At 70.9% G+C, this 115343-nt stretch carries 89 protein-coding genes, 2 tRNA genes, 2 pseudogenes and 1 riboswitch (1 of these 94 cut by a window edge); of the genes and pseudogenes, 60 read left to right on the top strand and 33 right to left on the bottom strand.

What is annotated here, in order from left to right; all coding sequences use genetic code 11:
- From rsmI to ABZ887_RS13030, 12 genes are all read left to right on the top strand, one after another.
- Positions 1–685, top strand: the 3' portion of a protein-coding gene (gene rsmI, locus ABZ887_RS13085; RefSeq protein WP_361287158.1) for a 16S rRNA (cytidine(1402)-2'-O)-methyltransferase. 164 nt of this gene lie to the left of the window's left edge; the window shows 685 of its 849 coding nt (coding positions 165–849); the start codon falls outside the window, past its left edge; it ends in the stop codon at positions 683–685.
- A 458-nt stretch (positions 686–1143) separates the two neighbouring features.
- Positions 1144–1581, top strand: coding sequence for a hypothetical protein (locus ABZ887_RS13080; RefSeq protein ID WP_361287155.1), 438 nt, complete (start codon positions 1144–1146; stop codon positions 1579–1581).
- Between the two features lie 53 nt (positions 1582–1634).
- On the top strand, positions 1635–2537 hold the full coding sequence (locus tag ABZ887_RS13075) for a TatD family hydrolase (protein ID WP_361287152.1): 903 nt from the start codon (positions 1635–1637) through the stop codon (positions 2535–2537).
- Between the two features lie 157 nt (positions 2538–2694).
- On the top strand, positions 2695–4122 hold the full coding sequence (locus ABZ887_RS13070) for a ubiquitin-like domain-containing protein (RefSeq protein WP_361287149.1): 1428 nt from the start codon (positions 2695–2697) through the stop codon (positions 4120–4122).
- A 76-nt stretch (positions 4123–4198) separates the two neighbouring features.
- Positions 4199–5068, top strand: a complete 870-nt coding sequence (gene rsmA / locus ABZ887_RS13065) for a 16S rRNA (adenine(1518)-N(6)/adenine(1519)-N(6))-dimethyltransferase RsmA (RefSeq protein WP_361287146.1) — start codon at positions 4199–4201, stop codon at positions 5066–5068.
- Positions 5065–5985, top strand: a complete 921-nt coding sequence (locus ABZ887_RS13060) for a 4-(cytidine 5'-diphospho)-2-C-methyl-D-erythritol kinase (protein WP_361287143.1) — start codon at positions 5065–5067, stop codon at positions 5983–5985. The genes rsmA and ABZ887_RS13060 overlap by 4 nt, the downstream gene beginning before the upstream one ends.
- A 213-nt stretch (positions 5986–6198) precedes the next feature.
- On the top strand, positions 6199–6978 hold the full coding sequence (locus tag ABZ887_RS13055) for an MHYT domain-containing protein (protein ID WP_361287140.1): 780 nt from the start codon (positions 6199–6201) through the stop codon (positions 6976–6978).
- Between the two features lie 116 nt (positions 6979–7094).
- Positions 7095–9101 carry an ATP-binding protein gene (locus tag ABZ887_RS13050; RefSeq protein ID WP_361287137.1) on the top strand — a complete coding sequence of 669 codons (2007 nt, stop codon included), beginning with the start codon at positions 7095–7097 and terminating at the stop codon, positions 9099–9101.
- A 126-nt stretch (positions 9102–9227) separates the two neighbouring features.
- Positions 9228–11036, top strand: a complete 1809-nt coding sequence (locus ABZ887_RS13045; protein WP_361287134.1) for an ABC-F family ATP-binding cassette domain-containing protein — start codon at positions 9228–9230, stop codon at positions 11034–11036.
- Between the two features lie 259 nt (positions 11037–11295).
- The gene (locus tag ABZ887_RS13040) at positions 11296–13065 is read left to right on the top strand and encodes a PQQ-binding-like beta-propeller repeat protein (RefSeq protein WP_361287131.1); all 1770 of its coding nucleotides are present in this window, start codon (positions 11296–11298) and stop codon (positions 13063–13065) included.
- An 85-nt stretch (positions 13066–13150) separates the two neighbouring features.
- The gene (locus ABZ887_RS13035) at positions 13151–14845 is read left to right on the top strand and encodes a PQQ-binding-like beta-propeller repeat protein (RefSeq protein WP_361287128.1); all 1695 of its coding nucleotides are present in this window, start codon (positions 13151–13153) and stop codon (positions 14843–14845) included.
- 203 nt (positions 14846–15048) lie between these two features.
- Positions 15049–15741, top strand: a complete 693-nt coding sequence (locus ABZ887_RS13030) for a response regulator transcription factor (protein ID WP_089102219.1) — start codon at positions 15049–15051, stop codon at positions 15739–15741.
- Positions 15742–15799: 58 nt separating this feature from the next.
- Here ABZ887_RS13030 and ABZ887_RS13025 read toward each other — a convergent pair whose 3' ends face one another.
- Together ABZ887_RS13025 and ABZ887_RS13020 are read right to left on the bottom strand one after the other, a co-directional pair.
- A complete protein-coding gene (locus tag ABZ887_RS13025; protein ID WP_361287125.1) occupies positions 15800–16114 on the bottom strand; it encodes a hypothetical protein in 315 nt (104 codons plus the stop codon).
- Positions 16115–16141: 27 nt separating this feature from the next.
- The gene (locus ABZ887_RS13020) at positions 16142–17851 is read right to left on the bottom strand and encodes a sodium:solute symporter family protein (protein WP_361287122.1); all 1710 of its coding nucleotides are present in this window, start codon (positions 17849–17851) and stop codon (positions 16142–16144) included.
- A gap of 125 nt (positions 17852–17976) precedes the next feature.
- Between ABZ887_RS13020 and galT the strand changes: the two genes are divergently transcribed.
- From galT to galK, 3 genes are read left to right on the top strand one after another with little or no spacing between them, the layout of a single operon-like run.
- Entirely contained in the window at positions 17977–19035 is a 1059-nt protein-coding gene (gene galT / locus ABZ887_RS13015; protein ID WP_361287119.1) for a galactose-1-phosphate uridylyltransferase, read from the top strand.
- A complete protein-coding gene (gene galE / locus ABZ887_RS13010; protein WP_361287116.1) occupies positions 19035–19997 on the top strand; it encodes a UDP-glucose 4-epimerase GalE in 963 nt (320 codons plus the stop codon). The genes galT and galE overlap by 1 nt, the downstream gene beginning before the upstream one ends.
- Positions 19998–21155 carry a galactokinase gene (gene galK / locus ABZ887_RS13005; RefSeq protein WP_361287114.1) on the top strand — a complete coding sequence of 386 codons (1158 nt, stop codon included), beginning with the start codon at positions 19998–20000 and terminating at the stop codon, positions 21153–21155.
- 3 nt (positions 21156–21158) lie between these two features.
- On the opposite strand, the gene ABZ887_RS13000 is transcribed toward galK, so the two are convergent.
- The gene (locus tag ABZ887_RS13000; RefSeq protein WP_361287358.1) at positions 21159–21617 is read right to left on the bottom strand and encodes an N-acetyltransferase; all 459 of its coding nucleotides are present in this window, start codon (positions 21615–21617) and stop codon (positions 21159–21161) included.
- 261 nt (positions 21618–21878) lie between these two features.
- On the opposite strand from ABZ887_RS13000, the gene ABZ887_RS12995 reads away from it, so the two are divergent.
- Complete coding sequence (locus ABZ887_RS12995) at positions 21879–22652, top strand: response regulator transcription factor (protein WP_361287111.1); 774 nt, start codon at positions 21879–21881, stop codon at positions 22650–22652.
- A 134-nt stretch (positions 22653–22786) separates the two neighbouring features.
- Here ABZ887_RS12995 and tamR read toward each other — a convergent pair whose 3' ends face one another.
- A complete protein-coding gene (gene tamR, locus ABZ887_RS12990) occupies positions 22787–23284 on the bottom strand; it encodes a MarR family transcriptional regulator TamR (RefSeq protein WP_361287108.1) in 498 nt (165 codons plus the stop codon).
- An 89-nt stretch (positions 23285–23373) separates the two neighbouring features.
- Between tamR and ABZ887_RS12985 the strand changes: the two genes are divergently transcribed.
- Both ABZ887_RS12985 and ABZ887_RS12980 read left to right on the top strand, forming a co-directional pair.
- Positions 23374–24186 (top strand): trans-aconitate 2-methyltransferase, encoded by an 813-nt coding sequence (locus ABZ887_RS12985; protein WP_361287105.1) that lies wholly within the window; start codon positions 23374–23376, stop codon positions 24184–24186.
- A pseudogene (locus ABZ887_RS12980) lies at positions 24186–24576 on the top strand (VOC family protein). The gene ABZ887_RS12985 and the pseudogene ABZ887_RS12980 overlap by 1 nt, the downstream one beginning before the upstream one ends.
- A 22-nt stretch (positions 24577–24598) precedes the next feature.
- Here ABZ887_RS12980 and ABZ887_RS12975 read toward each other — a convergent pair.
- On the bottom strand, positions 24599–25273 hold the full coding sequence (locus ABZ887_RS12975; protein WP_089102228.1) for a TetR/AcrR family transcriptional regulator: 675 nt from the start codon (positions 25271–25273) through the stop codon (positions 24599–24601).
- Positions 25270–26280 (bottom strand): fatty acid desaturase, encoded by a 1011-nt coding sequence (locus ABZ887_RS12970; RefSeq protein WP_361287101.1) that lies wholly within the window; start codon positions 26278–26280, stop codon positions 25270–25272. Before ABZ887_RS12970 ends, ABZ887_RS12975 begins: the two co-directional genes overlap by 4 nt.
- Positions 26281–26588: 308 nt before the next feature.
- On the opposite strand from ABZ887_RS12970, the gene ppc reads away from it, so the two are divergent.
- Positions 26589–29339, top strand: coding sequence for a phosphoenolpyruvate carboxylase (gene ppc / locus ABZ887_RS12965; RefSeq protein ID WP_361287098.1), 2751 nt, complete (start codon positions 26589–26591; stop codon positions 29337–29339).
- A 46-nt stretch (positions 29340–29385) separates the two neighbouring features.
- Here ppc and ABZ887_RS12960 read toward each other — a convergent pair whose 3' ends face one another.
- The 6 genes from ABZ887_RS12960 to ABZ887_RS12935 form a co-directional block, all read right to left on the bottom strand.
- The gene (locus tag ABZ887_RS12960) at positions 29386–29886 is read right to left on the bottom strand and encodes a hypothetical protein (protein ID WP_361287095.1); all 501 of its coding nucleotides are present in this window, start codon (positions 29884–29886) and stop codon (positions 29386–29388) included.
- 42 nt (positions 29887–29928) lie between these two features.
- Positions 29929–30531: an aminoacyl-tRNA hydrolase gene (pth, locus tag ABZ887_RS12955; protein WP_361287092.1), complete on the bottom strand. Its 603-nt coding sequence runs from the start codon at positions 30529–30531 to the stop codon at positions 29929–29931.
- 178 nt (positions 30532–30709) lie between these two features.
- The gene (locus ABZ887_RS12950) at positions 30710–31300 is read right to left on the bottom strand and encodes a 50S ribosomal protein L25/general stress protein Ctc (RefSeq protein WP_361287089.1); all 591 of its coding nucleotides are present in this window, start codon (positions 31298–31300) and stop codon (positions 30710–30712) included.
- A 205-nt stretch (positions 31301–31505) separates the two neighbouring features.
- Complete coding sequence (locus ABZ887_RS12945; RefSeq protein ID WP_361287086.1) at positions 31506–32486, bottom strand: ribose-phosphate diphosphokinase; 981 nt, start codon at positions 32484–32486, stop codon at positions 31506–31508.
- A 141-nt stretch (positions 32487–32627) separates the two neighbouring features.
- Complete coding sequence (gene glmU, locus ABZ887_RS12940) at positions 32628–34076, bottom strand: bifunctional UDP-N-acetylglucosamine diphosphorylase/glucosamine-1-phosphate N-acetyltransferase GlmU (protein ID WP_361287083.1); 1449 nt, start codon at positions 34074–34076, stop codon at positions 32628–32630.
- 118 nt (positions 34077–34194) lie between these two features.
- Positions 34195–34266: transfer RNA gene (locus ABZ887_RS12935), tRNA-Gln, on the bottom strand.
- 422 nt (positions 34267–34688) lie between these two features.
- Between ABZ887_RS12935 and ABZ887_RS12930 the strand changes: the two genes are divergently transcribed.
- Positions 34689–36035 carry a histidine kinase gene (locus ABZ887_RS12930; RefSeq protein ID WP_361287080.1) on the top strand — a complete coding sequence of 449 codons (1347 nt, stop codon included), beginning with the start codon at positions 34689–34691 and terminating at the stop codon, positions 36033–36035.
- Positions 36036–36115: 80 nt separating this feature from the next.
- On the opposite strand, the gene ABZ887_RS12925 is transcribed toward ABZ887_RS12930, so the two are convergent.
- Positions 36116–36649: an SUKH-3 domain-containing protein gene (locus ABZ887_RS12925; RefSeq protein WP_361287077.1), complete on the bottom strand. Its 534-nt coding sequence runs from the start codon at positions 36647–36649 to the stop codon at positions 36116–36118.
- Between the two features lie 92 nt (positions 36650–36741).
- Complete coding sequence (locus ABZ887_RS12920) at positions 36742–37281, bottom strand: YwqJ-related putative deaminase (RefSeq protein ID WP_361287074.1); 540 nt, start codon at positions 37279–37281, stop codon at positions 36742–36744.
- Positions 37282–37579: 298 nt separating this feature from the next.
- Between ABZ887_RS12920 and ABZ887_RS12915 the strand changes: the two genes are divergently transcribed.
- The 5 genes from ABZ887_RS12915 to ABZ887_RS12895 all read left to right on the top strand — a co-directional run bounded on the left by ABZ887_RS12915 (position 37580) and on the right by ABZ887_RS12895 (position 44286).
- Complete coding sequence (locus ABZ887_RS12915; protein ID WP_361287071.1) at positions 37580–38566, top strand: HNH endonuclease; 987 nt, start codon at positions 37580–37582, stop codon at positions 38564–38566.
- A gap of 8 nt (positions 38567–38574) precedes the next feature.
- Complete coding sequence (locus ABZ887_RS12910; RefSeq protein WP_361287068.1) at positions 38575–41550, top strand: SUKH-4 family immunity protein; 2976 nt, start codon at positions 38575–38577, stop codon at positions 41548–41550.
- Between the two features lie 112 nt (positions 41551–41662).
- Entirely contained in the window at positions 41663–42589 is a 927-nt protein-coding gene (locus tag ABZ887_RS12905; protein ID WP_361287065.1) for an RNA polymerase subunit sigma-70, read from the top strand.
- Between the two features lie 91 nt (positions 42590–42680).
- Entirely contained in the window at positions 42681–43238 is a 558-nt protein-coding gene (locus tag ABZ887_RS12900; protein WP_361287062.1) for a dihydrofolate reductase family protein, read from the top strand.
- A 172-nt stretch (positions 43239–43410) separates the two neighbouring features.
- On the top strand, positions 43411–44286 hold the full coding sequence (locus ABZ887_RS12895) for a cellulose-binding protein (protein ID WP_361287355.1): 876 nt from the start codon (positions 43411–43413) through the stop codon (positions 44284–44286).
- Positions 44287–44352: 66 nt separating this feature from the next.
- On the opposite strand, the gene ABZ887_RS12890 is transcribed toward ABZ887_RS12895, so the two are convergent.
- From ABZ887_RS12890 to ABZ887_RS12880, 3 genes are all read right to left on the bottom strand, one after another.
- Positions 44353–45933, bottom strand: a complete 1581-nt coding sequence (locus ABZ887_RS12890) for a cation acetate symporter (RefSeq protein ID WP_361287352.1) — start codon at positions 45931–45933, stop codon at positions 44353–44355.
- A gap of 26 nt (positions 45934–45959) precedes the next feature.
- A complete protein-coding gene (locus ABZ887_RS12885; RefSeq protein WP_361287059.1) occupies positions 45960–46397 on the bottom strand; it encodes a DUF485 domain-containing protein in 438 nt (145 codons plus the stop codon).
- A gap of 189 nt (positions 46398–46586) precedes the next feature.
- Entirely contained in the window at positions 46587–48086 is a 1500-nt protein-coding gene (locus ABZ887_RS12880; protein WP_361287056.1) for an MFS transporter, read from the bottom strand.
- A gap of 517 nt (positions 48087–48603) precedes the next feature.
- Between ABZ887_RS12880 and ABZ887_RS12875 the strand changes: the two genes are divergently transcribed.
- Both ABZ887_RS12875 and ABZ887_RS12870 read left to right on the top strand, forming a co-directional pair.
- On the top strand, positions 48604–49392 hold the full coding sequence (locus ABZ887_RS12875) for an ABC transporter ATP-binding protein (protein WP_361287053.1): 789 nt from the start codon (positions 48604–48606) through the stop codon (positions 49390–49392).
- A complete protein-coding gene (locus ABZ887_RS12870) occupies positions 49389–51968 on the top strand; it encodes an FtsX-like permease family protein (RefSeq protein WP_361287050.1) in 2580 nt (859 codons plus the stop codon). Before ABZ887_RS12875 ends, ABZ887_RS12870 begins: the two co-directional genes overlap by 4 nt.
- A gap of 446 nt (positions 51969–52414) precedes the next feature.
- On the opposite strand, the gene ABZ887_RS12865 is transcribed toward ABZ887_RS12870, so the two are convergent.
- On the bottom strand, positions 52415–53626 hold the full coding sequence (locus ABZ887_RS12865; protein ID WP_361287047.1) for an RNA-guided endonuclease TnpB family protein: 1212 nt from the start codon (positions 53624–53626) through the stop codon (positions 52415–52417).
- A 140-nt stretch (positions 53627–53766) separates the two neighbouring features.
- Between ABZ887_RS12865 and mfd the strand changes: the two genes are divergently transcribed.
- From mfd to ABZ887_RS12850, 3 genes are all read left to right on the top strand, one after another.
- Positions 53767–57300, top strand: coding sequence for a transcription-repair coupling factor (gene mfd / locus ABZ887_RS12860; RefSeq protein WP_361287044.1), 3534 nt, complete (start codon positions 53767–53769; stop codon positions 57298–57300).
- A gap of 372 nt (positions 57301–57672) precedes the next feature.
- Positions 57673–58389, top strand: a complete 717-nt coding sequence (locus ABZ887_RS12855) for an HNH endonuclease family protein (protein ID WP_361287041.1) — start codon at positions 57673–57675, stop codon at positions 58387–58389.
- A 264-nt stretch (positions 58390–58653) separates the two neighbouring features.
- Positions 58654–69708: a LamG-like jellyroll fold domain-containing protein gene (locus ABZ887_RS12850; protein WP_361287038.1), complete on the top strand. Its 11055-nt coding sequence runs from the start codon at positions 58654–58656 to the stop codon at positions 69706–69708.
- An 87-nt stretch (positions 69709–69795) separates the two neighbouring features.
- Here ABZ887_RS12850 and ABZ887_RS12845 read toward each other — a convergent pair whose 3' ends face one another.
- The 3 genes from ABZ887_RS12845 to ABZ887_RS12835 form a co-directional block, all read right to left on the bottom strand.
- The gene (locus ABZ887_RS12845) at positions 69796–70551 is read right to left on the bottom strand and encodes a hypothetical protein (RefSeq protein WP_361287035.1); all 756 of its coding nucleotides are present in this window, start codon (positions 70549–70551) and stop codon (positions 69796–69798) included.
- A 493-nt stretch (positions 70552–71044) separates the two neighbouring features.
- Positions 71045–71392, bottom strand: coding sequence for a hypothetical protein (locus tag ABZ887_RS12840; RefSeq protein WP_361287032.1), 348 nt, complete (start codon positions 71390–71392; stop codon positions 71045–71047).
- Between the two features lie 649 nt (positions 71393–72041).
- The gene (locus ABZ887_RS12835; protein WP_361287029.1) at positions 72042–72485 is read right to left on the bottom strand and encodes a hypothetical protein; all 444 of its coding nucleotides are present in this window, start codon (positions 72483–72485) and stop codon (positions 72042–72044) included.
- A gap of 212 nt (positions 72486–72697) precedes the next feature.
- Between ABZ887_RS12835 and ABZ887_RS12830 the strand changes: the two genes are divergently transcribed.
- Together ABZ887_RS12830 and ABZ887_RS12825 are read left to right on the top strand one after the other, a co-directional pair.
- A complete protein-coding gene (locus ABZ887_RS12830; RefSeq protein ID WP_361287026.1) occupies positions 72698–73648 on the top strand; it encodes a hypothetical protein in 951 nt (316 codons plus the stop codon).
- A 109-nt stretch (positions 73649–73757) separates the two neighbouring features.
- Complete coding sequence (locus ABZ887_RS12825; RefSeq protein ID WP_361287023.1) at positions 73758–75530, top strand: insulinase family protein; 1773 nt, start codon at positions 73758–73760, stop codon at positions 75528–75530.
- A gap of 6 nt (positions 75531–75536) precedes the next feature.
- Here the strand turns inward: ABZ887_RS12825 and ABZ887_RS12820 are convergent, their stop codons facing one another.
- Positions 75537–75905, bottom strand: a complete 369-nt coding sequence (locus tag ABZ887_RS12820; RefSeq protein ID WP_361287020.1) for a hypothetical protein — start codon at positions 75903–75905, stop codon at positions 75537–75539.
- A 411-nt stretch (positions 75906–76316) separates the two neighbouring features.
- Here ABZ887_RS12820 and ABZ887_RS12815 point away from each other — a divergent pair, with 411 nt between their 5' ends.
- The 14 genes from ABZ887_RS12815 to ABZ887_RS12750 all read left to right on the top strand — a co-directional run bounded on the left by ABZ887_RS12815 (position 76317) and on the right by ABZ887_RS12750 (position 91009).
- Positions 76317–77144, top strand: coding sequence for a glycoside hydrolase domain-containing protein (locus ABZ887_RS12815; protein WP_361287017.1), 828 nt, complete (start codon positions 76317–76319; stop codon positions 77142–77144).
- A gap of 17 nt (positions 77145–77161) precedes the next feature.
- Positions 77162–77509, top strand: coding sequence for a hypothetical protein (locus tag ABZ887_RS12810; RefSeq protein WP_361287014.1), 348 nt, complete (start codon positions 77162–77164; stop codon positions 77507–77509).
- A gap of 94 nt (positions 77510–77603) precedes the next feature.
- A complete protein-coding gene (locus ABZ887_RS12805) occupies positions 77604–78203 on the top strand; it encodes a hypothetical protein (RefSeq protein WP_361287011.1) in 600 nt (199 codons plus the stop codon).
- Positions 78204–78435: 232 nt separating this feature from the next.
- On the top strand, positions 78436–79083 hold the full coding sequence (locus ABZ887_RS12800; protein WP_361287008.1) for a SurA N-terminal domain-containing protein: 648 nt from the start codon (positions 78436–78438) through the stop codon (positions 79081–79083).
- A 187-nt stretch (positions 79084–79270) separates the two neighbouring features.
- Complete coding sequence (locus ABZ887_RS12795; RefSeq protein ID WP_361287350.1) at positions 79271–80206, top strand: nucleoside triphosphate pyrophosphohydrolase; 936 nt, start codon at positions 79271–79273, stop codon at positions 80204–80206.
- Positions 80203–81459 carry a cytochrome P450 gene (locus ABZ887_RS12790; RefSeq protein WP_361287005.1) on the top strand — a complete coding sequence of 419 codons (1257 nt, stop codon included), beginning with the start codon at positions 80203–80205 and terminating at the stop codon, positions 81457–81459. Before ABZ887_RS12795 ends, ABZ887_RS12790 begins: the two co-directional genes overlap by 4 nt.
- Positions 81460–81669: 210 nt before the next feature.
- The gene (locus tag ABZ887_RS12785) at positions 81670–82653 is read left to right on the top strand and encodes a transglycosylase family protein (protein WP_361287002.1); all 984 of its coding nucleotides are present in this window, start codon (positions 81670–81672) and stop codon (positions 82651–82653) included.
- A 209-nt stretch (positions 82654–82862) separates the two neighbouring features.
- Positions 82863–83037, top strand: a riboswitch (cyclic di-AMP (ydaO/yuaA leader).
- A 4-nt stretch (positions 83038–83041) separates the two neighbouring features.
- The gene (locus tag ABZ887_RS12780) at positions 83042–83722 is read left to right on the top strand and encodes a transglycosylase family protein (RefSeq protein WP_361286999.1); all 681 of its coding nucleotides are present in this window, start codon (positions 83042–83044) and stop codon (positions 83720–83722) included.
- 432 nt (positions 83723–84154) lie between these two features.
- Positions 84155–85441 (top strand): phosphopyruvate hydratase, encoded by a 1287-nt coding sequence (gene eno / locus ABZ887_RS12775; RefSeq protein ID WP_351710944.1) that lies wholly within the window; start codon positions 84155–84157, stop codon positions 85439–85441.
- A 110-nt stretch (positions 85442–85551) separates the two neighbouring features.
- Positions 85552–86028: a septum formation initiator family protein gene (locus ABZ887_RS12770; protein WP_361286995.1), complete on the top strand. Its 477-nt coding sequence runs from the start codon at positions 85552–85554 to the stop codon at positions 86026–86028.
- 29 nt (positions 86029–86057) lie between these two features.
- Complete coding sequence (locus ABZ887_RS12765; RefSeq protein WP_361286992.1) at positions 86058–86576, top strand: DUF501 domain-containing protein; 519 nt, start codon at positions 86058–86060, stop codon at positions 86574–86576.
- A gap of 127 nt (positions 86577–86703) precedes the next feature.
- Complete coding sequence (locus tag ABZ887_RS12760; protein ID WP_361286989.1) at positions 86704–87645, top strand: Ppx/GppA phosphatase family protein; 942 nt, start codon at positions 86704–86706, stop codon at positions 87643–87645.
- A gap of 441 nt (positions 87646–88086) precedes the next feature.
- Positions 88087–89466 carry an NAD(P)/FAD-dependent oxidoreductase gene (locus ABZ887_RS12755; protein ID WP_089102266.1) on the top strand — a complete coding sequence of 460 codons (1380 nt, stop codon included), beginning with the start codon at positions 88087–88089 and terminating at the stop codon, positions 89464–89466.
- Between the two features lie 253 nt (positions 89467–89719).
- Positions 89720–91009, top strand: a complete 1290-nt coding sequence (locus tag ABZ887_RS12750) for a cyclopropane-fatty-acyl-phospholipid synthase family protein (RefSeq protein WP_361286985.1) — start codon at positions 89720–89722, stop codon at positions 91007–91009.
- 69 nt (positions 91010–91078) lie between these two features.
- Here the strand turns inward: ABZ887_RS12750 and ABZ887_RS12745 are convergent, their stop codons facing one another.
- Both ABZ887_RS12745 and ABZ887_RS12740 read right to left on the bottom strand, forming a co-directional pair.
- Positions 91079–93607: an FtsX-like permease family protein gene (locus ABZ887_RS12745; RefSeq protein WP_361286982.1), complete on the bottom strand. Its 2529-nt coding sequence runs from the start codon at positions 93605–93607 to the stop codon at positions 91079–91081.
- Positions 93607–94380 (bottom strand): ABC transporter ATP-binding protein, encoded by a 774-nt coding sequence (locus ABZ887_RS12740; protein WP_361286979.1) that lies wholly within the window; start codon positions 94378–94380, stop codon positions 93607–93609. The genes ABZ887_RS12745 and ABZ887_RS12740 overlap by 1 nt, the downstream gene beginning before the upstream one ends.
- A gap of 413 nt (positions 94381–94793) precedes the next feature.
- On the opposite strand from ABZ887_RS12740, the gene ABZ887_RS12735 reads away from it, so the two are divergent.
- Positions 94794–94876 (top strand) — tRNA-Leu (locus ABZ887_RS12735).
- 101 nt (positions 94877–94977) lie between these two features.
- Here the strand turns inward: ABZ887_RS12735 and ABZ887_RS12730 are convergent.
- A pseudogene (locus ABZ887_RS12730) lies at positions 94978–95761 on the bottom strand (IS5 family transposase).
- 147 nt (positions 95762–95908) lie between these two features.
- On the opposite strand from ABZ887_RS12730, the gene ABZ887_RS12725 reads away from it, so the two are divergent.
- Positions 95909–96538 (top strand): class I SAM-dependent methyltransferase, encoded by a 630-nt coding sequence (locus tag ABZ887_RS12725; RefSeq protein WP_361287347.1) that lies wholly within the window; start codon positions 95909–95911, stop codon positions 96536–96538.
- A gap of 141 nt (positions 96539–96679) precedes the next feature.
- Here the strand turns inward: ABZ887_RS12725 and ABZ887_RS12720 are convergent, their stop codons facing one another.
- On the bottom strand, positions 96680–97264 hold the full coding sequence (locus tag ABZ887_RS12720) for an HD domain-containing protein (protein ID WP_361286976.1): 585 nt from the start codon (positions 97262–97264) through the stop codon (positions 96680–96682).
- Between the two features lie 13 nt (positions 97265–97277).
- The gene (locus ABZ887_RS12715; RefSeq protein ID WP_361286973.1) at positions 97278–98393 is read right to left on the bottom strand and encodes a helix-turn-helix transcriptional regulator; all 1116 of its coding nucleotides are present in this window, start codon (positions 98391–98393) and stop codon (positions 97278–97280) included.
- A gap of 343 nt (positions 98394–98736) precedes the next feature.
- Between ABZ887_RS12715 and ABZ887_RS12710 the strand changes: the two genes are divergently transcribed.
- From ABZ887_RS12710 to ABZ887_RS12690, 5 genes are all read left to right on the top strand, one after another.
- Positions 98737–99270, top strand: coding sequence for a hypothetical protein (locus tag ABZ887_RS12710; RefSeq protein ID WP_361286970.1), 534 nt, complete (start codon positions 98737–98739; stop codon positions 99268–99270).
- Between the two features lies 1 nt (position 99271).
- The gene (locus ABZ887_RS12705; protein WP_361286967.1) at positions 99272–99808 is read left to right on the top strand and encodes an ATP-binding protein; all 537 of its coding nucleotides are present in this window, start codon (positions 99272–99274) and stop codon (positions 99806–99808) included.
- Between the two features lie 93 nt (positions 99809–99901).
- On the top strand, positions 99902–101014 hold the full coding sequence (locus ABZ887_RS12700; RefSeq protein WP_361286964.1) for a radical SAM protein: 1113 nt from the start codon (positions 99902–99904) through the stop codon (positions 101012–101014).
- 2 nt (positions 101015–101016) lie between these two features.
- Positions 101017–101217 (top strand): hypothetical protein, encoded by a 201-nt coding sequence (locus tag ABZ887_RS12695; protein WP_361286961.1) that lies wholly within the window; start codon positions 101017–101019, stop codon positions 101215–101217.
- Positions 101218–101313: 96 nt separating this feature from the next.
- Positions 101314–102186: a GNAT family N-acetyltransferase gene (locus ABZ887_RS12690; RefSeq protein WP_361286958.1), complete on the top strand. Its 873-nt coding sequence runs from the start codon at positions 101314–101316 to the stop codon at positions 102184–102186.
- 304 nt (positions 102187–102490) lie between these two features.
- Here ABZ887_RS12690 and ABZ887_RS12685 read toward each other — a convergent pair whose 3' ends face one another.
- From ABZ887_RS12685 to ABZ887_RS12675, 3 genes are all read right to left on the bottom strand, one after another.
- Positions 102491–105115, bottom strand: a complete 2625-nt coding sequence (locus ABZ887_RS12685) for a tetratricopeptide repeat protein (RefSeq protein ID WP_361286955.1) — start codon at positions 105113–105115, stop codon at positions 102491–102493.
- A gap of 129 nt (positions 105116–105244) precedes the next feature.
- Positions 105245–105505, bottom strand: coding sequence for a hypothetical protein (locus ABZ887_RS12680; RefSeq protein WP_361286952.1), 261 nt, complete (start codon positions 105503–105505; stop codon positions 105245–105247).
- A gap of 146 nt (positions 105506–105651) precedes the next feature.
- Positions 105652–106047, bottom strand: coding sequence for a helix-turn-helix transcriptional regulator (locus tag ABZ887_RS12675; protein ID WP_361286949.1), 396 nt, complete (start codon positions 106045–106047; stop codon positions 105652–105654).
- A 230-nt stretch (positions 106048–106277) separates the two neighbouring features.
- On the opposite strand from ABZ887_RS12675, the gene ABZ887_RS12670 reads away from it, so the two are divergent.
- From ABZ887_RS12670 to ABZ887_RS12645, 6 genes are all read left to right on the top strand, one after another.
- Positions 106278–106493 carry a hypothetical protein gene (locus ABZ887_RS12670; protein ID WP_361286946.1) on the top strand — a complete coding sequence of 72 codons (216 nt, stop codon included), beginning with the start codon at positions 106278–106280 and terminating at the stop codon, positions 106491–106493.
- A gap of 75 nt (positions 106494–106568) precedes the next feature.
- On the top strand, positions 106569–106787 hold the full coding sequence (locus tag ABZ887_RS12665) for a hypothetical protein (RefSeq protein WP_189268007.1): 219 nt from the start codon (positions 106569–106571) through the stop codon (positions 106785–106787).
- 101 nt (positions 106788–106888) lie between these two features.
- Positions 106889–108796, top strand: a complete 1908-nt coding sequence (locus tag ABZ887_RS12660) for a hypothetical protein (RefSeq protein ID WP_361286943.1) — start codon at positions 106889–106891, stop codon at positions 108794–108796.
- Between the two features lie 75 nt (positions 108797–108871).
- Complete coding sequence (locus tag ABZ887_RS12655; protein ID WP_361286940.1) at positions 108872–109549, top strand: hypothetical protein; 678 nt, start codon at positions 108872–108874, stop codon at positions 109547–109549.
- A 225-nt stretch (positions 109550–109774) separates the two neighbouring features.
- Positions 109775–110953 carry a 4-hydroxybenzoate 3-monooxygenase gene (locus ABZ887_RS12650; protein ID WP_361286937.1) on the top strand — a complete coding sequence of 393 codons (1179 nt, stop codon included), beginning with the start codon at positions 109775–109777 and terminating at the stop codon, positions 110951–110953.
- A 195-nt stretch (positions 110954–111148) separates the two neighbouring features.
- Positions 111149–112009, top strand: coding sequence for a Bax inhibitor-1/YccA family protein (locus ABZ887_RS12645; RefSeq protein ID WP_361286934.1), 861 nt, complete (start codon positions 111149–111151; stop codon positions 112007–112009).
- 79 nt (positions 112010–112088) lie between these two features.
- On the opposite strand, the gene ABZ887_RS12640 is transcribed toward ABZ887_RS12645, so the two are convergent.
- Complete coding sequence (locus tag ABZ887_RS12640; RefSeq protein WP_189268002.1) at positions 112089–112319, bottom strand: DUF4287 domain-containing protein; 231 nt, start codon at positions 112317–112319, stop codon at positions 112089–112091.
- A gap of 118 nt (positions 112320–112437) precedes the next feature.
- Here ABZ887_RS12640 and ABZ887_RS12635 point away from each other — a divergent pair, with 118 nt between their 5' ends.
- The gene (locus ABZ887_RS12635; protein WP_361286930.1) at positions 112438–112749 is read left to right on the top strand and encodes a hypothetical protein; all 312 of its coding nucleotides are present in this window, start codon (positions 112438–112440) and stop codon (positions 112747–112749) included.
- Between the two features lie 162 nt (positions 112750–112911).
- Here the strand turns inward: ABZ887_RS12635 and ABZ887_RS12630 are convergent, their stop codons facing one another.
- Positions 112912–113694: a hypothetical protein gene (locus ABZ887_RS12630; protein WP_361286927.1), complete on the bottom strand. Its 783-nt coding sequence runs from the start codon at positions 113692–113694 to the stop codon at positions 112912–112914.
- A gap of 281 nt (positions 113695–113975) precedes the next feature.
- A complete protein-coding gene (locus tag ABZ887_RS12625; RefSeq protein WP_361286924.1) occupies positions 113976–115196 on the bottom strand; it encodes an acetyl-CoA C-acetyltransferase in 1221 nt (406 codons plus the stop codon).
- Between the last annotated feature and the right edge of the window lie 147 nt (positions 115197–115343).

Below are 115343 nucleotides of genomic sequence, written 5' to 3'. Positions count from 1 at the left end.
GGTGTCGTACTTCGAGGGCAACGAGGCGGCCCGCACACCGGAGCTGGTCGAGGAACTCGTCGGCGGCGCGCGCGTGCTGCTCGTGACCGACGCCGGGATGCCGTCCGTCTCCGACCCCGGCTACCGGCTGGTCGCCGCCGCCGTGGAGAAGGAGATCCGGGTCACGGCCGTCCCGGGGCCGTCCGCCGTGCTCACCGCGCTCGCGCTGTCCGGGCTGCCCGTCGACCGGTTCTGCTTCGAGGGCTTCCTGCCGCGCAAGGCGGGCGAGCGCCGCTCCCGCCTCCAGGAGGTCGCCGAGGAGCGCCGCACCCTCGTCTACTTCGAGGCCCCGCACCGCCTCGACGACACCCTCGCCGCCATGGCCGAGGTCTTCGGCGCCGAGCGGCGGGCCGCCGTCTGCCGTGAGCTGACCAAGACGTACGAGGAGGTACGGCGCGGTCCGCTGGCCGAGCTGGCGGTGTGGGCCGCCGACGGGGTGCGCGGCGAGATCACCGTGGTCGTCGAGGGCGCGCCCGAGCGCGGGCCCGAGGAACTCGACGCGGCGGAGCTGGTGCGGCGGGTGCGGGTGCGGGAGGAGGCCGGCGAGCGCCGCAAGGAGGCGATCGCGGCGGTGGCGGTGGAGGCGGGGATTCCGAAGAGGGTGGTGTTCGACGCCGTTGTCGCCGCGAAGCGTGTTGATGGCTGAGGTCGGTTTTCGGAGCGCCGTCGTGGTTGCTCCTGTGTAGTCGTGTGCGGGGTGCTGGGGGCTGGTCGCGCAGTTCCCCGCGCTCCTGAAAGGGGCGCTCGGGTCCCGGCGGTCCCAGGGGGCGCTCCTTGATCTCTGAGCGGGTCGCTTCTCGGCTGAGCGTGCGCCCCTGACCTGCGGCGATGTGTCCTCTGAGCGGGGAGCTTCTCCTCTGAGCGCGCGCCCCACGGGACGGTAAAGCAAGGGCGGGAAACGCAAAGCCCAGCCCTGTGCGGGGAGGCCGATTTGGCAAGCAGAATCCAAATCGCCTCCAACACTCGGCAGGCCTGTCGCATTCGCGTCGGTGAAGGCGTCCACTGGTCAGCAGGGACGCACCCGTCCCTCACCCCCAATGGGATTCCGGGGGGAATCCCCGCGCCGGGGGTGCGTGCTTGTCCGAGCGGACAAGAGGAGCTGGCATGAGTGAGATCGCAGGGCAGACCGGCCTCCGCGGTGCGGCCACAGCCGTCGTCCACGAGTCGTATTCCTTCGCCTGCATGCGATGCGGGCACGGCTGGGAGCAGTCGTACGAGATAGAGCACCACACCGACGCCGACAACCACGAGTTCGTCAAGTACGTGACGAACGGCCGGGTCGTCCCGTCACCGCTGAGCCGGCCCTCGTGCCAGAACTGCGACGGCCAGGTCCTGCGGATCATGCGCGCGGGGCAGGTCTCGTCGGTGCGGAACGCCGCGCAGCGGTCGCATCAGCCGTCGGCGCGGGAGCGTTCCGTCGGGCAGGACGGTACGGAGACCGGGCCGGCCGCGGCGGTGACGGAGGCCTCCGCGGAGGCCAAGGCGGTGCACCACTGGCACCTGTCCGATCTCCTGCATCCCTTCCAGCGCAAGGCGAGCTGATACGGGCCCTGGGCGTGGGTCCGGCGGGCATGCCCCTTTCGTAGGATCGGGGCATGCCTTCGAACGCCCCCGGTACGGCCTCCCGCACGGCCGACAAGAACACGGCGCCGCCGCTCCCGGAACCGCTCCGGGTGCCCGTCGCGGACTCCCACACCCACCTCGACATGCAGTCCGGCACGGTCGAGGAGGGCCTCGCGAAGGCCGCGTCGGTGGGCGTGACGACCGTCGTCCAGGTCGGCTGCGACATCAAGGGCTCGCGGTGGGCGGCCGACACCGCCGCCGCGCACGAGAGTGTCCACGCGACCGTCGCCCTGCACCCCAACGAGGCCCCGCGCATCGTGCACGGGGACCCCGACGGGTGGTCCCGGCAGGGGGCCCGGGCCGGGGGCGGGGACGCCGCGCTGGACGAGGCCCTTGCGGAGATCGACCGGCTGGCCGGGCTGCCCCAGGTCAAGGGCGTCGGCGAGACCGGCCTCGACTACTTCCGCACCGGGCCCGAGGGCAAGGCCGCCCAGGAGCGCTCCTTCCGCGCCCACATCGAGATCGCCAAGCGGCACGGCAAGGCCCTCGTCATCCACGACCGCGACGCCCACGCCGACGTCCTGCGCGTCCTCAAGGAGGAGGGCGCCCCCGAGCGGACCGTGTTCCACTGCTACTCCGGGGACGCCGAGATGGCCGAGGAGTGCGCCCGCGAGGGCTACTTCATGTCCTTCGCCGGCAACGTCACCTTCAAGAACGCCCAGAACCTGCGGGACGCGGTGGCGGTGGCCCCCCTGGAACTGCTCCTCGTGGAGACCGACGCGCCCTTCCTGACCCCGGCGCCGTACCGCGGACGGCCCAACGCCCCGTATCTCATTCCGGTCACGGTGCGGGCGATGGCGGCCGTGCGCGGCATCGACGAGGACGCGCTGGCGACGGCCCTGGGCGCGAACACGGCCCGCGCCTTCGATTACTGAGGGTGCATCGATCATAACTGGCGCATAACGCTCACGGGGCCGCACCTTCGGTCCGCTCGCGACCGTGCGTAGTCGTGCCGCTTTGGAGAGTGACGGGTGCTCCGCTAGGTTCTGGGGGCCCGATCCGGACCCCTCTGGCCCTCTGGAGCGTGTCGGCGTGAGCGCATCGCAGTACGAGACGTCTGGGACGTACGACCCCTATGACGCGCCCGGAGTGCACGGCGCACAGGAGATGTACGGCGTGTACGACGCCGAGACGCTGGGATACGGCGCGCCGTACGGAACGGCGTCCGAGACGGCGTACGGGACGGCGTACGGGGGTGACACGTACCGCCCGGCGTACGAGGCCGCGGCGCAGGCGCACGTGAGTGAGCCGGTGCTGCCGCGGCAGGGTGAGCGCGGTGCGCAGGGCGAGGCGCGCGAGGCGGGTGCGCGCGCCGTGGCGGGGCGCCGCGCCGCGCGCCGGCGGAGGGCGCGGTACTCCAGGCGCCCGGAGTCCGCCGTGCGCCGTCTGCTGCCGCAGGCGCTCGTCGTCGCGTTCCTCGCGGGCGGCACCACCGCGTTCCTCGCCAAGGACAAGGCGATCGAGCTGACCGTCGACGGCAGGCCGCGCACCCTGCACACGTTCGCCGACAATGTGACCGGCCTGCTCACCGAGGAGGGAGTCCCGGTCGGCGCGCACGACGTGGTGGCGCCCGCCCCCGGCACGGCGCTGGCCAGCGGCGACGAGGTCGCGGTGCACTACGGCCGGCCCGTGCGGCTCACGCTGGACGGCGAACGGCGCGAGGTGTGGACGACGGCGCGCACGGTGGACGGGGCGCTCCGGCAGCTGGGGGTGCGTGCCGAGGGCGCGTATCTGTCGGCCTCGCGCTCCCAGAGCATCGGACGCGCCGGGCTCGCGCTCGACGTCCGCACCGAGCGCACCGTCACGATCCTGGCGGACGGCCGGACCCGGACCATCCGCACCAACGCGGCGACCGTCGGCGAGGCCGTCGAGGAGGCCGGGATCACCCTGCACGGCCAGGACACCACCTCCGTGCCCCGGTCCGGCTTCCCGCGCGACGGGCAGACGGTGACCGTGCTGCGCGTCACGGGCAGCAGGGAGGTGCGCGAGGAGACCATCCCGTTCGAGGTGCAGCAGACGCCGGACCCGACGGTGTTCAAGGGCACGGAGGTGGTCGAGCGGGCCGGACGGCCGGGGTTGCGCCGTGTGACCTATTACTTCCGCTCCGTCAACGGAGTCCGCGAGAAGCCCCGCCGCGAGACGTCCGAGGTGGTGCGGAAACCGCGCACGCAGCTCGTGAGGGTGGGGACCAAGCCGCACCCCGACTCCGTGAAGGGCGCCGACGGCCTGAACTGGCACGGTCTCGCCGCGTGCGAGTCCGGCGGCCGCCCGCACGCGGTGGACCCCTCCGGGACGTACGGCGGGCTGTACCAGTTCGACACCCACACCTGGCACAGCCTCGGCGGCAGCGGCCGTCCGCAGGACGCCTCGGCCGAGGAGCAGACGTTCCGCGCGAAGAAGCTCTACGTGAGCCGCGGCTCCACACCCTGGCCGCACTGCGGGGCGCGGCTGCACAGGTGACCGAGGCAGCCGAGCTGACCGAGGTGAGCGAGGTGACCGGCGGAAGGCGGCCCCGGCGGCCCCGTACCCTTGTCCCGTGAGCAGCCCCACCCCCGACGCCCTCCTCGGCCCCGCCGACATCCGTGAGCTCGCGGCAGCGCTCGGTGTGCGCCCGACCAAGCAGCGCGGTCAGAACTTCGTGATCGACGCCAACACGGTCCGCCGTATCGTCCGCACCGCCGAGGTCCGCCCGGACGACGTCGTCGTGGAGGTCGGCCCGGGACTCGGGTCCCTCACGCTCGCGCTCCTGGAGGTCGCCGACCGGGTCATCGCGGTCGAGATCGACGACGTGCTGGCCGGCGCCCTGCCCGCGACGATCGCGGCGCGCATGCCGGCGCGCGCGGACCGGTTCGCGCTGGTCCACTCCGACGCGATGCACGTCGCCGAGCTGCCCGGCCCCCCGCCGACCGCGCTGGTCGCGAACCTCCCCTACAACGTCGCCGTGCCCGTCCTCCTCCACATGCTGGAGACCTTCCCGAGCATCGAGCGGACGCTGGTGATGGTGCAGTCCGAGGTCGCCGACCGGCTCGCCGCCGGACCCGGCAACAAGGTGTACGGCGTGCCGTCGGTCAAGGCCAACTGGTACGCCGAGGTGAAACGCGCCGGTGCCATCGGGCGCAACGTCTTCTGGCCCGCCCCGAACGTCGACAGCGGCCTCGTCTCCCTCGTCCGGCGGGCGGAACCGCTGAAGACGACCGCATCGAGGCGCGAGGTCTTCGCGGTGGTCGACGCGGCGTTCGCGCAGCGCCGCAAGACCCTGCGGGCGGCGCTCGCCGGCTGGGCCGGGTCCGCGGCGGCCGCCGAGGCGGCGCTGGTCGCGGCCGGGGTCTCGCCGCAGGCCCGCGGGGAGGCGCTGACGGTCGAGGAGTTCGCGAGGATCGCAGAACACAAGGAGCCCGGTAAGTGAGCGTCACGGTTCGCGTCCCCGCCAAGGTCAACGTCCAGCTCGCGGTGGGTGCCGCGCGCCCCGACGGCTTCCACGACCTGGCCAACGCCTTCCTCGCCGTGGGCCTCTACGACGAGGTCACGGTCACGCCCGCCGACGAACTGAGCATCACGTGCGAGGGCCCGGACGCCGCCGAGGTCCCCCTCGACCGCACCAACCTCGCCGCCCGCGCCGCGCTCGCGCTCGCCGGGCGCCGGGGCATCGAGCCGGCCGTGCACATCCACATCGCCAAGGACATCCCGGTCGCCGGCGGCATGGCCGGGGGGAGCGCGGACGGGGCAGGCGCGCTGCTCGCGTGCAACGAGCTCTGGCAGGCGGGCGCCTCCCGCGCCGAACTCCTCGCCATCTGCGCCGACCTGGGCAGCGACGTGCCGTTCAGCCTGGTCGGCGGCGCCGCCCTCGGCACCGGGCGCGGCGAGCGGCTGACCGCGCTCGAAGTCGGCGCCACCTTCCACTGGGTGTTCGCGATGGCCGGGCGCGGGCTGTCCACCCCGGCCGTCTTCCGCGAGTTCGACCGGCTCGCGGAGGGGCGCGACATCCCGGAGCCGGTCGCCTCCCGCGACCTCCTCGACGCCCTCGCCAAGGGCGACCCCGACGCGCTCGCGGCCGCCGTCTCCAACGACCTCCAGCCCGCCGCGCTCTCCCTCTTCCCGGAGCTCGCGGACACCCTCGACGCGGGCCGCGCGGCCGGCGCGCTCACCGCGCTGGTCTCCGGTTCCGGTCCCACCACGGCGTTCCTGGTCCGCGACACCGCGTCGGCGCAGAAGGTCTCCGAGGCGCTGCTCGCCTCCGGCACCTGCCGCACGGTGCGCACGGCGCCGGCGCCCGCGCCGGGCGCGACCGTGCTCACGGCGGACCGGACCGCCCGGTCCGTGTAGCCTGAAACTAGGTCTGACCTGCGGAAATGTGAAGATTCGGTGCTGTTACCTACTTCACGGTAACTGGATTTTCGCAAATGCGCCCCAGGGTCCCTTTCGCGCCATCTGGCTCATGGTGACGGCTGGCATGATCGCCATCCCCGCCCTCTGTTACCGGCGGTACCTCGTGTGCGCGGCGACGACGTGTCCGTGCCACGTAGAGAGGACATTTCCATGGGGCACATGGACCACTTCAGCGCCGGATGGGTCACTCCCGTCTTTTCCTACGCGATGGCCTGCGTCGGCTCGGCGCTGGGACTGCGCTGCACCGTCAGGGCACTGGAGGCGGAAGGCGCCTCGAAACGGAACTGGCTGACACTCGCCTCGTTCGCCATCGGGTCCGGCATCTGGACCATGCACTTCATCGCGATGATGGGCTTCTCCGTGGAGGGCACGCCCATCCGCTACGACATCCCGCTGACCGTGCTCAGCCTCGTCATGGCGATCGCCGTCGTCAGCGCCGGCGTCTTCACCGCCGGATACGGCCGTTCACGCGTCCAGGCGGTGCTGCTCGGCGGCCTGGGCACCGGGCTCGGCGTCGCCGCGATGCACTACACCGGCATGGCCGCGCTCAACCTGCACGGCTCGGTGGGCTTCGACCCGCTGATGGTCATCGCGTCCGTCGCGATCGCCGTCGTCGCGGCCACCGCGGCGCTCACCCTCTCCCTGGTCGTCCGCGGACCCGTCCTGGCCACGCTCTCCGCCCTCGTCATGGGGCTCGCGGTGAGCAGCATGCACTACACGGCGATGTACGCCGTCAGCGTCAACCTCAGGCCCAGCAGCGCCGAACTGCCCGGTGCCACGGCCACCGAGTTCCTCTTCCCGCTCGCGGTGCTGCTCGGCTCGTTCCTCTTCCTCGCCTCCGCGTACGTGGCGCTGTCCCCGACCGGCAAGCGCCACGAGTCCGCGGTCGCAGCGGAGTTGCTGCGCGAGGTCGAACTGACCACGGCCTGACCGCCGTTCCCCACTGCCGCCACCCCCCACACCTCCTCGACACCCTCACCCCGTCCGGGAACGCGCGCCCTCGGCCCGCCGGTTCCCGGGCGCGCCCCTCCCCGAACGAGGTCCCCATGCGCGTTCGCCGTACCACCGAACGACTCCGCCCCAGATCCGTCCGCGCGAAGATCGTCGCCCTGCTCATGCTGCCCGTCGTGTCGCTGATGGCCCTGTGGGCGTACGCCGCCGTGACGACCGTCGCCGCGATCGGCGACACCGAGCGGGCCAAGGACGTCAACGCCCAGCTCCTCACCCCCGTGGCCGACTTCGTGACCGCGCTCCAGGGCGAGCGGACCGCCGCCACCCGCTACGCGGCCGCCCCCGGCGCCCGTTCCCTCGCCGCGCTGAAGACCGCCAGGGCGGCCACCGACGCGGCGCGGACGAAGCTCACCGACGGCATCAACGCGTCCACCTCCGACGCGGCCCTGCTCAACTCCGCGCTCCCCGACCGGATCGACCGGCTGTCCACCGCCGCGGACTCCGTCGGCACCGTGCGCGCGGAGACCGCCCAGAAGGGCGCGGCGCAGCAGGCCTACACCCAGTACACCGCCGTCGTGGAGCGCGCCTTCGCCGTCACCGGGGCGCTCACCGGGGAGAAGGGCACCGACTCCGCCTCGCAGACCCGGGTGGTGCTCGAACTGGCACGCGCGCGTGAGGCGTTCGCCCGCGAACAGGCGCTGCTCGCCGCGGGCGAGGCGGTCGGCCGCCTGACCCAGCGGGAGTACACCGCGTTCGTCGGCGCGGCAGCCACCCACCGCGAGCTGCTGGAGCCCGCGGTCGCCGACCTGAAGGCCGCGCACAGGCGGGCGTACGACGAGATCCTGGACGGCGCGGGGTACCGGCGGCTGGCCGCCGTGGAGGACCGGGTCGAGGCCGCGGGGCCGGGCGCCGACGCGGTGTCCGCGGCCACGCTGTCCGGCTGGGACGGCTCCGCCACCGGCGTGCTCAGGGCACTGACGGCGGCCGAGGAGGGCGCCGGTACGGGGGCCACGGCCAAGGCCGCCACGTTCGGCTGGTCCACGCTCGGCGCGTCCGGCGTCGCCGTCGTCCTCGGCCTGGTCGGCGTCCTGCTGTCGCTGCTGGTCTCGGTGGGCGTCGGCCGCGGCCTGATCGTCGAACTCCTCGACCTGCGGAACTCCGCCCTGGAGGTGGCCGGCCGCCGCCTCCCGCAGGCCATGCGCAAGCTGCACGCCGGGCAGGGCGTCGACATCGACGCCGAGGCACCCATGCGCCGCCTCGTCGGCGACGAGCTCGCCCAGGTGGGCACCGCCCTCACGGCCGTCCAGCGCGCCGCCCTGAAGGCCGCCTCCGAGCGCGCCGAGCTCCTCAGCGGCATCTCCGGCGTGTACGTCAGCCTCGCGCGCCGCAGCCAGGTGCTGCTCCACCGCCAGCTGGACCTGCTCGACCGGATGCAGCGCCGCCAGCAGGACCAGACCGAGCTGCACGACCTCTACCGCGTCGACTACCTCGCCACCCGCATGCGCCGCCACTCGGAGAGCCTGCTCATCCTCTCCGGGATCGCGCCGGGCCGCGGCTGGCGGGACCCGATCCCGCTGGCGGACGTGGTGCGCGCCGCCGTCGCCGAGATCGAGAACTCCGCGCGCGTGCAGATCTGGGCCGTACCGCGCGTGTCGGTCGCCGGCGGCTCGGTGGCCGACGTGATCCACCTGATCGCCGAACTCGTCGAGAACGCGGCCGCCTTCTCGCCCCCCAGCACCAAGGTGCAGCTGCGTGCCGCGCGGATGCGCGAAGGCCTGCTCGTCGAGATCGAGGACAGCGGCTTCGGCATGAACGAGGAGGCGATGGCCGAGGCCAACGGCAAGATCCAGTCCGCCAGGGTCGACCTCCTCGACGCCAAGCAGATAGGGCTGTTCGTGGTCAACCGGCTGCGCGAGCGGCAGGGCCTCAGGGTCGAGCTGCGCCCCTCGCCGAACGGCGGGGTCACGGCCGCGGTCCTCATCCCCGAGAACCTCATGCGCGACGACATGCCGGTCGGCGAGCAGACCGCCGCGAGCGGCCGAGGCCTCGCCCCGGCGGCCGCGCTGATCCACCGCCGGAGACTGGGCGAGGCGGGCGCCTGAAGCCCCGGACACCCGACGAGCCGCACGCACGCGTGCGCGCGTGCGTGCCGAAGGCGGCTCGCGGCCGGACGGTCTCTCCGCGCGCATTACGCTGGGAGGCTGACCGTCCCCGTGCGCAGGAGTGAAATGGCCGTCAACCTGGTCAATGTCGAGAACGTCAGCAAGGTCTACGGCACCCGTGCCCTGCTGGACGGCGTCTCGCTCGGCGTGTCGGAGGGCGACCGCATCGGCGTGGTGGGCCGCAACGGCGACGGCAAGACCACCCTCATCCGGATGCTCGCCCGGCTGGAGGAGGCCGACACCGGCCGCGTCACGCACTCCGGCGGCCTGCGTATCGGCGTCCTCACCCAGCACGACTCCCTCGACCCGGCCGCCACCGTCCGCCACGAGGTCATCGGCGACATGGCCGACCACGAGTGGGCCGGCAACGCCAAGGTCAGGGACGTCCTCACCGGCCTCTTCGGCGGCCTGGACCTGCCCGGCTTCCCCAAGGGCCTGGACACCGTCATCGGCCCGCTGTCGGGTGGCGAGCGGCGCCGCATCGCGCTCGCCAAGCTGCTCATCGAGGAGCAGGACCTGCTCGTCCTCGACGAGCCCACCAACCACCTCGACGTCGAGGGCATCTCCTGGCTGGCCAGGCACCTGCGCGAGCGCCGCTCGGCCCTCGTCTGCGTCACCCACGACCGCTGGTTCCTCGACCAGGTCTGCACCCGCATGTGGGACGTGCAGCGCGGCGCCGTCTACGAGTACGAGGGCGGCTACTCCGACTACGTCTTCGCCCGCGCGGAGCGCGAGCGGATCGCGGCCACCGAGGAGACCAAGCGGCAGAACCTGGTCCGCAAGGAGCTGGCCTGGCTGCGCCGCGGCGCCCCCGCCCGTACCTCCAAGCCGCGCTTCCGGGTCGAGGCCGCCAACGAGCTGATCAAGGACGTGCCGCCGCCGCGCGACACCTCCGAGCTGATGAAGTTCGCCTCGTCGCGGCTCGGCAGGACCGTCTTCGACCTGGAGGACGTGACCGTCCAGGCCGGACCGAAGGTGCTGCTCAAGCACGTCACCTGGCAGCTCGGCCCGGGCGACCGGATCGGCCTGGTCGGCGTCAACGGCGCCGGCAAGACCTCGCTGCTGCGCGCCATGGCCGAGGCCGCCCGGACGGAGGGCGAGGCGCAGCCGGCGGCCGGGCGGGTCGCCGTCGGCAAGACCGTGAAGCTCGCCTACCTCTCCCAGGAGGTCGCCGAGCTGAACCCGGCCACGCGGGTCCTGGAGGCCGTCCAGCAGGTCCGTGAGCGCGTCGACCTCGGCAAGGGCCGCGAGATGACCGCCGGGCAGCTGTGCGAGACGTTCGGCTTCAGCAAGGAGAAGCAGTGGACGCCGGTCGGCGACCTCTCCGGCGGTGAGCGCCGCAGGCTGCAGCTGCTGCGTCTGCTGATGGACGAGCCGAACGTCCTCTTCCTCGACGAGCCCACCAACGACCTCGACATCGAGACCCTCACCCAGCTGGAGGACGTCCTCGACGGCTGGCCCGGCTCGATGATCGTCATCTCCCACGACCGGTTCTTCGTGGAGCGCACCACCGACCGGGTCTTCGCCCTCCTCGGCGACGCCACGCTGCGGATGCTGCCGCGCGGCATCGACGAGTACCTGGAGCGCCGGCAGCGCATGGAGGAGGCGGTCGCCGCCACCGCCACCGCCGCGGCCCCCAAGGCCGCCACGGCCGAGCGGAGCGCCGCCGACCAGCGCGCCGCCAAGAAGGAACTCCAGAAGATCGAGCGTCAGCTGGACCGCATCTCCGAGAAGGAGACCAAGCTGCACGACCAGATCGCCGCGAACGCCACGGACTTCGCGAAGGTCGCCGACCTCGACGCCCAGCTGCGCGACCTGGCCGGCGAGCGCGAGGACCTGGAGATGCGCTGGCTGGAGCTGGCGGAGGACGCCTAGCCACCGGCCACCGGCGTGAAACAGGCCTCCGCGGTCCCCGCGCAACCCCCTTGCGCGGGCCCGGTGAAGGGGGCGTGAAGGCGCGTAACGGTGGCATCACGGGGCGGTTCTCCCTTGGGAACAGCGGCAGATGTGGGCCGGTGGGCTGTCGGTGGCGGGTGGTAGAAAGGTCCGTCTGAGAACTGTCTGAGTACGGCCCATGGGCCGTCACACGCCTCGGACGTGGCTCAAAATCAGTGAACGAGGGGGAAGAACGCTGATGACACAGCCGCCCGGCCAGCCGCCGCACGGCGCTTTCGGAGCACCGCAGGACCAGCCGCCACCGGGCGGCGGCTTCGGTGCTCCGCAACAGCCGCCCGCGCAGGGCGGCTTCGGCGCCCCCGCCCCTCAACCACAGCCACAGCCACAGCCGGGATACGGCTACCCCCAGCAGCCCGCTTACGCCCCCGGCCCCTACGCCCAGCCGGCCGGCCCCTACGGCGCACCGGGACCCGGGCCGGGACCGGTGCCGGGTCCGTACGGGCCGCAGCCCGGCTACGGCTACCCCCCGCAGCAGCCGCCGTACCCCGGCGGCCCGGGTGGGCCCGGGACGCCCCCGCCCTCCGGCGGCGGGCCGTTCAAGGGGAAGCCCGCGCTGATCGTCGCGGCGGCGGTGGCGGGGCTGCTGGTCGTCGGCGGCACGGTGTACGCCCTGACCGGCGAGGGCGACGGCAAGAAGCCGGTCGCCCAGCAGTCCGACGACCCCAAGGCCTCCGGTACTCCGGCCGACCCGGGTGACGGCAGCGGCGACGGCGGTACGGACCCGGACAACCTCAACGCGGGCCGCAAGTCCGGCGAGGCCAAGGTGCTCTGGTACAAGTCGGCACCCGACGCGCCCGCCTCCGGCGCCGACGCGCCCGGCATGTGGATCACCGGGAAGACGGCCGTGAAGGCGGCGTACAAGCAGGTCTTCGCCTACAAGGTGGGCAACGGCGACCCGGCCTGGGCCCCGATCGCGTTCCCGCAGAAGATCTGCGCGGTCACCCCGCAGAAGTCGGCGGACGGCAAGGTCGTCGTGGCCTACATGAACGGCACCAGCGACCGCGCCAAGTGCAACCAGCTGCAGGAGATCGACCTCGACACGGGCAGGAAGGGCTGGACCGCGACCGTTGCCGACGGCGGGCTGTTCGACAGCGCCCTCAGCATCGAGCTGACGATCAGCGGAAAGACGCTGATGGTCGGCCGCTCCGAGTCGGGCACGGCGTACGACCTCGGCAGCGGACACAAGCTGTACGACAAGAAGAAGTACGGCGCGGCCTGTTTCCCGACGGCGTTCGCCGGCGGCACGGACCGGCTGGTCGAGGTGGCGTCCTGTGCCGCCGGCGGCAGCGACGAGCACGACGAGATCTCGCAGCTGGACCCCGCCACCGGAAAGGTCGAGTGGACCCGGCCGATCAAGAAGGGCTGGACGGTCGAGCGGACGTACTCCGTCGACCCGCTCGTGGTCTACCTGACCAACCAGGACAAGCAGGCCTGGAACATCTCGGTCCTGGACGGCAAGGGCACGTTCCGTTCCGAGGTCAAGGTGAACGAGAAGTTCGCGCCCCAGTGCGGTCTGGCGATCCTCGCCCGCGACCTCCAGGGCTGCCAGGGCGTGGCCGTCGACGCGAACACCCTGTACCTGCCGACGGACGTGAGCGGCGGCGGCAACGAGATCGTCGCGATCAGCCTCACCGACGGCACGGCGAAGTGGCGTACGAAGTCCCCGACGGACGAGTCGATGTACCCGATGAAGATCGAGGGCGGCAGACTCGTCGCGTACGTACGGCCGTCGTACGACGCGGGCGGCCAGGTCGTGTCGATCCCGACCACCGGCACAGGCCACAAGCCCACCAGGTTGCTGCAGAACCCGCAGCACACCGCCGACATCGAGGGCGGCTTCTACGACGGCGCCGTCGACTGGGCCGACGGCCGCTTCTACCTCTCCTCCACGCGGCTGACCGGCAGTGACGACGCGAAGGAGAAGCTGATGATGGCCTTCGGTAACTGAGCGGGGCCCGTCCCGTGCCGCCCGCAGTCCGTCAGCCCGCGCCGTCCGCAGCCCTCTCGCGCGCCGTCCTCCGAGGTACCCCGTCATGACCCAGCCGCCCCCTCCGCCCCCCAACCAGCCCCCGCAGCAGCCCGGTTTCGGCGCACCCCAGCCACCCCAGCCACCCCAGCCGGGTTACGGCTACCCACAGCAGCCCCCGGCCCCCCAGCCGGGTTACGGCTATCCGCAACAGCCCCCGAACCCGTACGCCCAGCAGCCCGGCTACGGCTATCCGAACCAGCCGCCCCAGCCCGGCTACGGCCACCCCGGCGGCCAACCGGGCGGCCCCGCTCCCGGCCCCGGCCGGAACAACGCCACGCTGCTCATCGTCGTCGCGGCGGTCGCCGCCATCGCGCTGATCGTCGGCGGCGGCATCTGGTACGCCAAGTCCTCCGGCGGAGACGGCAGGAAGGACGACACCGCGAGCTCCGGCGGCGGCACCACCGGCGGCCAGGACGCGAACGGCGGCAAGAACGGCAAGGGCACCGAGAAGGTGCCCGCGGACACCACCTCCAAGGTCCTCTTCCAGGTCCCGCTGCCCACGGCCAAGGACACGACCGTCACCGCGGGTTCCTGGCTCACCGACAAGGTGTACGCGAAGAGCGGTATCGCCGAGATCACCGGCTACGACCCCGACTCGGGCGCCAAGCTGTGGACGGTCCCGCTGTCCGGCCCGGTCTGCCGCGCCACCGGGCACGTCAGCGCCGACGGCCGGACCGCGGTCGTCTTCCAGCCGAAGATGCCCGCGAAGGGCTCCACGGCCGGCTGCACCCAGGTCGCCGCGATCGACCTGAACGCAGGAAAGAAACTGTGGACCCGGACGGTCAAGTCCGGTGACATCCCCCTCAACTTCAACAATGTGACGGTCGCTCAGCAGACGGTCGCGGTCGGCGGCACCAGCGGCGGCGCCGCCTTCGACCTCGCCTCCGGCAAGATCCGCTGGCAGCCGAAGCCGGCCGACAGCTGCTACGACGCCGGCTACGGCGGCGGCGCCAAGCTGGTCGCGGTCCGCAGGTGCGGCAGCGGCGACACCGGCCAGCTGCACATCCAGACCCTCGACCCGGTCTCCGGCAAGGTGCTCTCCGAGTACAAGATGACCTCCGGCATCGACTACGCGAGCGTCGTCTCGACCGACCCGCTGGTGGTGGCCGCCGACATCAACGACAGCGCGGGCGACGGCAGCGGCTTCTCGGACGTCTTCTCCATCGACAACAGGTCCGGCGCACTGCGCACCCGTATCTCCACCCCGGGCAGCTCCTACGCGGCCCGCTGCGACGGCATCTACGAGCTGGAGAAGTGCTCGGGAGTGGCCGTCGGCAACGACAGGCTGTACCTGGCGACCGAGGAGCACGACGGCGACGGGGACTACACGAAGACCAACGAGATCGTCGCCTTCGACCTGGCCACCGGCAAGCAGACCGGCCAGCGCGCCGACGCCGGGGACAACTACACGATCACGCCCCTGCGCATGGACGGCCCCGATGTGATCGCGTACAAGAACGCGCCGTACGACAAGGGCGCCCAGGTCGTCAGCATCGACGGCGGATCCTTCAAGGAGACCGAACTGCTGGAGAACCCGGCGACCACGGCGGTCAAGGCGGTGGAGACCACCATGTCGCCGGAGTACGCCGAGGCCCTCTACTCCCAGGGACACCTCTACCTGTCCGCCGGGTACGCCCACACCGCCACTTCGTCGTCGGCCAAGGAGTACCTGGTCACCGCCTTCGGTACGGGTGGCTGATACGCGCTCTCCACCCGCGAATGAGAGAAAACCCAGAGATTCCTCCGATCCGGGGCACTTCTCATCAGTAGGGGCAGCGCAACGTCGAACAAGCGTGTAGCTTCCGGGGGCATGAAGGACGAGGTGCCGGGGGGCCCTCTGTCCATGCGGACCAGTGGGCATCCATAGTGGGGCATCCATTGGGGGGACTGGGGGGTTGCTCTATGGGAGTGCGGCTCATGGTGGTCGACGACCACCGGTTGCTCGCGGAGGCGTTGGCCTCGGCGCTGAAACTGCGCGGCCACCGGGTGCTGGCCGCGGCGGCACCGGCGGCGGGCGCGGCCGAGCTGGTCATCACACGGGCACCCGAGGTGTGCCTGCTCGGTACGGCGGCACCGGCGGAGCCGGGGATCTTCGACCCGGTGGTGCGGATCAAGAAGGAGCGGCCGCAGGTCGCGGTGCTGGTGCTGGGCCCGGTGCCGTCCCCGCGGGGCATCGCGGCGGCCTTCGCCGCGGGCGCCTCCGGGTACGTACGGCACGACGAGCGGATAGAAGGCGTCGAGCGCGCGATCATGAAGGCGCGGGCCGGGGAGGCCGCCGTGGCACCCGCCCTGCTCCAGGGCGCCTTCGCCGAACTCCTCAACCCCGCCGCCCAGCCCGACGACGAGGGCCAACGCCTCCTCCAGATGCTCACCCCGCGGGAGGTGGAGGTCCTGGTACGGGTGGCGGACGGCGAGGACACCCGCCTCATCGCCGCCGGCATGGGCATCGCCCCGAGCACGGCCCGCACCCATGTGCAGAGGGTCCTGATGAAACTGGGGGTGGGATCGAGGCTGGAGGCAGCGGCACTTGCGGCCCGAACGGGGCTCCTGGACAGGGCGGGACCTCTCAACGGCGGCACAGAGGCGCCCCTTTAGGGGCGCGGGGAACTGCGCGACCAGCCCCCACGCACCCGCACCGAACAACCACCGGCGGCTATTTCTCGGGCTCTTCTGCCGGAGGCACCGGTCGCAACCACAGCCACACCAGAAAGAACACCCCCAGCAACAGCATCCCGATCCCCGTCCACAGGTTGATGTTGATCCCCTGCGCCTTGTCGATCTCGGCCTGGGAGTCCGTGATCCCGGTGATCGTCACGATGATCCCGTACAGCACGAACAACCCACCGATGATCCGCCGCAGATCGAAGATCCGCGCGGCGGTCGCCGACCTGCTCTCCAGCTCGGTGACTTCCCGCTGGACGTCCTGCTCGGAGTAGTGGAACCCGGAGTGCCCGGAGTCGTCGGACATGATCTCTCCATTCTCCCGCGGCCGGGACTAGAACGAGAACGGCACGTAGCAGAGCGCGGCCAGGATCACCGCGCCCCAGCCCAGCAGCGCCGGCCGCCGGTACCAGGCCTCGTCGCCGGGCGCGGGCGCCTCCGTCATGCCGGGGGAGCGCGTGCCGTAGACGAGGCCCGCGAGCTCCGCCTCCGGCTTCGGCGCGGTGAACAGGGAGACGATCACCATCACCACCGCGCCGGCGACGAACCCGGCGATCGCGGAGACGAAGTTGGCGCCCTGGTCGGAGGGGATGCCGATGATGCCCCTCTTGTAGAGGACGAAGTAGTTGACCATCGCGGTCACGGTGCCCGTGAGCAGCCCCCAGAAGCCGGACTTCGCCGAGGCCCGCTTCCAGAACATGCCGACGATGAAGACGACGAACATCGGCACGTTGAAGAAGGAGAACAGCGTCTGGAGGTAACTCATGATGTTCGAGAACGACGACGCCAGGAACGCCGTACCGATCGACGCGCACACGCCGATCGCCGTGATGAGGCGTCCGAAGCGCACGTAGTAGCCGTCCTCCCGGCCCCGGACCACGTACTTCGCCCAGATGTCCGTCGTGAACACGGTGTTGAAGGACGACACGTTGGCCGCCATACCGGCCATGAACGCGGCCAGCAGTCCGGTGACCGCGATGCCGAGCACACCGTTGGGCAGCAGCTGCGACATCAGGTACGGGATCGCGTCGTTGTACTGGAGGTCCGAGCCGGACCTGCCGATGTCCGGCACCAGCGCGGCGGCTACCAGGCCCGGAATCATCACCAGGAAGACGATGAAGATCTTCGGGTAGGCGGCGATCAGCGGGGTGCGCTGGGCGGCGGAGAGGTTCTTCGCCGACAGGGCGCGCTGCACCTCGGCGAAGTTCGTCGTCCAGTAGCCGAAGGAGAGCACGAAGCCGAGGCCGACGACGATGGTCAGCCAGTTCGCGCCGAGCGGGTTGGCCGAGCCGATGCCGGTGCCGCCCCAGGCGGTCGTGAAATTGCGGCCGTGGGTCGCGGTGAGCTTGTCGACCAGGCCGCCCCAGCCGCCCACCTTCTTCAGGCCGAGCACCGACAGCGGGATGAGGGCGGCCAGGATCACGAAGAACTGCAGCACCTCGTTGTAGATGGCCGAGGAGAGACCGCCGAGGGTGATGTAGGCCAGCACGAACGCGCCGGCCACCACGATCGCCACCCACTGCGGCCAGCCGAGGAGCGCCTCCACGACGATCGCCAGGGCGTACAGGTTCACACCGGCGATCAGGATGGCCGCGAAGGCGAACAGGATCGAACTGAGCAGGTGTGCGGCTCTGTCGAAGCGGAGCAGCAGCATCTCGGGGACCGAGCGGACCTTGCTGCCGTAGTAGAAGGGCATCATCACCAGGCCCAGGAAGACCATGGCCGGAATGGCGCCGATCCAGTACCAGTGCACGGTGTACGCGCCGTACTGCGCGCTGTTGGCGGCCATACCGAGGATCTCGGTGGCGGCCAGGTTCGCCGAGATGAACGCGAGGCCGGTGATCCAGGCGGGCAGCGACCGCCCGGAGAGGAAGAAGTCGAGGCTGGTCTTCACCGAGCGGCGGGCCGCGAAGCCGATGCCCAGGACGACGACGAAGTAGATCGCCAGGATCGTGTGGTCGAGGCCGTTGGTCGGCAACCGCAGCTCGGCCGCCAGCCGCACAGCCGATGTGGGGGATACGGGGGCATCTGTGGGGTTCTGCACCCGGTAATTCAACACTTTCGTTGTCTCACCTTGATTGATTGCGATGTTGACTGGGGTGGTGAGTTGTGTTTTGGTGTGTTCGGTTCTGTTTGATGGTTGGCCGGCTCGATCAATGGGAGTCCGCAGTGAAGAAGACCTCGACCCGGCTGGCCGACGGTCGCGAACTCATCTACTACGACCTGCGCGACGACACCGTGCGGGACGCGGTGGACCGCCGTCCGCTGGAGCGGACGCACACCACCTCCGAGATCCGGAGGGATCCGCTCCTCGGCGACCAGGTCGCCATCGCCTCGCACCGGCAGGGCCGCACCTACCACCCGCCGGCCGACCAGTGCCCGCTGTGCCCGACCAAGGGCGAGAGGCTGAGCGAGATCCCGGACTCGTCGTACGACGTCGTGGTCTTCGAGAACCGCTTCCCCTCGCTGGCCGGCGACTCCGGGCGCTGCGAGGTGGTCTGCTTCACCTCGGACCACGACGCGTCCTTCGCGAGCCTCACCGAGGAGCAGGCGGGCCTGGTGTTGGACGCGTGGACCGACCGGACCTCGGAGCTGTCCCATCTCCCCGCCGTCGAGCAGGTGTTCTGCTTCGAGAACCGCGGCGAGGAGATCGGCGTGACGCTCGGCCACCCGCACGGCCAGATCTACGCCTACCCCTTCACCACCCCGCGCACCGCCCTGATGCTGCGCTCCATCGCGGCCCACAAGGAGGCGACGGGCGGGGAGAACCTCTTCGACGCCGTGCTGGCGCGTGAACTCGCCGACGAGCGGGTCGTCCTTGAGAGTGAACACTGGGTTGCCTTCGTGCCGTACGCGGCACACTGGCCCTACGAGGTCCACCTGTACCCGAAGCGCCGCGTCCCCGACCTGCTCGGGCTCGACGAGGCGGCACGCTCAGAGTTCCCCCAGGTTTATCTGGAACTCTTGAGGCGCTTCGACCGTATCTTCGGTGAGGGTGAGCCTCCCACGCCCTACATCGCCGCCTGGCACCAGGCGCCGTTCGGGACGCTGGAGGAGTTCGAGGGTGTCACGCGCGACGACTTCGCGCTCCACCTGGAGCTTTTCACCATCCGCCGAACGTCCGGCAAGCTGAAGTTTCTCGCGGGTTCCGAGTCGGGCATGAGCGTGTTCATCAACGACGTGCCGCCGGAGCGCGCGGCCGAGCGACTGCGAGAGGTAGCGAGTTGATGAAGTACCTGGTGACGGGCGGGGCGGGTTACGTCGGCAGCGTGGTCGCCCAGCACCTGCTGGAGGCGGGCCACGAGGTCACCGTCCTCGACAACCTCTCCACGGGCTTCCGTGAGGGCGTCCCCGCGGGCGCCGCCTTCGTCGAGGGCGACATCCGCGACGCCGCCAAGTGGCTGGGCTCCTCCTACGAGGCGGTGCTGCACTTCGCCGCGTTCTCCCAGGTCGGCGAGTCGGTCGTGAAGCCCGAGAAGTACTGGGACAACAACGTCGGCGGCACCATGGCGCTGCTCGGCGCGATGCGCGAGGCCGGCGTCCGCAAGCTCGTCTTCTCCTCCACGGCGGCCACCTACGGCGAGCCGGAGCAGGTCCCGATCGTCGAGACCGCCCCCACGCAGCCGACCAACCCGTACGGCGCCACCAAGCTCGCCGTCGACCACATGATCACCGGCGAGGCCGCCGCGCACGGCCTGGGCGCGGTCTCCCTGCGCTACTTCAACGTGGCCGGCGCGTACGGCGCGCAGGGCGAGCGCCACAACCCCGAGTCGCACCTGATCCCCCTGGTCCTCCAGGTCGCCCAGGGCAGGCGGGACGCGATCTCCGTCTTCGGCGACGACTACCCGACGCCGGACGGCACCTGCATCCGCGACTACATCCACGTCGCCGACCTGGCCGACGCCCACCTGCTGGCCCTCACGGCCGCCAAGCCCGGCGAGCACCTGATCTGCAACCTGGGCAACGGCGAGGGCTTCTCGGTCCGCGAGGTCATCGAGACCGTCCGGCAGGTCACCGGCCACCCGATCCCCGAGGTCGTGGCCCCGCGGCGGGGCGGCGACCCGGCCGTCCTGGTCGCCTCGGCGGCCACCGCCCGCGAGAAGCTGGGCTGGAACCCGACCCGCGCGGACCTCGCGGGGATCGTCGCGGACGCCTGGGAGTTCGCGCAGCACATCGCAAGGGAGCAGTAGGTGGGGGCAGTACAGCAGGTCACAGGCGCCTTCGAGGAGCTGTACGGGACGGCTCCGGACGGTGTCTGGGCGGCGCCGGGCCGGGTCAACCTGATCGGCGAGCACACCGACTACAACGACGGCTTCGTGATGCCGTTCGCGCTGCCGCACGTGGCGACGGCCGCCGTCGCCCGCCGTACCGACGGCGTGCTGCGGCTGCACTCCTCGGACGTCGAGGGCGGCATCGTCGAGCTCTCCCTCGACGCCCTGGAACCCGGCACCGACCGGGAGTGGACGGCGTACCCGGCGGGCGTCGTCTGGGCGCTGCGGGAGGCCGGCCACCCGGTCACCGGCGCCGACGTCCACCTCGCCTCCACCGTGCCGACCGGCGCCGGCCTGTCCTCCTCCGCGGCCCTGGAGGTGGTGATCGCCCTCGCGCTCAACGACCTCTACGAACTGGGCCTGCAGCGCTGGCAGCTGGCCCGCCTGTGCCAGCGCGCGGAGAACGTCTACGTCGGGGCGCCGACCGGCATCATGGACCAGACGGCGTCCGCCTGCTGCGAGGCCGGCCACGCCCTGTTCCTGGACACCCGGGACCTCTCGCAGAAGCAGATCCCCTTCGACCTCGCGGCCGAGGGCATGCGCCTGCTGGTCGTCGACACCCAGGTCAAGCACGCCCACAGCGGCGGCGAGTACGGCAAGCGCCGCGCGGGCTGCGAGAAGGGCGCGGCCCTGCTGGGCGTGGACGCGCTGCGGGACATCGCCTACGACGACCTCGACGCGTCGCTCGAACGCCTCGGCGACGAGGCGGAGGTACGGCGCCTGGTCCGCCACGTCGTCACCGAGGACCACCGCGTCGAGCGCGTCGTGGCCCTCCTGGAGGCGGGCGACACCCGCGCCATCGGCCCGGTCCTCACCGAGGGGCATGCCTCCCTCCGTGACGACTTCCAGGTCTCCTGCCCCGAGCTGGACCTGGTCGTGGAGGCGGCGAACTCGGCCGGCGCCCTGGGTGCCCGGATGACCGGTGGCGGCTTCGGCGGCTCGGCGATCGTCCTCACCGAGGCGGCCGACGTCGACACGATCACCAAGGCGGTCGAGGAGGCCTTCGCGGCGGCCGGTTTCACGGCCCCGCGGGTGTTCGAGGCGGTGCCGTCGGCGGGCGCCCGCCAGGAGAGCTGAGGCTCAGCCCAGCCGCTTCGTCAGCGTGTACTCCGTGATCCCCGGCGGGTAGTCGGGGATCACGCACACCACCTCGTACCCCTGCTTCCTGTAGAACTCCGGGGCCTGGAAGTCCCAGGTCTCCAGGCGGGCCGCGGTGCAGCCGCGGTCGGTACGGGCGATGCGCTCGGCCTCCGCGAGCAGGCGGCCGCCGAGGCCGGTGCCGCGATGGCGGGCGTCCACCCAGAGGTAGGTGACGTGCAGCCAGGACGCCCAGCTGTGCCCGACCAGACCGCCGGCCAGGTCGCCCGAGCCCTCGTCCATCGCCCAGAGGTGCAGCGGGACCTCGCGCTCGGCCGGGGTGCCGCGCAGGGCCGCCAGGACGGGGGAGGCCGCCGTGTTGGTGGCCAGCAGCCGGGCGCGGAGCAGATCGCGTCGTTCCTTGTCGACTTCCGCCTCAATACGAAACATGCGGCACACCATAAACGCGTCGGCCGGGCAGTTCTGCAAATTGCCTTCCGCTCCCGGCGACCGCCCGTACTCTGATGAGCAGTACCGGTGGGGGCCGGTACTGATCAGGGGGCGAGACAAGTCGGATACGACGCCCGCGGTGGGGGTAGCAGTTCAGGCACGGCGGCGGTCGTGCGGTTCCGTCCCTCCGCGGGTGTCGTGTCCGCATGGGTCGTCGTTCTCCGGACCTTGGGGTATCCCCTGCTCGTGAAGAGCACTGGGGAAGGGGGTTTCGTGGTTCGCATCCGAGTCCTGGTCGTCGACGACCACCGCATCTTCGCCGAGTCGCTGGCCGCCGCACTGGCCGCCGAGCCCGACGTCGACGTGTCCGCGGCCGGCAGCGGTCCGGCCGCGCTGCGCTGCCTGGAGCGCGCGGTCGCCGAGGGCCGTCGCTACGACGTGCTGCTCGTCGATGCCGACCTGGGCGGTCAACTGCCCGGCGGCAGAGCGGCCGTGCCGGTGCAGGAGGCCAACGAGGAGGGGCTGGTCGACGGCATATCGCTGGTCGCCGGCGTCCGCTCGGCCCAGCCCGCCGTGCGGGTCGTCGTCCTCGCCGAGAAGGACGACCCGCGGCGCGCGGCCCTGGCCCTGCAGGCCGGCGCCTGCGGCTGGGTCGCCAAGGACTGCTCGCTCTCCCGGCTGCTGAACGTCATCCGGGGCGTGCTGCGCGACGAGACGCATCTGCCGCCCGCCCTGCTGACCGGGGTGCTGCGGGAGTTGACGGCCGCGCGCAAGCACCGCACCGAGAGCGAACGGCTCGTGGAGTCCCTCACGCCGAGGGAGCGGGAAGTGCTCCGGTGCATGGTGGCGGGCCTGGGGCGCAAGGCCGTCGCCGAGCGCCTCTTCCTGTCCCCGCACACCGTCCGCACCCACATGCAGAACGTCCTCGGCAAACTGGGCGTCCACTCCACCCTGGCGGCGGTCGCGCTGGCGCGCCGGGCCGGGGTGGGGCCGGTTGATCTGGGGCCCAGCGGACGAATCATGCCTGAGGAGAGCAGCAGCGCCTGACTGGCGGGCCAAAGGTGCACGCCCCGAAAGGGGCGCGGGGCTGTATCCATATGCGGCTCCGCCGCGTGGGGGCGACCAGCCACGACGGCGCCGCAGCCGACCGACGGCCTACCGCGGCACATCCAGCGGAGCGCCTAGCCGGGGATGTTGTCGAACGGCGCCGTCAACTGCCGTAGCAGCCCTGCGAGTTCGGTCCGCTGGGCGTGGGAGAGCTCGCCGAGGATCGCGCGCTCCTGGGCGAGGAGGCCCGCCAGGGCCTGGTCCGCGCGGTCCTGGCCCTCGGTGGTCAGGCGCACCAGCACGCCCCGCCGGTCGCTGGGGTCCGGCAGCCGTTCCACCAGGCCCTTCTTGGTCAGCCGGTCGATCCGATTGGTCATCGTCCCCGAGGTGACCAGGGTCTGCGTCAGCAGCTGCCCGGGGGAGAGCTGGTACGGCGTGCCCGCGCGCCGCAGCGCGGTCAGCACGTCGAACTCCCAGGGTTCCAGGCTGTGCTCGGCGAAGGCCAGCCGACGTGCCCGGTCCAGATGCCGTGCCAGCCGGCTCACCCGGCTGAGCACCTCGAGCGGTTCCACGTCGAGGTCCGGGCGCTCCCGGCGCCACGCAGCCACCAGCCGATCGACCTCGTCCTCCATGGCGATCAGTGTAGTGGTTGTGTCGACGTGAAGTCTCTTGATATCGAGTCTCTTGACATCAAGAGATCTTCCCGGGGAAAGTGGTGTGCATGACGACGCCCTCCTGGGACCCCACCCAGTACCTCCGCCACGCCGGTCACCGCGCCCGCCCCTTCGCCGACCTCCTCGCCCGCGTCCCCGGCCTCCCCGGCGAACCCCCGGTCATCGCCGACCTCGGCTGTGGCCCCGGCAACGTGACCGCCGTCCTCGCCGAGCGCTGGCCCACCGCGCACATCACCGGCTACGACAACTCCACCGCGATGCTCGACAAGGCCCAGGTCGACCACGCCGGACCCACCCCCGGCGGCGGCCGCCTCGACTTCGCCCACGCCGACCTGCGCAGCTGGGCGCCCGAACGGTCGTACGACCTGATCGTGTCGAACGCGGCGCTCCACTGGGTCCCCGGCCACCTCGACCGCTTCGCCGGCTGGCTGGACGCGCTCGTTCCCGGCGGCAGCTTCGCCTTCCAGCTGCCGAACAACATCGACGCGCCGCTGCACGCCCTGATGCGCGAGCTCGCCGCGACGCCCCGCTGGAAGGCCCGGCTCGCCGACGTCCTGCGCCACGAGGACTCCGTCCACCCGCCCGTCGCCTACCTGGACCGGCTCGCCCGCCTCGGCTGCGCCACCGACGTCTGGGAGACCACCTACCTGCACGTCCTGGAGGGCGAGGACCCCGTCCTGGACTGGGTCAAGGGCACCGGACTGCGCCCCGCCCTCACCGCCCTGGGCGACGACCCCGAGGCCCGGGACGCCTTCGTCGCCGAGTACCGCGACCTGCTGCGGGAGGCCTACCCGAGCGCCCCGTACGGCACGGTCCTGCCGTTCCGCCGCCTGTTCGCCGTCGCCCGCAAGGAGGGCTGATGCTCGCCGCCGTCGACCACGTCCGGCTCGCCGCCCCGCCCGGCTCGGAGGACGCGCTGCGGGCGTACTACGGGGACGCCCTCGGCATGACCGAGGTGGCCAAGCCTCCGGTGCTCGCGGCGCGCGGCGGCTGCTGGTTCGAGGCCGGTGCGGTCCGGCTCCACCTGGGCGTCGAGAACGCCCCCAGCCGGAGGCGGAGAATGTCACTGTCGGCCTGCGAAGAAGGCCCACCCCGGCCTGCGGGTCACCGGCATCGACGCCTACGCCGCCCGGCTGACCGCCCACGGCGCCCCCGTCACCTGGGACGACGACCTCCCCGGCCACCGCCGCTTCTACTCCGAGGACCCCGTCGGCAACCGGCTGGAGTTCCTGGAGCCCTGCGGGACCTGAGGCGGGCCCGGGCCTCGCGGTGCTAGGCCTTGCGGCGTCCTATCAGGTGCGGCTTCTGCTCCAGGCCGTCCAGCCCGTGCCAGGACAGGTTCACCAGGTGGGCGGCGACCTCCGCCTTCTTCGGGCGGCGCACGTCCAGCCACCACTGGCCGGTCAGCGCGACCATGCCCACCAGCGCCTGCGCGTACAGCGGGGCGAGCTTGGGATCGAAGCCGCGGGACTTGAACTCGCGGCCCAGGATGTCCTCCACCTGGGTGGCGATGTCCGAGATGAGGGACGCGAAGGAACCCGTCGACTGCGGGATGGGGGAGTCCCGGACCAGGATCCGGAAGCCGTCCGTGTACTCCTCGATGTAGTCGAGGAGGGCGAACGCGGCCTGCTCCAGCAGCTCCCGCGGATGACCTGCGGTGAGGGAGCTGGTCACCATGTCCAGCAACCGCCGCATCTCCCGGTCGACCACCACCGCGTACAGCCCCTCCTTGCCGCCGAAGTGCTCGTACACCACCGGCTTGGAGACCCCGGCCTTCGCCGCGATCTCCTCCACCGAGGTGCCCTCGAAACCCTTCGCCGCGAAGAGGGTGCGACCGATCTCCAACAGCTGCTGGCGGCGCTCCGCCCCGGTCATACGGGTACGACGTGCCCGCCGCTGCTTTTCGGGACTGGGGGTGCTGGAGTCGGTCGCCACGGCGTCAATCATGCCGCCTTCGCGGCCTCCGCCCCCTGTCGGGAGCCGCCTTCCCCGGTGTCACGGCGCGAATCGATACGTGAGCGTGACGGCCAGCGCACGTCGTAGGCCCAGCCCAGCTGCTCGCACCAGCGGATGATCCGCGCCGACGAGTCCAGCTGCCCGCGCTCCACCCCGTGCCGCGCCGAGGTCGGGTCGGCGTGGTGCAGGTTGTGCCAGGACTCGCCGCAGGACAGCACCGCCAGCCACCAGACGTTGCCCGAGCGGTCACGCGACTTGAACGGCCGCTTGCCGACCGCGTGGCAGATCGAGTTGATCGACCACGTCACGTGGTGGAGCAGCGCCACCCGGACGAGTGACCCCCAGAAGAACGCGGTGAACGCACCCCACCAGGACATCGTCACCAGCCCGCCGATCAGCGGCGGCAGCGCCAGCGACAGCGCGGTCCAGTAGATGAACTGCCGGGAGATCGCCCGGATCGCCGGGTCCTTGATCAGATCCGGCGCGTACTTCTCCTGCGGGGTCCGCTCCTCGTCGAACATCCAGGCGATGTGCGCCCACCACAGGCCCTTGACCAGCGCCGGCACCGTCTCGCCGTACCGCCACGGCGAATGCGGGTCGCCCTCCGCGTCGGAGAACTTGTGGTGCTTGCGGTGGTCGGCCACCCAGCGCACCAGGGGCCCCTCCACCGCCAGCGACCCCGCGATCGCCAGCGCGATCCTGAGCGGCCGCTTCGCCTTGAAGGAACCGTGCGTGAAGTAGCGGTGGTAACCGATCGTCACGCCGTGACAGCCCAGGTAGTAGAAGAACACCATCAGGCCCAGGTCGAGCCAGCTCACGCCCCATCCCCACGCCAGTGGCACCGCCGCCAGCAGCGCGAGGAACGGCACCACGATGAACAGCAACAGGGTGATCTGCTCCAGCGAACCCTTCCGCTCGCCCCCCAGGGTGGCGGACGGGGTTGCGGTGTCGGCCGCCTTCCGGGGGTCTTCGATCACATCGGAACCAGACGAGGTCATGCGCGTTCCCTGTGGGGTCGAGGGTTGAGAGAGACGCCGATCCGCGGTGACCGGACGGGACGAAATAAGTACTTCCCTACGGTTCCGTAACCTACGGCGACGTAAGTATGGCAGTGAGGCGTCTCGCGGCAAGAGCCCCAGAACCTGCGCGTCCTCATGGACACCTATCCTTGGAGTCGGTCGGACAGCGCGGTCCGCTCTGTTTCCTTCCCTGATGTCCGGCCCCTATGCGGACAGGCCCCGCCTGCCGCCCGGCCGACCGACGGGTTCCCTCCAGACGAGCTTCAACACTGCAAGGAGCCGCACCTGTGAGCAGTGCCGACGACCAGACCACCACGACCGGCAGTGAGCTGCGCGCCGACATCCGCCGACTGGGCGACCTCCTCGGCGAGACCCTCGTCCGCCAGGAGGGTCCCGAGCTGCTGGAACTCGTCGAGAAGGTCCGCCGCCTCACCCGCGAGGACGGCGAGGCCGCCGCCGAACTGCTGCGGGGCACCGAGCTGGAGACCGCCGCCAAGCTGGTCCGCGCCTTCTCCACCTACTTCCACCTCGCCAACGTCACCGAGCAGGTGCACCGCGGCCGTGAGCTGCGCGCCCGCCGCGCCGCCGAGGGCGGCCTCCTCGCCCGCACCGCCGACCGGCTCAAGGACGCCGACCCCGAGCACCTGCGCCAGACCGTGCAGAACCTCAACGTGCGTCCGGTGTTCACGGCCCACCCCACCGAGGCCGCGCGCCGTTCGGTCCTCAACAAGCTCCGGCGCATCGCCGCGCTCCTGGACACCCCGGTCATCGAGTCCGACCGCCGCCGCACCGACATCCGCCTCGCCGAGAACATCGACCTCGTCTGGCAGACCGACGAACTCCGTGTCGTCCGCCCCGAGCCCGCCGACGAGGCCCGCAACGCCATCTACTACCTCGACGAACTCCACGCCGACGCCGTCGGAGACGTCTTGGAGGACCTCACGGCCGAGCTGGAGCGGGTCGGCGTCAAGCTCCCCGACGACACCCGCCCCCTCACCTTCGGCACCTGGATCGGCGGCGACCGCGACGGCAACCCCAACGTCACCCCCCAGGTCACCTGGGACGTCCTCATCCTCCAGCACGAACACGGCATCAACGACGCCCTGGAGATGATCGACGAGCTGCGCGGCTTCCTCTCCAACTCCATCCGCTACACCGGCGCCACCGAGGAACTCCTCGACTCCCTGCGCACCGACCTGGAGCTGCTGCCCGGGATCAGCCCCCGCTACAAGCGGCTCAACGCCGAGGAGCCCTACCGCCTCAAGGCCACCTGCATCCGGCAGAAGCTGATCAACACCAAGCAGCGCCTGGCCACCGGCACCCCGCACGAGCCGGGCCGCGACTACCTCGGCACCGCCGAACTCCTCGGCGACCTGCGCCTGATCCAGGCCTCCCTGCGCGAACACCGCGGCGGCCTGTTCGCCGACGGCCGCCTGGCCCGGACGATCCGCACCCTGGCCGCGTTCGGCCTCCAGCTCGCCACCATGGACGTCCGCGAACACGCCGACGCCCACCACCACGCCCTCGGCCAGCTCTTCGACCGCCTCGGCGAGGAGTCCTGGCGCTACACCGACATGCCCCGCGAGTACCGCGCCAAGCTCCTCGCCAAGGAGCTGAGGTCACGCAGGCCGCTGGCCCCGACCCCGGCACCCGTCGACGCGGCCGGCGCCAAGACCCTGGGCGTCTTCGAGACCGTGAAGAAGGCCCTGGAGATCTTCGGCCCCGAGGTCGTCGAGTCGTACATCATCTCGATGTGCCAGGGCGCCGACGACGTCTTCGCCGCCGCCGTCCTCGCCCGCGAGGCCGGGCTGGTCGACCTGCACGCCGGCTGGGCCAAGGTCGGCATCGTGCCGCTCCTGGAGACCACCGACGAGCTCAAGGCCGCCGACACCATCCTGGAGGACATGCTCTCCGACCCCTCCTACCGGCGCCTGGTCGCGCTGCGCGGAGACGTCCAGGAGGTCATGCTCGGCTACTCCGACTCCTCCAAGTTCGGCGGCATCACCACCTCCCAGTGGGAGATCCACCGCGCCCAGCGCCGCCTGCGCGACGTCGCCCACCGCTACGGCGTCCGGCTGCGCCTCTTCCACGGCCGCGGCGGCACCGTCGGCCGCGGCGGCGGCCCCTCCCACGACGCCATCCTCGCCCAGCCCTGGGGCACCCTGGAGGGCGAGATCAAGGTGACCGAGCAGGGCGAGGTCATCTCCGACAAGTACCTGATCCCCTCCCTCGCCCGGGAGAACCTGGAACTGACGGTCGCCGCCACCCTCCAGGCCTCCGCCCTGCACACGTCCCCCCGCCAGTCCGTGGAGGCGCTGGCCCGCTGGGACGCCGCCATGGACGTCGTCTCCGACGCCGCCCACGCCGCCTACCGCCGCCTGGTCGAGGACCCCGACCTGCCGACGTACTTCCTCGCGTCGACGCCGGTGGACCAGCTCGCCGACCTGCACCTGGGCTCCCGGCCCTCCCGCCGCCCCGGCTCCGGCGTCTCGCTCGACGGCCTGCGCGCCATCCCGTGGGTGTTCGGCTGGACCCAGTCCCGGCAGATCGTCCCCGGCTGGTTCGGCGTCGGCTCCGGCCTCAAGGCCCTGCGCGAGGCCGGCCTGACCGCAACACTGGGAGGAGAGGGCGTCCTCGACGAGATGCACGAACAGTGGCACTTCTTCCGCAACTTCGTCTCCAACGTCGAGATGACCCTCGCCAAGACGGACCTGCGGATCGCCCAGCACTACGTCGACACCCTCGTCCCCGACCACCTCAAGCACGTCTTCGACACCATCCGTGAAGAACACGCGCTGACGGTCGCCGAGGTGCTGAAGATCACCGGTGAGGCCGAACTGCTGGACGCCACCCCGGTCCTCAAGCAGACCTTCACCATCCGCGACGCCTACCTGGACCCGATCTCCTACCTCCAGGTCACCCTCCTCAAGCGCCAGCGCGACGCGGCCGCGGCGGGAGAACCGGCCGACCCGCTGCTCGCCCGCGCCCTGCTCCTCACGGTCAACGGCGTGGCGGCCGGCCTGCGCAACACCGGCTGACGGCTCCCGGACACGACGGCCGGTGCCCCTGAGGGCACCGGCCGTCTCACTGCAGCGCGGCGAACGCCACCGTCAGCAGCGCGATCCCCGAACCCCCCAGCAGCCACCCCACCCGCGTCAGCCGCAGCCCCCCGGCCACCACCACCGACGCCAGCAGCAGTGCACCGCCGAGCGGCACCCAGGCGTACAGGATCCCCGCGGGGCCCGACCGCACCACATCACTGGTACCGGGCTTCACGATCACGTCGTACGTCTGCCCCTTGCGCACCGCGACCGACTTGCCGATGACGACACTCGCGCGCTTCGACGCACCGGCCGAGACGGGCGTGAACGGCCCCGTGCAGGTGTCGTCCCCGCACGCCGTCACCTTGACGGTGCCCCGCTCCTTGCCCTTGGTGAGCATCACGTCCTGCGCGGTGCCCCAGGACCCCCACACTCCCGCGACCAGGATCAGCACGGCGACCGCGCCCATCGACAGGACACGCAACGCGTTGACCGAGGCCGCACGGGAGGAGGCGGCGGAGGCAGCAGGCATGGCCGGGATCATTGGCCATGTCCCTACGGCCGGTCAACTGCCGTGGGGGACAAGTCAGGAGTTGTACGTGCTTTGCGCCCGCTCCAGCCCCTCGATGACCAGCGCCTCCACCGCGTCGGCGGCCCGGTCCACGAAGTAGTCCAGTTCCTTGCGCTCGGCCGAGGAGAAGTCCTTCAGCACGAAGTCGGCGACCTGCATACGACCAGGAGGGCGCCCGATCCCGAACCGCACCCGGTGATAGTCCGGGCCCATCGCCTTCGTCATCGACTTCAGCCCGTTGTGCCCGTTGTCGCCGCCGCCCAGCTTGAGCCGGAGCACGCCGTAGTCGATGTCCAGCTCGTCGTGGATCGCGAGGACATTGGCGAGCGGCACCTTGTAGAAGTCGCGCAGCGCGTTCACCGGGCCGCCGGAGAGATTCATGAACGACATCGGCTTCGCCAGGATCACCCGCCGGTTCTCGGGCCCGGGCGCCCCGAGCCGCCCCTCCACGACCTGCGCCTGCGCCTTCCCGGCCCGCTTGAACTTGCCCCCGATCCGCCCGGCGAGCAGGTCCACGACCATGAACCCGACGTTGTGCCGGTTCATCGCGTACTCGGGCCCGGGATTACCGAGCCCGACGATCAGCCAGGGGGCGTTGGCGGGGGTGGTCACGTCCATGTCTCCTTGATACGCGCCAGCCGCCGCTCCCGGGGGAACGACGGCTGACCGTTGCTCAACTGCTTGCTGCCTCCGCGGACCGCTTACCGCTGTGGGCAATCGTTCCGCAGGGCGGAACGGGTGGGCACAGCCACCAGTGCCGGGCGCCTGCTCAGCAGACGGCACCTGAACCGATGGCTCAGGCCTCGGCGGCTTCCTCGGTCTCGCCCTCAGCCGCTGCTTCCTCCGCCTGCGCGGCCAGGACCTGGAGGACGACCGCGTCCTCGTCGACGGCCAGGGTCACGCCGGACGGCAGGGTGATGTCCTTGGCGAGGACGGAGGCGCCGGCCTCCAGGCCCTCGACCGAGACGGTGACGGCCTCGGGGATGTGGGTGGCCTCGGCCTCGACCGGCAGCGCGTTGAGCACGTGCTCCAGCAGGTTGCCGCCCGGGGCCAGCTCGCCCTCGGCGTGCACCGGGACCTCGACCGTGACCTTCTCGCCGCGCTTGACCAGCAGCAGGTCGACGTGCTCCAGGTAGCCCTTGATCGGGTCGCGCACCACGGACTTCGGGATCGCCAGCTCGTTGGACTTGCCGTCGATGTCCAGGGAGATCAGGACGTTCGGCGTACGCAGCGCGAGCAGCAGCTCGTGGCCCGGCAGGGTCAGGTGGATCGGGTCCGAACCGTGGCCGTACAGGACACCGGGGACCTTGCTGTCACGGCGGATACGGCGGGCGGCACCCTTGCCGAACTCGGCGCGGGTCTCGGCGGCGATCTTCACCTCGGACATGGTGATCACTCCTCGTAGAGGTAGAAACGGACGTGGTCACCCGGCCACGAACGGCCTGCTACGAAGAGCGCGTCGATAACGGACCGCCGACACCTGTGCACACAGGTACGGCCTCCCTCGCCGAGCAACTGCAGCAGTCTACTCGGAGGGGAGGCCGTACCCAAAAGGATCTTCAGCCGCGGTTAGCGGGGCTGGTGCAGAAACCTCACTGCTCGTCGAAGAGGCTCGTCACCGAACCGTCCTCGAACACCTCGCGCACCGCACTCGCGATCGTCGGCGCGATCGACAGCACCGTGATCTTGTCCAGGTCCCGGCTCAGCTCACCCGGCGTCGGCAGCGTGTTCGTCAGCACGACCTCGCTCACCCGGGAGTTCTTCAGCCGGTCCGCCGCCGGACCCGACAGCACACCGTGCGTCGCCGTCACGATGACGTCCTCCGCACCGTGCGCGAAGAGCGCGTCGGCCGCCGCGCAGATCGTGCCGCCCGTGTCGATCATGTCGTCTACCAGGACGCACACCCGGCCCTTGACCTCACCCACGACCTCGTGGACGGTCACCTGGTTCGCCACGTCCTTGTCGCGCCGCTTGTGCACGATGGCGAGCGGCGCGCCGAGCCGGTCGCACCAGCGGTCGGCCACCCGGACCCGGCCGGCGTCCGGGGACACGATCGTCAGCTTGTCCTTGTCCGCCTTCGCGCCGACGTAGTCCGCGAGCAGCGGAAGCGCGAACAGGTGGTCCACCGGGCCGTCGAAGAAGCCCTGGATCTGGTCCGTGTGCAGATCCACGGTCAGGATCCGGTCGGCACCCGCCGTCTTCATCAGATCCGCGATCAGTCGCGCCGAGATCGGTTCACGGCCGCGGTGCTTCTTGTCCTGCCGCGCGTAACCGTAGAAGGGCACGATCACGGTGATGGAGCGCGCCGACGCACGCTTCAGCGCGTCGATCATGATCAGCTGCTCCATGATCCACTGGTTGATCGGAGCCGTGTGGCTCTGGATCACGAAGCAGTCGGCACCGCGCGCCGACTCCTGGTAGCGGACGTAGATCTCGCCGTTCGCGAAGTCGAAGGCCTTCGTCGGGACGACCCCGACACCCAGCTGGTGGGCGACCTCCTCGGCAAGCTCGGGGTGGGCGCGGCCGGAGAAGAACATCATCTTCTTCTCGCCGGTCGTCTTGAACCCGGTCACAGCACTGTCTCCTCAGAGGTGTCTCAGCCGTACAGCTGGATCTCCAGCGCCCTGAGTGCCGGGCGCGGGAGGCCGAATCAGCTGGTTAGGTGCGGGTGTGCACTTATCACGGTACGACGTCTTCGGCGCACCTGTTTCCGGTCAGTCCTCGCTCGCGCCCCGCCGGGAAGCCGCTTCGGCGGCCGTCGCCGCCGGACTCCCCGGACGCTTCCGGGCCACCCAACCCTCGATATTCCGCTGCTGACCGCGGGCCACGGCCAGCGAACCGGGCGGCACGTCCTTCGTGATCACAGATCCGGCAGCGGTGTACGCACCGTCCCCGATCGTGACAGGCGCCACAAACATGTTGTCCGAACCCGTCTTGCAGTGCGACCCGACGGTGGTGTGGTGCTTGCTCTCGCCGTCGTAGTTCACGAACACGCTCGCCGCACCGATGTTCGAGTACTCGCCGATCGTCGCGTCACCCACATAGGAGAGGTGCGGAACCTTCGTACCCTCCCCGATCGACGCGTTCTTCGTCTCCACGTACGTACCGATCTTGCCCTTCGCCCCCAGCCGGGTCCCCGGCCGCAGGTACGCGTACGGTCCCACAGACGCGTCCGCACCGATATGGGCAGAATCGGACACCGTGTTGTTCACCCGCGCCCCGGCACCCACCCGGGTGTCCTTCAGCCGGGTGTTCGGCCCGACCTCGGCGCCCTGTGCGAGGTGCGTCGAACCGAGCAGCTGCGTGCCCGGGTGGACGACGGCGTCCTGCTCGAAGGTCACGGTCACGTCGACCCATGTCGTGGCCGGGTCGACGACGGTCACGCCGTCCAGCATCGCCCGCTCCAGCAGCCGGTCGTTGAGGATGCGGCGCGCCTCCGCCAGCTGCACCCGGTTGTTGATCCCGGCGATCTCCCGGTGGTCGCCGGCCACCGAGGCCCCCACCCGGTGCCCGGCCTCCCGCAGGATCCCGAGCACGTCGGTCAGGTACTCCTCGCCCTGGCTGTTGTCCGTCCGCACCTTCCCCAGCGCGTCCGCGAGCAGCCGGCCGTCGAACGCGAACACCCCGGAGTTGATCTCCCGGATCGCCCGCTGGTCGTCGGAGGCGTCCTTGTGCTCCACGATGGCCGTCACCTCGCCGGAGGCGGCGTCGCGCACGATACGGCCGTAGCCGGTCGCGTCCGGCACCTCGGCGGTCAGCACGGTCACCGCGTTGCCGTCGCCGTGATGCGTCCCGGCGAGCCGCGTCAGTGTCCGACCGGTCAGCAGCGGGGTGTCCCCGCAGACCACGACCACGGTCCCGTCGACGGCCCCGCCGAGCTCCTCCAGCGCCATGCGCACGGCGTGCCCGGTGCCGTTCTGCCGCTCCTGCACGGCGGTACGGACGGCGGAGTCCACCGCACCGAGGTGCGCGGCGACCTGCTCGCGCGCGTGCCCGACGACGACGACCAGGTTCTCGGGGTTCAACTCACGGGATGCGGCGAGCACATGACCCACCAGGGAACGGCCGCAGATCTCATGCAGGACCTTCGGTGTGGCCGACTTCATACGGGTGCCCTCACCCGCTGCGAGAACGACGACGGCTGCCGGGCGAATGGCGCTCACGGAGTTGCCCTTCGGCTTTTTGGACGGGTGGGGGTGACATCCGCAGGATACCGGGGCGTTTCGTGGGGGACATGGGAGCGGGCCCTGACGGAGCTGTCAGGGCCCGAACCGGGTGGGGCTCCCCCGCCAGGACTCGAACCCGGACAAATGGCACCAAAAGCCACGGTGCTGCCAATTACACCACGGGGGAAAATCTCGACTGAACCGGACATTTAGTCAGGTTGCCGAGCGGCGGTTCCTACTATGCCGTACCAGGCGCCTTCCATGCGACGGTACAAGTGGGGCCGCGCTGCCTCTGTCCCCGGTCGCGGTACTGGCCACGGTTCCCGGTCCGGCAACTCCCCGGCGGATGCCGCGGCTTTCGGTCGCGCCGCCGCGCGTTCGAGGTCTGTTCGGGGTCTCTTCGGGGTCTCGAAGTCCCGCCGGCCGCCGCCCGGATACGCCCTGTGCATACCGTCCGGGCGGAATGCTCCGGTCCGGGTTCGAACGTGCGTGGTTCCGCAGTTCGAGGGATACGCGGGGGTTTTGGTGTTGTTCGGTTACGGAGTGTGGTGTAGGCGAGTAGACGAAACTCACCGGAAAAGCCCACCCTCGCGCCCGTAGGCTGGAGGCATGACCACGACGGGGGCAGACCACGCGACGGCCTTCACCGGGCCGTGGTGGTGGTCGCGGTGGCGTAGTGCGGTTCTGGACGTGGGGCTCGCACTGGTGTCGGCGCTGGAGTGCGCCGCGGAGGGCATCCCGTTCGCGCGGGACGCGGGAATCCCGCTGTCGGCGGGGATCGTGTTCGGTCTGCTGGCCGGTTCCGTACTGGTGCTGCGCCGGAAGTGGCCGATCGCCGTGGTGCTGGTCGCGATCGCGATCACACCGGCCCAGATGGGCTTCCTCATGGGCATCATCGGCCTGTACACCCTCGCCGCGGCGGAGCTGCCGCGCCGGATCATCGTGGCGCTCGCGGGGATGTCGCTGGTCGGGACGATGATCGTGACGTTCGTGCGGGTGAAGCAGGACATGGCGCGGGGGGACCTGACGCTGGGCGACTGGTTCGTCCCCTTCGCGGCGGTGACCACCTCGCTGGGCCTGACCGCTCCGCCGATGCTGCTGGGACTGTACGTGGGGCAGCGCCGGCGGCTGATGGAGAGCCTGCGGGAGCGGGCGGACAGCCTGGAGCGGGAGCTCCAACTGCTCGCGGAGCGGGCGGAGGAGCGGGCGGAGTGGGCGCGCGGCGAGGAGCGGACGCGGATCGCGCGGGAGATGCATGACGTGGTCGCGCACCGGGTGTCGTTGATGGTGGTGCACGCGGCGGCCTTGCAGGCGGTGGCGCGCAAGGACCCGGAGAAGGCGGTGCGGAACGCGGCGCTGGTGGGGGACATGGGGCGCCAGGCGCTGACGGAGCTGCGGGAGATGCTGGGGGTGCTGCGCTCGGGGGAGGCCCCGCAGCGGCGCACCTTCGCGGCGCCCGGGCCCGCGCCGGCTTCGGCTTCGGTGTCGTCCGCTTCGCTGCCGCTGGCCGCGGTGGGGGTGGCGGCCGCGGCGGCGGCTTCGCGGGTGGCGGAGGAGGAGGGGCCGTGGCTGTCCGAGCTCGAGGTGCTGATCGGGCAGTCGGCGGCGGCGGGGATGGTGGTGGACCTGTCGGTCGAGGGCTCCGCGCGCTCCTATGCGGCGGTCATCGAGCAGACGGCGTTCCGGGTGGTGCAGGAGGCGCTGACGAACGTCCACAAGCACGCGGCGGGCGCGAAGACGCATGTGCGGCTGGCGCACCGGGTGGCGGAGATCGCGATGCAGGTGGAGAACGAACCGCCGCCCGAGCCGGCCTCGGCGGCGTCGGCGGGGCTGCCGTCGGGCGGGAACGGTCTGGTCGGGATGCGTGAGCGGGTGCTGGGGCTGGGCGGCGTGTTCGTGTCGGGTCCGACCGACGCCGGGGGCTTCCGGGTGTCGGCGGTGATTCCGGCGACCTGACCCGGCGGCTGCGACCGGGTGGCGGCATGACCCGATGGTTACGACCGGGCGGCGGCCTGACCCGTCGGCTACGACTGGGGCTACGACTGGGTGGTGAGGCGCTGGGGTTCGACGCCTGCGATGAGGGCGGTCAGGGCGTGGTCGATGTCGGGGCCGAGATACCAGTCGCCGGTGTGGTCGAGCGTGTAGACCCGGCCCTCGGCGTCGATGGCGACGAGCGAGTGGGTCTCGGTCTCCGCTCCGAGCGGGCAGACCTCGGTGTCGAGGGCGCGGCCGAGGTCGCCGAGGGTGCGGGCGAGGTGGAGGCCGTGCAGGGGGTCGAGATGGAGGGTGGCGGGGGCGATCTGGCGGCCGGCGCCGGCGGGGGTGACCTGCAGGCCGCCGAACTCGGCCCAGGCCTCCACCGCGGCGGGGAAGACGGCGTGCCGGTGTCCGGCGGGCGAAGCGTGCTCGCGCAGGGCGTCGGCCCAGACCTCGGCCTGTTTTATGTCCCAGCGTCCTGGTTGCCAGCCGGCGGCGCGCAGGGCTGCCTCGACGGGCGCGGAGAAGCGCGAGGGGGGTCCCCCGGGCCGGGCGAGGCCGAGACTGGGGGATGAGGTGCGGTCGGCGTGCATCTGCCCTTCGATCGTCCTGGGTGCGGGTGCGGGTGCGGGTGCGGGTGCGGGTGCGGGTGCGGGTGTTCCGGGTCCGTGCGTGGGGGCGTGCGTCAGGCGTCGTCGGTGGTCGGGTCGACGACGCGGACGCCGAAGTGGGCGGTGAGGGCGGCGCAGGCCCGGCAGGGGGCGGCGAAGCTGCCGTGCAGGGGGTCTCCGTCCTCGCGTATCCGGCGGGCGGTGAGTTTGGCCTGCTTGAGGACTTTGCGGGCTTCGCCGTTGGTCATGGGTTTGCGCAGGGCACGTTTGCTGCGGGCGGCGTCGGCCGCGCTGATGTGGCGTGAAATGAGGATGGCTTCGGCACAGCGGCCGGTGAAGCGGTCGCGTTGTCCGCTGGGCAGGGTGTCGAGGAACTCCTGGACCAGCGGGTGCAGCGGAGGCGGCTGGTCGCCGCGGGCGGCGGTGCCGGTGAGGGTGGCGCCGCGGACGGAGAGAGCGGCGGCGACGGTGGGCAGAATGCCGTCGCGGCGGTGCTGCAGGGTGGGCGCGGGAGGTATTTCGTTGCTGCTCCAGCCGATGCGGGGGTCGCCGTCGAAGGCGCCGTGGGCGGCGCCGGACATGGCGGTGTGCGGTCCCGTCTGTGTGGCGTTCATGATCGTCTTCCCCTCCCGGGCATCCCCCCGAAAGTCACAGACTGCCAAATCCCGTGGCGGGTGCGGTAGCTGGGGCGGTGCGACACGCCCGGGTTTGGGCAGGCTGTCACGGCGGGGTGACGGCTGGTCACGGAACCGGAGGGCCGGTGACCGGGGTTCGTGTACCGCATAGGCTGTCGGCACCGCGATGGGCGCGGTCGACGCGTCCGCGACGTGGGAGAGACAGCCGGATACGGGCCGTGGCGCGCCGCAGGCGTGTGGTGTCGGTCCGTACAGAGTGCCGCAGGGGGCAACCGTCATGACGACAGGTCGGCTCGGGCAGCAAGCCGCGCCGCCGAACGTGGCCTATGCCGGGCAGGTCGTGCATTTCCCGGATCCGGTCCGGGCGGCACGTCACCCGAGAGGGGTACGGATCGACGAGCGCGGCTACCCCGACTTCTCGCCCTACGCGCGCGCGGCGGTGGAGATCGCCGATCCGCCGGAGGGTTTCGGGGTCGACGAGTTGCGGCTGACCGACTTCGTGTCCGCGAACGCGGTGCTGTCGGCTTCGGGCCACGAGCTGTGGGACACGGTGCCGGCGGTGGCGACGCCGCACGGCTGGACGTGGCACCACGTGGTGGGGTCGCGGCGGCTGGAGCTGGTCCCGGTCGAGGTGAAGGCACTGCTGCGGCATCACGGCGGGGTGGCGACCGCGCGGGTGGACCAGGGCAAGCGGGGCACGCGGCCGTTGCAGGAGACGCGTCCGGCGCACTTCGGGCTGCCGAAGTCGGGCGTGGCCGTGTCGGAGTCCCAGGTGCAGGGGGTCGAGGAGGACCTCGGGTACCGGCTGCCGGGTGCGTACCGCTCCTTCCTGAAGGCGGCGGGCGGCTGCGCGCCGGTCGGCACGGCCCTGGACGCCGGCCTCGGACTGCTGCTGGACCAGCCGTTCTTCACAGTCCGCGACGAGGCCGCGGTGAACGACCTCGTGTATGTCAACAAGTGCCTGCGCGACCACCTGACCAAGGACTACCTGGGCGTCACCTTCGTGCAGGGCGGTCTGCTCGCGGTGAAGGTGAAGGGCGACCGGCTGGGTTCGGTGTGGTTCTGCGCGTACGACGACGCGCGTGACGTGGATCCGGGATGGTCGCCGGCGGAGCGGGTGGAGCGCCTGCTGCTGCCGTGCGGCGAGGACTTCGACGTGTTCCTGTCGCGGCTGGCGGGGTCCCCGCCGGAGTTGGAGACGGTGGCGAACCTGATGGTCGACGGTGGTTTCGCGCGTGCCGCTTCGGTCGGCTCGGGGGAGTGAGGTCCGGCATGGTGACGTTCGCGCAGGCGCAGGAGCGCGCCGAGGAGTGGATCAACGGCGACGTGCCCGCGTATCAGCATCGCGAGGTGCGGGTGCGGGAGTTCGGCCTCGGGTTCGTGGTGTGGGGCGAGGACCGTGCGGAGGGCCCGCGTTCGGACGCGGGCGGGCAGCGGCTGGTCATCGCCCGGGACAGCGGTGAGGCCACGCTCTGGCCGGCGCTGTCGGTGGGCGAGGTGATCCGCCGGTACGAGGAGGAGTACGGCCGTGAGGCGGAGATCGCCGACGCGGTGCCGGCGCCTGCCGCCCGGGTGGACCTGAACCAGACGTCGTTCCTGTTGAGCCCCCCGGAGTGGCTCCAGGAGGCGGCGGACAAGCTGGGCATTCAGGATCGGCGCCCGGGGAGCGACGGGGCGTCGGCTGGTGCTGGTGCTGGTGCTGGTGCTGGTGCTGGTGCCGGCTTCGGCGCTGGCGCTGGCGCTGGCGCAGGCGTGGGCGCGGGCTCCATCGGGCTTGCCGAGACGCAGGCCGGGGTGCCGGCGGCTGCCGGCGGGGCCGGTCCGGCGGGCGGCGGTGGTCCTTCCTGGCCGCCGGCCGGAGCGGGTGCGCCAGGCGGTGCGCAGGGTCCGTCGAGTGCGCCGGGTGCGCCTGGTGCGCCGGGCGCGCACAACGTGCCCGCCGGTGCGACTCCTTGGGCCGGCACCGACACGAACGCCGATGCCGGTGAGGACCGTTCCGTTCCGTTGCCCGCGACGGTGTTCGCGCCGCCGCTGAGCGATGCCGACGACGGTGCCCTGGGAGACGCCGAGACGGCGCTGATGTCGGGGGGCAGCCAGCTGCCCCGCACGGCGGAGTCTCCGGCGCTCGGCGATCCGGGTGCGCCGGGCGTGCGGGGCGTGCCGGGTGCGCCGGGCGTGCCGGGCGGTGCGCCGCAGGGCGGTACGCCGCCGCGGCCGCCGCAGGACGCCCCGCCGTACGGCTACCCGCAGGGACCGGCGGCCCCGGGTGCGCCCGCGACCCCGCCCGCGCCCTCCTACGGCTATCCGCAGGCGCCGGCCGCTCCGGGCTACGGCTATCCGCAGGCGCCGGCCGGTGCTCCGGGCGCGCCCCGGCCTCCGGCGAATCCGGCGAATCCCGCGGGCCTGGCCGCTCCCGGACGACCCCTCGCGCCCAACGCCAGTGACATCGCGGACGCCGCGACGAGCAAGGCCGCACCGCCGCCGCGCAGGGCGCGTGGCGGGGCCGGTGCGCCGCCTCCGCCGCCGGGCGCCCCGGGAGCGCCAGGAGCGCCGGGCGCCCACCCCGGGGGCACGCCTCAGCCGCCCGCGCCGGGCGCGCCGGTGGGCGGGTACGCGCCGACGCAGGTGGTGTCGGCGTTGGGTCCCCAGGGGCCTGAAGGCCCGGCCGGTGCGGGCGTGGGCGCGGCGCAGGTGCCGGGCGCGCAGACTCCGCCGGGCGCCCCCGGGTCGCCCGGTGCGCCGGGCACTCCGGGTGGCACGCCTCCGGGCGACGTTCATCGCGCGGCGACGATGCTGGCCGACCCGAGCGGGATGGGCGGGGGCGCGCAGCAGCCTCCGGGCGCCCCGGGCGTACCTCCCGCGCCGGGCGCACCCCAGCCCCCGAACAGCGCCCCGGGCGCGCCTTTCGCCCACGGCGCACCGCACACTCCGGGCGCCCCTGGCACGCCTCTCGCGCCTCCCGCGCCCGGTGGTGCGCAGGGCGCCGTCGCCGGCCCGGGCGGACCGGGCGGACCGGCGGTGCACCGCGCCGAGACCGTGCTGTCCGCGCCTCCGGTAGGAGCTCCGGGCGCCCCCGGCATGCCGCCGGGCGCCGCGCAGATGCCGCCCCCGAGGCCGGCCGGTGCGATGCCGCCGCCTCCCGGCCAGCCCCTGCCCGGCCAGCCCCTGCAGGGTCAGCCCGTGCAGGGTCAGCCCGTGCAGGGTCAGCCCTTGCCGGGGCAGCCCGCACCCGGGCAGCAGCCGCCCGCGTACGGCTACCCGCCGCAGCAGGGGCAGCCGACGGTCGGCCCCGGATACCAGGCGGTGCTGCGCTACCGCGCGCAGGACGGCTCGGAACAGCAGCTGATCCGGCGTTCGGCGCCGGGCACCCCGCACCCCGAGTGGCAGATCTTCCACGAGCTGCGGGCGATGAACGTGCCGCCGGACCAGGTGCTGGAGCTGCACACGGAGCTGGAGTCCTGCGAACTGCCGGGTGCCTACTGCGCGCGGATGATCCGGGAGCAGTGGCCGCAGGCGCGGCTGGCGAGCATCGCGCCGTACGGGACGGACCACGCGAGCCGGCAGCAGGGGATGCGCCAGTTGCTGGCGCACCAGGGCGAGTTGCACCAGGTGGCGGCGGGTCCCGCGCGGCCCGCGCCGGTGCGGGCGCCGTTGCCGCAGGTGCAGGCGGCGCCGCCGATCCCGCCGGAGGCGATCGCACAGGAGCTGGCGGCGGCGTTCGGTCCCGGCGTGTTCCGGTTCGAGCAGGCGGCGGTGTCCCGGCAGGGGGTGCCGCCGATCGTGGCGCACACCCTGGTGGCGGCCGGACTGCCGCTGGACATGGGCCCGTTCTTCTGGGCGCAGGCGCAGCCGGGCCGTCCGGTGCCGACGCTGGCGGAGCTGGCGCAGGAGCGCGGGTTGCAGCCGGCGCCGGACGCCGCGTCGTACCTCGTCATGGGGACCGACTTCGGCAAGGCGGTCTGTGTGCAGTACGGCACCGCGAACATCGTGGCCGTGCCCGTGGAGGCGGGGCCGGGCGGCGCGTCCGTGCCGCCGCAGTTCGTGAACACGGGGCTGCCGGAGTTCGCCCGCTGCCTGGCCCTGCTGGGCCGGATGTGGCGGCTCAGGTTCGGCCTGAACCAGGAGCAGGCGGGCCGCTGGACCGTCGACTTCCAGGCCCAGTTGGCCTCCCTGGATCCGGCGGCGCTCGGCTCGCCGGAGAGCTGGTGGTCGGTGCTGCTGGAGCAGATGTGGGACGGGCTGCTGTAGCGCGGGCCGCCCGTCTGTAGGACGGCCGTACGGGGGCCGGTCCGGTCGGGAGACCGGACCGGCCCCCACGCGCGCGTGCCCCGCTGTCGTACCCCGCGGGCATGATGGGCGGATGGACTTCGAGCCGTACCGGGGCGAGTTGGTGGCGTACTGCTATCGGATGCTGGGCTCGTTCCACGAGGCCGAGGACCTGGTGCAGGAGACCATGCTGCGGGCCTGGAAGGCCCGTGAGCGCTACGACCCCGCGCGGGCCTCCGTACGGACCTGGCTGTACCGGATCGCGACCAACGTGTGCCTGACGGCGCTCCAGGGGCGGGTACGGCGGCCGTTGCCGTCCGGGCTCGGGGCGCCCGGTGCCGATCCGGAGGCGCCGCTCACGCCGGCGCCCGACGTGCCGTGGCTGGAGCCGTTCCCGGACGCACGATACGACGTGGAGGCGCGCGCGGATCTGCGGCTCGCGCTGGTGGCGGCGTGGCAGGTGCTGCCCGCGCGGCAGCGGGCGGTGCTGGTGCTGCGCGAGGTGCTGGAGTTCAGTGCCGCCGAGGTCGCCGACCAGCTGGAGACCTCGGTGGCGGCCGTGAACAGCGCGCTCCAGCGGGCGCGCGCCGCGCTCGCGGGGGCGGGCGGGGCGGACGAGGTGAGCGAGCCGGACGATCCGGAGGTGCGGGCGGCGGTCCTGAGGTATCAGCAGGCGTTCGAGGCGGCCGACGTACCCGCGCTGGTGCGGCTGCTCACCGACGACGCGGTGCTGGAGATGCCGCCGCTGCCGCTGTGGTACCGGGGCCGCGGCGACTACGGCCTGTTCATGGAGCGGGTGTTCCGGCTCCGTGGCACCGGCTGGCGCACCCGCTCCGGCACGGCGGGCGGGCAGCCCACGCTCGTGGCGTACGCCCCGGAGCCGGGCGGCGGGCACCGGCTGCACTCCGTGCAGGTCCTCACGGTCACCGGCGGCCGGGTCGCGCACAACGTGGTGTTCACCGACCCGCGCGTGCTGACGGCGCTCGCACCGGCGCAGCCGCCCGCGCCCCGCGCCGGCTGAAACGGTCGGGAAAGAATTTCCGGGGACGGCGATGAGCCCGCCCGGTGCCGCCGGTATGTACCGGTGACCATCGAGCGAAGGGACAACCGTCATGAGTGTTGTCGTCATCCAGTTCACCACCCTGGACGGGATCGTGTCCGACCCGGACGGCTCGGAGGGCACGCCGTACGGCGGCTGGCTCTTCCGGTTCGGCCGGGAGGAGATCACCGGGGACAGGTTCGGCCTGGGCCGCACCCTGGACGAGGGGGTCGTCCTGCTGGGGCGGTCCACCTGGGAGGCCTTCGCGCGCCTGTGGCCGGGCCGCGACGACCCGTTCTCCGCGCGTCTGAACGCCGCGCCGAAGCTGGTCGCCTCCCGCACCCTGACCGACGTGTCCGCGTGGACGAACTCCCGTCTCCTCGACGGCGATCTCCTGGACGCCGTCAAGACCGAGCAGCGGGACGTCGTCGTCATGGGCAGCCTCGGTGTCGTCCACGCCCTGGCGGACGCCGGCCTGGTCGACGAGTACCGGCTGCTGACCTTCCCCACCGTCCTCGGTACCGGCCGGCCGCTGTTCCCGGCCGGCGGCCCGCCCGCCGAACTGGAGTGCCTGGCGGCGGAACGCGCGGGCGCCCTGGTGCTGACCCGCTACCGCAGGACGCGCGGCTGAGCGTGCACGCCCCCTGACGTGCTTGCCGTCCCCTCGCGTGGCGTGCGGTGGTTCGAGCGCGGCATGCGGAGTGTCGCGTTATGAACACTTACGTCCGATCCATCAAGATGTCCGCGAAATCATCATTTCGTGCGGGTCCGGCGGAGAGGGGTTCCAGGTGAGCAGCGCATCGATGTCGCCGTACGACTTCGTGACCGTCCGGGGGCGTGGCTACCGCCCCGATCAGGTCGACACGTTCATGGTGGAGCTCTGCGAGGACCGGGACGCGGCGTGGGAGCGTGCCGCGCGGCTCACCGTGCTCGCCAAGGAGATGGAGGCGGAGGCCGAGCGGCTGCACGCCGAGGTCGAGCAGCTCCCACCGCAGACGTACGAGGCGCTCGGGGACCGCGCGCACCGGGTGTTCCGGCTCGTGGTGGAGGAGGCGAAGGCCCTGCACGAGGGCGCCCGGCGGGCGCTGACGGACGGGGTCGCGGAGGCCGCGGCGCGTGCCGAGAGCGAGCGCTGCGCGGCGCAGGAGCAGGCCGACGCGCTCCGCGCGGACACCGAGGAACGTGCCCGCCAGTGGCTCCTCGCCGCGCGCGCCGAGGCGGACGACATCCGCATCGGCGCGCGCCTGGAGGTCAAGGAGCGGCGGGGCGAGGCCCTTTCGGCCCTGCGCGAGGTGCGGCAGCGCACCATCGCGATGCTCGCCGACCTGGTCAAGGAGCACGCCGAACGCTGGGCCGAGGAGGAGCGCGAGGAGGCCGCGCGCGCGGCCGCGGTCGACGCGCACAACGCCGAACGTGTCGCCCGCGCCGAGGCCGCCCTGGCGGAGGCGGAGCGGGCCCTGGTCGAGGCCGGGGAGTCGGCCCGCCGCTCCGAGGAGGAGGCGCACGCGCGGGCCGGTGAGGTCCTCACGGAGGCCCGGCTCCGCGAGGAGCGCATCGCGCGGGAGACCGAGCGGGTGCTGCGCGAACACGGCGAGACCTGGGACGACGTCCAGGCACACATGGACCACATGCGCGACAGCCTCATGTCCCTGACGGGCCGCGCGGCCGCGGCGGAATAGCGCCCCGCGTCCCGTGCCTCCGTATCCCGCGCCCCCGTGGATCTTCGGCCGCCCCCAGGGCCTGTCCTAACTCCCTCTCCGTACCGCCCCCGCGAGGATCCACCCCTCCACCGCCTCGTACTGTCGGCGCTGTTCCGCGGACCTGCGCCGGCCGGAGGCGACCGTTCCCAGCCAGCCCAGGAGGAAGCCGGCCGGGATGGAGACGAGGCCGGTGGTGGTGAACGGGAACCAGTTGAAGTCGGCGTGCGGGAAGGCGGCGCCCGGCGAGCCCGAGACCAGGTTGGTGCCCGGCATCAGGAGCAGCACGGTGAGGGTGCCGCCGAGGAGGGTGCACAGCAGGCCGGTCCGGGTGTAGCGGCGCCAGAAGAGGCCGTAGACCAGGGCCGGGGCGAGCGCGGAGGCGCCGATGCAGAAGGAGAGGGTGATCAGGGGCTGCAGGCTGTGGTGCTGCACCAGGGTCGCCAGCAGGATCGTGGGGACTCCTATGGCGAGCGCCGAGACCCGGGCCAGGGTCATCTCCCGGCGGGCCGGCATGTCCTGCACGCGGGTCGCGAAGACGTCGTGGGCGAGGGAGTTGGCGCAGGCGAGGATCATGCCGGCGACGGAGGCGAGCAGGGTCAGGAAGACCGCCGCGGTGACGGTGGTGAGGAGCAGGGTCTCCGCCGTCGAGACGCCGGACCCGAACGCCGCGCGGGAGCCCAGCAGATAGGCGGTGTTGCCCTGCGGGTCGGCGGCGCTGATGGCGGCGCGGCCGACCAGGGCGGTGGCGCCGAAGCCGACGACGCTGACGATCAGCACGAACAGGGTCACGCACGACACGGCCCAGGACATCGACCGGCGGACCTGGCGGGCGCCGGCGGCGGTGTACATGCGCATGGTGATGTGCGGCAGGCAGGCGCCGCCGAGGACGACGGTCAGCTCCGAACTGATCATGTCCAGGCGGGGCGCGGGACCGCCGGTGAACTGGAGGCCGGAGTGCAGGTAGGCGGCTCCGGCGCCGCTGCCCCTGGCCGCCGCGGTGAGCAGGGCGCCCGGGTCCCAGTCGAAGCGGTGCAGGATCAGCAGGGCGACCACCGTGCCGGAGCCGAGCAGGGTCACGATCTTCAGGATCTGGATGAGGGCGGTGCCCTTCATGCCGCCGATGGCCGCGTAGCTGATCATCAGGGCGCCGAGGCCGATGACGCAGCCGGTCTGCACGGTCTTGTCGGAGAAGCCGAGGACGAAGGCCATCAGCTGGCCGGCCCCGGCCAGCTGGACCAGCATCAGCGGCAGCAGGGCGGCGATGGTCACCGCGCAGGCCGCGATCCGTACCGACCGGCCGGGCATCCGGCGGGCCAGCGCGTCGCCCATGGTGAACCGGCCCGCGTTGTGCAGCGGTTCGGCCAGCAGGAACATCAGCAGCATCAGCGACAGGGCCGTACTGAGGGCGAGGACGACGCCGTCGTAGCCGCACAGGGCGATCACCCCGGCGCCGGCGAGGACACCCGCCCCGGAGATGTAGTCGCCGGCGATGGCCAGGCCGTTGCGCAGCGGGGAGAGGGAGCCGTAGCCGGTGTAGAACTCGTCGAGGTCGTCGCGGTCCGGGCCGGTCAGCACGCACAGCAGGAGGGTGAGCGTGGCGACGGCGGTGAAGGCGACCAGGGACATGGACTGGGCGGAGCCGCCGGAGCCGGTCACCGGACGGCCCCGCGCCTGGCGTCCAGTTCCGCGGTCCTGCGGATGCGGTCGGCGAGCGGGTCGACGTGGCGGCGCGCGGTGTGCTCGTAGAGGGCGACCGCCAGCCAGGTGACGGGGAGCTGGAGGAGCGCGAGGAGCAGTCCCGTGGGTACGCCGTCGGCGACCGCGCTCGTCATCAGGCCCGGGGCGAACGCCGACAGCACCAGGAAGACCGTGAAGTAGCCGAGCGCGGTGAGGGTCGCGGTGCGCCGCTGGAGGCGGTAGGCGCCGCGCAGCACCCGCAGGTCGCTGTGGTGCCCGACCGGCTCCCGGTGCGGCGCGTGCCGGGGTCTCGGCGGCTCGGGCGGCAGCGGCTGCCAGGGGTAGGTGAGGTGCGACGGCTCGCGGGGGGAAGGACCGGACGGGCGTGCGGGGTCGGAAAGGTCGTCGGACATCCCGGTGCTCCTTGCATGGCTCGGGTCCGTGGCGGCGGACCGCAGGGAGGGGAGGGAGCGGGGGACGCACGTTACTCGCAGGTATCCGGGGTGTGCGGCCATTTTCGGCAACTGGCCGGTCGGTACGCGCTTACTTCACGCGAACGTGTCTGACCTCGGGTGTTACCCGCGTTAACTCCGGGACGGGAGTCAGTCCTTGAGGACCGGGAAGCGTCGCGGTGCCACCGACAGGAGCACCAGGAACGCGAGCGCCGCCGCGCACGCCGCCCCGAGGTACACCGCGTGGACGGCGTCCGCGATGGCGTGCCGGGTGGCCTCGGTGGCCGTGCCGCCGTCCAGCGCGCGGGTGACGGAGTCGAGGTCGCCCGTGCCGCCCAGCCGCGCCGCCAGCACCCCGTTGGCCACCGCCCCGAACACCGACGCCCCGATGGTCTGGCCGGTCTGCCGGCAGAACAGCACCGACGCGGTCGTGGTGCCCCGCTCCTCCCAGCCCACCGTCGACTGCACGCCCACCAGCAGCGGCAGCTGGAACAGGCCCAGCGCGCCGCCGAGCAGGAGCATCAGCAGCGTCGGCTGCCAGGCCGACCCCGGGTAGGGCAGGAAGGGGAACGCGAACAGGATCAGCGCGGCCGCGCCGATGCCGAGCAGTGCGGTGTCGCGGAAGCCGATCCGCCGGTACACGTGCTGGCTGAGGGCCGCGGAGACCGGCCAGCTCAGCGTCCACACCGACAGCACGAACCCGGCGGCCACCGGCGCCAGCCCGAGGACCGACTGCGCGTACGTCGGCAGGAACACCGTCGGCGCCACCATCAGCAGGCCCAGCGCGCCGAGCGCCAGGTTGACGGCCGCGATCGTACGGCGGCGCCACACCCACCCCGGGATGATCGGCTCGGCCGCCCGGCGCTCGATCCACACCACGAGCCCCGCCAGCGCCAGCCCGCCGGCGAACAGCGCGCACGACGGCGCGGACCACCACGCCCACGCCACCCCGCCCTGCACGAGCGCCGTCAGCAGGACGCCCCCGCACGCGAAGACCGCCAGCGCTCCCGCCCAGTCCACCCGCGGGGGCGTACGCGGCGCGCGCTTCGGCTCGTGGAGGTGACGCACTATCAGCCAGAGCGCCGCCACCCCGATCGGCAGGTTGACGAGGAAGATCCACCGCCAGTCCGCGTACGCGGCCAGCACCCCGCCGAGCCCCGGCCCGGCGACCGCCGACACCGCCCACACCGTGGACAGCTTCGACTGGATCTTCGGACGCTCCTCGAGCGGGTACAGGTCGGCCGCGAGGGTCTGCACGGTGCCCTGCAGCGCCCCGCCGCCGACGCCCTGCACGATCCGGAACGCGATCAGCGCGGCCATGTTCCAGGCGACCGCGCACAGCAGCGACCCCAGCAGGAACACCGCGGCGCCCGCGACCAGCACCGGCTTGCGGCCGAAGGTGTCGGAGAGCTTGCCGTACACCGGCAGCGTCACGGTGACGGCCAGCAGGTAGCCGGAGAAGAGCCAGGAGAAGACCGAGAAGCCGCCGAGGTCGCCGACGATCTGGGGTACGGCGGTGGAGACGACGGTGGAGTCGAGCGCCGCCAGCGCCATGGCGAGCATCAGGGCGGCCACCACGGCCCCCCGCCGGCCCGTCCCGGCCTCGCGCTCCGCCACGCGTGTCGCGGGTTTCGTGTTCTCCTTCGCCACGCCGGATCCCCTCCCGATGTGTTCCTCATGTATCTATCTCGCGTACGACAGCTTCCCATCCGCTCCGGCAGTGCGGGAGTACGCGTCCACCTGGTGGAAGTGCGCGGCCACCAGGCCAGAGGCCGCGGCGACTTGACCCTTCCGCGACGGGAGGGTGGAGGCTGCCCGGGCCGGCGGGTGGAGCGCGACCCTGAGAAAGGCTCCACCCGGCGGTGGACGTCCCCTAGGGGGTTCTCCGTACCAGGGCTCGGGGAGGGTTCGTACCGCCGGAGGACGAGACGGCACCCCGCCCGTCCTTAACCTGGCTTTACGCCGCCGGGGGTGGTCGACCGAACCGGCGGGGGTGGGGTTTTCCCCCCCGGAAAGACGGGGCTTCGCACCAGCGCGGGACAGACCCGCGCACGGACAGACTCATCGTCGTACCAACTCGTCGTCGTACCAACTCGTCGTACCAACCGCTTCGCAGCAAGGCGCGGCCCAGTGCTGCTCATTCGCTGACCGACTTAGGAGACATACCGTGACATCGGCTGTGACCATTCCCAGGCACGGGGGTACTGGAGGGCGTACGGCCGTTGCCGCGCGGGCGCGGCAGGTCGTCAAGGCGTACGGGGCCGGAGAGACCCGTGTCGTCGCCCTGGACCACGTCGACGTGGACATCATGCGGGGGCAGTTCACCGCGATCATGGGCCCCTCGGGGTCCGGGAAGTCCACCCTGATGCACTGCCTCGCCGGGCTCGACACCGTGACCAGCGGTCAGATCCACCTGGACGACACCGAGATCACCGGCCTCAAGGACAAGAAGCTCACCAAGCTGCGCCGGGACCGGATCGGCTTCATCTTCCAGGCGTTCAACCTGCTTCCGACGCTGAACGCACTGGAGAACATCACGCTCCCCATGGACATCGCCGGCCGCAAGCCCGACAAGGAGTGGCTGCGGCGCGTGGTCGAGACCGTGGGGCTCGCGGACCGGCTCAAGCACCGCCCCACGCAGCTCTCGGGCGGCCAGCAGCAGCGCGTGGCCGTGGCGCGCGCCCTCGCCGCACGCCCCGAGATCATCTTCGGTGACGAGCCGACCGGAAACCTCGACTCCCGCGCGGGCGCGGAGGTCCTCGGCTTCCTGCGCCGCTCCGTGGACGAGCTGGGCCAGACGATCGTGATGGTCACGCACGACCCGGTCGCCGCCTCCTACGCGGACCGCGTGCTCTACCTCGCCGACGGCCGGATCGTCGACGAGATGTTCAAGCCGACCGCGGACACCGTCCTGGACCGCATGAAGGACTTCGACGCGCGGGGGCGTACGTCATGACCGTCATGAAGACCTCGATGCGCAACTTCTTCGCGCACAAGGGGCGCATGGCCCTGTCTGCGGTCGCCGTCCTGCTGTCGGTGGCGTTCGTGTGCGGCACGCTGGTGTTCACCGACACCATGAACACGACGTTCGACAAGCTGTTCGCGGCGACCTCGTCCGACGTCACGGTCAGCGCCAGGAGCGCCTCCGACACCGGGGAGACGACCTCCGACAACGGCCGGCCGCCGGTCATGCCGGCCTCGGTGGTCGGCAAGGTCCGCGCGGCGGCCGGCGTCAAGGCGGCCGAGGGGACGGTCTTCTCGACGTCCGTGACCGTCGTGAACGCCGACAAGGACAGCCTGTCGCCGTCCAGCGGCGCGCCGACCATCGTGGGCAGCTGGAACTCCAACGACGCCCGCACCATGAAGATCACCTCCGGTGCGGCGCCGGAGAACTCCGGCCAGGTCATGGTCGACGCCGACACCGCCGACAAGCACCACCTGAAGCTCGGCGACGAGATCGGCGTGATCAGCGCGGTCGGCACCCACACCGCGAAGATCTCCGGCATCGCCGACTTCACCGTCACCAACCCCGGTGCCGCGATCTTCTACCTCGACACGAGGACCGCGCAGCGGACACTCGTCGGGCAGACCGGCGTCTTCACCAACGTCAACGTGACGGCCGCGCCCGGGGTGACCGACCCGCAGCTGAAGAAGAACGTGACCGGCGAACTCGGCGGCCGCTACAAGGTGCAGACCGCCAAGGAGACCGCCGACGCCAACCAGAAGGACGTCGAGAGCCTCATGACCGTCATGAAGTACGCGATGCTCGGCTTCGCCGGGATCGCGTTCCTCGTCGGCATCTTCCTGATCATCAACACCTTCTCGATGCTGGTCGCCCAGCGCACCCGCGAGATCGGCCTGATGCGGGCCATCGGCGCCGGCCGCCGCCAGGTCAACCGGTCCGTGCTCGTCGAGGCCCTGCTGCTCGGCACGGTCGGCTCGGTCCTCGGCGTCGGCGCGGGCGTCGGCATCGCGGTCGGCCTGATGAAGCTCATGGGCTCCATGGGCATGCATCTGTCGACGAGCGATCTGACGGTCGCCTGGACGACCCCGGTGGTCGGCGTCGTCCTCGGTGTCGTCGTCACCGTCCTCGCCGCCTACCTCCCCGCGCGGCGGGCCGGCAAGGTCTCCCCGATGGCCGCGCTGCGCGAGGCGGGCGCCCCCGCCGACGCCAGGGCCGGTCTCGTCCGCGCCCTGCTGGGCCTCCTGCTGACCGCCGGCGGCGGCTACGGCCTCTACCTGGCCTCGCAGGCCGACCAGGCCAAGACGGGCGCCGGCTGGCTCGGCCTCGGCATCGTGCTCTCGCTCATCGGGTTCGTCGTCATCGGCCCGCTGCTCGCCGGCGGGGTGGTGCGCGTCCTGGGCGCCGTCCTGCTGCGGATGTTCGGGCCCGTCGGACGGATGGCCGAGCGCAACGCGCTGCGCAACCCGCGCCGCACCGGCGCCACCGGCGCCGCCCTGATGATCGGCCTCGCGCTGGTCGCCTGTCTCTCGGTGGTCGGCTCCTCCATGGTCGCCTCCGCGTCCGACCAGCTCGACAAGACCGTCGGCACCGACTTCATCATCCAGTCCGACAGCGGCCAGCGGATCACCCCGCAGGCGGTCAAGGCCGTCAAGGACGTGCCGGGCCTCGCCCGGGTCACCGAGTACCGGGACACCACCGCCGACTACACCACGCCCGACGGCAAGACCCTCAAGGACACCGACATCACGGCGGCCGACCCGACGTACGCCACCGACCTGCGCACCAAGACGGTCGCCGGCGACCTCAAGGACGCCTACCTGCCCGACTCGATGTCCGTCCACGAGAAGTTCGCCAAGGCGCACGGCATCCACCTCGGCTCGAAGATCACCGTAAAGTTCAAGGACGGCGGCACGGCCCACCTGACCGTCCGCGCGATCACCAGCAGCGACGTCGTCATCGACCAGGGTGCCAAGTACATCTCCATCGCGACGCTCGCCAAGTACGTGCCGGCCGCCAAGATGCCGCTCGACGAGCTGGTCTTCGCCACCGCCAAGGACGGGCAGCAGGACGCCGCGTACAAGTCGCTCAAGTCCGCCCTGCACGACTACCCGCAGTACACCGTGCGCGACCAGACCGACTACAAGCAGGCGCTCAAGGACCAGATCGGCCAGCTGCTGAACCTGATCTACGGCCTGCTCGCCCTCGCCATCATCGTCGCGGTCCTCGGCGTGGTGAACACCCTGGCCCTCTCCGTCGTCGAGCGCACCCGCGAGATCGGCCTGATGCGGGCCATCGGCCTCTCCCGCCGCCAGCTGCGCCGCATGATCCGCATGGAGTCCGTGGTCATCGCCCTCTTCGGCGCCCTGCTGGGCCTCGGTCTGGGCATGGGCTGGGGCGCGACGGCCCAGAAGCTGCTCGCCCTGCAGGGCCTGAAGGTCCTGGAGATCCCCTGGCCGACCATCATCGGCGTCTTCGTCGGCTCCGCCTTCGTCGGCCTCTTCGCCGCCCTGGTCCCGGCGTTCCGCGCGGGCCGCATGAACGTCCTGACCGCGATCGCGACGGACTGAACCAACCTGGAGACCACCGCATACGGGGGTTGCGGGGGGAAGGCCCGGCGCCGGGGAGTCTTAAGGGACTCTCCGGCGCCGGGCGCGTCTTTGTTGTTTTTCGAGTCCCGCTTCTCGATCCACTGAGTCGGGTGGTGCGCGTCTTTGTCTTTCGAGTCCAGCTTCTCTGCTGACCGAGTCGGGTGGTGGGTGGGCATAGGCTTCGGGGGTCCAGGGGGCGGAGCCCCCTGGCACGGCCACCGCGACGCACGGCGCCTCACAGGGCGACGGAGGTTATCCACAGCCCCGGCGGCACACGCCGACGCGTCGTCGTAGTCTGGAGACCCCCGGTCGCAGCCCGCACCGGGCACTTCGCGTTGCCCGCTCCCGGCTGGCCACCACACCACACACACGACACGAAGAAGAAGAAAGAAGACGAAAGCCGCCCTGATTGACTTCCTCCCCCGCTAGAGGCGGGGGATTCCAGCGGTCGCCCGCTGGGGTTCCTGCTTCACCGACGACCGCCCCGTCCGGGAGGACTCCCGTTGAGGTCTTACACCGTCTCCACAGGCAGACGCCGCCAGCCCGGCGGCCAGGATGTTGTGTGCCGCGTTCCCGTCGCGGTCATGGACCGTGCCGCAGCACTCGCAGGTCCACTCGCGGACGGTCAGCGGCAGCTTCTCGCGGACCGTGCCGCAGTTCCCGCACAGCTTGCTGCTGGGGAAGAAGCGGTCGATCACGGCGAGTTCGCGCCCGTACCACGCGCACTTGTACTCCAGCATGGAACGCAGTTCCGTCCAGGCCGCATCCGAGATGGCGCGCGCGAGCTTGCCGTTCTTCAGCAGGTTTCGGACGGTGAGGTCCTCGATCACGACCGTTTGGTTCTCGCGGACGAGTCGAGTCGACAGCTTGTGCAGGAAGTCCCGGCGCCGGTCGGCGATCCGAGCGTGTACCTTGGCGACCTTCCGGCGGGCCTTCTCCCGGTTCGCCGAGCCCTTCGCCTTGCGGGACAGTTCCCGCTGGGCGTTCGCGAGGCGGGCACGGTCGCGGCGCTCGTGCTTCGGGTTGGCGACCTTCTCCCCGGTGGACAGTGTCACCAAGGACGTGATACCCGCGTCGATACCGACCGCGTTCGCCGTGGCCGGAGCCGGGGCAACGCGGTCGTCGCACAACAAGGATGCGAACCAGCGCCCCACGCTGTCGCGGGACACCGTCACCGTCGTGGGCTGCGCACCCTCGGGCAGTGGGCGCGACCAGCGGATGTCCAGAGGCTCCGCCATCTTCGCCAAGGTCAGCTTTCCGTCACGCCACTTGAAGCCGGACCGTGTGTACTCGGCCGACGACCGGGACTTCTTCCGGCTCTTGAAGCGCGGGTACTTGGCACGCTTGGCGAAGAAGTTCCCGAAGGCAGTCTGAAGATGGCGCAGTGCCTGCTGGAGTGGAACGGAGGACACCTCCGAGAGGAAGCCGAGTTCCTCGGTCCTCTTCCACTCAGTGAGCGCGGCGGACGACTGCACGTAGGAGATGCGGCGCTGCTCGCCGTACCAGGCCCGCGTGCGCTCCTCCAGCGCCTTGTTGTAGACGAGGCGGACGCAGCCGAACGTGCGGGACAGCTCAGCCGCCTGCTCGTCCGTGGGGTAGAAGCGGTACTTGAAAGCCCGCTTGACCTGCTGCGTCATAGCTCACATTCTATCAGATTCCGTGTTAGCGGGGTGGGTTGTGTGGTCGGCGGAGCGTGCTCTGCCGCTGCGCGGCTCCGTGACCGGGATGCGTTTCCTTACCCGGCTGAAGCCGGGGGTTTCCACACAAGGAGTTCCCGATGAGCCTGCACGGTCTGCTCGACGCCGTCGTCAAGGACCCCGCCCTCGCGGAAGCGATCAAGGCAGCCGGGGACGGCAACCGCATGCACGTCGACCTGGTCGGCCCCCCGGCGGCCCGCCCCCTCGCGGTCGCCGCCCTGGCCCGCGAGGCCGGCCGCCCCGTGCTCGCGGTCACCGCCACCGGCCGCGAGGCCGAGGACCTCGCCGCGGCCCTGCGCACGCTCCTGCCCTCCGAGGGCGTCGCGGAGTACCCCTCCTGGGAGACCCTCCCGCACGAGCGCCTCAGCCCCCGCAGCGACACCGTCGGCCGCCGCCTCGCCGTCCTGCGCCGCCTCGCCCACCCCCGCCCCGACGACCCCGAGACCGGCCCGGTCTCCGTCGTCGTCGCGCCCGTACGATCCGTGCTCCAGCCGCAGGTCAAGGGCCTCGGCGACCTGGAGCCGGTGGCCCTGCGCACCGGCCAGAGCGCCGACCTGAACGAGGTCGTGGAAGCCCTCGCCGCGGCCGCCTACGCGCGCGTGGAGCTCGTCGAGAAGCGCGGCGAGTTCGCCGTCCGCGGCGGCATCCTGGACGTCTTCCCGCCCACCGAGGAACACCCCCTGCGCGTCGAGTTCTGGGGCGACGACGTCGAGGAGATCCGCTACTTCAAGGTCGCCGACCAGCGCTCCCTGGAGGTAGCCGAGCACGGCCTGTGGGCGCCGCCCTGCCGTGAGCTGCTGCTGACCGAGGGCGTCCGCGCCCGTGCGCGGGCCCTCGCCGAGGAACACCCCGAACTGGGCGAACTGCTGAACAAGATCGCGGAGGGGATCGCGGTCGAGGGCATGGAGTCCCTCGCCCCGGTCCTCGTCGACGACATGGAGCTGCTGCTCGACGTGCTGCCCAAGGGCGCGATGGCCGTCGTCTGCGACCCGGAGCGGGTCCGCACGCGCGCCGCCGACCTGGTGGCCACCAGCCAGGAGTTCCTGCAGGCCTCCTGGGCGGCCACGGCCGGCGGCGGCGAGGCGCCCATCGACGTCGGTGCGGCCTCCCTGTGGTCGATCGCGGACGTCCGCGACCGCGCCCGCGAGCTGGACATGATGTGGTGGTCGGTGTCGCCGTTCGCGGCGGACGACGAGCCGGCCGCCGACACCCTCAAGCTGGGCATGCACGCTCCCGAGACCTACCGCGGCGACACCGCGAAGGCCCTCGCCGACACCAAGGGCTGGCTGGCCGACGGCTGGCGCACGGTGTTCGTCACCGAGGGCCACGGCCCCGCCTCCCGCACCGTCGAGGTGCTCGGCGGCGAGGGCATCGCGGCCCGCCTCGACGTCGACCTGGGCGAGCTGAGCCCCTCGGTCGTGCACGTGTCGTGCGGCTCGATCGACTACGGCTTCGTCGACCCGGCGCTCCGCCTCGCCGTCCTCACCGAGACCGACCTGTCCGGGCAGAAGGCGGCCGGCAAGGACGGCGCCCGGATGCCGGCCCGCCGCCGCAAGACCATCGACCCGCTCACCCTGGAGCCCGGCGACTATATCGTCCACGAGCAGCACGGCGTCGGCCGCTACATCGAGATGGTGCAGCGCACCGTCCAGGGCGCCACCCGCGAGTACCTGGTCGTCGAGTACGCCCCCGCCAAGCGCGGCCAGCCCGGCGACCGGCTGTACATCCCCACCGACCAGCTGGAGCAGATCACCAAGTACGTCGGCGGGGAGGCGCCCACCCTGCACCGCCTGGGCGGCGCGGACTGGACGAAGACCAAGGCGCGCGCCAAGAAGGCCGTCAAGGAGATCGCCGCCGACCTGATCAGGCTCTACAGCGCGCGCATGGCCGCGCCCGGGCACGCGTTCGGCGGGGACACGCCCTGGCAGCGCGAGCTGGAGGACGCGTTCCCGTACGCGGAGACCCCGGACCAGCTGACCACCATCGCCGAGGTCAAGGAGGACATGGAGAAGTCGGTCCCCATGGACCGCCTGGTCTGCGGCGACGTCGGCTACGGCAAGACCGAGATCGCGGTGCGGGCCGCGTTCAAGGCCGTACAGGACGGCAAGCAGGTGGCCGTCCTCGTCCCCACGACCCTGCTGGTGCAGCAGCACTTCGGGACGTTCTCCGAGCGGTACTCGCAGTTCCCGGTGAGCGTGAAGGCGCTCTCCCGCTTCCAGACCGACACCGAGGCGAAGGGGACCCTGGAGGGCCTGCGCGAGGGCGCGGTCGACGTCGTCATCGGCACCCACCGGCTGTTCTCCTCCGAGACCAAGTTCAAGGACCTCGGCCTGGTCATCGTCGACGAGGAGCAGCGCTTCGGCGTCGAGCACAAGGAGCAGCTGAAGAAGCTGCGCGCCAACGTCGACGTGCTGACCATGTCGGCCACCCCGATCCCGCGCACCCTGGAGATGGCGGTCACCGGCATCCGCGAGATGTCCACGATCACCACGCCCCCGGAGGAGCGGCACCCGGTGCTCACCTTCGTCGGGCCGTACGAGGAGAAGCAGATCGGCGCCGCCATCCGCCGCGAACTGCTGCGCGAGGGCCAGGTCTTCTACATCCACAACCGGGTGGAGTCCATCGACCGCGCGGCGGCCAGACTCCGCGAGATCGTCCCCGAGGCGCGCATCGCGACCGCCCACGGCCAGATGTCGGAGTCGGCCCTCGAACAGGTCGTCGTCGACTTCTGGGAGAAGAAGTTCGACGTCCTCGTCTCCACCACGATCGTCGAGTCCGGCATCGACATCTCCAACGCCAACACGCTCATCGTCGAACGCGGCGACACCTTCGGCCTCTCCCAGCTGCACCAGCTGCGCGGCCGCGTCGGCCGTGGGCGTGAGCGCGGGTACGCGTACTTCCTGTACCCGCCGGAGAAGCCGCTGACCGAGACGGCCCACGAGCGCCTCGCGACCATCGCCCAGCACACCGAGATGGGCGCCGGCATGTACGTGGCGATGAAGGACCTGGAGATCCGCGGCGCCGGCAACCTGCTCGGCGGCGAGCAGTCCGGGCACATCGCGGGCGTCGGCTTCGACCTCTACGTCCGCATGGTCGGCGAGGCCGTCGCGGACTACCGGCGGCAGCTGGAGACCGGCGAGATCGAGGAGGAGCCGCCGCTGGAGGTCAAGATCGAGCTGCCCGTCGACGCGCACGTCCCGCACGACTACGCGCCCGGCGAGCGGCTGCGCCTCCAGGCCTACCGTGCCATCGCCTCCGCCAACTCGGAGGAGGACATCAGGGCCGTCCGCGAGGAACTCACCGACCGCTACGGCAAGTTGCCCGAGCCGGTGGAGAACCTGCTGCTGGTCGCCGGCCTGCGGATGCTGGCCCGCGCGTGCGGGGCCGGCGAGATCGTCCTCCAGGGCACCAACATCCGCTTCGCGCCGGTCGAGTTGCGCGAGTCGCAGGAGCTGCGGGTCAAGCGCCTGTACCCGGGGACCGTCATCAAGCCGGCCGTCCACCAGCTCCTGGTACCCCGCCCGAAGACCGCGAAGGTGGGCGGCAAGCCGCTGGTCGGCCGGGAACTGCTGGGCTGGGTAGGGGAGTTCCTCGCCTCGATCCTGGGGTCGTGACGGATCACCCGCAGGGGGCGCGTGGGGCGTGCGGGACGCGCGGACCGGTGGGCCGGTACCGGCGGCCGCATCCGCGCCGCGCGCCCTGCGCCACCGCCGACAGGCGGGCCTGATCGCCTCCGCGCGCGCCACGGCGGGGCGTCAAGGTGTGAGGAGCGCCATCGGGGGCATCCGGTCGCTGCGGGGAGTGAGCGGGCGCGAAGGCGCACGGTTCGGGCTTCCCTCGGCGTGTCGCCAGGTTGCTGATAAGGACTGGTTGGCGGCATGAGCCCCTTTGGGTGGTATATGGCCCGAACCGTGCGGCAGTTACCGTTGGACCAGCAGGAATCCGCCCGTGCGATGGCGGATCCGGGAAAGCAGGAGGGGGCGCACGTGGCGCGTCTGAGGGGCGGGGCGGTCGTCGCCGTCGTCGTGTTGTTCGCCGTGGCCGGATGCAACGACCTGGAGGACAAGGGGAGTTCGGGAGCCCAGGGTGCGGGCGGCGGGGGAGCGGCGCTGACCGCCGCCGACTCGCTGACCGTCAAGGGCAGGGCGCCGAAGACCGGTTACTCCCGGGAGAAGTTCGGCTCCGCCTGGGCGGACACGGACTCCAACTCCTGCGACACCCGGGACGACATCCTCAAGCGCGACCTGAAGGAGGTGAAGTTCACCGACGGCGACTGCAAGGTCTCCTACGGAGTCCTGGAGCCGGACCCGTACTCCGGCAAGCAGGTCACCTACCAGCGGGGCCGCAGTCTGGTCGACATAGACCACCTCGTCGCCCTCTCGGACGCCTGGCAGAAGGGCGCCAAGTACTGGGACGCCAGCAAGCGCATAGCCCTGGCCAACGACCCGCTGAACCTCCTGGCGGTCGACGCGAGTGCGAACCGGGGCAAGGGTGACGGCGACGCGGCCACCTGGCTCCCGACGAACAAGGCCTACCGCTGCACCTACGTCGCCGCGCAGGTGGCCGTGAAGAAGAAGTACGGCCTGTGGGTCACCGCCGCCGAGAAGGCCGCGATGAAGAAGGTCCTCGAAACCTGTCCCGGCCAGGAACTCCCCTCGGGCGGCAACCCGACCAAGGCGCCGGAGAGGTTCCACGCGGCCTGAGGGCGGCGGCCCCTTTCGCGGGGTCCGGCCTTGGCAAACGTAAACGCGGGCACAAGTGCATAACGGCTCGGCGTAACGGGAGCGGTGCGAGTGTAAGGAATTGATAAAGAGCAAAAGGGGGCAGCCGGGGTAAGACGGGGCCGGTTCAGCAAGCGCTGGTCAAGATCGCTCCAAGGGTCCCCCTTCGCTCCTGTTCATAGCGTGTACACAACAGGCAGGATCTCTTCGTTTTCCCTGCCCTTCCTGCCTGTTGGAGTCACTCCCGTGCGCTTCAGGTCACTTCGCCGTGCCCGCTCCGCCCGTCGCACCCGACGGCTGCGGCGCTGCGCCGCGCTGTTCGCCCTCGTCGGACTCGCGCTGACGCTGACCACCCAGGAGGCCGCGGCCGCGGGCATGGAGCTGACGGCCGTCCAGCTGCCCGGCCTCAGCCTGAAGTCGCTGGCGTCCTGGTTCGAGGACCCGCACTGGGGCAGGCTGCCGCACCAGCAGTCGGGCACGGCCGCCGGTCGCGCACACCACGTCTCCGCACAGGCCACCGCCGCCCACCGCGGCAAGGGGCAGAAGCCCGGCAAGGGCCGCGGCGAGCTGTCCGCCTACCAGGCGCACAACGCCAAGCCGGCCCAGGGCCGCAGCGCCGGCGGCCACTTCGACGCGAAGACCAGCAAGCTCAGCACCACCAAGTCCTCGCGCACCGAGAGCGTCTACCGGAACGCGGACGGCAGCACCACCCGCGAGATGTACACCAGCCCCGTCAACTACCAGGTCGGCAAGGGCAGATGGGCGCCCATCGACGTGGACGTACGGGCCGGACCCGGCGGCCGCTGGTACGAGAAGGCCAACTCCGTCGCCGTCGACTTCGGCGCCAAGGGCACCGACTCCGCCCTCGCCTCCCTCGCCGACGGCAACGGCCACCGCATCGCCTACGCCCTGCAGGGCGCCGCCCCCGTCAAGGGCACCGCCGACGGCTCCACCGTCACCTACCACAGCGTCCTGGCCGACACGGACCTCGCGCTCTCCCCGACCGCCACCGGCGTCAAGGAGTCCGTCGTCCTCGACTCCGCCGACGCGGACAACACCTGGACCTTCCCGCTCACCCTCAAGGGCCTCACCCCCGTCCAGCAGCAGAACGGCTGGACCGACCTGCGGGACTCCGCCGGCAGGACCGTCGAGCGCATCCCCCCGGCGTACGCCTTCGACTCGAAGGTGAACCCGCGCTCCGGCGACCCGGCCACCACCCACGACGTCACCACCAAGCTCGTCCGCACCGACAGCGGCTACGCCCTGCGGATCACCCTGGACAAGGGCTGGCTGCACAGCGCCAAGAGGGTCTTCCCCGTCACCGTCGACCCCACCGTCGACGACGGCTGGACCACCACCTACGTCGAGTCCGGCTACGCCGCCCAGGACCGCTCCTACGAGCAGACCATCAAGGTCGGCTCCTACGACTCCGGCACCCACAGCGCGATCAGCCTCGTCAACCACTGGGACACCGCCTGGGACGCCAGCGGCGCCACCGTCACCGAGTCCCACCTGGACATCTTCGACACCTGGGCCGCCACCTGCACCGCCGAGCGCTTCGACGTCGCCCTGGTCACCTCGGCCTGGACCCCGGAGACCGCCACCAGCTACCCGGGCCCCTCCACCGGCTCCTCCATCGGCAACCTCACCCCGAGCGTGCCCAACGCCTGCGCCAACACCGCCGCCGACCGCACCGTCGGCGACTGGCTCCAGGTCCCGCTGTCCACCTCCGCCATCCAGGGCTGGTTCAGCGGCACCAGCGCCGACTACGGCCTCGCGGTGTACGCCTCGACGAGCGACGCCCTGCACTGGAAGCAGTTCGGCTCCTTCAACGACCCCGGGGACGGCCCGCACCTCCTGGTCACCTACACCGGCAACACCGCGCCGCAGCTGTACGAGCAGTTCCCGGCCGACAACGCCGTCGAGTACACCACCACGCCCGAGCTGACCGCCTGGGCCGGCGGCGCCAACTCCACCAGCGGCTCCGGCAACCAGTACCTGTTCCGCGTCTACGACTCCAGCGGCACCAAGGTCGCCGACTCGGGCCTGGTCTCCACCGGCGACTGGACCGTGCCCACGGGCAAGCTGGCCTGGGGCAAGAGCTACTCGTGGACCGTGCAGGCGTACGACTCCACGACCGCCCTGTACTCCACGCCGACGTCGTACGCGATGTCCGTGGAGGTCCCGCAGACCGTCATCACCTCGGGGCTGTCGCAGAACAGCAGCGACCACGGCTTCGACGCGACCAGCCGCAACTACACGACCAGCGACACCGACGCGTCCATCTCCACCGTCGGCCCGTCCCTGGACGTCGAGCGCGACTACAACTCCCGCGACCCGCGCTCGACGGGCGCGTTCGGCGCCGGCTGGTCGAGCATCTTCGACGCGCGGGCCGCCGAGCACTACACCGCCGCCGGCGCGGTCTCCAGCGTCTTCGTCACCTACCCCGACGGCTCCGAGGTCGGCTACGGCAAGAACAGCGACGGCACCTTCACCCCCGGCAACGGACGCTTCGCCACCTTCCAGACGGTCACCGCCGGCGGCTACAAGCTGACCGACAAGGACGACACCGTCTACGCCTTCACCAAGAGCCTGGGCTCGGGTGTCTACGGCCTGGACTCGGTCACCGACGCCAACGGCCGGTCCGTCACCTTCACCTGGACCAGCGGCCACGTCACCCTGATGAAGTCCGCCGTCTCCGGCCGCTCCCTCAGCCTGGCCTGGTCCACGCCCAGCGGCGCCTCGGCCGCGCACGTCGCCACCGTCACCACCGACCCCGTCACCGCGGGCAACTCGGCCACCACCGAGACGTGGAACTACGGCTACACCGGTGACCAGCTCACCACCGTGTGCCCGCCGGTGTCGGCCACCAAGTGCACCACCTACGGCTACACCAGCGGATCGCCGTACCAGACCGCCTCCCTCGACCTCGACCCGCACGCCTACTGGCCGCTGTCGGAGTCCTCCGGCACCACCGCCAAGGACGCCGTCGTCGCCAACGAGGGCACCACCGACGCCACCTACCAGAACGTCACCCTCGGCGCCGCGGGACCGCTGACCGGCTCCTCCGCCACGGCCGCCGCCTTCAACGGCACCACCTCCGACATCTCGCTGCCGAAGAACCTCGGCAACGACACCGACTCCGGCGCGATCTCGCTCTGGTTCAAGACGTCGGCGGGTCCGGGCGTGCTGTACTCCTACGCCTCCCAGCCGATCGGCTCGGGACAGGCGGCCGGCTTCTACACGCCGTCGATCTACGTCGGCACCGACGGCAAGCTGAACGCCGAGTTCTGGTACAGCGGCGGCGCGAACCCGATCCAGACCTCCGCCTCGGTCGCCGACGGCAAGTGGCACCACGTGGTGCTGTCCGCCGCGGGCAACTCGCAGACCCTGTACCTGGACAACACCAAGATCGGCTCGCGGACCGGCACCGTCTCCATCAAGAGCGCCACCGCCTTCGGCAAGAACCAGGTCTACAACTACCTCGGCACCGGCTTCCTCGGCGGCGCCTGGCCCGACGAACCGAACTACTCCACGTCGTCCTCGGCCGGCACCGCCAGCTACTTCACCGGCTCCATCGCCGACGTCGCCTGGTACAGCCGCCCGCTGGTGGCCGCCGACGTCAGCGACCTGTACAAGTACGGCACCCACAGCGCCAGCCTGCTGACCTCGGTCAAGCGGCCGTCCGGCAAGACCTACGCCGCGATGGTGTACGACACCGACTCCACCGCGCTCACCCAGCTCACCGACGAGAACGGCGGTGTGTGGAAGCTCGGCGCGCCCACCGTCACCGGCTCCAGCGACACCTACCGCGGCGCGGTCCTCGGCGGCGCCCCGCTCCAGTACTACCGCCTCGGGGAAGCGGCGGGCGCCACCCAGGCCCTGGACGAGGTGCGCGGCGGCAACGGCACCTACAGCGCGGTGACGCTCGGCGCGAGCGGACCCTTCAGCGACCACACCACCGCCTCCTTCAACGGCAGCACCTCGTACGTGGAGGTGCCCGCCGCCCTGCTGCACGCGAAGAGCGACCGCAGCGTCGAACTGTGGTTCAAGACCGCCGCGCAGGGCGTCCTGATCGGCGACCAGTCCGTGGCCATCGCCGGCGCGACCTCCGCGACCGGCACCTGGACGCCGGTGCTGTACGTCGGCAGCGACGGCAAGCTGCACGGCCACTTCTGGTCCGGCAGCGGCTCGGGGTCCACGGCCTTCGGCTCCACCGGCACGGTCACCGACAGTGCCTGGCACCACGTGGCGCTCACCGTGAGCGGCACCACCCAGACGATGTACCTGGACGGCATCAAGCAGGCCGCCTACACCGGCGCGCCGGGCGACCAGTCCAACAGCCACGTCTACATCGGCGCCGGCTTCGCCAAGAGCTGGCTGAACACACCGGGCGAGGTCAGCCACTTCAACGGCGCCATCGCCGAGGTGTCCTTCTACGGCACCGGCCTCACCCAGGACGACGTCGACGCCCACTTCGAGGCCGCCAAGGACTCCACGGGCCTGCTGCCGGTGAAGACGGTCAAGGTCACCACCCCGACCACCGCGACCACCACCTACACCTACGACGTCCTGCACGACGACCGCGAGCTGAGCGAGACCGACGCCCTCGGCAACACCACCCGCTTCGGCTACGACACCGCCGGCTTCGAGCACACCGTCACCGACCCCAACGGGGCGATGACCACCACCGGTCACGACGTCCGCGGCAACATCGTCTCCTCGACGACCTGCCAGGACCAGGCCGCCAACAAGTGCAACACCGAGTACTACACGTACTACCCGGACGACACCACGGCCCAGCTGACCACCGCCGACCCGCGCAACGACCAGCTGCTGACCGAGCGGGACGGCCGCTCCTCGTCCGCCACCGACAACACCTACCTGACGTCGTACACGTACGACTCGGCGGGCGACCAGACGGCCGTCACCGGTCCCGCCGTCCCCGGCTTCCCGAACGGCCGTACCTCCGCCACCCAGTACAGCGACGGCACCAGCACCTTCCCGTCGGCCGACGGCGGCGTCGTCCCGGCCGGCCTGCCGGTGAAGACCACCAGCCCCGGCGGCGCGGTCAACCAGGTCGCCTACTTCGCCGACGGCGACGTGGCCTCCACCACGGACGCCATCGGCCTGGTCACCTCGTACAGCTACGACGGCCTCGGCCGGGTCACCAGCCAGAAGGCGGTCTCCGACACCTACCCGAACGGCCTGGTCACCTCGTACAAGTACGACGCGGCCGACGAGGTCACCGAGGAGCACGACCCGCAGATCACCGACCGGCTCAGCGGCGCCACCCACTCCGCGGTGAGCAGCACGGTCTTCGACGAGGACGGCAACGTCACCTCGCAGACCGTCGCCGACGCGAGCGGCGGCGACAGCTCCCGCACCCAGACGTGGACCTACGACGCCTACGACCACGTGCTGACCGAGGCCGACGCCAACGCGGCCGCGGGCGCGAACAACGGCAACACCACCACGTACACCTACGACTCCTCGGGCAACCGCACGAAGGAGGTCGCGTCCAACGGCGACGAGACCCGCTACTCGTACGACGCCGAGGGCAACCTGCTCACGCAGGGCCTGATGTACACGGGCGACCCGGTGAGCCCGCAGACCGCGAGCCTGCTCACCGAGGAGTCGCGCGCCTACGACCCCTCCGGCCGGCTGGCGTCCGTCACCGACGCGATGGGCAACACCACGTCGTACACCTACACGGACGACGGCCTGCTCGCGACGGCGACGAAGAAGAGCGCCGACGGCGCCGGCAGCTACGTCCTGGAGTCGGACGCGTACGACGCGGCCGGCAACATGGTCTCCCAGACCACCGACAACGGCGAGACGGTCACCAACTTCACGGTGGACGCGGCCGCCCGCACCACCGCCACCACCGTCGACCCGACCGGCGTGGACCGCGTCACCAGCGTCTCGTACACCCCGGACGACCAGGTCGCCACCCAGACCGACCACGACGCCACCGGCGCCGACCGCACGGTCACCAGCACCTACGACGACATGGGCAACCTCCTCGGCGAGACGCTGTACGGAGACGCCTCCGGGCACCCCGCGGGCTGGTGGAAGCTGAACCAGACCACCGGCCGCTCCGTCACCGACTCCTCCGGCAGCGGCAGCACCGCGACCGCGGGCAGCGGCGTGACCTGGTCGGACGGCGCCGCGCAGTTCAGCGGCGACACCTCGGGCAACGGCGACATCGTCGCCACCAACGGCCCGGTCCTGGACACCAGCGCCTCCTACACCGTCTCGGCCTGGGTGAAGCTGCACGACACCTCCACCTTCCGGACCTTCGTCGCCCAGGGCGGCACCAACCGGGGCTCCTTCTACCTGCAGTACGCGTCCAGCCAGGGCGTCTACCGCCTCATCTCACCCAGCTCGGACTCCTCCGGCACCCCGTCCGCGTACTACAACGCCGCCGCCTCCACCGCCCCGGCCCTTGACACCTGGACCCAGCTGGTCGGCGTCTTCGACGCCTCGACCGGCACCATGAGCCTCTACGTCAACGGCTCCCTCGCGGGCACCGCCGCCAACACCTCGCCGTGGACCGGCACCGGCCCGTTGTCCGTCGGCGGCGTGAAGACCGCCGGCGGCTCCGTCGCCAACGTGGTCAACGGAGCGGCGAGCAACGTCCAGACCTACCAGCGCGCCCTGTCCGCCTCCGAGATCTCCTCCCTCTACGGCAAGGGCCGCTCGGGCGGCACGGTCGGCTCGTCCGACGAGCAGACCACCAAGTGGACGTACGACAAGCGCGGCCTGCCGACGTCCATGACGGACGCCGACACCAACACCACGAACTACGCCTACGACGAGGCGGGCAACCTCGCGCTCACCACCGCGCCGGCCGTGCAGGTGGAGAAGGACGGCACCAGCCCGGACACCGAGCGCCCGACGACCGTCTCCGGCTTCAACACCTTCGGCGAGGCGGTCGAGGAGCAGGACCCGGACGGCAACACCACCACCACGGCGTACGACGCGAACGGCGACAAGGTCTCCGAGACCCTGCCGACGTACACCCCGGCGGGCGCGGCCTCGCCGAACGCGGGCACCACGGTGTGGACGTACGACAGCCAGGGCAACCAGACCTCGGTCACCACCCCGGGCGGCAAGACCACGTCCTACCTCTACGACCAGATGGGCGACCTCGCCCAGGTCACCGAGCCGGACACCACCAAGACCCATGCCACCTACGACACGGCCGGCGACCAACTGACGTCGACGGACGCCACCGGCGCCCAGACCCAGGCGACCTACGACTACCTGGGCCGCCAGCTGACCCAGACCACCCTGGAGCGCTACCCGTCCACGCGCACGCTGACCTCGCACTACTCCTACGGGGTCACGACCGGCAACCCGTACGGGTCGCACCTGGCCTCGGCGACGTCGCCGGGCGGGGTGACCACCTCCTACGGCTACAACCGGGCCGGTGACACCACCTCGGTCACGGACGGCGCGGGCAACACCACCCGCTACACCTACGACTTCGAGGGCAACCAGCAGAAGGCGATCCTCGCCGACAACAGCTACACGCAGACGGACTACAACGCCGCCGGCGACCCGGCGCAGAGCACGCAGTACGACGCGAACGGCACCGTCCTCGCGCAGTCCTCGACGGGCTACGACGGCGTCGGCAACGTCACCTCGATCACCGACGCCCGCAACCACACCAGCCACTTCACCTACGACGCGGCCGGCACGATCACCCAGGAGATCCAGCCGGTCGACGACACGACGTCGATCACGACGACGTTCGGCTACGACGCGGCCGGCAACCGCACCCGGTTCACCGACGGCCGTAACAACTCCTGGCGCTACACGTACACGCCGTGGGGCCAGCAGGAGAAGGTGATCGAGCCGACGACGGCGCAGTACACGTCGGCGGCGGACTCGACGACCACCTACGCGTACGACAACGACGGTCAGCTGACCGGCGTGACGCTGCCCGGCGGCGTCACCACGTCCCTGTCCTACGACTCGGTCGGCCAGCTCAGGTCGATGTCCGGCTCCGGCGCGGACGCGGCGACGGCCACCCGCAGCTTCAGCTACGACTCCGACGGCCGTGTCCTGTCGGCGGACACCGCCGAGGCGGGCACCACGGGCGCCGCCGACCACCAGGCGTCCACGCACGACGCGTTCACCTACGACGACCGCGGCGACGTCCTGACGACGTCGGGCTCGGCCGGCTCCTCCGGCTTCGCCTACACCGACGACGGCCTGATGTCCTCGCGCACGGACGCGGCGGGCACCACGAGCTACGGCTACGACTCCGCGGGCCGCCTGTCGTCCCTGAACGACGCGGCGACCGGCAAGCAGCTGACGTACTCGTACGACAACCTCGACGAGCTGACGTCCGTCAAGTACGGCTCGACGGGCCAGACCAGGTCCTTCGGCTACAACAGCGCACACGAACTGACCAGCGACACCCTGGTCCAGGGCGCCTCGACGCTGGCGAGCTTCGCCTACGGCTACGACAAGAACGGCAACCTGACGTCGAAGACGACGACCGGGGTGACGGGCGCGTCGGCGAACACCTACGCCTACGACTACGCGAACCGCCTGACGTCGTGGAACAACGGCACGGCGACCACCGCCTACGCCTACGACGCGTCGGGCAACCGGATCCGCAACGGCTCGAACGTGTACACGTACGACGCCCGGGACGAGCTGACGTCGGACGGCGTGAACTCGTACGCCTACTCGGCGCGCGGCACGATGACCCAGCAGTCCGCCACGTCCGGCACGGTGGCGCTCAAGGCGGACGCCTTCGGCGGCCAGGTGGTGGCCGGCTCCCAGTCGTACACGCTGGACGCACTGGGCCGGAACATCACGGACACGGACACGAGTGTCGGCTCGTCGCGGACGTTCGCCTACTCCGGCGCGGACAACACGATCGCCTCGGACGGCGACACCACGTACACCTACGACCCCGCGGGCGGTGTGGTCGGCATCAAACCGTCCGGCGGAACCGCCGTCCTGGCCCTGACGGACCAGCACGCGGACGTCGTCGGCACGTTCACCTCGGGCGCGACGACCCTCTCCGGCTCGCAGTCCTACGACCCTCTGGGCAAGGTGCTGTCGACGTCCTCGATGTCCGGCCACCTCGGCTTCCAGTCCGGCTGGACCGAACCCGGCACCGGTGACGTGGGCACGGCGTCCCGCTGGTACGACCCGGCCACGGGCCAGTTCCTCAACAAGGACAGCGTCTCCCTCGACGCGACGCCGAACTCGGTGTCCGCGAACCCCTTCGCCTACGTCGACGACAACCCGATGGCGGGCACCGACGACTCGGGCAACTGCTCCTGGTACGACGTGGTGTGCGGTGCGAAGAAGGCCGTGCACCACGCCTCGCACGCCTACCACGCGGTCAAGCGCGCGGCGACGCACATCTACCACCGGGCCAAGGCGGCGGTGCACCGGGTGGTCAAGCGGGTCAAGCACACGGTGCGCAAGGTCGTGCACCACGTGCAGGACGTCTACCGCTCCACGGTGCGCTACACGCGGCACGTGTACCAGTACGCGGCCAGACACGTCCGGCGCGTCACCCACTACGCGGTGCACGCCCTCCACACCGCGTACCACAAGGTCTCCCATGCCGTGCACCGCGTGGTGCACGCGGTGAAGAAGGCGGCGCACAAGGTCGCGCACGTCGTGAAGAAGGCGGCACACGCGGTCGCCCACGTGGCCCGGACCGCGTACCACGCGACGGTCACGGCGGCGAAGGCGACGGCGAAGTTCGTCAAGCACCACGAGGCGGCGATCACCTCGCTGGTGGTCTCCACGGTGGTCTTCGCCGGCTGCGAGGCGGCGACCGCGGGCGTGGGCTCCATCGGCTGCGCCGCGCTGGCGGGTGCGGCCGGCTCGCTGGTCGAACAGGGCTTCAAGTGCGCCGACAACGGCGGCGGCGACTGCAGCGTGGGCGCGTTCGCCGGCTCGGCGATCGAGGGCGCGGCCGCGGGCGCGGTCGGCGGAGCCCTGGGCGAACTCGGCGGCCAGCTCCTGGCCAAGGCGGCCCCGAAGGCGATGAGCGCGGTCGGCGGCCTCTTCGGGAAGGGCGCGGCGGAGGCCGGGGAGTCCGCGGCGGCGGATGCCACGGAGGAGGCGGCCACTACGGGGGAGGCGGAGGCGGCGAGCACGAAGGCGCAGTCGCATTCGAACGAGACCGAGTGCCACAGCTTCACCGCCGGTACCCAGGTACTCATGGCCGACGGCACGACGCAGGCCATCGACCACATCAAGGTCGGCGACACGATCGCCAACTCGGTACCAGGCGCGAAGGGCACCGAGGCCCACAAGGTCACTGCGGTCATCGTGACACACACCGACCACGACTTCGTCGACCTGACCATCAGGCAGGCGGCGTCCGAGGCGACGGCCAAGTCCACGCTGAAGGCGGGCGCGAAGACCCTGGCCGGGAAGATCGCCAAGAAGGCGGCGCGCAAGGCGGCGTTCGGCCTGGCGGCGTCGGCGGCTGTGCTTGGCACGCTCTCTGCAGGCCACGGTCACGCTGCGGCCGACCAGCCGGCGACGGCGACCGTGGCGGCGGTCAGTGATGTGTCCGCAGGGCAGGCGACCAAGACCGATGCGAGCCTGAAGAGCACGCAGGTCGCCCACCTGACGACAACCTTCCACCACCCGTTCTACGACGAAACTCAGTCGGCTTTCGTCGAGGGCAAGGACCTCAACGTCGGCGACGTCCTCCAGACCCCGACCGGAATCGCAGAAGTCGCCACTGTCCGCCTGTACCACGCGAACACGACGACGTATGACCTGACGATCGGCAGCCTCCACACCTACTACGTGGAGGCAGGTGACACCCCAGTCCTCGTCCACAACTGTGGTTACGAGGAGGAGGCGCAGACTGCACAGAAGCGGGCTGATGAACTCAAGAACAAGTGGGGCAGGGGCCATGGCTGGTCGACTGTTGCTGTGGTCGGAGTGCGCAACAAGACCACAGGCGTAATTTCCCAAAAAGTCGCACTGGCTGGTGGCAAGGACATCAGCGCGATCGGTGAGGATGTCCTGCAGGACGGCGAGAGCTTCATCCAGGGACAGATCGTCCCAGGCAGGTTGACTGCGAATGGCAATCCAGCGTTTGAGCACGCCGAAGAGGCTGTCTTCAACTGGGCGAAGGAAAACGACCACGAAGTCATCTATGGGGGAACGTCTCGGAACGTATGCAGGGGAGTTTGTGAACCATTGGTCCGTGCAACGATGACCCTTGGTGGAAAGGTGTTCCGAGGGGCAGCCGACAAGACGCAATTCAGGATGTTCTGGCAAACGACACGATATTAGTTGTTCAAATCGCGGGTTGAACGCCCGACTTAATTCGTGGCCCACCAGTCTTCCACTGGTGGGCCACGCTCGATTATGGGGGCAGTCTTAGTCGGCCAGCTGCCACAGATTCACGGACGTTCGGTCCTTGGAGACTGTGTACCAAGCGCCGCCCCCTGCTGAGTGGGCAGGCCCCCAGACAGGGAAGGGGTAAGAAATCTCGTCCTGCAGGCTCATTCCTGGCACGTCTACCAGCCAGTGGCGGACCGTGCCGTACCGGACGTCGCATTCAGAGGTTCCGGCAACAATGAGGTCTTCATTCACAAAGGCGGCTCCATAGTCCCAGTACACCCTGTCTCCACCTGTGCTCTGCGGGTGCGTCGGCAGGTTGTCTTGGGCGCTCAATTCCCGCAGGAGAGAACCGTCCTCCACCTGGTGGAGGGAGAGGGACCATTGCCCAACAGGCACAGTGAGGAGGTGTTGGCCACCGGGACTCACATCGAGGAGAACCCGCTCGATGCCGATCTGTTCGGCAATAAGCTGCTGCCCATCCCAGCGTCCCCACAAAACGGGCGACCCCTCCTCGCCCTCGCCGATACTCAAGCCCATCTGCGTAGGGTCCGGATGTGTCGTGTGCTCGGAATTCGAGGCCACAGTCTTGGTGTTGACACGTCCTAGGACCTCTCCGGTCACAGTGTCCAGGACCACCCACAGTTCCTCTTTGTCTTCCGTAACCTCATCGGCGCCCAAGGGGCCGATGAGGTGCGCCCAGACAAGCCTGCCGTCTGACGGGAGGGCGACAGAGCCACTGTCGGAGTAGAAGTGGTCCTCGTCATGGGCGTATTCGTCGAACGAATGATGCATCAGGGAGCAACTGCCATTCCAACAACTGTGCTGCACCTCCCACCGCGTCGCACCAGTCGGCTCGACCGATCGCACGGCGTGCAGGCCGGCGAACAGTGCCACGTCTCGTTGTGGTGACACTGTCACTGACCCGAAGCGACGCGGCCAAGGAGCCGGGAAGCGGACCTCGTGCGCTAGATCGGTGCTGGGGATGTCCAGGTCGACGGCCAACAATTCAGTGTCACCCCGCTGAATGAGCAGCCGGCGGCCGGACCAGTGCAGCACCTGTGGAGCCTCCGCTGATGTCGGGTCCAGCGGAGCAGCCACAGTGGTGACGAGACGAGCAGCGACAGTCACAGAATCCTCCAGCCACGGATGAGACGCGATGCGAGCGTCAGGCGTCCACCATATGGGCAACCCAGGCCTCACCCGGGTGGACTCAGTACCGGGGTACGACGAACGCGTGACCTGGCTCGCGATGACAGGTATGGGCTCACGCCAAGTGACATCGGGGCTAGAGCGACTTCAGGAAGTCGATCAGCTGCCCGAGCATCCTCTCGAACTCATGGGCACTCATCCGACAGTCCTCGAACTGCCCGTACATGTCGCCGAGTTCGATCTCGCCCGGCCCCACGCGACTGACCTGTGCGCTCGTGGTTGCCAGGGTGTAGTCGTCGCCGAACTCCTCCGCCATCCTCTGCCACTCGCGCAGATAGCTCTCCACGGAGTCGGGCGATTCGCCGAAGGGAATCAGCGCGGTCTCGACGGCGAGCCGCACGTTGTCCGGCACACCGGCGGGTGCGACGACCAAGATCATGCCATCCTCGTCCATCGTGAAGGACCACTCGTCGGTGTCCGTCATTCGTCGTCTTCCAGTCTCGAGTAAGCAGAAGGTGTCTCCAGCCGGCGTATCGGCCCATACCTCGAAGAGGAGAACATGTCTCCTGTTGGACGGCAGATCCAACTGCTCCTGCTGCCCGAAGATGAAGATCGGATACTGCAAGTGATTCGGGGCAGGTATCCGGAGGTGAACCTCATCGACTGCGTACCGTGGGCGGATGAGGAAACCCCGCCGGTGCGCGAGTCGGCGGCCGACTGCGGAACCATCGCAACCATCTGGAACCCCGGCATCCACCACAAATTGCCTGTGTATGTCGGTTCGAATGGTGCAGTCACCGGACCTGCAGTCGGGCCTGTCGTCCAATGGGTGCGGAGTTTGGAAAAGGTACCTGGGACTCTGGAATCCGGGCGTTGGGCTGCGGGGTTCGACAAGGAGAGGGATCCGGAAACGGCCTCCTTCGTCGGGTCTCTTTGGAGGATATTGAACCGCTTCACGACCCACCGGATGGTGTGCACGAGAGGGGCTGGAGTGGACGCTCCCCCAGTCGTTCCAGAACGGCGCTTCAGAGTGGGGCGGAAGGCTGCCGAGCGGGCACTGGAGGGCAGCCTGAATCTACGGTCGGGGGCGATGTACATGCGGCCCGAGGTCGGCTGAAGCCAGTGGCCCGGCGTCAGCGCGTCGCCGGCAGTCCCGCCGTGAACCGCGGCCCGTCCCCCCGGTGCTGCACCGGGAACGTCACCTTGAGGCCCTGCTCCTGGCCCGCCACCGACAGGTGGGTGACGTACTGCAGCCCCAGGAACGCCTTCTTGGAGCCGCCCGCGGAGACGTACGGCCGGGGCAGGTTCAGCAGCAGCTTGCCCGGTCTGCCGCCCCGGTTGCCGTCGAAGAAGAGCAGGCGCTGGTCGGTCATCACCATGTACAGCGGGCGGGGCGTGACCGTGGCCATGACCGTGCCCGCGCTGAGGACGCCCACCACGGCCGCGGTGAGTGCCTGCTTGCGTACGGAGACCGAGCCGACGCCGGCCAGGGAGGTGAACTCCACCTGTTCGCCCTGGAGCAGCAAGGGGGCTGCGGCGTCCAGCAGTTGGCGGGTTCGGCGGCTGTTGAGGGCCATGTGGGCTCCAAGGGGTGACGAAGGGGGAAGGAAAGGAAGGGAACTGCTCGCGGTCGCAGGCGGGCAGAAGCTGCGCAATGTAGGGATGTCAGGTGAACGGGAGTTGGCCGGGCAGTGCGGCAACGGTCAAGTCGGATCCCTGTTTTGACCGGGCCGGAGCCGCGTAATGCCTGGTGGGCCCACTGTCACAGCCTTCGCCTAGGATCCGCCGCATGTCGCACCCGTCATCCCTGCCGCCTCCCGACTTCGAGCTCGCCTCCGCCTTCCCCGAGGCCGCCTGGCTGCGGCAGGCGGCCGCCGTGTCCGACTGGGCGTCGATCCGGCAGTACGTCGACGGGCTGCCGTACGGGACGGACCGTAGCTTCGCCGTGGGCGTGCTCTCCGAGGTGGACGGGGTCGAGCAGTGGCTGCGCCCGCTCGTCGCCGCCGCTCCCGACGACGTGCTCGCCCTCACGGTGCTCGGCGCCCGCGAGGTGGACATCGGGTGGAAGATCCGGACCACGGCGCGCGCCAAGGACGTCAGCCGTGAGCAGTTCGCGGCACTGCACACGCACCTGCGCCAGGCCGAGCAACTGCTGATCCGGGCCACCGCGCTCGACCCGTCGTACGACGCGGCCTGGGCCGAGCGGATCACCACTGCCAAGGGGCTGCAGCTCGGGCAGAACGAGGCGCGGCGCCGTTACGACCGGCTGGCCAGGCACCACCCGCACCACTTCAGCGCGCAGGGGCGGCTGCTGCAGCAGTTGTGCCCCAAGTGGAGCGGGAGCTGGGAGGCGGCCCACGGCTTCGCCCGGGAGTGCCTGCTGGCCGCGCCCGAGGGGGCCATGAACGGCGGACTGGTGGCCGAGGTGCACATGGAACACTGGCTCGCCCTGCGCGGGCCGGAACGCGAGCAGTACCTGCGCCAGGACCACGTGCGCGCCGAACTCGTCGAGGCCGCCGAACGGTCCGCCCTCCACCCGTACTTCCACCGCGGCTACGGCTGGGTCACCGCCCAGGGCTGTTTCGCCGCGGTCTTCTCCCTCATGGAGGACACGGCACGGGCCGCCGCCTGCTTCCGCGCCCTCGGCAACCTCGCATCCGGCTACCCCTGGAGAAATCTGGGCAAGGACGCCGCCGCGACCTACACCCGCCACCGGGACACCGCCCTCGCCCGAGGATGACCACCGATCCCTTGCCCGAGGACGACCACCGATCCCTCGCCCAAGGGCAACCACCCGATCCCTCGCCCGAGGTGACCACCGCGATGCAGAGTCCGAACAGAGGCCGAAGATGAACCCTCAGGCCCATCAGGCCGCCGCCGCGCACGCGTCCGCCGTCCACCTCACCGAGGTCGACGGCATACCCACCCTCTTCGCGTACGCCTCCGGGCCGGTGCGCGCGGGTCTCGTCTTCCGTGTCGGCGTCGCCGACGAGACACTCGCCCGCGCCGGCGTCACGCACCTCGTCGAGCACCTGGCCCTGCACCGCCAGGGCCTGGCTGACTACCACTTCAACGGCGCGACCAAGGCCGCCTTCACCCACTTCCACGTGGAGGGCGCCGAGCACGAGGTCGCCGCCTACCTCCAGGGCGTCTGCGCCTCCCTCGCCGACCTGCCCATGGACCGCCTGGAGACCGAGAAGGAGATCCTGCGCACGGAGGAGTCCCGGCGCGAGAACCCCCAGCTCCCGCTGTGGCGCTACGGGGCCCAGGGGCACGGCCTGGTCAGCTACCCGGAGTGGGGCGTACGCGACCTGCGCCCGGACGACGTACGGCACTGGGCGCACGCCTGCTTCACCCAGGGCAACGCCGTGCTGTGGATCGCCGGCGAACGGCTCCCTGCCGGACTGTCGCTCAAATTGCCCGCCGGTGAGCGCCGCCCGATGCCCGCCGTCACCTCCGCGCTCCCGACGACCCCGGCCTACTTCTCCGACGGCCGGGGCGGGGTCCTGCTGGGCTCCGTCGTCACCGACACCGGCGCCGCCCGCCTGTACGCAGGTGTCCTGGAACGCGAACTCTCCCGCGCCCTGCGGCAGGAGGGCGGCTACTCGTACACCGCGGCCACCGACTACACCTCCCGCCGTGACGGGTTCGCGCTCGTGACCGCCTTCGCGGACGCCCTGCCCGCCAAGCAGGACGCGGTGCTCGGCGGGTTCGTCGACGTCCTCGCCGGGCTCCAGGCGGGCCGGATCGCGCAGACCGATCTGGACGCGGTGCGCACGCGCCTCGACGGGACCCTGACCGGGCCCGACGTGGCCGCACGGCGGCTGCCCGGGGCGGCGGAGGACCTGCTCGCCGGGCGGCCGCCCCGCACCCTCGACGACGTGCGGTCCGAGCTGTGGGCGGTGACGACCGGTCATCTGCACGCGGTGGCCGCGGAATCCGCCGCGACGGCGCTGATGCAGGTGCCCGCAGGCCACACCGCGGACTGGGCCGGTTACACGGCGGCCCCGACGAACTCGCGGTACGCGGTCACCGGGCGGCGGTTCGCGACGGTGGGCGGTGACGGCCCGGCGCTGGTGGTCGGGGACGAGGGCGTCAGCCTGACGGCGGAGAGGAAGGACGGGACGCAGGAGGCGGCGACCGTGCTCTACCGTGCCTGCGCCGCCGTACTGAACTGGCCCGACGGCGGCCGCCGGCTCATCGGCACCGACGGCATCGCCGTCGAGGTGGAGCCCGCTCTGTACGGGGTCGACGCGCACACGATGGCGGCCGTCGACGCCGCCGTACCGCCGGCTGCGGTGGTCCGGCTGCCGCCCCGCCAGCAGCCGCCTGATCCCACGGCACACCGGTCGGCGCCGCCCGAGCGGACACAGGGACAGACGCAGACGCCGGACCGGCCCGCCCCCGTCCGGCGCACCGGCGGGCAGACGGCTGCCGTGGTCGTCCTCGGCCTGTTCGGCGGTCTGTTCGCCTTCCTGGCCCTCGCCGTCACCGTCTTCGGCGGCAGCGATCCCGAGACCAGTACGGGGGAGTGGATCGCCCTCGCGGGCTTCCTGTGGGGCGTCACCGCGCTGCTCGCGTGGCCCGCCGTACGGATCCTGCGGCGCACCCGACGGGTGTGAGAAGCGCTAGCGCAGGTACGGGTTCCCCGCCACCGGCGGCGGTGCCATCACGCCGTACCCCTGCCCCGGCCCCTGCGGCCTCGGGGTCCGCTTGTCGAACAGGGCGAACAGGAGCAGACCCGTCGCCATCAGCAGACACAGGACGACCACCACGCCCAGCACCGGATCGCCGTCCTTGCCGGGGACGAGGGACTCCCAGCTCAGCGTCACCGTCTCGTAGAGCGCGAACGAGGCGAAGGCGCCCCAGTCCGAGCCCCGGCCGCGGCGGATCGCCACGTACAGGAACGGCACCCAGGCCAGCAGGCCCAAGGTTCCCCATACCAGGACCGACCAGGCTATTCGCTGGAACCAACCGGCCTCGAGACGCTTTTCCAACCCGACCCCCACGCAGGCCCCCGCAGCGGAGGAAGCGGAGGGTTCGGCGAAAGGTTAGAGCAACGGCCCGGCGCTGTCAGACGGTGTCGTGCGCCGGGGCGGTGCTGGGGCGGTGCCGGGGCGGTGCGGGGGTGGCGGCCGGCGGTCGCCGATCCGTCGGGGGTTCGGGCACCACCTGGGAGTTTGCTGTGTCTTGAGGGAATCTTGTGGCGCCTTGGGGACGGGGTTTCCCGATCTTGGTGGTGGTATCGGCTATCGTGCGATGCTCCTACGGCGTCGCGTGACGTGTCATCGTCAATCAGGCGCGCCGTTCCGGGGGTTCAGAGGTTTTCAGCGGGCGTACGCCGTCGCCAGACGCCGCGGTACGCCGCTCAGACGCGTACGGGAGACGTACGCATGGAGGGGTGGGGGATGGCCGAGCACCGGCAGTCCAGGAAGCTCAGGTACATCGCGTGGGCGGTGGCCGGTGCCGCCGTCGTCGCGGGGGGCGGCATCGCGGCGCAGGCTTCGATGGCGGCCACCACCTGGCCGGCCCAGAAGACGTTCACGGGCCACGCCTTCGACACCTGCGCCGCGCCCTCGCTGAACGCCATGACGGCCTGGAAGGGCGGCCTCTACGGCGCCGCCGCCGTCTACGTAGGCGGCAAGAACCGCGGCTGCAGCCAGCCCAACCTCACCGCCTCCTGGGTCAAGTCGGTCAACTCCCTCGGCTGGAAGCTCATCCCGCTCTACGTCGGCGCCCAGCCGCCCTGCCAGAGCGGCTCCAACCCCGAGAAGCTCACCGCCTCCACCGCCGCCTCCCTCGGCGTGAGCGACGCCACCGACGCGGCGGCCAAGGCGTCGGCGCTCGGCATGAAGGCCGGCAGCCCGATCTACCTCGACATGGAGTCGTACGACACCACGGACACGGCCTGCAACAACGCCGTGCTGACGTACGTGCGTTCCTTCTCCAAGACGCTGCGCGCCAAGGTCTACCGCAGCGGCTACTACGGCTTCACCAGCTCCAGCGCCAAAGCCATCGCCACCGCGACCGACAAGACGGACCTGCCGGGCAACCTCTGGTACGCGCTCTGGGACAAGAAGTACACGACCACGACGGACTGGCCGTGGGGCTCCACCCAGTACACCGGCCACAGCCGCGCGCACCAGTACATCGTCAACAGCAAGGAGACGCGGAACGGGTACACGATCACCGTGGACCGCGACGCGTGGGACGCACCGGTCGCGATCGTCGGCTGAACCCGTGTGAGACCCGTGTGACGACGGAGAAGGGGCGGGAGATGAAGGTGGTCGCCATACCGGCGGCGGTCCAAAGGGGCGCGGTGCGCGTGGGGTTCGCCGCGCTGCCCGTGCTCACCCTGGGACTGCTGTGCAACGTACCGTCCCTGATCCTCGCCCTGCGCCGGCGCACCCGCGCCGACTGGTGGGCCTTCGCCGGGTTCAGCGCGGTCCTGGTGGCCTGGATCACCGATCTCGGGCTGACCCCGGACGACACCCACGGCCTGCTGTTCACGTCCGACCTGCTGCTGATCCTGCTGTCCATGGCAGGTGCCTCGCTGCACGCCTGGACGATGTGGCCCCGGCTGGCGGCCGGACGGCGCTGACCGCGCTGCGGACGGCGCGCGGGCGGACACAGGGCAACAGGGCAAGGCGCAGAGCTCGAAAGCAGGCAGGCAAGTGGCCAAACGGGTGAGACAGGTGTCGCAGGCGCGCACCAACCGGCCGGAGCGGTCCGGGCGGTTCGCCGTCGTGGGGGGCGCCGCCGTCACATGGCTGCGCTCCCTCCGCGGGCGCACCATCGCACTGGCGGCGGGCGGGGTCGCCGTCGTGGCCGCCGTGGTCGTCACCGTCGTACTCGTCTCCTCCGGGGACGACGGCCGGCCCCCGATCCCCGACACCCGGGCCCGCCACTACACCGACGTCGACGCCTGTCTGCTCACCGGTGAGAAGGGCATCAGCGGCGGGACCGCCGCGGCCGTCTGGCAGGGCATGCAGGACGCCTCGCTGAAGACCCACGCGCGCGTGAGCTACGCGCAGGTGCTCGGCGAGCAGAGCACCGGCAACGCACGCCCCTTCCTCAACAGCCTGCTCCAGCGCTCCTGCGACGTCGTCCTCGCGGTGGGGCGGCCCGAGGTCACGGCCGCGGCACAGACCGCGCCCACGCACAAGAGCGTGTGCTTCGTGCTGGTGGGCGGCGGTGGAACGGCCGCTTCCAACGTGGCCGACGTCTCCGCCGGCGACGGAGTGCGGGCCGACGTGGCCGGCGCCGTCGAGCGGGCGGTGGCCGGACAGGGCTGAGCGCCGTTCCGCCTCGGGGCGCGTGGTGGGCAGGTGGCGGGTACGCGGTGGGCAGGTGGCGGGCACGTGGCGAGTGCGCGGCTACCCGCAAACCCTTCCGGGGGGTGGCGCGGCGGTGCCGGATACGGCTGTGAATCGTTGGTCGAATGGGTTGGCCAGAGCTTGCCCACTGCCTACCATCGATCACCGCAAGACTTTGTGCACCGTCGCACAATCTCCTCGGGAGGCACCCTTGCACCGCCGCCGTCGCACCGCGCTCGTCCTCGCCGCCGCGATCGCCGCCGCGGCCCCCTTCCTCACCGCCTGCGGAAGCGACGCGCACCCGGGCGCCGCGGCCGTCGTGGGCGGCCAGCGGATCACCGTCTCGCAGCTGGAGACCCGTGTGAACGAGGTGCGCCAGGCCCAGCGTGCCGCGGTCCCGGACGAGACGCAGTACCAGCAGGTGCTGTCCGCCACCAGCAGCCTCACCCGGGACACCCTCTACAACATGGTCCTCGACCGGGTGCTGCACCAGGCCGCCCAGACCGCGGGCGTCACCGTCACCCGTGCGGAGGTCGAGCAGATGCGCTCCGGCCTCGAACAGCAGGCCGGCGGCTCCGCGGCGCTGCAGACCGCCTGGCTGCAGAAGTACGGCATCGCCCCCGAGCGCCTGGACGACAACCTCCGCTTCCAGGTGGAGGCCAAGAAGCTCGCCCAGGTGCTCGGCACCGACACCTCGCAGCCTGCCTTCTGGAAGGCCCTGGCGAGTGCCTCCAAGGAGCTCCACGTGGACCTCAACCCGCGCTACGGCGCCTGGGACGTCCAGAAGAGCAGCCGGGTGGACGCCAAGACGCCGTGGGTACGGGAGGTCACGTCGGCGGGGACGCAGGTGTCGGCGTAGGGGAGGTCACGGGGGTAGTCACCTTGATGCCGGTCATACGATCACTTGATCGCCCCCGCCCTGTGGACAAACCGCGAGGTCGGCGGCGGCGGTGCGTTACGTTCGGAGCGTGAACACCACAAGGCCCGAACCCACCACCCCGGACCCCTCTCCTACGCCCGCGGCTGCCGACGCCGGCCGCGTCGTCCTGCTGACCACCAGCCACCGGGTCGCCCCCGGCCTGCTGTCCTGGCCCGCCTGGCAGGCGCTGCACGCGGCGGACCGGGTGCTGTGCGCGGACGGCGCGCATCCGCAGCTGCCGTACCTGCGGGAGGCCGGGACGGCCGTGGACGAGGCCGCCCCCACCGCCCAGGAGCTGGTCGACGCCTGCGCCGGCGGCCGGACGGTGGTGGTCGTGGCCGCGGGCGAGGGCGAGCCCGCCCTCACGGACGGCCTGGCCCGCCTGGCCGGCTCCGGCCGCGTCCGGATGCCCGAGCTGGAACTGCTCCCCGCCTCCTACGACCTGCCCGGCGCCCGCCTCCTCGACCTCGTCCAGGTCATGGACCGGATCCGCGAGGAGTGCCCCTGGTCGTCCCGGCAGACCCACAAGGGCCTCGCGAAGTACGGCATCGAGGAGGCGTACGAACTCGTCGAGGCGATCGAGGAGGGCGACCGCGACGAACTCCGGGAGGAACTGGGCGACGTGCTCCTCCAGGTCGTCTTCCACGCGCGGATCGCGGAGGAGGACCCGGACGCCCCCTTCTCGATCGACGACGTGGCGGGCGGCATCGTCGCCAAGCTCATCCACCGCCACCCGCACGTCTTCGGCGACGAGACCGCGGCGACGCCGGAGGAGGTCAAGGAGCACTGGCTGCGCACGAAGGCCATAGAGAAGCGGCGCGAGTCGGTGACGGACGGGATACCGCTCGCGCAGCCGGGTCTCGCGCTGGCGGCGAAGCTGGCCTCGCGGGTGCGGACGGCGGGACTGGAGGTGCCGCTCCCGCAGGAGCAGGGCATCGGGTACGAGCTGCTCGCGCTGGCGGCCCGCGCGGAGGCGGAGGGCGTCGACCCCGAGGCGGCCCTGCGGGCAGCGGCCCGGGCCTACCGGGACGCGGTGCGGGTGACGGAGGGAGTGGAGAAGTGACCGCGCCCGCGCCCGACCTGTTCACCTGGGAGTTCGCCGCCGACCCCTACCCCGCCTACGCCTGGCTGCGGGAGCACGAACCCGTGCGGCGGACCAGGCTGCCCAGTGGGGTGGAGGCCTGGCTGGTCACGCGGTACGGGGACGCCAAGCAGGCGCTGGCCGACCCGAGGCTCTCCAAGAACCCTGCGCATCACGACGAGCCCGCGCACGCCAAGGGGAAGACCGGCATTCCCGGGGAGCGCAAGGCCGAGTTGATGACGCACCTGCTGAACATCGATCCGCCCGACCACACCCGGCTGCGGCGGCTGGTGAGCAAGGCGTTCACACCGCGCCGGGTGGCCGAGTTCGCGCCGCGGGTGCAGGAGCTCACCGACCGGCTCATCGACGGGTTCGCGGCGTCCGGGTCCGCCGACCTCATCCACGAGTTCGCCTTCCCGCTCCCCATCTACGCCATCTGCGACCTGCTCGGCGTCCCGCGCGAGGACCAGGACGACTTCCGGGACTGGGCGGGGATGATGATCCGACACGGGGGAGGGCCGCGGGGCGGGGTCGCGCGGTCGGTGAAGAAGATGCGGGGGTACCTGGCCGAGCTGATCCACCGGAAGAGGCAGGAGCTGCCCGCCGAGCCGGCCCCAGGTGAGGACCTCATCTCCGGGCTCATCCGGGCCTCGGACCACGGTGAGCACCTCACCGAGAACGAGGCCGCGGCCATGGCGTTCATCCTGTTGTTCGCCGGGTTCGAGACCACCGTCAACCTGATCGGGAACGGGACGTACGCGCTGCTCACCCACCCCGAGCAGCGCGCCCGGCTGCAGGACTCCCTCGCCGCCGGTGAGCGCGGGCTGCTGGAGACCGGTGTCGAGGAACTGCTGCGCTACGACGGGCCGGTGGAGCTGGCCACCTGGCGGTTCGCCACCGAGCCGGTGGACATCGGCGGGCAGCACATCGCGCCCGGCGACCCGGTCCTGGTCGTCCTGGCCGCGGCGGACCGGGACCCGGAGCGGTTCGCCCGACCGGACACCCTCGACCTCTCACGCCGGGACAACCAGCACCTCGGATACGGCCACGGCATCCACTACTGCCTCGGCGCCCCGCTGGCCCGCCTGGAGGGCCAGACCGCCCTCGCCACCCTCCTCACCCGCCTCCCCGACCTGCGACTCGCGGCAGACGAAGGGGAGTTGCGGTGGCGTGGCGGGCTCATCATGCGCGGACTGCGCACGCTGCCCGTGGAGTTCACGCCCGTCGGCCGATGAGCCCTCGCCGAGCCGTCTCCGGGTCCTCACCGAAGCCGCTACCGGCCCGTACGGGCAAAAGGTGACTAGCGTTCAAGTCTGTGATCTTCACGTGATCTGCGCGGCATTAACTTGTGACAAGTGATCGTCTGCCGATACGTTCACCCATCAGTGCGGCGCCCCTGCGGGACCCGCCGCGCCGGTCATCGCTGTCGCTCGAAAGGTTTCCGCATGCTCTCCGGGAACGGTCGTCACCGTCGCCCCCGTCAGGCTCCGGCTCTCCTCGTCGCGGCCGGCGTGACCGGCTCCGCCATCGCCATCCCGCTCCTCGGCGCGGTGAGCGCCAACGCGGCCGACGGCTCCACCTGGGACCAGGTGGCCCAGTGCGAGAGCGGCGGCTCCTGGAGCGCCGACGACGGCACCGGCTACTACGGCGGCCTCCAGATCTCCCTGGACGACTGGAGCGAGTACGGGGGCCTGGACTACGCCGGTACGCCCGACCAGGCGAGCCGTTCGCAGCAGATCGCGGTCGCCGAGAAGATACTCGCCGACCAGGGCACCAAGCCCTGGCGGACCTGCGCCCTGATCGCCGGACTCTCTTCCGACGACGCCTCGGTGAACGTCGACACGGGACTTGACGACTCGGGTGATTCGTCCGGTTCCTCCGACTCGTCGGACTCGTCCTCCGGGCTGTCGAATTCGTCGTCGTCCTCCTCCTCCGATTCCGGCTCCTCCTCGGGTGCCGCGGACTCCGGGGGCGACTCCGCCACTCCCTCTCCGAGCGCGAGCGGTGACTCCAAGAAGGACACCCCCAGTAAATCCACCAAGACGGACAAGTCGGAATCTTCCGACTCCGGCACTTCGAAGGCGAGCGAGAGTCCCGTCATCCCCGAGAGTGACGACTCGGACAATTCGGGGCAGGCTGAAGGCTCTTGGAGCCTGGTCGACACGGGGGCCGTCGGCAGTGGTGGCAAGCATCGCGGCGGCTCGGCGGACGAAAGCGTGACAAACGGTCAGAGTGCCACCTCCTCGGGTCGTCACGCCGTGCGTGACAGCGGCACCTACACCGTCCGCGCCGGCGACACCCTCGCCTCCATCGCCGACTCCCTTGACCTCGACGGCGGATGGCGTGCGCTCTACGCCGCGAACAAGGCGGACATCGGTGCCGACCCGAACGACATCAGTGCCGGTCAGACCCTGAAACTCGGTAGCTAAACGGACGAAAAGCGACGGGAGTTGGGGTCTGTGAGCCGCCCCATTTCGAAGCCAAATGTCCGGTTTGGTGAAAGTGTGGGATGAGTCTCAGAAGCCCTGATCATCTTTGAAATTCACCTGATGCCCTGTTTACGGTCGAGGCCGCTCGTCACCACGAGCCCCGGCCGTCGCAACGCCGAGTCCTGCCAGCGGCCGTCCGGGAACAGTCGACGCGTCATGCGCCGTAGGCAGGAGCGGGGGACCCAAGGTAAGTGCCGTGATGGGTGGTTGAGACCGCCGATCCGGCTCGGGGTGAAGCCGCGCACCGACACACGGGTGTGCGGCCGGGCAACTCAACCGGCCCGAACCCGACAGCTCACCTCGCAGGCGTCGGTGAGGGGATCGATCCATGCTGTTTTCCGGCAAGGGCAAGCACCGTCGTCCGTCCAGGGCCGTCCGCGCCATCGCTGTCGCCGGTGTCACCGGCGTCGCCGTCGCCGCCCCGCTGATGGCGGCCGGCAGCGCCTCCGCCGCCACCGCCTCCGAGTGGGACGCCGTCGCCCAGTGCGAGTCCGGCGGCAACTGGGCCATCAACACGGGCAACGGCTACTACGGCGGCCTGCAGTTCTCCGCCTCCACCTGGGCCGCGTACGGCGGCACGCAGTACGCCGCGCAGGCCAACCAGGCCACCAAGGCGCAGCAGATCACGATCGCCGAGAAGGTCCTCGCCGCGCAGGGCAAGGGCGCCTGGCCGGTCTGCGGCACGGGCCTGTCCAACGCCACCTACACCGGCAGCAGCGCCTCCGGCTCCTCGTCGAGCAGCACGAGCACGAGCAGCCGTACGACCGACACGCAGGCCGCCTCCCGCTCCGCCGAGCGCCCGGCCGCGACCAGGACCGTCACCACCCCGACGGGCAAGAAGGTCAAGAAGGGCAACGGCGAGTACAAGGTCGTCAAGGGCGACACCCTCAGCTCGATCGCCGAGAAGCACAAGGTCAAGGGCGGCTGGCAGGCGCTGTTCAAGCTGAACAAGGGCATCGTCGCCGACGCCGACTTCATCTACCCGGGTCAGCAGCTGCACCTGAAGTAGGAGGACGCGGGGCGGTCGCCGCACGTGCGAGGTCGTCGCACATATTAAGCGGCACCCAGCTGAACCACAGCGCCCGCACAGCCGTGGTCCCCATAGTGGGGATCACGTGAGGGCCACCCCCGTCCCCACGGGCCCCCGCCTCGGTGCGTTTTCCCCCGTACGCACCGGGGCGGGGTTTCTCTTTGCCGTCCCCTTCCCGGCCCGCTTCTCGGCCCCCTTCTCGGCCCCCTTCTTGGCCCGCTCTTCTTCCGTTCTTCATCGGGCCCCCCTTTGTTCCGCACGTGAACAATGAGTACCGTCTGTGTGTCCACGGGCCGGTCGGTCGTGCCGGCCGACGGCCCTGGGACGGTTAGGCTCTAGTCGCAAGGCTGAGCAAGGGCCGACGAGGCCCGCGTGCGCCCCGCACAACCAGCGTCACATCCCAAGAAGGAGATGCTCGTGCCGTCCATCGACGTCGTCGTAGCCCGGGAAATCCTGGACTCCCGAGGCAACCCCACGGTCGAGGTCGAGGTCGGCCTCGACGACGGCAGCACTGGTCGTGCCGCCGTCCCGTCCGGCGCCTCCACCGGTGCCTTCGAGGCCATCGAGCTCCGTGACGGCGACCCCAACCGCTACCTGGGCAAGGGTGTCGAGAAGGCCGTCCTCGCCGTCATCGAGCAGATCGGCCCGGAGCTGGTCGGCTACGACGCCACCGAGCAGCGCCTGATCGACCAGGCCATGTTCGACCTGGACGCCACCGACAACAAGGGCTCGCTCGGCGCCAACGCCATCCTCGGTGTCTCCCTCGCCGTCGCGCACGCCGCCTCCGAGGCGTCCGACCTCCCGCTGTTCCGCTACCTCGGTGGCCCGAACGCGCACCTGCTGCCCGTCCCGATGATGAACATCCTCAACGGCGGCTCGCACGCGGACTCCAACGTCGACATCCAGGAGTTCATGATCGCCCCGATCGGCGCGGAGTCCTTCTCCGAGGCGCTGCGCTGGGGTGCCGAGGTCTACCACACCCTCAAGAAGGTCCTGAAGGGCAAGGGCCTGGCCACCGGCCTCGGCGACGAGGGCGGCTTCGCCCCGAACCTGGAGTCGAACCGCGCCGCGCTCGACCTCATCCTGGAGGCGATCAAGCAGGCCGGTTACGTCCCCGGTGAGCAGATCGCGCTCGCGCTCGACGTCGCCGCGTCCGAGTTCTACAAGGACGGCAAGTACGAGTTCGAGGGCAAGTCCCGCTCGGCCGCCGAGATGACCGAGTACTACGAGGAGCTCGTCGCCTCCTACCCGCTGGTCTCCATCGAGGACCCGCTGTTCGAGGACGACTGGGCCGGCTGGAAGGTCCTCACCGACAAGCTCGGCGACAAGGTGCAGATCGTCGGCGACGACCTGTTCGTCACCAACCCGGAGCGCCTCGCCCGCGGCATCGAGGAGGGCACCGCCAACGCCCTGCTGGTCAAGGTGAACCAGATCGGTTCGCTGACCGAGACCCTGGACGCCGTCGAGCTCGCCCAGCGCAACGGCTTCAAGTGCATGATGTCGCACCGCTCCGGCGAGACCGAGGACGTCACCATCGCCGACCTCGCCGTCGCCACCAACTGCGGCCAGATCAAGACCGGCGCCCCGGCCCGCTCCGAGCGCGTCGCCAAGTACAACCAGCTGCTGCGCATCGAGGAGATCCTCGACGACGCCGCGGTGTACGCGGGCCGCAGCGCCTTCCCCCGCTTCAAGGGCTGAGCCCGCTGGAGGGTAAGGCTTAGCCAGTCGTACGTACGTCCCCGTACCCGGTCCCGTACCGTGTCCGGGGACGTACGCACGTACCAGGGTCGACCCAGGGAGGCGGGGACATGGCCGTGAAGGACCGGGACCGGTTCTCCACCGCGACCAGGCTCAGGCTGCTCGGCGAGCAGACGGCGGCCCGGGTTTACCGCTCCCAGACCAGGCGTCAGGCCCGCCGCTCCCGGCTCACCGGCCGCGCGGCGCTGCTGGCGATCGTGCTCTGCACGATGATCGTCGCGCTCGCCTATCCGATGCGGCAGTACGTCTCCCAGCGCGCCGAGATCTCCGATCTCGAACGTCAGCAGCAGCAGGCCCGGCAGCGGGTCGAGCAGCTGCGGGACCTCAAGGCACGGTGGCAGGACGACGCGTACGCCGAGCAGCAGATCCGGCAGCGGCTGCACTACGTGATGCCGGGGGAGACCGGGTTCGTCGTGATCGACCCCGGTGCCGCCAAGCAGGCGCACTTCAACCTGGGAGCTGCCGACCGGCCCTGGTACGCGAACGTCTGGGACGGCGTCGACAAGTCCGACGCGTCCGACCAGTGAACCGACAGAAAGCCACACAGAACACAGTCATGGAAACGGCTCCTCCCTCCACCCCGCGTACCGAGCCGACCGACGCGGACGTCGAGGCCTTCAAGCAGCAGCTCGGGCGGCCGCCGCGCGGACTGCGGGCGATCGCGCACCGGTGCCCGTGCGGGCAGCCGGACGTCGTGGAGACGGCGCCCCGGCTGCCGGACGGGACCCCCTTCCCCACGCTGTACTACCTGACGTGCCCCAAGGCCGCGTCCGCTATCGGCACCCTCGAGGCCAACGGCGTGATGAAGGAGATGACGGCGCGGCTGGAGAGCGATCCCGAGCTGGCGGCGGCGTACCGGGCCGCGCACGAGGACTACATCCGGCGCCGGGACGAGATCGAGGAGCTGACGGGCTTTCCGAGCGCCGGGGGGATGCCGGACCGGGTGAAGTGCCTGCACGTCCTGGTGGCCCACTCGCTGGCGGCGGGGCCGGGCGTCAACCCGCTCGGCGACGAGGCGATCGCCATGCTGCCGGAGTGGTGGGCCAAGGGGGCGTGTGTAGGCACCGGCGAGTGACGCCCCGCCCAGGGGGCTCCGCCCCCTGGACCCCCCCGGGCCTTCGCCCACCCACCACCCGACTCGGTCAGTTGAACAGGCGCCGCCTCGACTTGAGTCGTCACGAACAGACAAGGAACCCACCGTCATGACCCGCGTCGCCGCCATCGATTGCGGAACCAACTCCATCCGGCTGCTCGTCGCCGACGCCGCCCCGGAGACCGGGGAGCTCGTCGATCTGGACCGGCGGATGGTGATCGTGCGGCTCGGGCAGGGGGTCGACCGGACCGGGCGGCTCGCGCCGGAGGCGCTGGCGCGGACCTTCGCGGCCTGCCGGGAGTACGCCGCGGTCATCAAGGAGTACGGGGCGGAGCGGCTGCGGTTCGTGGCCACGTCCGCGTCCCGTGACGCCGAGAACCGGGACGAGTTCGTGCGCGGCGTGCTCGACATCCTCGGCGTCGAGCCCGAGGTCATCAGCGGTGACCAGGAGGCCGAGTTCTCCTTCACGGGTGCGACGAGGGAGCTGACGGGGCGCGACGACCTCGCCAAGCCGTTCCTCGTGGTGGACATCGGCGGCGGCTCGACCGAGTTCGTCGTCGGGGACGAGCACGTGCGGGCCGCGCGCTCCGTGGACGTCGGGTGCGTGCGGATGACCGAGCGGCACCTCGTGCACGAGGGGCACGTGAGCGACCCGCCCACCGAGGCCGAGATCGCCGCCATGCGGGCCGACATCGAGCGCGCCCTCGATCTCGCGGAGGAGACCGTGCCGCTGCGCGAGGCGCACACCCTCGTCGGTCTCGCCGGCTCCGTCACCACCCTCTCCGCGATCCACCAGGACCTGCCGGAGTACGACTCCGCCGCCATCCACCACTCCCGTATCCCCTACGCCCGGGTCCGGGAGATCACCGAGAGGCTGCTGCGGTCGACCCATGCGGAGCGGACGGCGATCCCCTCCATGCACCCCGGGCGGGTCGACGTCATCGGGGCCGGCGCCCTCGTGCTTCAGTCGATCATGGAGCGGGCGGGTGCGACGGAGGTCGTGGTGAGCGAGCACGACATTCTGGACGGCATCGCCTGGTCCGTCGCCTGACCCACAGGTCGGCGTGATCGTTCCTCGGATGAGCATGCGAATCGACGGGTGAGCGCCCCGAACGGCCTGTGACACGCCGTGCCACGACAACCCGCCGGGAAACTTCGTGAAGTTCTTCACAAGGAATTCGGTGCAGGTGGGGGGTCCCGGGGGTCCCATTGGCCCGTTCGGGGGCCGAACGGGCCCTTGCGCGTGATCGGGAGGGCGTCCAGGGGGTGTTCCGGGAGGCGCTCCCGAGGGTGACATCGGGTGCCCTCACGGTGCCCCCGGAAGGCTGGAGAGGCAGCTCACGCGGCATTGACAACGGGTCGTATCGGAAGTGGGTTCCCGCTGTTGACCATGACCTGCGTCACGTGAGCGGCGGAGTGTAGCACGGGCCCTGTGGAAGCTTGTGAAGGGGCGCACGAGCGCCCCCCCTGGGGCGGGTGGATACTCGATGCCATGAGCACCACGGAGCGTCCCAGGATCCTCGTAGTAGGCGGTGGGTACGTAGGCCTGTACGCAGCTCGGCGCATCCTCAAGAAGATGCGCTACGGCGAGGCGACCGTCACGGTCGTCGACCCCCGGTCGTACATGACCTACCAGCCCTTCCTCCCCGAAGCCGCCGCCGGCAGCATCTCCCCTCGGCACGTCGTCGTCCCGCTGCGACGCGTCCTGCCGAAGGCGGAGGTCCTCACCGGCCGGGTCACCACCATCGACCAGGACCGCAAGGTCGCCACGATCGCGCCGCTGGTCGGCGAGTCGTACGAGCTGCCCTTCGACTACCTGGTGATCGCGCTCGGCGCGGTCTCCCGCACCTTCCCGATCCCCGGCCTCGCCGAGCAGGGCATCGGCATGAAGGGCATCGAGGAGTCCATCGGCCTGCGCAACCACGTCCTCGAGCAGCTGGACAAGGCCGACTCCACGACCGACGAGGAGATCCGCCGCAAGGCGCTCACCTTCGTCTTCATCGGCGGCGGCTTCGCTGGTGCGGAGACCATCGGCGAGGTCGAGGACATGGCCCGCGACGCGGCCAAGTACTACAAGAACGTGTCCCGCGAGGACATGCGCTTCGTCCTGGTCGACGCCGCCGACAAGATCCTGCCCGAGGTCGGCCCCAAGCTCGGCCTGTACGGCAAGGAGCACCTGGAGAGCCGCGGTGTGGAGATCTACCTCTCCACGTCAATGGACTCCTGCGTCGACGGGCACGTCGTGCTCAAGAACGGCCTCGAGGTCGACTCCAACACGATCGTGTGGACCGCCGGTGTGAAGCCGAACCCGGCGCTGGCCCGCTTCGGCCTGCCGCTCGGCCCGCGCGGCCACGTGGACACCGCCCCGACCCTCCAGGTCCAGGGCACCGACTACATCTGGGCCGCGGGCGACAACGCCCAGGTGCCGGACGTCGCCGCCCGCAAGGCCGGCGTGGAGAACGCCTGGTGCCCGCCGAACGCGCAGCACGCGCTGCGTCAGGCCAAGGTCCTCGGCGACAACGTGGTCTCCGGCATGCGGGGCTTCCCGCAGAAGGAGTACAGCCACGCCAACAAGGGCGCGGTCGCCGGTCTGGGTCTGCACAAGGGCGTCGCGATGATCGTCCTGGGCAAGACGAAGATCAAGGTCAAGGGCCGGCTGGCCTGGTACATGCACCGCGGCTACCACGGTCTGGCCATGCCGACCTGGAACCGCAAGATCCGCATCTTCGCCGACTGGACCCTCGGCATGTTCCTCAAGCGCGAGGTCGTGTCCCTGGGTGCCATGGAGAACCCCCGCGAGGAGTTCTACGAGGCCGCCAAGCCGGCGCCGGTCGCCGCTCCGAAGGCCGAGGAGAAGGCCAAGGCCTCCTGACCCCGGTCACCGGTCGCTGAACCGTCCGAAGGACCTCCCGCCATCCGTGGTGCGGGAGGTCCTTCGGCGTTTCCGGGCGCGGGGGCAACAGCGCGGCAACAGGCGGGCAGTAGAACTGGGAGCAGTGCCGGGTAGTGCGTGGTGCATACAACGGTTTTGCCCAGTCGTAACTCCTTTGCGGGACTGCGCCGCTGCCCTCACGGTGTTTACGTGGTAACCGGCATCCGGGATAGACGTCTTGGAGGTGTGCGCCATGGCCGACGCCGCGTCGCGGCTGAGGAGTGTTGCCGAGCAGGTACTGGGAGTCCCGCTCCCGGTGCGGCTGCGGGCCTGGGACGGATCGCAGGCCGGACCGCCGGACGCGCCGACGCTCGTCGTGCGCAACCGCCGCGCCCTGCGCCGCATCCTGTTCAGGCCAGGCGAACTGGGCCTGGCCCGCGCCTGGGTCGCCGGCGACCTGGACATCGAGGGCGACCTCTACAGCGCCCTCGCCGTGATTTCCGGTCTGGTCTGGGAGCGCGGGGAGGACGGCCGTACGGTCCTCCAGGCCCTGCGCGACCCCGCCGTACGGGCCGCCGTGGGCGAGCTGCTGAAGCTCGCCGGGCTGCCCGTGCCGCCCGCCCCGCCCCGCGAGGAGGCGCGCAGACGGAGCCACCTGCACACCCGCCGCAGCGACAAGCAGTCCATCAGCCACCACTACGACGTGGGGAACGACTTCTACGAGCTCGTCCTCGGGCCGTCGATGGTGTACTCGTGCGCCTACTGGGAGGACGGCAGCACGCTGGAGACCGCCCAGCGCGACAAGCTCGAACTCGTCTGCGCCAAGCTCGGCCTGACCCCCGGTCGGCGGCTGCTCGACGTGGGCTGCGGCTGGGGCTCCATGGCGATCCACGCGGCCCGCGAGCACGGCGTGAGCGTCGTCGGGGTCACCCTCTCCCAGGAGCAGGCCGCGTACGCCCGTAAACGGGTCGCGGACGAGGGTCTGACGGACCGGGTGGAGATCAGGGTCCAGGACTACCGGGACGTCCGGGACGGGCCGTACGACGCCGTCTCGTCGATCGGGATGGCCGAGCACGTGGGGGCGGAGCGGTACCTGGACTACGCGCAGAGCCTGTACGGGCTGCTGAAGCCCGGCGGGCGGCTGCTCAACCACCAGATCGCGCGCCGCCCGCAGCGGGACGAGTCGACGTACCACGTGGACCGGTTCATCGACGCCTACGTCTTCCCGGACGGCGAACTCGCCCCGATCGGCACCACCGTCACCCAGCTGGAGCGGGCCGGGTTCGAGGTGCGGGACGTGGAGTCGATCCGTGAGCACTACGCCCGCACCCTGCGCCGGTGGGTGGTCAACCTGGAGGCCGACTGGCCGCGGGCCATGCGGCTGACCGGCCCCGGCCGGGCCCGCGTCTGGCGGCTCTACATGGCCGCCTCCGCCCTCGCCTTCGAACACAACCGCATCGGCGTCAACCAGGTGCTGGCCGTCCGGACCCCGGAGTCGGGCGCCTCCGGGCTGCCGCTGCGCACCCGTACCTGGAACAGCTGACGGCACCCGAAAGGGGCCCCACAGCGCGCGTGGGGCCCCTTCGCCGTACCTGCTGCCGTTCGCCGCCCGCTACTCGGACTTGATCGCCGCCAGCACGTTCAGCTTCGCCGCGCGGCGGGCCGGCCACAGGGCCGCCAGGACGCCGACCGTGGCGGCCAGGAGGAGGAAGACCGCCATCCTGGTCCAGGGCAGCACCAGTTCGTACGTCGGCATCCGCGAGCCGACCAGCTGACCGGCCGCCCAGCCGAAGAACACGCCCAGGCCGATGCCCAGCACCCCGCCGAAGAGGGAGATGACCAGGGACTCCAGGCGGACCATCCGCTTGACCGCCTTGCGGTCCAGGCCGATCGCGCGGAGCATGCCGATCTCCTGGGAGCGTTCGAACACCGACATGGCCAGGGTGTTGATGACCCCGAGGACCGCGACGATCACCGCCATCGCGAGCAGGCCGTAGACCATGTTGAGGATCAGCGTGAACGCCTGTGCGATGGAGTTCGACAGGTCCTGCTTGTCCTGGACCTTGATCGCCGGGTTGGAGCCGAGGGCCTTCTCCAGCCTGTCCTTGGTCGCGCTCGACGCGCCGTCCGCCGTCCTGACCATGACCTGCATGTCGGCGGGGTCGGTCACGTGCGGGGTGAGGACGGCGTTGTCGAGCATGATCCCGCGGATGAGCTGGTTGCCCTCGTAGACCGCGGCGACCGTCAGCCGCTGTGCCTTCCCGTCCTCGTAGTGCACGGTGAAGGCGGAACCGGCCTTCCAGCCGTGCGACTTGGCCGTGTCGTCGTCCACGACGACGTCGGGGCCGCCGACCCTGAAGGTGCCGCTGTCCACCGTGAGGTCGGTCAGCTTCCCGATCGCCGAGCCGTCGACGCCGGTCAGGAACTCGGTGTCGCCGTCGATCCGGGAGGCCGCGTTGCGCAGCGGGCTGGAGGCGGTGACGCCGTCGGTGGCCGCGACCTTCTTCGCCACGTCGGGGGAGAGGGCGTTGCCGTTGGCCATCGAGACCACGTAGTCCGCGCGGATCGCCGCGCTCGCCATCTTGTCGATGGACTTCTGCAGGCTGCCCGCCATCACCGTCATGCCGGTGATCAGGGTCAGGCCGATCATCAGCGCGGACGCGGTGGCGGCGGTACGGCGCGGGTTGCGCACCGAGTTCTGGCGGGCGAGCTTGCCGGAGACGCCGAACCCGCGCAGCAGCGGGGCCGCGGCCGCGATCAGCGGACGGGACAGGAGCGGGGTCAGGACGAAGACGCCGATGATGAGCAGGACCGCGCCGAAGCCCATCGGGGCCTGGCCGTCGCTGCCGTTCATCGTGGTCGCCGCCAGGATCACCACCACGCCCGCCGCGGAGAACAGGGCGCCGATCGTGTTGCGCAGCACCAGCGACTTGGTGGTCGGGGCGGCGTGCAGGGCGCTCATCGCGGCCACCGGCGGGATCTTCGCGGCGCGGCGGCCGGGCAGCCACGCGGCCAGCATGGTGATGACGATGCCGACGGCGAGCGCGGCCGCGACCGTGCCGGAGGTGACGACCAGCGGGCCGTCCGGGACGGTCGCGCCGATCGAGCCCAGCAGCGAGCGCAGTCCGGCGCCGATGCCGATACCGGCGACCAGACCGGTCACGCCGGCCACCGCGCCGACCACGAGCGCCTCGATCAGCACCGAGCGGGTGACCTGGCGGCGGGAGGCGCCCACCGCGCGCAGCAGCGCGAGTTCCTTGGTGCGCTGGGCGACCAGCATGGTGAAGGTGTTGGCGATGATGAACGTGCCGACGAACAGCGCGATGCCGGCGAAGACCAGCAGGCCCGAGCGCAGGCCGCTCATGCTGCTGGAGATGGCCTCGGCCTGGTCGTCGGCGAGCTTGTGGCCGGTGGTGGTCTCCACGAGCTTCTTCGGGAGGGCCTGGTCCAGCTGGGACTTGAGGGCGGCCTGCCCGGTGCCGGACTTCGCGGTCACGTCGATCTCGTCGTACGCGCCCTTCGTGCCGAACAGCTGCTGCGCGGTCGCCGTGTCGAACAGGGCGAGGCTGCCGCCGGCCGCGACGTTGCCGTCGTCGGTGGTGAAGATGCCGGCGACGGTGGGGGTGAGGACCGGGCCGTTCACCGAGATGCGCACGGTGTCGCCGACCTTGTAGCCGGCCCGTCCGGCGGTCTTGGCGTCGATCAGCACCTCGTTCGCGCCGCTCGGCGCGTGACCGCTGGTCAGCGGGTAGCGGGAGTCCTTGGTGCCCCAGTAGTTGCCGCCCTCGGACTGCCAGCCGCCGCCTATCAGCTTGCCGTCCTTGTCGGCGATCGCGGTGAAGCCGGAGACGACGCCGGTGGCGGAGGCGGCCCCGGGGACCTTCGCCGCCCTGTCGAGCAGGGCCTGGGTGAGGTCGGGCGTCTTGCCGACGGTGTTGCCCCGGTCCGCCTGGCTCCTGGCGGTGACGGCTACGTCGACGCCCTTGAAGCCCTTGGCGGAGCTGTTCTGGAAGGCGTCCGAGATGGTGTTGGTGAAGACCAGGGTGCCGGAGACGAACGCGACGCCGAGCATGACCGCGAGCACGGTCATCAGCAGCCGGGCCTTGTGCGCGAGTACGTTGCGCAGGGCGGTGCGGAACATCAGCTGGTGCGGCCCTTCGCGTCGAACTGCTTCATGAAGTCGAGGACGCCCTCGGCCGTCGGCCGGTACATCTCGTCGACGATCCGGCCGTCGGCGAGGAAGACGACGCGGTCCGCGTACGAGGCCGCCACCGGGTCGTGGGTGACCATGACGACGGTCTGGCCGAGCTCCCGCACCGAGTTGCGCAGGAAGCCCAGCACCTCGGCGCCGGAGCGGGAGTCGAGGTTTCCGGTCGGCTCGTCACCGAAGATGATCTCCGGCCGGGAGGCGAGGGCGCGGGCCACGGCGACGCGCTGCTGCTGGCCGCCGGAGAGCTGCGAGGGGCGGTGGCCGAGCCGGTCCCGCAGACCGACCATCCGGATCACGTCGTCCAGCCACTGCTTGTCCGGTTTCCGCCCCGCGATGTCCATCGGGAGGGTGATGTTCTCCAGTGCGGTCAGCGTCGGCAGCAGGTTGAACGCCTGGAAGATGAACCCGATCTTGTCCCGGCGCAGCTTGGTCAGCTGCTTGTCCTTCAGGGAGCCCAGCTCGGTGTCGCCGATCCGCACGGAACCGGAGGAGAAGGTGTCGAGGCCGGCCACGCAGTGCATCAGCGTGGACTTGCCGGAGCCGGACGGCCCCATGATCGCGGTGAACTCGGCCTGCCGGAACTCGACGGTGACCCGGTCCAGGGCGACCACCTGGGTCTCGCCCTGGCCGTAGATCTTCGAGAGGTCCGTGGCACGTGCGGCCACGGAAGTGGTCCGCCGGTCGGCGATTGGTGTGGTGGACACGGAAGGGCGCTCCTGTCGGGACGACGGCGTTCATGGGGACCGCACCATCGTCTCGGCCGAACCGGCCCGTGTAGTCAGCCGCAGTTCTGGTTCCGGGGGCCGACTGGGGTCGGACCGCGGGGGCGGCGAGTCATACCTGGGGATGACGGCCGACCCCGAGGCCGGCGATCCGGAATCACAGACTCCCGATCGTCGAGAACGGGTGGAGCCCCCTTGTTCGGACGGTGAAATTCCGTCATTCCGCGTACGCGGTCACCCACCGCGCGTAACGCTATTGGCAAGTGCGGATGGCTCGTTCCGGGGGCTGATGCTCCCTCAGACGTCAATAAAATAAGACAACATCGGGTCGTCCGTCCGCTGTTCGGGGGACGCCTCCCGATAGGGTCGGAACCTCGTAGCGGAGCCCATGGCCTGCCCGGATGGTGGAATGCAGACACGGCGAGCTTAAACCTCGCTGCCCCTCGCGGGCGTACCGGTTCAAGTCCGGTTCCGGGCACTTTCGCTGCTTTTGCGGCTGACCTGCGGGAATGACCGGCTGACGGTGTCACTCATGGGTGTCGTGGGAACACCATGGGAACGCGGCGCCTCTGAGAACTCCTAACAAAGTGAGGGGTTCCTCAGTCGTCGCCGGTAGATGATGCCGCAGGCGAGGCTGAGGAAGGTTTCGCGGATCTCCCAGCGGAGGCGTGACCGGCGGAACCGGTGCAGCAGCGCGAACTCTGCTCGACCACCCACCGGTGTGTGCCCAGCCCCGATCCGTGTGCGGTGCCGCGCCGTGCGATGGCCGGGGTGATGCCGACAGCTCGGACCTGCCTGCGGTACTTGTCGTAGTCGTAGCCACGGTCGGCGTACAGGGTGTCCGGCCGTCCGCGGTGCCGTCCACGTCGGCCCCGCACTGGCGGGACGGCCTCGATCAAGGGCGTGAGCTGAGTGACGTCATTGTGGTTCCCGCCTGTCAGTGACACTGCCGGCGGAATGCCGTGCGCTTCGTTGATCAGATGGTGCTTCGAGCCTGTTCGGGCACGGTCGACAGGGCTCGGTCCGGTTTCGGGCCGCCCTTCATGGCCCGGACATGGGAGCCGTCGATCACCGCCCTGGACCGGTCCGGCGCGCCGACGGCATGCAACTCGGCCAGCAGCGACTCGTGCAGACGCTGCCAGACTCCCGCGTCGTTCCAGCCGTGCAGGCGTCGCCAGCAGATCATCCCGAACCGAAGCCCAGTTCCTGGGGCAGGAACTCCCACGGGATGCCGGTGCAGATCACCAACAGGATCCCGGAAGGACCTTCCGGTCATCCAGATGCTTGCGGCCGGGCGATCCGGCCGGCGCCGCACGACCGGCAGCAACGGCTCGATCTGCGCCCGCAACTCGTCCGGCACGATCCACGGCGACTGCTGACCCTTCCTCGTGTATCGGCCAACAACCAGAAAAATCCCGCATTTCAGGGCAGATTTGTTAGGAGTTCTAAGGGGTGGGCGGCGCGGAGTCGGAGAAGCTGCGAACGCGCGCAGATGCTGGCTTCCTTCCCCGTGATGGAGCACCAGGACGAGACCAGGGTGGCCTACGACGGGGTCGTCGAGCTGTACGCGTCGCTGTTCGCTAATCGGTTGGAGACGCAGCCGTTCTCGCGGAACATGATCGGCACCTTCGCCGAACTGGTGCGCGCGACGGGGAACCCGCGGGCGGTCGACGTCGGGTGCGGGCCTGGACATCTGACGGCCATGCTGCACGAGCTGGGGCTGGACGCCTTTGGGGTCGACCTCTCCCCGGGCATGGTCGACCACGCCCGGCGGGCCCACCCGGCGTTGCGGTTTGCCGAGGCACGGATGGAGGCCTTGCCGGTCGAGGACGGTGCCCTCGGTGGCGTGCTGGCCCACTACTCGATGATCCACACCCCACCCGGGGAATTGCCCGCGCTGCTCACCGAGCAGGTACGTGTCCTGGCGCCGGGTGGCCTGCTCCTGGTCTCGTTCTTCGTGACCGACGGACCGGAGCCGGTCCGCTTCGACCACAAGGTGACGCCCGCTTACAGCTGGCCCGTGGATCGGTTCGCCGAGCAGCTGGCCGGTGCCGGGCTCGTCCCGTTCGCCCGCCTGCTCCACGATCCGGCCTCCGAGCGGGGTTTCCTCGACGCCCACTTGCTGGCCCGCCTCCCCTAGGCCCGTCTAGGTGAAGTGCGGAGAAGCTCGGAGATGTGCATACGGTACGGAAGCAACGCCAATCCCCTGTGCCGCGACTGCTTCAGCATCGTCGCGGCAACGTGGGGGACGTACACGAGCCAGAAGGGCTACAACGCCTGATCAGGGCGCCTCGCCCAGGGCCGCGCGGAACCAGTCGAGGGACCCGGTGGCGAGCACGGCGTCCGCCAGCGCCTGGCCGCTCTTGGTGACGATCCGGCCGCGGGAGTTGTCGATCCAGCGCTGCGTGTTCGCATAACCCTGGTCGCGGTACTCGATGCCCTGGATCATGCACTCCAACTTGTCGGCGTCGCGGGCGCAGACAGCCTCGGGGGACTCCTTCGCCTCGTACTCGCCGATCAGGTCACGGACGGCCTGCGCCAGCTCCTCGGGGAAGCCCGAGACCTGGTCGGAGACGATGTCGCGGGGGTCGGCCTCGGTGCCGCCGGTGTACTTCTTGCCGAGGTGGTTGACGTCGCCCGTGCGGGTCTCGCCGGTGTCGTGCCAGACCGCGAGGAGGGCGGCCTGCGCCGGGTCGGCGCCTTCGAGCTTGGCGATGACGGAGGCGAGCAGCGCCACCCGCCAGGAGTGTTCGGCGACGGTCTCGGGGTCCTTGACGCCGGCCATCCACCACCCGGTGCGCTTCGTCGCCTTCAGCGTTCCGGCCTCGTAGGCGAATCGCGCCACCGGAGTCAGGTCGTCAGCCACCGTGGGGCTCCTCTCACGCCTCAGCGAGGCGGATCGCGTAGCGGATGCTGTCCAACTCCCGTCGCCCGCGCGCCGAGAGTTCCCGGCTATCCAACATGATCGGAAGGCGTTCGCGAAGGGCGGATCCGGCGGCTCCTGATCGCAGCAGGTTGGGCCGGACCTGGAGGAGCGCCCACACGCTGTGGATGTTGAGGTCCACGTAGCCGTGCTGCGGGGCCAGGCCGTCGACGAGGTGGGCGAGGAGACGGTCACCTGACCACGGCTCGGAGGAGCGGTCGGCGATGAAGTCGTCCGAGAGCTGCGGGGTGGTCATCTCGCCGACCCAGTAGGCCCAGTACGCGAGGTTCGCGGCCTCGCCGGCGTCGTCGTCCAGGAGCGCGCTGTCGATGAAGTGGGACATGCGGTCCCGGTCGCCGTGCCGGGCGGCGACGGCTGCGACTGACCGGGCGTTGAGCCAGGACGTCAGCCAGTCGCCCGGACGCTCGGTACGCTGCTGGTAGGCGAGCCACTCGGCGTTGTCCGACGGGGTGTCGTACCCCGACAGGTAGAGGGCCTGGCGGCGGAGGAGGAACTGCTCGGGGCCGCGGGCCTGCTCGGCGGTGCGCCGCATGTGTCCGAAGAACCGGGCCCGCTCGGTGGCGGTCAGCTCCGGGCCGGACGGCGCCGGTCCGCGCCGCGGTCGGGGTGGAGTGGGGAGAGACCGGATCGGGCGCGGCGGAACCTGGTTGAGCGGCCAGGCGAGCACCTCGGCCAGTTCACGCTGCATGACGACGACACCGAGAGGGTTCTCCTCGATCGGGACCTCGTCGTCCAAGACGGTCGCAAGGAGGACGTCCGCCTCCAGACCCCGCTCCAGGGCCTGGAGGAGGGCAGGCGGGGTGTGCAACTGCATGACGCGGGAGCGGATCACGAGCATCTGCCCGACGGGGACGGACGTCAGCGGCCGGCGTCCGGTCTCCCACCCGGCGATCGTGTCGGGGCTCACGCGAAGCTGTCCGGCCGTCTCCTCCTGCGTGTAGCCGAGTTGCTCCCGGATCACCCGGAGGATGTAGCCGCTGATCAGGCCGTTTCTGCCACGGGAAGCCGAACCCTGACTGCCGGTAAGGGTTCGCTGAGGACTTGCCCGCATGGTGGCCCTCTTCCTGGTGCCTTGACCGTAAGACACCTGTACTCACAGTCACTTCAAGGACCTGACCCGACTACATACCGTCGATGTCATCCCTGAACGAGCCTAGAGGGAGGCATTCAGCCATGGGCTCCAAACTGCGTCTTTCCCCACCTTCGGTGCCCGTAGCCCGCCTCTGTGTGCCTCGGGTCGACAGCTCGGGGGAGAACCCGGACAGTACGCCGAGGCCGGATGCCTGCCCCGCGCGTCGGCCGCTCGTCGACCCCGACCTCGAACTCCCGGCATCCGGCGTTACGCCCTACCCGATCGCCCCGCCCAGCCTGAAGCACTTCGGGAAGGGCGTCCGGTGAGCCGCACCAGCCCCTGGTTCACGACGGGGGCAGCGCTTCCGCGAGGTGGCGAACTCAGCGTGGAGGCCTGGCTGCTGACCGCGTCGCCGCATCCCGGGATCGGCCGGTGGGAGTGGGAATCGGGAGACGTCACGTTTCTGCGGTGCGGTGGGCTGTTCTCCGCCGTCCGGATGTCCCGGAAACTCGTGCACGCTGCGGCCGGCACCTCGATCCCGGGCGAGGTCGACTGGTTCCTCTCCACGGCCCTGGACGGCGGCCCCGTCTTCGCGAGCCGCAGACTCGGGCGCTACTACGCGCTCGTGGCCGCCGATGCCCCCAACTACTGGACCGGCCCCGGGGCTCACTGCGTGGCAGCGGACACCGCCCTCGCCGTGCCCCCTGTCTGGCAGACCGACTACGACTGCGAAGAGTCGTACTGGCCCGTCCCGCCACGCGGCGTGGGCGCGTTCTGCCTCCTCAGCCTGGTTGCGCGGCTGACCGCGCACGGCCTCGCACAAGCCGCCAGCGTCACGACGAGAGCCGGTGGCTGACGTGCTGACGGATGACCAGACCTTCGCCGAGGATGGCACGCCCGTCTTCACGAGGTCGTTCCTGCGCGACGCGGTATCGGTCGGCGAGGCCCGCCAGTTCGTCCACGCGGCGCTGCTCGACTGGAAGATGCCCGAACTCGCCGATACAGCCGAGCTGGTCGTCTCTGAACTCGCCTCCAACGCGGTGATGCACGCACGCCGTGCCTCATTCCGCGTGACCGTGGTCCGCCTGGACGACGACCGGGCACGGGTTGTGGTCATCGACCACAGCTGCGACCTCCCGCAGTCGGTCGACGCCAGGGCCGACGAGGCCCACGGCAGGGGCCTGGCCATCGTCGAAGCCGTCTCGGCGCAGTGGGGAACCGAACCGCTGAACTGGGGCAAGAAGGTCTGGGCCGACCTGGAGAAGCCGCAGGTCCTGGAACTACCGGTTGACCGCGACCCGATGAACAGCAGGCCCCTCGCTCAGCTCGTCTACGTCCTGATACTGGTCGCCGTCGCCGCTGCTGTCATCAGCGGCGTGGCTGCGCGGTGCTGACGCGCCGCCCTCCGAACCCCGCCCCGGCCATGGCCAACCGACCATGCAGAGGTCTCCCTCTCGGCCGGGGCGGCCCATCTCCCTGGAGTCTCCATGCATCAGCTGATCGCCTCCCCGTTCCTGGAACAACACGTCCTCGTACGGCCCGGCAGCCGTGGCGGCGCCCTCCTGCCTGAAGCCCGATACGACGAACTGCGCGCCCTCGACCCCTCCGAGTGGGCGCCTCCCTGGCTCGTCGAAGCCGTCGCCTCCCAGTGGCCCGACCTGAACGTGAAGGACCAGTTCCTCGGCGAGTTCCTCCTCGTCCGCCAGCCGTCGAGCTGGGGCTACGGCAAGGCCAGCTGGGAGGTCAACCTCGGCTGCAACTACGCCTGCAAGCACTGCTACCTCGGGCTGAAGATGAACTCGGGGATGCCCTGGGAGGACAAGCAGCGCTGCCTCGACATCATGGCCGAGGCCGGCGTCCTCTTCCTCCAGGTCACCGGCGGAGAGCCGACCATCGGCGACTTCATGCGCGCGTACCGGTACGCCTGGAACCTCGGCATGATGATCACAGTCTCCACGAACGGCTCGCTGCTGTGGCGTGAGAACCTGCTCCGCCTCTTCAGGGGATGCCCGCCGTACCGGGTCACGGTGTCCATGTACGGCGCGATGAAGGCCAGCTACGACGGCCTGACGCAGCGCGAGGGCGCCTGGGACCAGTTCGTCCAGGGCATGAACGCCGCCCGCCACGCCCGCCTGCCGCTGCGCATGAGCATCGTCGTGACCGAGGACAACGCTGCCGAGGAACAGGCGATGGTCGACCTGTGTGAGTCGTGGGGCGTCGAGTACGAGGTCTTCACGAACATGACGCCGACGATCTACGGCGGCGGTGAGGTCCTCACCGCGCAGTCCAAGGAGCACCTGCGGCTGCGGAAGACCTTCACCGGCTGCAACGCGGGCCACACCTTCTTCCGCCTGGACCCGCACGGCCAGGTGTCCATCTGCAAGATCGGTCGCGACGACCAGATCAGCCTCCCCCACGAGGGGATCGAGGGCCTTGCCCGGCTGGGTGCGATCGCCGACCGCCTGATGCTTCGGACCGGCGGGTGCTCGGGTTGCACCATCGCCGGTACCTGCCGCGTGTGCAGGCCCCTGGCCAAGCACTACCAGGAGGCGAAGGCCCCGCTGGCGGCTTACTGCCAGCACGGAGAACAGAAAGGGTGAAGATGACCGCAGTAGCAGTCGAGATCTCGCCGAGGCGTCCACTGCCGACCGACGGGCCCAACCCGGGCGACCTGCCGTACCTGACGAGGCCGGTCCTGGAGCCGACCCCGCCGGTGACGGCGGTCACCAGCGTGGCCGACATGGACACGGTGATGGACAGCGCGAAGTGCTCGTGCGCGGCCGGCGACGACAACCCGCACTAGGGTGACCGGCGCTCGGGCACCAAGGTGATGCAGCAGGCCCCTGGCGTGCTTCGCCGGGGGCCTGCGGCACGAGTGCAGGGTGAGTAGCGTGCGGGCATGCGCTTTCACTGGGGCTGGCTTGAGCCCGTGATGACCGTCCCGTACGTGCCCACCCTCGGCCCCGTCCGCAGGGAAGACCCGCTGCACGACCTCTTCGAGGCCGTCGTCGAGAACGCGGCCACCGACCGCTTCCTCCCGCACGACAAGGACGCCCGGTGGTTCGACCACAAGGCCGAGCGCGTCTTGGCGGACGCCATCGAGCACGACCGGCACCAGACCCTGATCCCCACGCTCAACGAACGTGGCCCACGCACCGTGAAGGTCCACGTCTACGGGAACGTGCCCGGCAGCCTGACGGCCGGCGCGGACCTGGCGCGCAAGCTCGCCGCCGCCCATGGCGCAGGCCGGGCCAAGGTCGCCTGGTTCCTCGGCCCGGACCAACCCGAGGAGTACCCGCGCGGCGTCGGGACCCGCGTCCAGCTCAAGGACTTCGCCGACGGCCCCGGTGAGGCCCCGGGCGTGCGGGTGCTGGACTACAAGCAGCTCCCCGAGCCCGAGCGGTTCGCGGTCTTCGCCGACCTCATGGCCGGCGACGGCTTCGCGTTCCTCTACGGCCGGATGCAGGAGGGGACCGTGGGCCCCGTCCTCACTGTCCTCGACGGGGCCACGGTCGCGGGCGCCATCGGTCCCATGGAGACGTTGAGCGACGCCGCCGGGCGCGCGCGGTTGCTGCCCCAGTACTTCGGCGTCCGCCCGGAGTACCGCGGCCTCGGCTACGGCCGCGCCCTGTGGCGCTCAGCGATGTTCTGGGGGCACCAGCACGGTGCCGCGTACCAGTTGCTCCAGACCGAGGTGGGCGGCGCCTCCGACCGGCTGTGCGCGGCTGAGGGCCTGACATCCCTCGGCTTCGTCAACCAGGCAGGTGCCTGAAACAGCCGCTCCGGTTCCCTTGGGGCTGAGGGCAGATGAGGCGAGCGCCCCGGCGTGACCGGAGCCTTTCGGCCAGTGTTCCCGGGCGTGTTCCCACGGGAACACGCAGGTGGGGGAAGGCGGGCGGATCCGGGAAGATCCGGGAGCGATCGGCGAGATCAGAGCATCGCCGCAGGTCAGAGGGGGTGTCGGAGACGGTTCAAGTCCGTTTCCGGGCACTTCCCGTACCTGTCACGGTGTGTGCGGGCCGCCATCGACCCCGTCGGCCTTCGCCTTCACTTCCGCCTCCGCGGCTGTCCGGCTCTCACTTGGAGATGCTGTTGCGCAGGGTGTCCGTCGAGGTCTTCAGGAGGTCGATCTTCTTGGCCAGCGTCGGGTCGAGCCAGAGGAGGGCGACGACCGCGGGCCAGCCTATGTACGCGGCGATCTGAAGCTCCGTCGGGATGCTGGCCGGCAGGACGCCGGTGCCCTGGAGGGTGAGCACGAGCGCGGGCGGGATGAGAAGCACGAGGAGATTGCGTACGGCACCGAGGAGCCTGACCCGCAACACCCGGCCGGCCGGGTCGGGCTGGCGGTGCGGGAGCCTGTCCCAGCGGGCGTGGACGGTGTGACAGAGGACCTCGGCCAGCAGCGCGTGCAGTGTCCGCCAGGTGTCGGGGCCCGGGCTGAGGACGGAGCGCTTCAGATCGCGGGTGGCCGAGGCTATCCCGGAGACGTGGTGGCGGAAGGCACGGCCGATGGACTCCTCGATGGTGGAGCGGCGGCCCTGGGGGCCCAGCGGTTCGACGAGTACGTGTTCCTGGCCGCGGGCTATCTGCTCCAGCAGGTCGAGGCCCTGGCGCCGGACGGCCGACTCGCGCAGGGCCGGCTCGTACTCCAGGAACGCGAGCAGGTCGATCAGGTCGGCGACGAGGTACGTGAACCGGTCACGGGAGCGGAGCCGCGCCAGGGCGATCTTCGCCGGCAGGGCCGCCAGCGCGTAGGTTCCGAGGACCAGCCACCAGATCAGCGCGGAGGAGAGGACCCCCATGGCCGGGACGAGGAAGACCGCGGCCGGATGCCCGTGCCCGCTCCACAGCGCCGCGGTCAGACCCCCGGTCGCCAGGGCGGTCCAGATCAGGAGCGTCGGGAGTGCCGTCTGCCCCACCCGGAGAAGGAGCACCGTCCCGACGGTCAGGGACAGGCCCTGGACCCCGACGAGCACCAGGGCGGTCACCCAGGTGGGCGGGCTGCCCAGCGGGCCCAGCAGCAGCCACCACGTGCCCAGCACGATCCCGGCCAGGACCAGGGCCACGTTGTTCGCGGCCTCGTCCAGCCGGCCGTTCCAGTTGGTGATCGCGGCCTGACGGCGGCCCAGCGCGCGCAGGCGGGCGGCCAGACGCGGCGGGGTGTCGCCGGGAAGCAGGTCGGAGATGAGTGCCGCCCTTTCGGCGTCGTCGGACGAGTTCTCCTGCTGCCCGGGACGCGGCGGGCGCAGGCGCCCGAAGCGGCGCTTCAGCAGCCGCTCCTGCTGCTTCGTCTTCTCCAGCGCGTCCTCGTTGTGCGGGGCGACGGACAGCACGTTCCGGTAGCGGGTGAGCGCTTCCTCGACATGACCCTGGTCGTACGCGCACGCCGCGTACTCGGAGAGCAGATACTCGTTGCGCGGCCAGCGTTCCAGCCGGGCGAGCGCCAGTGCCTCGGCCGTGTCCGCGCATTCGAGCTGCCGTAACGCCGCGACCAGGCCGAACCTGTCATGGTGGCCGGCCTCCGCGAAGAGCTGGGCAGCCCGCTCGTGGCGTCCGTCGTCGAGTTCCAGGAACCCGAGCTCGACGCGCACCCAGGGGTAGTGCGGGTACCGCTCGCAGCTCGGTTCGGCGACGCCGCGCGCTTCTCGTCTGCGGCCCATCGTCCGGAGACAGGAGACCAGGCCGTGGGCCACGTTCGGCCAGTGCGGCACCAGCGAGTGCACCAGCCGGAAGTCGGCCAGGGCCGCCTCCGTCTCGTTGCGCCGCAGCCGGATCCAGGCCCGGGTGACCAACAGCGACGGCCATGCCGTCGCGTCCTGAGGGAGCTCCGGCTCCGGAAGTCCACCGAACCCGGCCAGGTGCAACAGGCCGTTGAGAGCCTCCGGGAGATCGGGCAGCGTCTCCAGTGCCCGCCGGAAGTGGCCCTGGGCTTCGGCGAGAAGGGCGGAGGGGGTCGTATCGTCGGGGTCCGGCACCTGGAAGGCCGCCAGTTCGGACCAGGCGTCGTACGCCAGCCAGCCCTCCACGACGTCCAGTGCGGGGCACGGACCCACCGTGCGCCGCCGCAGCTCGCCGGCGAGTGCCCTGGACTCCCCCAGCCGCTCGTCCTGCTGCAGGAGGCAGACCTTGAGCAGGGTCGCCTCGACGTCGTCGGGCCGGATCCGCAGGGCGAGGTTCACCGCGTCCAGAGCGGCCTCCAGCTCCCAGGCGTCGAAAGCCAGCAGGGCGTGCTCCACCAGCAGTCCGGGGGCCGCCGGATACGGGGAGGCGCCGGCGGACGGCGCGGCTTCGAGGACCGCGCGGGCCTCGGCCGGACGGTCCGCCAGCCGGTGCGCGGTGCACAGGCCGCGCCGGGCCACCACGTCGGCGGGGTCGAGGTCGAGGACGGCGGTGAAGACGGCCCTCGCCACGGCGTCGTCGAAGTCCCGGGTGCTCGCGTGGACGCCCTTGTCGACGGCTGCCTCCGGGAGGCCGAGGGCCAGCGTGCCCTCCGCGAGGAGGAGGGGCGGCGTGCGCGGACGGGTGGCCGTCGCGTCGGCGAGCGCGGCCCGTGCCTCCGCGGTTCGCCGCAAGGCCCACAGGGCGCGGATCCGGCCCCCGAGGGCGGCCTCGTTGTCCCCGTCCTGGGCCAGGGCCGCGTCGAAGCGCTCCAGCGCGCCGAGCGGGTCATGACAGCGCAGCAACTCCTCGGCTCGCTCCATACGGTGATTGCAGCACGAGCGTGTCCACGAGGGACATAGCCGTGTTGCGGTGACGCCGGGTCATCCCTGGTGTGGGGTCGGGCTCATCCCTCGGGTCCGGTCGGTCTCACGCCTCGTGTCCGGTCGGGCTCATCCCTCGTACACGGTCAGGACGGCGCCGTCGACCTCGATGCGGCGGCCCGCGCGCATGCCGTTGCTGCGCAGGGTGTGCAGGCACTCCTCGAACAGGGCGAGTTCGCCCGGGTCCAGGATGGCGGCGGCCAGGTCCAGGAGTTCGGTGACCGAGGCGTCGGTCAGCACCTCGGGCAGTTCCCCGGACAGCAGGACGACGGACTCGCCGTCGGGTTTGCGGACCACGGCCGTCGCCGGTCCGCCGTGCACGAACAACACATGTCCCCCTGAGAGCCCGTGGTCGTGCGGCTCTCGCGTTCCCGGGCAGTGAGGCAGAGACTAGCGGCGGATCTTGCCGCTTTCGTGCGGAGTTGGATTCTTTTTCCGACTTGACGGAAGAGCGCCCGGGAGCGGTCCGGAGGCGCTCACTTCTCCCGGGGTGCGCGGTCCAGCAGTGACTCGACGAGCGCGGTGACGTGCCGGCGGTCGTCGGCCGACAGTTTCTGGACGCTGGCGATGAGCAGCGCGACCTCGGGGTCGGCGGGGCCGGCCGCGCCGTTCGGGTCCGCGGCCGGCGAGGTGTCGTACACGTGGATCCCGCAGGCCTCGGCGGCGGCGCGGCGCACCGTCTCCAGGGGCAGCTCCAGCCCCTTGGCCAGGCCTTCCAGGGTGGTCGCCTGGGGCATCCGGACCACGCGTTCGGTGGTGGCCAGGTGGTGCACGGTGGAGCGGGGCACGCCGCCGCGCCGTGCCACGTCGCCGTAGGACCAGCCCTTGCGGTCGAGGTGCTCACGGATCAACTGCTGCAGTGCGTTGGCCACTGACCGTCACTTCCTGCTCGCCACCTGCGGAGTCCGCCATGTCGCGGCCGATTCTACGGGCGGGTCCGCGATAGGCCGAGAGGGTGATTTCCAGAAGGGGTTGCGCGGTGGGTTCCCGAGCCCGTAGTGTCCAATCTCGTTGGACAGCACGTCCGACCAGATTGGACAGAGTCCGGGGGGAACCTGACTCGGTCCGATCGGAAATGTCTATCCCTGAGGGGGAAAAGATCATGATGGACGCCCACGAGCTCGAGGCCGAGTCCGCGGAACTGCTGCCGGGTCGCGAGGCCCTCGGTCGCCTGAAGTTCGGCTTCGGCAAGACGGTCAACGTCACCAAGCACGTCGCGAACATCAGCGCCCACAACGAGTCCGCCGCGCTGAACGACCACTCGTCGTGGTCGGTGGCCGACTCCGGTGCCGGTCAGAGCATCAGCGTCACCCAGTAGCACCGCCCTGGCGCACGGCGCCGGCACCGAGATCGACCTCAACCTCATCGCACACGAAACGAAGGGACATCCGTCATGAGCATGGACATGAACGAGCTGGAGAACGAGTCCGCCGAGCTGCTGCCGGGCCGTGAGGCCCTCGGTCGCCTGAAGTTCAGCTTCGGCAAGACGGTCAACGTCACCAAGCACATCGCGAACATCGACGCGTCCAACCAGTCCGCCGCGCTGAACGACCACTCCGCCTGGTCGTCCGCCGAGTCGTCGGCCGCGCAGACGATCAGCGTCACCCAGTAGTTCCCAGGGGCGCCGCCGCCGTCGCCCCGGCGGTGGCGCCCCCGGCTGTCGGGGGGGAAACACCGGGCGGAACACCATGGGGACTCGGGGGGAGACCACATATGACGGTGCTCGGAGACGGGGCCGCCGCAGTGTACGACACGGGCCCGGTGCCCGGACCCGGCGGCTGGCCGGTGACCTACGAGCAGGTGGCGACGGGCAACCTGCCGGTCGTCGACCAGCCGTCGCCGGCTCCGAGGCTGAGCGCGGGGCTGCGGCTGCACGGCGAGTACCAGGGATCGGGTTTCACCGAGCCCAAGTACATCGCCCGTCGGGGGGACGGGCAGGTCGTGCAGCTGTCCAGGCTGCTGTACCTGGTGGCGTCGTCGGTCGACGGCGTCCGCGATGCCGAGGCCATCGCGCACCGGGTCAGCGCCCGCTTCGGTCGCGAGGTCAGCGGGGAGAACATCCGCTTCCTCGTCGAGAAGAAGCTGGAACCGCTGGGTGTGACGGTCCCGGAGGGCCAGGAGGACGACGAGGTCGACGCCCCGCGCTCCGACCTGCTGCTCGCCCTCAAGGGCCACCGGGTCATCTTCAACGAGCGGCGGACGGCGAAGATCGCGCGTTCGCTGGCGTGGCTGCACCGGCCGGCCGTGGTCGCGCTGGTGCTGGGCTCGGCCATAGCCATGGACGTCTGGCTGTTCGGGTTCTTCGGGGCGATCGAGCCCGTCCTGGAGGTGCTCGACCAGCCGGTCCTGATCCTCGTCGTCTTCGTGCTCACCGTGGCCTCCCTCGTCTTCCACGAGTTCGGACACGCCTCGGCGTGCAGATACGGCGGAGCCCGCCCCGGCTGCATCGGGTGCGGGCTCTTCCTCATCTGGCCGTCGATGTACACCGACGTCACCGACGTCTACCGGATCGGACGGGGCGGCCGGCTCCGCACCGACCTGGGCGGTGTCTACTTCAACGTCGTCTTCATGCTGGCGATGGTCGGCGCCTACTTCGCCACCGGGGCCCAGTTCTTCCTGGCCACGGTGTACCTCGGGCACTTCGAGATCATGGAACAGCTGATGCCGGCCGTACGGCTGGACGGCTACTACATCCTCGGCGACCTGGCCGGGGTCCCGGACCTGTACGGCAAGATCAAGCCGATCCTGCTGGGCCTGGTACCGGGGCGGCGGGGGGACCGGGCCCGCCAGGAGGTCGCCGGGCTGAAGAAGTCGGCGCGGGCCATCGTCGCCACCTGGGTGCTCACCATGGTCCCGCTGATCATCGGCGAACTCGGGTACGCGCTGTGGAACCTGCCGCGGATCCTCACCACGATGATCCGCTCGCTGACCGAGCAACTCCTCGGCACCGGCTCGGCGTTCGTGGACGGGAAGATCGTCGAGGGCCTGGTCGGGACGATCGGCTGCGTGATGCTGCTCTGCCCGATGGCCGGTGTCGTCTATCTGTCCGTGAAGATCGGCGGACGCATCATCCGGGCGGCGAAGCGTTCCACGGAGGGCCGCCCCCGGCTGCGGCTGGCCGTCTGCGCCCTCGCCCTCGCCGGGCTCACCGGGCTCAGCTACGCCTGGGTGTCCGGAGTGACCCCGAAGCCGCTGCCCAAGCAGCCGCCGATCGCACCGATCCTCCAGCCGGGGGTGCCGACCGAGGAACCGCCGCCGGCGCGGCAGGCCTCGACCCCGGACCGGCCGGAGGACTCCGGTGCCCCGTCGGACACCGTGTCCGGCGTGCCGGCCGCCTCGGCCGGGGCGAGCGCCGCGCCCTCGGCCGGGGCGGCGTCGCCGGGCGCGTCCGCCTCGGCGTCGCCCTCCGCCTCGGTGCCGGGCAGCCCCGGGCAGGGCGCCAGCGCATCGCAGGCGCCGACCAGCGCGGGACCGGTCACCTCACCGGTGTCCTCGCCGCCGGCGAGCGTGCCGGAGTCCCCGACGCCCACCCCGTCGGAGAGCGTCCCGGCGTCCCCGACACCCAGCCCGTCCCCGCCGCCGGCCAGCGACTCGCCGAGCCCGGCCCCGGCCACGTCCTGACGCCGGCCCCGGCCACGTCCTGACGGGCGGCGGCCAACCACTCACCGCAGCAGCACCGGAGCACAGGAGCACTCCATGAGCAGTCACCGAAAAACCCGCACCACCCCAGGTCCGCTCACCCGGCGGGCCGTCCGGATCGGCCTGTTCGCCGCCGGGGTAGCCGGGGCGGCCACCGCCGTACCCGCACAGGCGGCCACCGCCGCCCCGCACGCCGCGGTCGTCTCCGACCACGTCTTCAGCCACGCCGACCGCGGGCACCACACCCAGGCCAGGGACTCCTTCACGGTCCGCCAGTTCGGCACGGTGAACGCCACCGCCGTACGCAACCAGGCCAACGCCGTCTCGGCCGGCTGCTCGGCGGACGACCACTGCCGCTCGGTGGCCCTCTCCTTCCAGATCGTCACGGTCGCCGGGAACGAGCGCACCCACCTGAACGCGGTGAACCTCAGCGACGCCGCCAACAAGGAGTGCACGGGCTGCCAGACCCTCGCCGGGGCCTACCAGTTCGTGGTCTCCACGCCGACCGCACTGCGCTTCGACGACGCCACCCGGGGCAGGCTCGACGACATCCACCGCCGGCTCGACGCGCTGACCCGCTCCACCCTGCCCGCCGCCGACCTGCGCACGAAGGCCGACGGGCTCGCCGCCGAGGTCACCGCCGTCCTGCACGACGCGGTCGCGAAGGCGCCGAAGGGCGACCCGCAGAAGGACGTCACCCTCCACCGCCACCTGGACGGCTGGCCGGGCCGCTGACCCGTCCGACCGTCCCGTGCACCGGCCGCCGGGCCCGCGACCGCCTCCCGCGGGCCCGGCGGCCTGCCGTGTGCGCCGCCTCGACGGCCGACATCGGGTGTGTCCATTGACATCGGGTATGACCGGACGGAGACTCGAGCGAACGAAGTGAAGGAAATTTCACCAGGCGAACAAGGCGACCATGCCGGGCCGGGCGAACCAGACGAACGTCGAAGGGAACGACCGATGCGCACCACCGTCGGCATCATCGGAGCCGGACCCGCCGGGCTCCTCCTCGCGCGGCTGCTGCACAACGCGGGCATCGACTCGGTCGTCCTGGAGAGCCGTGACCGCTCCTACGTCGAGCACCGCCAGCGCGCCGGGATCCTGGAGCAGGGCACCGTGGACGTGCTGCGCGCGGCCGGCGCCGGGGAGCGGATGGACCGCGAGGGCCTGCGCCACGACGGCATCGAGCTCCGCTTCGACCGGCAGCGCCACCGCGTCGACTTCCCCGGCCTCACCGGCGGCCGGTCCGTGATGGTCTACGCCCAGACCGAGGTCTGCAAGGACCTCATCGCCCTCCAGCTCAAGGAGGGCGGCCCGCTGCTCTTCGAGGCGGAGGCGCTGGAGGTGGCGGGCGCCGAGAGCGGGCGGCCGCGGGTGCGGTTCCGGCACGAGGGCCGGGAGGACGTCCTGGAGTGCGCGTACGTCGTCGGCTGCGACGGCTTCTGGGGAGTCGCCCGCAACGCGTTCCCGGAGTCCCTCTCCCGGGTCTTCGAGCGGACCTACCCCTACGGCTGGCTGGGCATCCTCGCCGACGTCGCCCCCTCCCACGACGAACTGGTCTACGCCCGCCACGACCGCGGCTTCGCCCTGCTCTCCATGCGCTCCCCGTCCGTCTCCCGTCTCTACCTCCAGGTGCCGGCCGACACGGACGCCGAGGCGTGGACCGACGAGGCGATCTGGGACGAGCTGGAGCGCCGCTTCGAGACCGACGACGACTGGCGCCTGGAGCGCGGCCCGATCACCCAGAAGTCGGTCACACCGATGCGCTCGTACGTCCACGAGCCCATGCGGCACGGCCGGCTCTTCCTCGCCGGGGACGCCGCCCACATCGTGCCGCCGACCGGCGCCAAGGGGCTGAACCTGGCGGTGGGCGACGTCGTCACCTTCGCCCGCGCCCTGGTCCACGAGCGGGAGACGGGCTCGCCGGAGCTGCTCGACGCCTACTCGGCGACCTGCCTGCGCCGGATCTGGCAGGCCGAGCGGTTCTCCTACGACATGACGAGCATGCTCCACCCCGGCCCCGGCGACAGCCCCTTCGGCGCCCGCCTCCAGCTGGCCCGGCTCGGCCGGATCGCCTCCTCCCGGGCCGCCGAGACCGACCTCGCGGAGGCCTACACCGGCTTCCCCCTGGACGCCTGAGGGATCTCCGGCCGGTTCCGGTCGTGTTCCGGCTTCGTCATGGAATGAAGCCCTCCGTGGCCGGGAATGAGGGCTCCGCGTAGCGTGTTGCGCAGCAGGGTGAGGGAAAGATCCTCCGCAGGTAGTAGGGTCAATCTTTTGCCAATCCATTACTCTTGATGCCAAGGCCGCGCGAGGTGGCCATGGAGGAGTGAAATGAGGAGCAGCAACCCGGTCTTCTCGCGACGGGGGTTCAGCCGCGACAACGGCTACGCGGGCTTCAACACCGCGCCGCAGGCCGGGTACGCACAGGGCAACCCGTACGCGCAGAACCCGTACGCGAACAACCCCTACGCCCAGCAGGACCTCCAGCAGGGCGCGCCGCCGCAGGCCCCGGCCACCACCGGCCGGATGACCATGGACGACGTCATCACGCGCTCCGCGACGACGCTCGGCACGGTCGCCGTCGGCGCGGTCCTCGCCTGGACGCTGCTGCCGATCTCGACCACCAGCTACGGCCTGGCCGTCGGCTCCGCGATCATCGCCTTCGTCCTGGCCATGATCCAGAGCTTCAAGCGCAACCCGGTGCCCGCGCTGATCCTGGGATACGCCGCCTTCGAGGGCGTCTTCCTCGGCGTCATCAGCGAGATGTACAACAGCCAGTGGAGCGGCGCCCCGTTCCAGGCGGTGCTCGGCACCATGGCGGTCTCGGCCGCGACCCTGCTGGTCTACCGGGCCGGCTGGATCCGCGTCACCGCCCGCTACGCCCGCATCGGCATGGCCATCGCCATCGCCTTCGTGCTGGTCATGGCGGTCAACCTGCTGCTGGTCGCGTTCGGCGTCGCCGAGAACGGCGGACTGCGCAGCTTCGGCCCGCTCGGCGCGATCGTCGGCATCATCGCGATCCTGCTCGGCGCGTTCTTCCTGACCCTCGACTTCAAGCAGATCGAGGACGGCATCGCCTACGGCGCCCCGAAGAACGAGGCCTGGCTGGCCGCGTTCGGCCTCACCATGACGCTGGTGTGGATCTACATCGAGATGCTGCGCCTGGTGGCGATCTTCAGCAGCAACGACTAGCCGCGCGAGAAGAGCCTGAACCCAGAAGGGCCCCGGGGTCGTCACCCCGGGGCCCTTCGCCGTCTGTGTGCGTGCGCGCCTAGAGAAGTTTGCGCGCGGCCCTCCTCAGGTCGTACTCGTGGATCAACGCCTTCGCGTGGCCGTACGCGAGGTTGTGCTCGTGGCGGAGCCAGCTGACCTTTTCCTCGAAGCAGAAGAGGGACGGGCCTTCGTCGACGGTACGCAGCCAGTCGGACACTTCACGACCGGTGCAGTGGGGGATGCGGGCGAGCAGGTTGCGATGGGTCTCCATGGAGAAGACTTGGGACATCGGCGCCTCCGGTGCGCAAAGGGGGTTGTAGCCGGTCCTTCACGTCACGGTGCCTGAGTGTTGGCGTGTTGGCAACAGTCGTGACAAGACAGCCGGTGGCACGCGTTACGCTCACGGCGTGGTTGATACGACGCCTCTGACCCGTGCCGTGGAACACTTCGCCGACAAGCTGAGGGCGGCACCGCAGAGCCGGTTGCAGCGGGGCGCCGCCGCGGAGGCGCTGGGGCTCGCGAGGGAGTTGGCCCGGTGGGCGCAGGCCGTCGAGGAGCCGGGCACCGAGAGCCGCGAGATGCCGGACGCGGGGATGTTCGCGGTGGCCGACCAAATCACCGTGGCCGGGAACGACTTGGCGGTGGTGCTGAGGAACGAGGCCGAGGTGGGGGATGCGGTGCGGCTGGTGGAGGAGGCGCAGAAGAGGGCGGGGGTGTGAGGCGGCGGTGCGTTGCCGGGTGCGGGTGCCCTGTGGCTGGTCGCGCAGTTCCCCGCGCCCCTGAAGGGGCGCACTGCAGCGCCGCTTCTTTTGCTTTTAGGGGCGCGGGGAACTGCGCGAACAACCCCCACGCACCCGCACCCGACAACGCACCGCAGAACCTCAGAGCGACGCTATGACCCGGTCCGCCAGGATGTAGACGTTCTCCTCGCCGCACGCGAACGTCAGCGTGTACGCGCCGGAGATCCCCGAACCGCCCAGCAGGTACGGCGTCTCACCGGCGCCCAGGGCGGCAGCCAGCCGCTCCGCCGTCTCCCGGTGCCCCGGCGTCATGCACAGGGTCGTGCCGTCGGCGAAGACATAGACGTCCAGCGTGCCCAGCGGACCCGGGCGGACGTCGGAGAGCTCGACCTGCGACTCGGCCAGCTGCTCCAGCGCCGCGACCGTGCGCTCGTGGTCGTTCACCACCGGCGACTGCACCGGTACGAAGTCCGGGTGGGACGGGTGACGGCGGCGGGCCGCGGCCAGCTCCGGGGACTCCCCGGCGAACTCGTCGGTCTCCGTGGCCGGCTCGGCGACCGGCTCAAGACCCACGAAGTCCGTCTGCCGGGGCAGGAACGGCTCGCCGTCCGCCAGCCCCAGCAGCGACGGCGCGTCGGAGGCGTCACGCGCCTCCTGCGCGGCCCAGAAGGCACGCGCCTCGGCCAGCTCCCGCTCCCGCTCCTCGGCCAGCGCCTCCGCCACGGCGGCGCGTATCTCCTCGGCGGCGGCGTGGCTGCGAGCCGCCGGCATGAGGGCGCGCAAGGTCGCGGCCTGGTTCTGGGCGAGCTGGGTGTGCAGCTCGGCGACCTGACGGCGCAGCTTCAGAACGGTGCGCAGGACAGCGACGCCCACGGCGCCCGTGGCGGCCGTGGTGAGCAGCAAGGCGATCGGCATGGCGCTCACTGACGTACTCCCGGTTCAAAGTCGACCCCCGACTTCCTACATCAGCTTGAAGGGTGGACTATCAAGCTGTCAGTGCGTAACGTCACGAAACGGACAGGACTTTGGCCCTGGGGTTTACCGGGACAACGGCGCTGACCTGCGGTGATATCTCCACAGAGGGAGATAGGTCACATCCTGGGGGAGATTGGATCACAAATCGGCCCGGTGTTCGGGGTTTTCTCGAACACCGGGCCGTGGTGTCACGGTGCGTCCCGTGACGGTTACTCAGGGGCTCAAAACGCTCAGCTGAGGCGCTCGATGACCATCGCCATGCCCTGGCCGCCGCCGACGCACATGGTCTCCAGACCGAACTGCTTGTCGTGGAACTGGAGGGAGTTGATGAGCGTGCCGGTGATGCGGGCGCCCGTCATGCCGAAGGGGTGGCCGACGGCGATGGCGCCGCCGTTCACGTTCAGCTTCTCCAGCGGGATGTTCAGGTCGCGGTAGGAGGGGATCACCTGGGCGGCGAACGCCTCGTTGATCTCGACCAGGTCGATGTCGTCGATGGTGAGACCGGCGCGGCTCAGCGCCTGCTTGCTCGCCTCCACCGGGCCGAGGCCCATGATCTCGGGGGAGAGGCCGGTGACGCCCGTCGACACGATCCGGGCGAGCGGGGTCAGGCCCAGCTCGCGGGCCTTGGTGTCGCTCATGATGACGACCGCGGCGGCGCCGTCGTTCAGCGGGCAGCAGTTGCCGGCGGTGACCAGGCCGTCGGGGCGGAAGACCGGCTTCAGGCCGGCGACGCCCTCCAGGGTGACGCCGGCGCGCGGGCCGTCGTCCTTGCTGACGACCGTGCCGTCGGGCAGCGTCACCGGGGTGATCTCCCGCTCCCAGAAGCCGTTCTTGATGGCTTCCTCGGCGAGGTTCTGGGAGCGGACGCCGAACTCGTCCATGTCCTCGCGGGTGACGCCCTTGATGCGGGCCAGGTTCTCGGCGGTCTGGCCCATCGCGATGTACGGGTCGGGGAGCAGGTCGTCCTCGCGCGGGTCGTGCCAGGTGGAGCCGGTCGACGCGGCGGTGGCGGCGGTGCGGGCCTGGGCCTCGTCGAAGAGCGGGTTCGTGGTGCCCGGGAGGCCGTCGGAGCTGCCCTTGGCGTAGCGGGAGACCATCTCGACACCGGCCGAGATGAAGACGTCGCCCTCGCCGGCCTTGATGGCGTGCAGGGCCATGCGGCTGGTCTGCAGGGACGAGGAACAGTACCGGGTGATCGTGGTGCCGGGCAGGTAGTCCATGCCCATCTGCACGGCGACGATCCGGCCGAGGTTGTAGCCCTGCTCGCCGCCGGGGAGGCCGCAGCCGAGCATCAGGTCGTCGATGTCCCGCGGGTCCAGCTCGGGGACCTTGGCGAGGGCGGCCTGGATGATCGTCGCGGTGAGGTCGTCGGGGCGCAGGTCCTTCAGGGAGCCCTTGACGGCGCGGCCGATCGGGGAACGGGCGGTCGAGACGATGACGGCTTCGGGCATCTCACGGCTCCATTGGCGTACGAAGGTGGGCAGGGCCGCTTCGGAAGTTACCGGTACGTATGTCATCGGTCACCGGTGTCGGGGTGTGACACTGGCCGCACTTTCTAAGCGCTTGCTTGGGTGGTGTACCGGAGGCGCGTCGCCGGG

Source organism: Streptomyces sp. NPDC047061, assembly GCF_040643955.1.
Lineage (GTDB): Bacteria > Actinomycetota > Actinomycetes > Streptomycetales > Streptomycetaceae > Streptomyces.
The sequence above is the reverse complement of the archived record's forward strand: the minus strand, read 5'-3'. Positions and strand labels throughout refer to the sequence as shown.

Coding starts and splice junctions, on each gene's coding strand:
- ABZ887_RS12920 (WP_361287074.1), bottom strand. CDS start 37,281: ATGAACGCCACACAGACGGGACCGCACACCGCCATGTCCGGCGCCGCC.
- ABZ887_RS12685 (WP_361286955.1), bottom strand. CDS start 105,115: ATGGAGCGAGCCGAGGAGTTGCTGCGCTGTCATGACCCGCTCGGCGCG.
- ABZ887_RS12835 (WP_361287029.1), bottom strand. CDS start 72,485: ATGGCCCTCAACAGCCGCCGAACCCGCCAACTGCTGGACGCCGCAGCC.
- ABZ887_RS12865 (WP_361287047.1), bottom strand. CDS start 53,626: ATGACGCAGCAGGTCAAGCGGGCTTTCAAGTACCGCTTCTACCCCACG.
- ABZ887_RS12840 (WP_361287032.1), bottom strand. CDS start 71,392: ATGACGGACACCGACGAGTGGTCCTTCACGATGGACGAGGATGGCATG.
- ABZ887_RS13050 (WP_361287137.1), top strand. CDS start 7,095: ATGCGCGTTCGCCGTACCACCGAACGACTCCGCCCCAGATCCGTCCGC.
- mfd (WP_361287044.1), top strand. CDS start 53,767: ATGAGCCTGCACGGTCTGCTCGACGCCGTCGTCAAGGACCCCGCCCTC.
- ABZ887_RS12745 (WP_361286982.1), bottom strand. CDS start 93,607: ATGTTCCGCACCGCCCTGCGCAACGTACTCGCGCACAAGGCCCGGCTG.
- ABZ887_RS12655 (WP_361286940.1), top strand. CDS start 108,872: ATGAGCAGTCACCGAAAAACCCGCACCACCCCAGGTCCGCTCACCCGG.
- ABZ887_RS12910 (WP_361287068.1), top strand. CDS start 38,575: ATGGTGACGTTCGCGCAGGCGCAGGAGCGCGCCGAGGAGTGGATCAAC.
- ABZ887_RS12845 (WP_361287035.1), bottom strand. CDS start 70,551: ATGCATCATTCGTTCGACGAATACGCCCATGACGAGGACCACTTCTAC.
- ABZ887_RS13000 (WP_361287358.1), bottom strand. CDS start 21,617: ATGGTGTGCCGCATGTTTCGTATTGAGGCGGAAGTCGACAAGGAACGA.
- ABZ887_RS13055 (WP_361287140.1), top strand. CDS start 6,199: ATGGGGCACATGGACCACTTCAGCGCCGGATGGGTCACTCCCGTCTTT.
- ABZ887_RS12670 (WP_361286946.1), top strand. CDS start 106,278: ATGATGGACGCCCACGAGCTCGAGGCCGAGTCCGCGGAACTGCTGCCG.
- ABZ887_RS12765 (WP_361286992.1), top strand. CDS start 86,058: ATGGAAACGGCTCCTCCCTCCACCCCGCGTACCGAGCCGACCGACGCG.
- ABZ887_RS12925 (WP_361287077.1), bottom strand. CDS start 36,649: ATGCACGCCGACCGCACCTCATCCCCCAGTCTCGGCCTCGCCCGGCCC.
- ABZ887_RS12975 (WP_089102228.1), bottom strand. CDS start 25,273: ATGATTGACGCCGTGGCGACCGACTCCAGCACCCCCAGTCCCGAAAAG.
- galE (WP_361287116.1), top strand. CDS start 19,035: ATGAAGTACCTGGTGACGGGCGGGGCGGGTTACGTCGGCAGCGTGGTC.
- ABZ887_RS12985 (WP_361287105.1), top strand. CDS start 23,374: ATGACGACGCCCTCCTGGGACCCCACCCAGTACCTCCGCCACGCCGGT.
- pth (WP_361287092.1), bottom strand. CDS start 30,531: ATGGACGTGACCACCCCCGCCAACGCCCCCTGGCTGATCGTCGGGCTC.
- ABZ887_RS12755 (WP_089102266.1), top strand. CDS start 88,087: ATGAGCACCACGGAGCGTCCCAGGATCCTCGTAGTAGGCGGTGGGTAC.
- ABZ887_RS12700 (WP_361286964.1), top strand. CDS start 99,902: ATGCATCAGCTGATCGCCTCCCCGTTCCTGGAACAACACGTCCTCGTA.
- eno (WP_351710944.1), top strand. CDS start 84,155: ATGCTCGTGCCGTCCATCGACGTCGTCGTAGCCCGGGAAATCCTGGAC.
- ABZ887_RS12770 (WP_361286995.1), top strand. CDS start 85,552: ATGGCCGTGAAGGACCGGGACCGGTTCTCCACCGCGACCAGGCTCAGG.
- ABZ887_RS12645 (WP_361286934.1), top strand. CDS start 111,149: ATGAGGAGCAGCAACCCGGTCTTCTCGCGACGGGGGTTCAGCCGCGAC.
- ABZ887_RS12695 (WP_361286961.1), top strand. CDS start 101,017: ATGACCGCAGTAGCAGTCGAGATCTCGCCGAGGCGTCCACTGCCGACC.
- ABZ887_RS12970 (WP_361287101.1), bottom strand. CDS start 26,280: ATGACCTCGTCTGGTTCCGATGTGATCGAAGACCCCCGGAAGGCGGCC.
- ABZ887_RS12890 (WP_361287352.1), bottom strand. CDS start 45,933: ATGTCCCTGGTCGCCTTCACCGCCGTCGCCACGCTCACCCTCCTGCTG.
- ABZ887_RS12950 (WP_361287089.1), bottom strand. CDS start 31,300: ATGTCCGAGGTGAAGATCGCCGCCGAGACCCGCGCCGAGTTCGGCAAG.
- ABZ887_RS12825 (WP_361287023.1), top strand. CDS start 73,758: ATGAACCCTCAGGCCCATCAGGCCGCCGCCGCGCACGCGTCCGCCGTC.
- tamR (WP_361287108.1), bottom strand. CDS start 23,284: ATGGAGGACGAGGTCGATCGGCTGGTGGCTGCGTGGCGCCGGGAGCGC.
- ABZ887_RS12895 (WP_361287355.1), top strand. CDS start 43,411: ATGTCGCCGTACGACTTCGTGACCGTCCGGGGGCGTGGCTACCGCCCC.
- ABZ887_RS13025 (WP_361287125.1), bottom strand. CDS start 16,114: ATGTCCGACGACTCCGGGCACTCCGGGTTCCACTACTCCGAGCAGGAC.
- ABZ887_RS13045 (WP_361287134.1), top strand. CDS start 9,228: ATGGCCGTCAACCTGGTCAATGTCGAGAACGTCAGCAAGGTCTACGGC.
- ABZ887_RS12760 (WP_361286989.1), top strand. CDS start 86,704: ATGACCCGCGTCGCCGCCATCGATTGCGGAACCAACTCCATCCGGCTG.
- ABZ887_RS12625 (WP_361286924.1), bottom strand. CDS start 115,196: ATGCCCGAAGCCGTCATCGTCTCGACCGCCCGTTCCCCGATCGGCCGC.
- ABZ887_RS12665 (WP_189268007.1), top strand. CDS start 106,569: ATGAGCATGGACATGAACGAGCTGGAGAACGAGTCCGCCGAGCTGCTG.
- ABZ887_RS12650 (WP_361286937.1), top strand. CDS start 109,775: ATGCGCACCACCGTCGGCATCATCGGAGCCGGACCCGCCGGGCTCCTC.
- ABZ887_RS12640 (WP_189268002.1), bottom strand. CDS start 112,319: ATGTCCCAAGTCTTCTCCATGGAGACCCATCGCAACCTGCTCGCCCGC.
- ABZ887_RS12930 (WP_361287080.1), top strand. CDS start 34,689: ATGACCACGACGGGGGCAGACCACGCGACGGCCTTCACCGGGCCGTGG.
- ABZ887_RS12750 (WP_361286985.1), top strand. CDS start 89,720: ATGGCCGACGCCGCGTCGCGGCTGAGGAGTGTTGCCGAGCAGGTACTG.
- ABZ887_RS12785 (WP_361287002.1), top strand. CDS start 81,670: ATGCTCTCCGGGAACGGTCGTCACCGTCGCCCCCGTCAGGCTCCGGCT.
- ABZ887_RS12815 (WP_361287017.1), top strand. CDS start 76,317: ATGGCCGAGCACCGGCAGTCCAGGAAGCTCAGGTACATCGCGTGGGCG.
- ABZ887_RS12905 (WP_361287065.1), top strand. CDS start 41,663: ATGGACTTCGAGCCGTACCGGGGCGAGTTGGTGGCGTACTGCTATCGG.
- ABZ887_RS13080 (WP_361287155.1), top strand. CDS start 1,144: ATGAGTGAGATCGCAGGGCAGACCGGCCTCCGCGGTGCGGCCACAGCC.
- ABZ887_RS13035 (WP_361287128.1), top strand. CDS start 13,151: ATGACCCAGCCGCCCCCTCCGCCCCCCAACCAGCCCCCGCAGCAGCCC.
- ABZ887_RS12870 (WP_361287050.1), top strand. CDS start 49,389: ATGACCGTCATGAAGACCTCGATGCGCAACTTCTTCGCGCACAAGGGG.
- ABZ887_RS12885 (WP_361287059.1), bottom strand. CDS start 46,397: ATGTCCGACGACCTTTCCGACCCCGCACGCCCGTCCGGTCCTTCCCCC.
- ABZ887_RS12715 (WP_361286973.1), bottom strand. CDS start 98,393: ATGCGGGCAAGTCCTCAGCGAACCCTTACCGGCAGTCAGGGTTCGGCT.
- ABZ887_RS12660 (WP_361286943.1), top strand. CDS start 106,889: ATGACGGTGCTCGGAGACGGGGCCGCCGCAGTGTACGACACGGGCCCG.
- ABZ887_RS13030 (WP_089102219.1), top strand. CDS start 15,049: ATGGGAGTGCGGCTCATGGTGGTCGACGACCACCGGTTGCTCGCGGAG.
- ABZ887_RS12960 (WP_361287095.1), bottom strand. CDS start 29,886: ATGATCCCGGCCATGCCTGCTGCCTCCGCCGCCTCCTCCCGTGCGGCC.
- ABZ887_RS12780 (WP_361286999.1), top strand. CDS start 83,042: ATGCTGTTTTCCGGCAAGGGCAAGCACCGTCGTCCGTCCAGGGCCGTC.
- ABZ887_RS12900 (WP_361287062.1), top strand. CDS start 42,681: ATGAGTGTTGTCGTCATCCAGTTCACCACCCTGGACGGGATCGTGTCC.
- ABZ887_RS12915 (WP_361287071.1), top strand. CDS start 37,580: ATGACGACAGGTCGGCTCGGGCAGCAAGCCGCGCCGCCGAACGTGGCC.
- ABZ887_RS12690 (WP_361286958.1), top strand. CDS start 101,314: ATGCGCTTTCACTGGGGCTGGCTTGAGCCCGTGATGACCGTCCCGTAC.
- ABZ887_RS13040 (WP_361287131.1), top strand. CDS start 11,296: ATGACACAGCCGCCCGGCCAGCCGCCGCACGGCGCTTTCGGAGCACCG.
- ABZ887_RS13075 (WP_361287152.1), top strand. CDS start 1,635: ATGCCTTCGAACGCCCCCGGTACGGCCTCCCGCACGGCCGACAAGAAC.
- ABZ887_RS12830 (WP_361287026.1), top strand. CDS start 72,698: ATGTCGCACCCGTCATCCCTGCCGCCTCCCGACTTCGAGCTCGCCTCC.